Source organism: Fructobacillus sp. ESL1096 (assembly GCF_058511985.1).
Genome location: NZ_CP196400.1, coordinates 782,957 through 898,299 on the forward strand (window position 1 = coordinate 782,957; position 115,343 = coordinate 898,299).

Genomic DNA, 115,343 nt, shown 5'->3' on the forward strand with positions numbered 1-115,343 from the left:
ACAGAATAACCAAGGACAGGTGAATCATTTCAGCTGTTATATTTCGATTTAATCCAAAAGTGTTTAGATAAAAAAAGCGGATTTTACGAAAAATGGTTACTGGCAAAGGAAGGTTTTATTTATGTTATCTCGTTCTCAACGGCGGAAGACGGATGGCCGTAAGCGTCGATTTTATAAGCAATGGTGGTTTTGGTTAATTCTCGTTTTGATTGTTGGAGGGGTGGCTTTTTACATGATTGGCTCAGCCTCATCTAAGAAATCAAGCGACACACCAACACCAGATATTTCATACTCATCGTCTAAGAAGAAAACGTATGACTTTGATGATTCGTCATCATCGGATTCTGACGATACGGCAATGTCTTCAAGCTCAAGTAATAACATTGCAGCCTCGAATGCAGCCGCACAATCCGCTGCTGCTGCAGCAGCACAATCTTCTTCAACACTTCAGAAGCAAAATGACGATTCTAGTGGTTCATCATCTAATTCTAGCAATACGTCAACGCCTTCAAGTACGACGAATAATACTGCGGGATCTAATACACCTGGACAAAATTCGACATCAACCCCGAATAACCAAAATACGACACAAACAAATCAAAACACCAGTACTGACACTAACCAAAATACGACACAAACAAGTCACTAAAATTTTGAACCTGGACGTTCGCCCAGGTTTTTTAGTATAAAATTAGCTTGACTATTTTCATGGTCCTTTGTACACTTAGAAAAGCTAATGAGGAGTACACAAGCGCAGCTATGAGAGACCTAGTGGGTGGTGAAAACTGGGACTGTTAATGTGGAAGGTTGCTTTGGCCTTAAAAATGTTAATGAATGAGTGGCTATCAAATTGTGGATAGCAATTTAGGTGGTACCACGTGTAAGCGTCCTAATCGAAAGATTAGGGCGTTTTTTATTTTCGGACCACAGGCCACATGACTATTAAAGGAGATTTGCTATGCGTGAAGTTGAAATGTCAACCAAGTACGATCCAACAGCCGTTGAGGCTGGGCGTTACCAAGACTGGCTGGATAATGATTTGTTTGCACCGGAAGCAAATCAAGCCATTCAGAGCCAAGAGCCAGAACCATATTCAGTGGTGATTCCACCACCAAACGTCACTGGTAAGTTGCACCTTGGTCATGCCTGGGATACAACTTTGCAGGATATGTTAATCCGGCAAAAGCGGATGCAAGGCTTTGATACTTTGTGGCTACCAGGAATGGATCACGCTGGTATCGCTACCCAAGCTAAGGTTGAACAACGTTTGCGCGAACAAGGTGTGTCACGCTATGATTTGGGTCGGGAAAAATTTGTCGAACAAGTGTGGGACTGGAAAAATGAATATGCTTCAACCATTAAACAGCAATGGGGCAAGATGGGCTTGTCATTGGATTACAGCCGCGAACGGTTTACATTAGATGAAGGGTTAAACCAGGCGGTTAACAAGGTCTTTATCGATTTGTATAATAAGGGCCTGATTTATCGTGGCGAATACATTATTAACTGGGATCCACAGGCTCGAACGGCTTTGTCTGATATTGAAGTCATTTATCAAGATGATGAAGGGGCCTTCTACCATGTGAAGTATCCATTTACAGATGGTACGACCTTGAATGGTAAGGACTACATTGAAATTGCGACAACTCGTCCAGAAACAATGTTTGGTGATGTTGCGGTTGCGGTTCATCCTTCTGATGAACGTTATCAGGACTTGATTGGTAAGACGGTTAAGGTTCCTCTTGTCAATCGCGAAATTCCAATCATCGCCGATGAATATGTTGAAAAAGACTTTGGAACTGGAATGGTTAAGATTACGCCAGCCCATGATCCAAACGATTTTCAAGTCGGCAACCGGCATGATTTGGAACGAATCAATACCATGACAGAAGATGCCCATTTGAATGAAAATGCTGGCAAGTACGTTGGTCTTGATCGTTTCGAAGGTCGCAAGGCCATGGTTGCCGATTTGCAAGAACAAGGGTTCATGCTTGAAGTAGAACCCCTGGTTCACTCAGTTGGACATTCTGAACGGACGGGTGTTCAAATTGAATCACGACTTTCAACACAGTGGTTCGTTAAAATGGAGCCATTGGCTCAGCAAATTTTGGCCATGCAAGAAAATGCTGATGAAAAGGTGAACTTTGTTCCTGGACGCTTTGAAGACACCTTTACCCGTTGGATGGAAAATATTCGCGACTGGGTGATTTCTCGGCAACTCTGGTGGGGACACCAGATTCCGGCCTGGTACAAGAACAAAGGAACAGACCAGGAAGAAATTTACGTTGGAACAGAGGCACCTGATGATGACTGGGAGCGTGACCCAGATGTCTTGGATACTTGGTTCTCTTCAGCCCTTTGGCCATTTTCAACGATGGGCTGGCCAAACGACTTAGATGGCGATTATGCTAAGTATTACCCAACAAATACCTTGGTAACCGGTTATGATATTATCTTCTTCTGGGTTGCCCGAATGATGTTCCAAGGAAAAGAATTTACTGGAGAACGCCCATTTAAGAACGTCTTGATTCACGGCTTGATTCGTGATGGGGAAGGCCGCAAGATGTCAAAGTCATTGGGGAACGGTGTTGATCCAATGGACGTGATTGAAAAGTATGGTGCCGATGCCCTACGGTGGTTCTTGGCAACTGGTTCAACACCTGGCCAAGATGTCCGCTTTACTTATGAAAAGATGGATGCGGCTTGGAACTTCATTAACAAAATCTGGAACGTTGCCCGCTATGTCATCATGAACCTGGATGATGATACGAAGGCTGAAGTGCCAGCAAAAGATCAACAAACGTTGGCCGACCAGTGGATTTTGGATCGCTTGAACAAAACAATTAAAGAGGTTTCAGAAAACTTTGAAAAGTTTGAGTTTGGTGAAGCTGGCCGCGATTTGTACAACTTCATCTGGTCTGATTTGGCTGATTGGTACGTTGAAATGACCAAGGAATCATTGAATGGTGACGGGGATAAAACGGCCGTTCAACAAACCTTGGCTTACGTCTTGGATCAAACGTTGCGCTTGCTCCAACCAATTATGCCCTTTGTTGCTGAAGCTATTTGGCAAGAAATGCCACAGCAAAAGGGGAAGGATGAACACCTCGGTATTCAAGCCTACCCTGTTTATCAAGAATCTTTGGCAAATCCTGCAGCAGCGGCTTCTTTCAAATCCTTGCAAGATCTAATCGTGGCCGTCCGAAACATTCGTGCCGAAGCAAAGGCGCCAATGTCAAAGCCAATCACCGTGATGATCAAGGTGACCGATCCGGCATTGAAGTCAATTTTTAATGAAAATGCTGACTATATCGATCGCTTTGTGAAGCCAGAATCATTGACGATTGATACCGATGTGACCGTACCACAATTGGCAATGTCACAGGTTATCACTGGTGCAGAAGTTTATGTTCCATTGGCCGGCTTGATCGATATTGAAGCGGAAATCAGCCGCCTAAAAGGTGAAGCTGATAAGTTTCAAAAGGAAGTTACTCGAGCCAATGGTAAGCTTTCAAACGAAAAGTTTGTCAACTCGGCACCCGAAAAGGTTGTTGCGGCTGAACGTGAGAAGCTTGCTGACTGGCAAGAAAAGCTTGCTTCGACTCAAAAGCGCATTGCTGACTTACAAGCACAAGGGTAAAATAACCGAATAGTAATAAAAATCCTCACCTTTGGTGGGGTTTTTATGTTAGGTTAATATGAGCCGTGTAAATTAGTAAGACAATTTACACATTATTGACAAAGTTCTAAGATGGATTGGTTTTATTTATATAGGTAATAATATGTTTGGAAGTAAAATAATTGCCAGTGGTCACTACGTGCCAAAAGATGTTGTGACAAACGACGACTTGGCGAAAGTGATTGATACTTCGGACGAATGGATTGTCAGTCACACCGGAATACAGAAACGCCATGTCTCTTTGCAAGGTGAGAACACATCCGATTTAGCAACGCAGGCAGCTCAACGGGCCTTGGATGAGGCTGGCGTTTCAGCAGAAGAAGTTGATTTTATCATTGTGACCACTTTTACCCCGGATGGTCTGGCACCTTCAACGGCTGCTTTGGTGCAACGCAATTTAGGAGCAAAAAAAGCCTTTGGTTTTGATTTATCTACTGCTTGTGCCGGCTTTGTGTTTGGCTTGACGACGGCCGATAACTTTATGAAGGCCGGACAGTATCGATATGGCTTGGTGATTGCTGCCGAAGTTAATTCGAAGATGATGGATTTTCGTGATCGAACGAGTACTGTTTTTTTTGGTGATGGTGCTGGAGCTGTTTTGTTAGCTCCGAGCGAACAGGGTGAAGTTTTGGCCACTGATTTGCACACGATAGGGGATGCAGATGTGGTTCATTCCGGTCGGATTGAACCATTAACATCTTTGAGTGCCGATAATTATCCAAAGATTGATGCCTTTTTCCAGGAAGGACGGATGGTTTATCAAGAAGTAACGACTTTGATCCCCAACCATATTGAAAAGTTTTTAGCTAATCAAGGATTAACGATAGATGATGTTGACTACGTGATTTTGCACCAAGCCAACCTACGAATGATTGAAAAAGTGGCTGAAACTTTGGGCCAACCAATGGCAAAGTTTATTACGAACGTTCAACAGTATGGTAATTCGTCTTCGGCAGGGATTGCGATGGCCTTTGACCAATTACGAGAAAGTACGGATTTAGAAAAGAAAAAGGTTTTGCTGACTGGCTTTGGAGCAGGTTTTACCTACGGATCGTTGCTCTACCAAGGTTCTTTGTAATTTAAAAGAGTTAAATGTAATACCTGTGTAACATTATAGAAAGAGACTGGCAATAACCAGTGTCTAAAATGAATATATAGATTAAGCATAAGTTAAGCACTTACTAATCAAACATAAGCAGAAAAAAATGGAGATGTCTCTCATGAAGAATACTATTACCAAAACTATTTTAGCGACGGTGGCTGGTGCAGCTGCGTTTGCAGGTGCCGGAGCAGTTGCTTCAGCCAACGATATTACTGTTAAGGCAGGGGATACCTTGTCACAAATCGCTGCCAACAACAACACGACTGTTGATGACTTGGCTGCTAAGAACAACATTCAAAACGTTAACTTGATTTTTGTTGGTGACGTTATCAAGACTGATGGAACAGCCGCAGCCGCAGCTGACAACACAACTGCTGCTGCTACTGCTACTGCTTCTGTAGCAACTACTCAGACACAAGCTACTACAACTACAAACACTCAGGCACAAGCTGCTACCACTACTTCATCAACTGATTACAGCACTTACTCAGCTGGTGCCAATGGTTCAGTTCAGACAATCATCAACGCTATGAACGCTAAGCGTGCAGCTGCTGGTTTGGCACCTGTATCATACGATGCTTCATTGGCTGCTCGTGCACAATCACGTGCTGAAAATGCCGTTGCAAATGGTGGCTTGCCAACTGGTCACATGCAACAAGTTGCAGGACCTGAAGTTGTTGCTATCGACTGGGCTCCAAGCCAAGTTGTTGATGCATGGTACAACGAAACTGGTATGATTGCTGCACCAGCTCACCGTAACTGGTTGATGAACGCCAGCTTCACAAAGGTTGGATTTGGCATCGTTGACGGTACTATCGTTGGTATCGCTGGCTAATCTTAATCGATTAATCTTAATTTAAACTAAAACACTTACATTAGTATGTAGGTGTTTTTTTGTTTAAGAAAAAGTTAAATATGGTTAGTAAGTAGACAAATAGCTCCATATTTTATTGATTCAACTACATTTGTGGTAAGATAAGAAAACATGAGGGCGCAGTCAGGAAGCGCGCAAATACGGCGAAAAAATGGAGTGTCGAAGTTCTTATGGCAGATCAAAATAATAATGAATTTTCACGGCAAAGACGGTTTGATGAAGTCCGTCAAACAAAGAAAAAGAAGAGTCGTGTGAAACGTTGGATTTTATATATCCTGCTTGCCATTGTGGTTGGTGTAATCGGTTGGGGTGCTTACCTCTATAGCGAATATAAAGGTTCCATTGATTCAATACAAAAATCGGCTAAAATTTCAAAGACCCGCAATGTCTCAAGTTTGATTGCCCAAGGTAAGTCATTCTCAATTTTGATTTTGGGAACTGATACTGGCGAACTTGATCGTGATCGGACTGGTTTAAGTGATTCAATGATGGTTGCTACCGTTAATCCAACGCAAAATAAGGTCACAATGGTCTCGATTCCACGTGATATTATGACGGCTATTCCTGGTGATGAGGATACCTTCCCACAGAAGTTAAATGCCGCCTATAGTTTGGATGGGGTTGGTGCTTCCATGAAGGCTGTGCAAAATTACTTGAATGTGCCAATTGATACTTATGCGCTAGTTAATATGAAGGGCTTAGAAACCTTAGTTAAGAAGGTTGGCGGTGTTTCAGTTAAATCACCACTCTCCTTCCAATATAGTCAAGCAACGGCTCATGATTATGGCCCAGATTTGTATCGCTTCCACAAAGGTTCGACTTCTTATGAAAAGTCAACGGATAACGGTGTGACTTGGTCAGCAAGTAAGACAGTAATGGATGGTGATGCTGCATTGGCCTTTTCACGGATGCGCTATGATGACCCACAAGGTGATTATGGTCGTCAACAACGCCAGCGCTTGGTATTGGAAGCAATGCTTAAGAAGGCAGTTAACATTAAGACGTTGATTGATCCAAGTTTCGTCAAGGCAATTTCAAAGAATGCTCAGACGGATTTGTCCTTTAACGACATTGTTAAAATTGCCCAGAAGTATCGTGGTGCTGTCGAAAACCAAGTTTCTGATCATTTGCAAGGTCAGGGCGTGATGTACGAAGGTGTTTCTTACCAGATGGTGCCAACCTCCGAGAAACAACGGATAACAAACCTCTTAAGGTCTCAGCTTGGTTTGAAAGCTAAGGAAACTGGTTCTCAGTTTGCTAGTGATGTGCCATCTGATCAGTTGCGTTCGGCGGCCTATGCTTTAGCACAAATTAATGAGAAATTAGTTCAATAAATCTTTGAATCAAACAGTCAGCTCGTGGCGATAAAAACGCCTCGGCTGGCTTTTTTCTTGACGATTATTCGTGTTATACTGAGTAATAATCAAACGATTGGGGTCTGATATGCAAGATAGAAAAATTGCCATTATCGACTTGGGCAGTAATTCGACGCGGTTAGTGATTGAACAATTACATTCAAATGAAAGCTACACGGAGATTTTGCGCGTAAAGGAAGATACAAGACTTTCGCAAAACATGGGGCGGAATCTGATTTTGCAAGAAGAACCAATGGCTCGGACCATTAAGGTTTTGCAGAAGTATCGGCAAAAAATTGAAGATTATCAAGTTAGTGAGGTTTACGCCATCACAACGGCGGCCGTCCGTTCTGCTAAGAATCAAGCAGAATTTTTGGAGCGGGTCAGAGACGAAGCAGAAATTAGCTTCCGAGTCTTGACTGGTCAAGAAGAGGCTCACTACGATTTTCTCGGTGTTCGAGAGGCGTTGCCGGATGTGCTCAATGGTGTCATTTTAGACACTGGTGGTGCATCTGTCGAATTAATCCCCTTTAAAAATGGCCAGGCGTTAGCTGAGGTATCGGTTCCCTTTGGCGCGGTTAACCTTTCGGAGCGCTATCATTTGGCTGACAGGATTGATGAAGCTAATATTGAACAGGCGAACACGGATATTCAGGCCGCTTATCGCCAGTTGGATTTTCTCGATGATTGTCAAAACCTACCGGTTATTCTTTTAGGTGGAGCAAATCGATCCTTAGCAAAAATGGCCGAACAAAAAGAATTGGTGTATCATCCAAAGGCCCTCCACGGTTTTATGATGCCAGCCAACCAGGTTGGCAAAATTTTTCATCAGATTGCTCAGATGTCTCGAGCTGATCGGGAACATCTTGCCGGATTAGAGAAAAATCGGGCCGATATCATCATATCGGGCCTGTTGCCAGTATTGAACTTAATTAGTGTTTTAAATGCACCCCAGGTAATCTTTTCAGAATCTGGTGTTCGCGAAGGACTAATTGAAAGCCTGTTTGAGGAAAAAGAAGAAATCGATGACTAAAAAATTTTACGAATTAACGCCAGAAGAACGACTCGACTTATTGAACTTGCCAGAAGAAATGATGGCGCGGTTCGTAAAAGACCAAGAAGTTGCACACCAGGATTTAGTTGAGAATTATTTGACTGATTTTTCCTTGCCAGAGGGAATGGTCAGGCATTTAGTTTTGGATAACCAGTTTTATCAAGTACCAATGGTCACTGAAGAGCCCTCTGTCATTGCAGCGGCGAATAACGGTGCCCGCCTGTTTAAAATGGGCGGTGGCTTTAAAAGTGCTGGTACTAGCCAGGCAATCCTGGGCGGGCAAATTCTCTTTGAAAACATTGATTTTGAGCAGCTGCAGTCTTTTGTAACGGCCAACAAATACGAAATTTTTCAAGCGGCTGAAGAGGCAAAACCAAGCCTTTATCGTCGTGGTGGTGGTTTAAGGAACATTAACCTCCGTCATGTTAGTGGTCACCGGGCAAGCCTGGATATTCTAGTTGATACTAGCCAGTCAATGGGGGCAAATGCCGTTAATACCATCTTGGAGAGTATTCGGGCAATTTTTGCGCCCTTTGATGAACAAATTTTAGGAGCAATTTTGACCAATGCGGGTCACCAAAGCGTGGTCAGTGTTACTGGCCGTGTGCCAGTCACAGCCTTGGGAGGCATTGCTGCTGCCCAGCGAATTGTTGACTTAGCTGATTTTGCCAAGGTTGACCCGGACAGGGCTGTAACTGAAAATAAGGGCATTTTTAACGGTCTATCTGCCGTTGTTTTGGCATTGGGAAACGATTGGCGCGCGGTTGAAGCCGCAGGACATGCCTATGCTAGCCGGACAGGACAGTATCAGGCGCTCACTAACTGGCGAGTGAGCGCTGACCACGAATTTTTAGAGGGGGAGTTTTCTCTGCCATTGAATCTTGGTCTTGTTGGTGGCGCCATTGCCGGTCTGACCAAAGCACAGGATAATTTGGCCTTGTTGGGCAACCCAACATTAGATGAAATGAAAAAAATCGTTTTGTCTGTTGGCCTTAGCTCGAACCTGGCTGCCTTAAAGGCAATTGCAGGCGAAGGCATTCAAGCCGGGCACATGCGCATGCAAGCCCGTTTACTGGCCATTTCAGTTGGGGCAACGAAAGAAGAAATTGTGCCATTGGCTAAAAAATTAGCCAAGGCATCAGTAATTAACGAAGAAAATGCAAAAAAATTATTAGGAGAACTGCGTCACCATGAATCCGAAGTTAAATGAGCTCTTAGAGCAGGCCAATCAGATCTATCCTGGTACCGTGATGACCCGAGTTGGGCAGAAACAGGATGGGATGCTTCGTATTGACCGTGCCGAACAGTCTGCTTTGGCAGACCGCCTGTTGATTGAAGTACCCGACCAAACGGAAGCTGATTTTGTCTTAGGTAATGAACTTTTGCAGTTAGTTTTGACCTTGAATGGGATTACGCCACAAATTTATTTTGCTTTGACCTTTAACGATGAGGACCTTGACCAACAGTTAATCACGATTGCAACCCGTTTGCATCGGACTGTTCTGCATGCCATCACTTATCAAGAGTTAGCAAAGCAAGGCTTCTTGACCGCTGAGACTGTCGGCGCTTTCCTGGCCGGTGTTCAAGATGAATTGTCGGTCGAAACAGCTAAGGTCGATGGTGAGGACCTTTTCCGCTTGCTAACAGTTTTGGACGCACAAATCTTTTTGGCGGCAGCTGATAGGGTCGGCTTGTCTCCATTGGTAGCGGACGCGCTGGCGACATTAAAAGAGGACTATCCGCGGGCGACTGTACAGGCTGAAAAATTAGCTGCGCCAATTTTGGCGGCTAATTTGAAGGATGCTCGACAAATCCGTAAGCAGATGTTGCGCTTGTTTGCGGGATTAGATGAAAGCTTGACCGAATTCGAGTTGCCAACGGTTAACGCCAACCAATACGTGACTTTGACACCAGTTTTGTCGCAACGGCAGTTGGATGGACCGGTTGCCAACCTTTATGAAGTTTTCCATTCTGAAATGACTGATTTCCAAACGAAGGAAACCGCTTTTGTTGGCGTTGGTAAGCAAGACCATCAAAATACTTTTGTGGTGACACCCCCAAAGAATGAGGCTGATCGGCCGAAATTTTTTACTGAACTATACCAAACATCTGTTAAGGAGTTGTTAACAAAATTGGCCTTGCCATATATTTTGCGTCAGTAACATTGTGATTGAAAGAGGGGAAGACAATGCTTGTTAGCCCAGCAGTTCAAGAAAACTTTGATCAAGCAAAATCGATTGTTTTTATGACCGGAGCGGGGGTTTCGACTCTTTCTGGTATTCCGGATTATCGATCAAAAAATGGCGTTTATCAAGGACTTGACCTTGCGCCGGAATATCTTTTGTCCGACCAAGCTTTTGCTGAAATTCCAGAAATTCAGTACCAGTTTATGCAGGAAAATCTTTATTTTCCAGCTGCTAAGCCAAATGTCATTCATGAAAAGATGGCAGCCTTTACTCAAGCGGGCCGTGGCCGAATTATCACTCAAAATATTGATGATTTGGATGTTGCTGCCGGCGTCAAGCAAGACCGTCTGATTCGATTTCATGGCTCACTCTACAACTTGTATGTTCCCAAAGATGGCGCCAAGGTGACATTAGCCGAATATCAAAAGAGTTTGTATCGGCTATCTGATCATGCAAAAATTAGACCGGATATTACTTTTTATGGAGAGCAACCAAAGTACATTCAAGAAGCGATTTCTTGGGTACAGCAGGCTGATTTGGTTGTGGTTGTTGGGACGTCCTTTCGCGTTTATCCCTTCGCGGGGCTTTTGGCCTACGCTAAGCCAACCGCAAAATTAATGGCGGTTAATCTAACCGCCATCCCGGTACCGGGTCAAGTTGAACAAATTGCGGGGGATGCAGGTCAGTTTTTTGAGGAACTGGTCGTCAAGACCACATCCAAATGAAAGTAAATCAGTTATTTTAAACCTTTGTCTACAAGACGGAGGTTTTTTGTTTGTAATTTATATGAAAAAAGATTAATATGTTTTTCAGGAGGAAGTTTTATGACGAATGATCAAGGCGACAACCGGCAGAATGCCGCTGTTCATGCACCAAGAACACCGAGTCAACAGAAAATACAGGCACATAATCATGGGCATGCCACACCGCAACAGCTATCGCAAAAGCCTTATATTATCGGGATTACCGTTAATCTAGTTTTTGTTTTAAGTGAATTAGTCTTTGCCAAAGTTGCTCATTCAACAGCCTTGTTTGCAGACGCTTTTCATAATCTGTCTGATGTGTTGGCACTTGTCATTGCTTGGTTAGCCGTTCTCGTGTTTGCGATCAAGGCGACTAGAAAGAAGACTTATGGTTGGCATAACGTATCGATTTTAGCTTCAATTTTTAATATGATTTTGTTGCTCTTTGCGGTTGGAACGATTTTTATCGAAGGGGTTCGTGACTTAATTGCGCCAGGACAAGTTCACACAAACGGGACAATTATCACCATTGTGGCAGCAATCGGAATTGTGGTCAATCTAGCAACAGCTCTTTTGTTTAAGGTTTCGAATACACCTGATGAACATGGTCACCAGCATGGTCAGGATTTAAATGCGAAAACGGCCTATCTACACTTGCTTTCGGATGCTGGGGTTTCGCTTGGCGTCATTGTAGCAGGTTGGTTGATTGATTTGACTGGTTGGCAGATGATTGACCCAATTGTATCGCTGATGATTGGCGTGATTATCTTGGCTTCTGCTTGGCCAGTGATGCGCGAAACTGTCAATCTAGCGATTAATGCCGTACCGGAGGCGGTTGATGAGTTTGCCATCAGTCAGTATTTGGTCAGCCAAGCGGGAGTGTTGGCGATGCATGACTTGCATATCTGGCCACTTTCGACTACTGAAACGGCGTTAACAGTGCATTTATCCGTCGCTGATAATGTTTTTGATCAGGACCACGGTCAGGAATTTTTAACTCAAATTGAGGATGATTTGAAAACAGATTTTGCCATCCAACATGTCACGATTCAGTTAGAAGCAGCCGAACATCAAGAAAATTGTAATACGATTTAAAGTCTTGCCAGTAAAAATGGCCAGCAAAAGTTAATTTCAAGGTGAAATTTAATAAAAGAGATAAAGCGCTAAGATGACTGTTGTCATGGCGTTTTTCTTTTGCAGTTTTCATGACTACTGGGCATAAAAATTAGTTTGTCCTTGACCTGAGCCCTCACCAGTGTATGATGAACGAGAACTCAGGAAGACCAATCGGGTTAACTAGCTTTCATAAGACTTCAAGCTTGTACTTGGCGGACGTTATGAAAATTATTTAGCACTTGCATCCTTTTCGGCCACAAAATTGCTGGTCTTTTTTGGCATTTTTAGTGGTACTGAAAAAATGATGATTTTCAAGACAATTTAATTCGTTTGATGACTTCCTGAGGAATCTAATTTTCCAAAGGAGAATCATGATCATGATGGTACAACAAACCACTGATAATCAGCCACATGGCGCATTGCTCACGCAAGGCGGCACTCAGAATAAAAGCCTGGCACAGGTCAACGGGACAATCGTCGTCCCGAAGTCTGGTTCATTCTGGCGCCGCCTCCTTGCATTTTCAGGGCCGGGCGCATTAATCGCTGTCGGCTATATGGACCCTGGCAATTGGGTGACATCCGTTCAGGGAGGGGCATCCTACCACTATCTCTTGATGTCGGTTGTGATGCTATCGGCTGCTATTGGTATGCTGTTACAGTATTTGGCTGGTAAACTAGGGATCGTAACCCAAGAAGACTTAGCCCAGGCAACGGCTAAAAGAACGAAGAAAGCGACACGGTATTTTCTCTGGTTGATCACGGAACTGGCCTTGATTGCAACTGATATTGCCGAAGTGGTCGGTGGGGCAATCGCCCTTAACCTGCTCTTTGGCTGGCCGCTCTTGCTGACCGTTGTCATGACGGCCTTTGATGTCATCTTATTGCTAGGGCTGATGAAGTTCGGCTTTCGTAAAATTGAAGCGATTGTCATGACCCTGATTTTAACAATTTTATTTGTTTGCCTATACTTGGTTTTCTTAGCAAAACCTGATTTGGCAGGTGTATTTGGCGGATTATTACCACAAAAAGAAGTGGTTTCAACCCGGGCAATTCATGGATTATCGAGTCCGCTGTTTTTAACGGCCGGCATTATTGGTGCCACGGTCACACCGCACAACCTTTACTTGCATTCATCGATTGTTCAAACCCGCCAAGTTGATCAGGAAAAGCCTGCCGAAATTAAAGAGGCTATCAAGTGGATGGCTTGGGATTCAAACGTCCAGCTGACCATAGCCTTGATTGTCAATGCCTTACTCTTAATTGTTGGTGCGGCCCTTTTTTATGGCCACGCCAACCAATTGGCATCATTTAAAGGCATGTACTTGGCCTTAGAAAATCAGCAAATGGCTGGTGCGATTGCCTCACCAGTGCTCTCAACGTTGTTCGCAGTGGCGCTATTGGCATCCGGGCAAAACTCGACTATTACTGGGACTTTGGCCGGTGAAATTATTATGGAGGGTTTCTTACACTTTCAGATTCCGATGTGGTTGCGGCGCGTGATTACCCGTGGCGTCGCTTTAATACCAGTGATTGTCATTGCTGTTTTGTATGGCGGCAATGAACGTGATTTGGATGCTTTGATTACTGGTACGCAAGTTTTCCTTTCTGTTGTTCTACCATTTTCGATGGCACCGTTGCTTTATTTTACTTCCTCCAAGGAAATCATGGGACAGTTTGTGAACAAAAGAAGTGTGACCATCGTTGGCTGGATTTGCTTTATGGTTCTAACAGTGCTCAATATTTGGCTTGTTTTTGAACAAGTAGGTCAGTTTTTTGCTTAAGAAAAATGACAATGATTTCAATTTAATTTAGAATAATTCCTTTTTTTATTGTGAAAAACCAGGGAAAATCAGAAAAAGATTAAGTGAAATTTAAATCATTTATGATTCTTTAAGATTGGTATAGCGGTCTTTTGACTGAAAATGTTACAATTGGTTTGCAACATTACAAAAATATCACTTGACCTTAGAATTGTCAGGTGTAATACTTACTATAGACTTAGGAAGAAGTCATTGAGTTAAGTAGCTTTCATAAGCTTTCAACAACCAAGTTGAATGAAATCCTTTATGAAAATTATTTAGCACTTGAAAAAAATACATGGTGGATTGACCGGTCTGCCTAAATTTCAATGAGATCAGGGTGGAAGACTGCTTTTTTACTTTGGTCGTTTTTTCGAGTGAGAATTTAATTGCTTTGTCCCTAAGGAGAATTCCGAAGGAGAGATATTATGGATAATCCCGTAAAGAAGAGCCATTCCCTTATCGAACACACGGGCGATAAGAGTTTGCAAGAAGTAAACGGCACGATTGAAGTGCCAAAGGGCGCCCCTTTTTGGCGGCGCTTGCTGGCATTCTCAGGCCCTGGTGCCCTGGTTGCCGTGGGTTACATGGATCCAGGTAATTGGGTAACGTCAGTAGCCGGTGGTGCTTCTTACCACTACCTGTTGCTGTCAATTGTTTTGATTTCTTCACTGATTGCGATGCTTTTGCAATACATGGCTGGTAAGTTAGGTATTGTGAAACAAGAAGATTTGGCTCAGGCTACTGGTAACCGAACGAACAAGTTTGGCCGTTACTCACTTTGGGTGATGACGGAGTTAGCCTTGATTGCAACGGACATCGCCGAAGTTGTCGGTGGTGCCATTGCCTTGAACTTGCTCTTTGGCTGGCCACTTCTGATCACGGTGTTCTTGACGGCTCTTGATGTTATCTTACTGTTGTTGCTGATGAAGTTCGGTTTCCGTAAGATAGAAGCGATTGTGATGACTTTGATTATGACCATCCTGGTTGTTTTCATTTATCTGACAATCTTGTCAAAGCCTGACTGGGCATCATTGTTCTATGGCTATGTGCCACAACCAAAGGTGATTTCACCTGAATCACTGAAGGGACTGCAGAGTCCTTTGATCTTGACCGCTGGTATCATTGGTGCCACGGTCATGCCACACAACTTGTACTTGCACTCATCAATTTCACAAACTCGTAAGGTTGATCATGAAAACCCTGAAGAAGTTCATGATGCTGTCAGGTTGATGACTTGGGATTCAAACATCCAATTGACGTTAGCCTTTGTGGTGAACACTTTGCTTTTGGTTGTTGGTGCCGCCTTGTTCTTCGGACATGCTCAAGAATTGGACTCATTTAAGTCCATGTATAATGCCTTGGGTGACACAAAGATTGCCGGTGCGATTGCCTCACCAATCTTGTCAACGTTGTTTGCCCTGGCCTTGTTGGCTTCCGGACAAAACTCAACAATTACTGGTACTTTGACCGGTGAAATTATCATGGAAGGTTTCTTGCACTTACGTGTGCCAATGTGGCTCCGTCGTGTCATTACCCGTGGAATCGCCTTGGTTCCGGTTTTGGCGATTACCATTATTTACGGTGGTAACGAAGCTCAGTTGGATAACCTGATTACTGCCACACAGGTCTTCTTGTCAATTGCCTTGCCATTCTCAATGGCACCATTAATCTACTTTACTTCTTCAAAGAAGATTATGGGCGAATATGCTAACCGTAAGTGGATTACTTGGACTGGTTGGATTTGTTTTGCTGTCTTGACTGCCATTAATGTTTGGTTGGTTCTTGACCAATTCTTCCCACAATATTTCGGATAAATCAGTAAAGATACCGAAGTTGTAACGATGTTCTAACATTCACTGGAGGCAAATAATGGCTGAATTAAAATTAGATGTAGAACCAAAGCAATTTAAGACAATTCTTGTTGGTGTTGATGAATCAGAGCAAGGCTACCACGCCTTGTCAAACGCAATTCACCAAGCTCGTGAAGATAATTCGCAATTAATTATTGCGACAATTTTGGAAATGGGGGACTTGTCAACGATTTCCGCTTTACACTTAGACTTCATCAAAGAAAAGCGTCAAGAATTGGAAAACAATCTGGTTAAGTACCGTGATTATGCACTTTCACAAGGATTGAAAAACGTGAAAGTTGTCTTTGACGACGGTATCAAGGCTGGTGAAATTTTAAACGATGAAATCGCACCACAGGTTGGGGCTGATTTAATCGTTGTTGGGGCTCACTCACATGAAGGCTTCTTTGAATCAATCGGTTCACAGGCTGCTTACATCGCCCGTAACGCTAAAATTTCTGTTTTGATCGTTAAGGATTAATTTTATCCAAAAACTGGTAGCCAATGGTTATCAGTTTTTTTATGTTCTATACATGAATAAAATTTCATGTTATACTGAATGGGTTAAAAATGAAAACTTATTCATATAAAAGGAGCAGTTGATGATAGCAACGTTAATGACAGGATTTTTTTCATATTTAGGAACAACATCAGATTATTTCGTGATTTTAGTTTTACTATTTGCCACTTTTCGTCAGAAGTCGCAGGTCCGGCCAATTGTTTTGGGTGCCTATCTCGGGAACGCTCTGTTAGTGGGAGTCGCTTTGTTAATTGGTGGTGTACTCAAGCAAATACCGGCCGAATGGCTTTTAGGATTTTTAGGCCTGGTGCCGATTGCGATTGGCTTGAAAAATTATTTCTCAGATGAGGAAGAAGAGGAGGGCGAGGCTTTTGTTACTAAGGTTCAAGAAACACCGCATCAACGAATTATTTTGACAGTGGTTTGGATGACGATTGCTGGCTGTGGTGCTGATAACCTTGCGCTCTATATTCCTTATTTCTTATTAGCTAATTGGTTAGTCTTACCGATTATCTTTTTAATGTTTACAGTCATTTTGACAAGTTGCATTTTCCTGGCTTACCGATTAGCAAAGGTGCAAAAGGTTCAAAATTTCTTCGAACGTTATGGTGATTTTATGCAATTACTGGTCTATGTAGTTTTGGGGATTTACATTTTATTTGATGCTGGAACGGTGACACACTTACTTTCCTTGTTATAATAGGGATATGAAAAAAGATGTCCAACATGAATTAAGTATAATTTTCAAATTGCTGGGGTCGGAAAGGCGCTTAGCAATTCTAGCCCTATTGCGCGAGAAACCTTGTTCGGTTTCTGAAATTGTGGATCAGCTCTCGATGGAGCAGTCTGCCGTTTCCCATCAGCTACAAATGCTTCGAGAGGCACAGGTTGTCACGGTGGAAAAAGTGGGACGGTCTGTCTACTATCAGCTGAATGATTCCCATATTTTAACCTTGCTCAATAATGCCGAGCATCATGTGGACCACGTTTTGCGGGAAATGAGCCACGCTGAAGCGGTGGCTGAAGAGCAAGCCGCAGCCAAGAAAAACCACAAATAAAAATGATAAAAATATATTTTTTTGTTGACAGTTTTATCTGCCGTTGATATACTAATATAGTTGTGAAATACAGCAATGCCCTTGTGGCGGAATTGGCAGACGCGCTGGACTCAAAATCCAGTGGTGGCAACACCGTGTGGGTTCGACTCCCACCGAGGGCATTCATGAGAGCAAACAGCTAACTTTGTTAGCTGTTTTTTCTTATCTAAATTGTCAAAGAAAAAGACCGCGACCATGTCATCATGGTGAGCGGTCTTTTTGTTGTGATTCGATGATTGGTCAATTAACCTGGGCATCACCAGTTTGGTAATTAATGGTAACGCCGGGTTCGACGTTAAAAATCCAGTAGTTCAGATTTAGGGTTTGACCGTTATCTTCTACTGATTTTGCCATGTAATGGACACCCTGTGGTAGGCGGTCAGTGCCGTTATAAAGTGGTGTGACCTGGCCACGAATGCTAATATTAGGGGTTGTTTTCAGGGCATTGCGAATATCATCTTCGGGGACTAACTGTCCGGGATAGGCATTTTCTACCCGGGTTCCCGTTGTCATATTCTCGGTCACCATGGTGGCCATCCCGAAGAATTGGTAGCCAACAATATGGGACTTGTTCCAAAGAGCTTGTTTGCTGCCACCAAGGTTTACCTGTGGATTTTTATGGTAGCCGCCAACCCAGGAACTTCCGGTAAAATGATCGTTGATATACCAACCAGAAGGGCGAACACTTTCGGGAATGCGGGCGGGCCGCTTAGTGACTGCATCCATGCTGGCTTTAGTAGCCACAAAGTTTGCTTGTCCGGACCGACCGAGAGAATCAAGGGCGGATAAGGCTAAACCATTGGTTGGTCGTAATTTGTTGCCGCTTTGAGCTGGGAAAGTCTGCTGTAATTCCTGGCTGGTAAAGGTGGCTTGATTTTGGTTAATGTGGACGATGTCACCGTCGAGCGTGCCGTCCCATTTAATCTTTAAGAGGTCTTGGTCGGAATTGGTTGTGGCTGCCGGCCGCGGGGCAGTTTTTGAGCGATTGAGGCTTTGGCTCGCAGTCGTTGTGTTTGTTTTTTGGTAACCTTGGTTATGGCCGTTTTTACCTGGTAAGAACGACAAAGCCGCCACAACCAAAATTAAGGCTGTGACGGCCGAACCAAAGTGCTTGGGCCGGTTGGGCCGCTGCCTATAAGCACGTTTTTTTGTCATTAGAAAGTCATTGCTCCTAAGAATTGTTTGATCCGTGGATCGTTTGAATTGAAGAAGTCTTCAGTCTTGCCGTCATAACCAACATGACCGTTGTCGATAAAGACAATTTTGTCGGCTACTTGCTGTGCAAAAGCCATGTTGTGGGTGACGATAATCATGGAGGTTTCTTTTTGAGCCAATTTGCGTAGAACACGAAGGACTTGGGCTTCTAACTCGGGGTCCAAAGCAGAAGTGGGTTCATCTAAGAGAAGATATTGGGGTTCCATAGCTAGCGCTCTTAAAATGGCTACCCGCTGTTGTTGGCCGCCGGATAGCTGATAGGGGTAGCGATTAGCTAGCTCTTCCATATTAAACTGCTTGAGCAGGTCGTGGGCTTTTTTTAAGGCTTTTTCTTGACTGATTTTTTTAACCTTAGTGGGTCCTTCAGTTAAATTTTTGAGAACAGTTAAATGAGTAAAGAGGGCTTTTTCTTGAAAGACCATCCCGAAATGCTTTCGAACATCAAGCACCTGCACCTGAGTGAGCGTTTTGTTGAGATCTAGGTCAAGCTCATCGACAATCAACCGTCCGCTCGTTGGTCGTTCAAGCAAATTGAGCGAGTGCAAGAGAGTTGATTTTCCTGAGCCAGAAGGACCTACAATGGCGGTCGTTTCCTCAGCCGGGAAGGTAACGGAAATGTTATCCAGGGCATTTTTATCGGGGTATTTTTTGCTTAAATTTTCAACTTTAATCATTGGGCAAACCTCGATGTGTACTTTTCTAAGTAGTGTTGGCCGATCGAAAGCAGCGACGTAAAGAGGGCATAGACCATGGCTACGAGGATATACATCGAAAGGACCTTATAGTTTGTGGCGGCAATTTGTTGAGAAAGGTAAAACATCTCGACAATCGTAATGACGGAAGCCAGTGACGTGTCTTTTAACAGGGAAATTAGCGAGTTCGACAAAGGTGGAATTGAAATGCGGGCCGCTTGTGGTAGAACAACGTAGAGATAAACCTGTGTGGTTGTCATCCCAAGAGACTCTGCTGCCTGTTTTTGAACTTCTGAGACAGATGAGATGGCTGCCCGAATCGATTCGGAAGCATAGGCCCCTGTATTCAGAGAAAAGACGGTGATGGCTGAAACCCAAGCTGATTGGAACAGAGCAATGTGTGCGTTAGGCAAACCGTAGAAAACAATGAACAATTGTACCAACATTGGCGTTGACCGGAAAAACCAGACATAGGTAGCGGCAACACCCTTTAAAATTTTCAAAGCGGCATCAGCCCACTCGTTTTGCGGTGCTTTCGCAACGCGAATCAAAGCGGTGGTGATGGCAAAGATTATTCCAAAGAAGAAGGACATGGCCGTCAACGGCAGAGTGTATTGAAAAGCCGCCACTAACAGTCTTGGCAAGTATTTAATTGCCAAATCGATAAAATCTGTCATGAAAGAGTTCCTCTTTACTTTTATTAATTAGTCGTGGCTCAAGTCCATGCCAAAGTATTTCTTAGAAAGCTTTGTCAAGGTACCGTCCTTCTTTAACTCAGAAATGGCCTTGTTCATGTCTTTTTGCAAAGCGGCATTCTTCTTGTTCATCAAAACACCGGTTGGTACCGATTGAATATCCTTTGAGATATCAACTGTGGTCAAATCAGCATCTGGATTAGCTTTCTTCCAAGCGGCAAAGGCACCTTGGTCATTCAAGGAGCCATCGGCACGGTTGGTAGTAATCAAGTTCATGGCTTCAACGATACCGGCAACGGCCTTGATGTTGGCACCTTTTTGTTGGGCAACTTGACCATAGTTTGATGTCAATGACTGGGCCATCGTCTTACCCTTGATGTCAGCCAATGAGTTCAAATCAGTTTCACCAGTACGCTTGATCAAGACTGACTTTGAGTAAAGGTAAGGCTCTGACATTCGATAATTCTTTTCTCGGTCGGGACGAATGCCGATGTTGTTAATTACGGCATCATAGCGGTCTGAACCAAGACCGGCGATGAGAGAATCCCACTTTGTTTGAACAAAAGTGACCTTCATGTTTAACTTTTTACCAATGGCTTTGGCCATGTCAACTTCGTAGCCAACCAGTTTACCAGAATCATCATGGTAAGAAAATGGTGCGTAGGTTCCTTCGAGACCAACGGTTAAGGTTCCTTGTTTGATGGTCTCATCTTTTTTTGGTTGATTTAGCTGGGCAAAACCAAAGATGCCACCGATGACCACGATCAGACCGGCCAGTAAAATCAAAACTTTCTTATTCATCTTACTTCTTCTCCTCAAAATAGGTAAAACAGTGCAAAATAAAACCGCCCCTAGTGTACACCAAGGGCGGTTTTTACGTCTGTAAATCAGATAAACCCACCCTAAAAAAGCGGTAAATAACACTTTACCACAGTCATGTTTGGGTTGTTAGTTAAACTTTTAGCTAACATTAATCTTCTCCGATTTCTTTTTATCAGTGTAACGGGACAAGAAAAGTTTGTCAACAGAATTGAACCGATTTCACCAAAAAAGAAAAAATTGGTTTACTGTAAAAAAAATCGGTTAAAAGCGATTGTTCGGCTTTTATGACTGATTTTTCCAAAATGGTTTACTGGAAAAGTCTGCTCACATGCTGGTTCTTCCACCTAGTTTGGCTAGCCGGCTTTTGCTATAATGAAAGCATGGTATCGGTCATCATTTGACCAGAAAGGACTCATATGTCAGACAAGAAAACATTTTATATCACAACCCCAATTTACTATCCATCAGGAAAGTTACAACTGGGAAATACTTATACGACAGTTTTGGCGGATGCCGCTGCTCGTTACCATCGTCTTTTGGATGAAGACGTCTTCTTTTTGACTGGGACCGATGAACACGGTGAAAAGATTCAAAAGAAGGCGAACGAAGCCGGTACAAGCGAAATTGAATACTTGGACAAGATGATTAAGGATATCAAGGACCTGTGGTCATTGATGGGCATTTCATATGATAAGTTTATTCGAACGACTGATGAAGGACACGAAAAAGCAGTTCAGAAGATTTTCCAGCAATTATTGGACCAAGGTGACATCTACAAGGGGCAATATGAAGGTTGGTATTCTGTTTCCGATGAAGAGTATTTCACGGAATCACAATTGGCTGAGGTGTACCGTGACGAAAACGGTAAGATGATTGGTGGTAAGGCGCCTTCTGGTCATGAAGTTGAAAAGATCCAAGAAGAATCATACTTCTTCAAAATGTCTAAGTATGCTGACTGGTTGGTTGATTACTATCAGTCACATCCTGATTTCGTCCAACCACATGCACGAATGAATGAAATGTTGCAAAACTTCATTTTGCCGGGCTTGGAAGACTTGGCCGTGACGCGGACTTCTTCTAACTGGGGTGTGCCTGTCCCAGGCGATGAACGTCACGTCATTTATGTTTGGATTGATGCCTTAGCTAACTATATTACTGCTTTGGGTTACGATTCAGCTGATGATTCACTTTTGCAGAAGTTTTGGCCAGCTAATGTGCAATTAGTCGGAAAGGAAATTGTTCGTTTCCATATTATTTACTGGCCAATCATGTTGCATGCCCTTGGTTTGGAGTTACCAAAGGAAATCATTGGTCACGGTTGGCTCGTGATGAAGGATGGCAAGATGTCTAAGTCCAAGGGGAATGTGATTTACCCTGAAGATTTAACGGCCCGTTATGGCTTGGATGCTGTTCGTTACTATTTGTTGCGCTCAATGCCATTTGGCAATGACGGTGTCTTTTCACCGGAGGACTTTGTGTCACGCGTGAACTTTGATTTGGCCAACGATTTGGGAAATCTCTTGAATCGAACAGTCGCCATGATTAATAAGTATGAAGATGGCGTCATTCCAGCATTTACAACCGGCAAGACTGATTTTGATGAAGACTTGGATTTGGTTGTTGAAAAGCAGATTACAGAATATAACCAGCACTTGGCCTCTGTTCATACAGCGGACGCCTTAGAAGCTGTTTGGGGTGTTGTTCGTCGAGCCAACAAGTATATCGATGAAACGGAACCTTGGGTTTTGGCCAAGAAGGCTGGGGAAGATGAAGCTGCGAAAGCAACTTTGCAATCTGTTTTGGCTCACTTGGCTGGAGCACTCCGTGCTGTTGCAGTGATGCTGCAACCGGTCATGACAGATGCGCCACGACAAATGTTCGCCCAACTTGGATTAGACTACCCCGAAAAGGGCGTTTCATTAGTTGGTCTTGCAATCGATCAAGTACCTGCAGGTACGCGGGTAGTTGCCAAGGGTGAGCCAATCTTCCCTCGTTTGGATGTGGAAGAAGAGGTGGCCTACATTGCCTCATTGGTTTCAAAAGATACTAAGGGTAAAGGCCGGGCCGTCAAGGAAGCAGCTAAGCAGGGCGCAAGGGAGCAAGAAGTGAGCGAAGAAATAAAACATAAGGATTTGATTGAGTACGACGACTTTGATAAAGTCGAAATTTTAGCAGCTAAGATTACTGCTGCTGAATTTGTGGAAAAGTCAAAGAAGCTGATTAAGTTCACTTTAGATGATGGTTCTGACAAGCCTCGGCAAATCTTGTCGGGAATTCGTCAATGGTATCCGGAACCTGAAGTTTTGTTAGGCAAGACGGTAGCAATCGTGGCCAATATGGCACCACGAAAGATGGCTGGTGAACTATCAGAAGGAATGATCCTTTCTGCTGAAAAAAACGGTATTGTAACCGTTACGATTTTGCCAGAAGTCATTGAACCTGGTTCAGGCATTGAATAAAAATCAGTAAAAAAGGCGGTTGCGCGAGCAACCGCCTTTTTTCATGTGGCTGAAGAAAGACTTGTTTGGGGAAATGTTAGTGGTAATGAAATCTTAGCCACCGCGCAATCAAAACCTTACTTTAACGGCCAAGCCCAGGGGTCCTGGTGCCACTTGGCTAGGCGGGCATGGTCTTCGCCATTAATAACTTGTTGGTCGGCTAGCAATTGAATGAGACCGGTATAAGTTAAGAGTGGGGCGAAATCAAAGCCAGCCTCTTGGAAGTTCTTGTCAGCATCTGGGAAACCATATGAAAAAATTGACACGACACCGGCTACGTTGAAGCCTGCATTTTTGACGGCATTTGCAGCCCCAAGAACAGACCCACCGGTTGAAATTAGGTCATCAATCAAGACAACTTGGTCATTTGCTTGGATGACACCCTCGACCTGACGGCCAGTGCCATGGTCTTTTGGCTTGGAACGAACGTAAACCATCGGTAAATTCAACTCGGCGGCAACTAAGGCTGCTTGGGGGATGCCGGCGGTGGCAACACCAGCAATCACCGATACTTCTGGGTACTGTTCCTGAATTAATCCAGCTAATGCCCTGGTAATGGCGTGCCGTGTTTTGGGATAAGAAATTGTTTGGCGCAGGTCGGTGTAGATGGGCGACTGGATGCCAGAGGCGAAGGTAAAGGTATCGTCAACCTTTAATTGGACGATCTTGTGATCGATTAAGTCTTGGAGGATTGTTTCTGTTAAAACTGTCATGGATAAAACCTTTCATGTTACTTTTAATGTGTTTATTGGTCGAAGTCAGCCTTGCCAAGCACTCTGGTAGCGCTGCCAGGCGGCAACTGGGTCACTTGCCTTGGTAATTGGCCGACCAACAACGATTGCCTTGGCACCATCTGCAGCTGCCTGGTCGGGACTGGCGACCCGAACTTGGTCACCGGTTTGGTCTGCTTGCATGCGAATGCCAGGTACAACAAAGAGAAAATCGGGTCGTAAGTGGGCGTTTAGAGTCGTTAACTCTAAGGCGGAACAGATAACACCATCACATCCGGCCTGCTCGGCCATTTGGGCTAAGGCCAAGACCTGGTCTTGCATTGATAGAGCTGCGTGCTGTTCGTTTTTGAGAACTTCGTCGGAAATAGAAGTTAGCTCTGTTACCGCCAGGAGGGCGGGCGTGTTGACGTTAGTTTTTGCTGCCCCGATTTCCAGACCTTCCTTGGCAGCTTGCAACATTAAAGATCCGCCTAGCGAGTGGACGGTGACGTAGTCAACACCGAGACGACCGATTTGGGCCATAGCTTGGCGGACGGTATTGGGAATATCAAAAAGCTTCAAGTCTAAGAAAATTTGGCAACCGCGCTTTTTTAAATCAGTAATAATGGCAGGTCCAGCTTGGTAGAAGAGCTCCATCCCGACTTTGACGGTTAATTGGCTGGGATCCGGAAAGTGATCTAAAAAGGCTGTGACGGCGGCTAAGTCGTCAAAGTCCAAGGCAATCATTAGTGGCTTTTCCATGGTTACTCTCCTTCATGAGCAAGAAAAAAGACTATTCCCTAAAAAAGTTCAGAGAATAGTCTTATTGTGTTAAAAATTAAATGTAAGTTAATCATCTGGCTTCTCTGAACCAATTAATGACTAATGAAAGTATAAACTATCTGTTGACTTTCGACAAATTTATTTTAAAAAAAGCCCCAAGGAGTGTTTCCTTAGGACTTGAAAAGCAGTTCTAATTTAAAGGAGGTCGCCGATGGCAGAGTAACCGATGGTTGGGAAAATTGTAACCAAGCGACTCAGTTGTTCTGGCGTATAGGCAAATTCAATGGCAGGCAAGAGAGCGTTGATAATGTCTTCTGCGTGTTCTGAAATTTCGATTGCACCCACTAAGTGCTTTTCCTTGTCATAAATCAATGAAAGGTGGCCTTCCTTTTCATAGTCGACCATTCGGTACCAATCATCCATGACGTCCTTTTCAACGACATCATATTGGTCAGGGTGAGCGGCAGCTTCATCGAGTGTTACGCCAGTCTGGGCTAAACGGGGTGTTGTAAAGACCGTTGTACCAACAGCTGGATAATTAATGGCTTGGTCGTCTTGACCTAAGAGATGCTTGGCAACATATTGGGATTCAAAAGTTGCTGTTGGTGTCAACTTGGGCTGATTCTTTTTTACCACGTCACCAGTAGCGTAAATATTTGGAACGGCTGTTTGGAGGTATTCGTTGACTACAATACCGGCCTTGTCGAATTCAATTCCTAAGTCTTCCAAGCCCAGGTCAGCTGTGTTTGGAATTCGACCGGTAGCATCCATGACGTAATCGGCTTCATAGGTACCGGTTGATGTCTTGACTGCAAAGCCAGAAGTCACTTGTTCGACACTTTCGGTCTGACTATTCTTAACGAATGTAATCCCTTGTTTTTCAAGTGCTTTAACTAAAGCATCGCTATAGCGCTGGTTGAATGCTGGCAAAGCGCGGTCGGAACGCAGAATAACCGTTACATCAACACCGGCGGCATTCATCATTGCGGCTGTTTCCAGTCCAATATAACCAGCCCCAATGATGACCATCTTGTCGGGGGCTTGGTCTAATGACAAGAAGTCCTTTGAATCGTGTAGGTACTCGGCGCCAGGGATGTTCAGGCGGTTAGAGTGCATACCAGTGGCAATCACGATATTTTCGGCCGTAACGGTTTGGTCACCGACCTTGACGGTGTGAGCATCCGCTAAGTGACCGGCACCAAAGTAGAACTTGATACCAAGTCCTTCCATGCCACTTTGGATAGCGTTTGGGAAGATGGCGATAATTTCCTTTTTACGGGCCATGTTCTTGGCCCAATCAATATCACCGCTACCTGAGACAATGCCGTTTGAAGCGCGAAGTTCACGTTGTAAGGAAGCTGCATTTTCTAGGATAACCTTGGCGTTACAACCCCAGTTTGGGCAGGTGCCGCCGACCTTTTCTTTTTCGACAAAGGCGACTTTCTTACCGGCTTGGGCCAAAAGCGGTGCGCCATCAAAGGCCCCATGGCCGGCTCCAAGGTATAAAACGTCATAATCATATGCTGTCATTTTCTAGATTCCTCCTAATTTGAAAGCTTAATATGATTATCGCACAGTTTCTTTTAGAAGTGAAATTTAAACTATACCAAATTGTCATTTTATTTACATTTTTTGCTTATTATCTAAACAAATAAAAAGCCCCTGTAAAGATGATTATAAAGAAAAAGCCACAACCAACACTGGCAGATGACCCCAAAGTTTTATTATCCTAATCTTTGGCTTATGCCTATGTTGGTCAAGGCTTTTTATATTGTTACTCCGTGATTTTGGTTTAGTTAGTTTAAGGCCACCCGCTTTGACAAAGCGGGACGAACCACGAGGGCGATGACTAGACCAAAGGCACATTGAGCAATGTTACCAATAATTGAAGCAAAGCCGGTCGCCCAGCTGTGAGAAAGGAAGGCGGTGGCAAAGAAGTAGCCCACAACCATCACAAGTGAAGCCACAAGTACAGCAATTGTTTGGCTCATGACTGATTTTTTAGCGCCAATTAATCCGGCTAAGTAACCTTCCAAACCGTGAATAATCAAAGAGAAGGGGGCCCAAGCAGCATAACCGGCCAAAAGATCTAAGAGTAAACCGGATAAACCACCGACAATCATCCCAGAGCGTGCACTACCCAACAGTGCGACTAAGAAAATTCCAGCTTCTACTAAGTTGACGTAGCCACCTGGCGTTGGAATGCGGACCACGTAAGAAAGGGCGAGGTTCAAAGCAGTGATCACGGCCAAAGTCGTGATGGTCTTGGTAGTAAAGTATTTATTCATCATTATCTCTCCATATCTTCAAATAATAGGAATATTATAGCAAGGATTATAATGAATAAAATAAAAGTTTCTTTTCAGTTATCCAACAAAGTCAGAAAATGGTATGGTTAATTTTCCAAACAATTTCTAGTGAAGACTTGCACTGGTTTCTGGCCTTTGTGTTATAATGTCCTTGTTGACATAAGTCAAAAAATTAATTGGAGGTCTACACACATGACTGTGAAGATTGGTATTAATGGATTTGGTCGGATTGGTCGTTTGGCATTCCGTCGTATTTTGGAACTTGGCGACTCAGCAGCTGATGTTGAAGTTGCAGCCATCAACGATTTGACTAGCCCATCAATGTTGGCATACTTGTTGAAGTATGACTCAACTCATGGAACTTTGGATGCTGAAGTTTCTGCTGATGAAACTGGTATCGTGGTTAACGGTAAGCACTACACTGTCTACGCAGAACGCGATGCAAAGAACATTCCTTGGGTTAAGAATGATGGCGTTGAATATGTATTGGAAGCTACTGGTTTCTACACTTCAGCCGAAAAGTCACAAGCCCACTTGGATGCAGGTGCTAAGAAGGTTTTGATCTCAGCTCCAGCTGGTGACGTGCCAACTGTTGTTTATGGTGTAAACCAAGACATCTTGAAGACTGACGACAAGATTGTTTCAGCTGGTTCATGTACTACACAGTCATTGGCTCCAATGGCTCGTGTATTGCAAGACCAATTTGGTGTTGAAGTGGCAACGATGACTACTATCCACGCCTTTACTTCAACTCAAATGATTTTGGATGGTCCTAAGTCAAAGAAGTTCCGTTCAAACCGTACTGCTTCAGTAAACACAATCCCTCACTCAACTGGTGCTGCTAAGGCGATCGGCCTTGTTGTTCCTGAATTGAAGGGTAAGGTTGACGGTCACGCACAACGTGTTGCCGTTGTTGATGGTTCTGTTACTGAATTGACTTCTGTTTTGTCAAAGAAGGTTTCAGCAGACGAAATCAATGCAGCGATGAAGGCAGCTTCATCTGACTCATTTGGCTACAACGAAGATGAAATCGTTTCATCAGACATCATTGGTGACACTCATGGTGCTACTTTTGATGCTACTCAAACGCAAATCGTCGAAGCCGGTGACAAGCAATTGGTTAAGACTGTTTCATGGTACGACAACGAATATGGTTTCACTTCAAACATGATCCGTACTTTGTTGCACTTTGCAAACGTATAATCATTTATATAAAGGAAGAACGCTGCGGCGTTCTTTTTTTGTGCATATAATCCAAGTTGAATAGATACAATCGAAATAAATATGTACATAAAGAAATATATTTGATACAATGTTATCGAGTTAACAAGGAGAAATTTAAAATTGGTGATTGTTCATTAGTTGAAATGGGGGGGTTAGTTTCATGAAGGATAATAAGATGCAATTGACGAAAGTTAACGAGCGTAAAATTCTGAAAAAAGTCAAGAAGAATTGGGTAGTACTTTCACTATCTGCTTTTGCCTTTGCGGGTGGTTTTGTTTTTGCTAGTGAGGGGTTGACTACATCGGCTTTTGCTGATGAAAACGCCTCCACTCCAACTAATAATCAGCTACAAACTTTTAATTATGACGATTTAGTCAAACAAGGCATTGTGAAGACTGATAGCATTACGTGGTCATACCAAGACGGGCAACAAATTCCGACTGGAACTTTTGATTCATTGCGTGGCAACGGTAACACCTCTTCGCTGACCTTTACAATTAATGCCAATACTACCCTCAAACAGGGAGATACAATCAGTATTCCATTTTCAACTAATATTGATAATCAACCTGGTATGCAGACTTTTAATTTGTCGAATTTTAATACCCAAGTCATTGAAAGTTCAACAAATTCGGTTTTGTCAACTAGTGTTTCTTATGATGCGGTCAGTCAAACTATACAATTGCCTTTGAATGGATCTGGTTATGATTCGAGTCGGGCACACCAGATTACTTTGAATTTTAATACGGCTTCCGGACAGGTTTTCCCGAAGTCGGCTGGTAATGGAACCGATTTGTCGATTAGCGAAACAGTGGCAGATCAAACGCATACCTACTCTTGGGCTACGAAGCCAACACAACCTAATTATAAAGAGAATAATACACCACAGCAGATGAAGGACAGCGTTGCTGACGTAAATTCGAACGGTGTTTCAGCACGGACAACGATTACGAATACTGATGGTCTGGCTTTTACTGAACCGGTTATTTTAAATGACGGCAAAGATTATATTCAAACGATTGATATTAAGGCAACGGCCTCTTCCCAGGGAAAGGTGACACCGGTTTATATCGAAGATGGGAACTATTTCTGGCCTCATTTGGCAACCGCTAGTGGTTATGGACCAGCGACTGAGTCAGAAGGTTGGACTGATCAGGCCGCTAATAATAGTGGCAGTACTTCAAATGCGGTTGGTGGTGCGCAGACGCCTTGGACATCAAAGGCAGACGGTGATCAACCAGCCGCTAACCAATATGCAGTAGTTCGTGTAGCCGATAATGAATTGAAAGTAATTATTAATTATGGCCCTTCACAGTACTATAAGTTAACAAAAGAACAGTTTGAACACGTGATTAAGTCTCAGTATGCTAGTGTCTCTGACGATGTGATTGCGCAAATGGAAAGTAAGTATGGAGATGGTCAAGGGAATGTTTATTTCCCATTTACTGTTTTAAGTAATTTTAAGGTAGTTAACCCTAATAACGACAATCAACAGGTTCGCTACGATATTACTTTTTCTGATAACAAAGGCTTCTATGATAAGAAAACGCCTGTTTACACTAATGCAATTTTACACAATAGTGCAAATGGTCAGACAATGGTTACAACTCGCTACGTGGATGAAAGTGGCAATCAATTAGCGCCAAATGATGGCACCTTTGGCTTTATGGGTAAAGATAGCTTTTCGGCTGATAGCTTGCTGATTGATGGTTATACTCTAGACGAAAGCAGGCTACCTGAAGGTGCTGTCAAGAATAGTGATGGATCATATAGCGTTAACGGTTCTTATGGTCAGGACGATGTAACCTACACTTACGTTTATAAGGTCAACACGGCGAACACAAATCCCACTCCAGATCCATCAGCAAGTACCACGCCTTCGACTAATGGAGGTGGTTCAGAAAGTGCTAGCCAATCAAGCAGTGCAAGTACCTCAATCAGCACGAGCCAATCCGAATCAGCCAGTGTTGGTGTTCCAGTGCAGACGAGTGCAGTGGCACCAGTGAATAATCCGAGTGCGTTAATTCAACCAAAGCAGACAGTGACATCTTCGTTTACTTCACAAACATCCTCAGTTTTGCCACAAACCGGCAAGCATCATGAAAGTGAAAAAGACGGCCTTGCTTTAGCTGCTTTGGGATTGTCTTCAGCGGTGTACTTATTCTCACTTGGTAAGAACAAGAAGTAAGATGATAATATTAAATCAAAAAGAGCACCCATAGAGTATGGGTGCTCTTTTTGACTGATTACCACAAAATCGGTTTCTGGTAATCGAACTTGTTTGTTCTCTCGTGGTAGACTGGTTTATACGAAGAAAAAGAACACGAGGACAAAGATGCAAGTTGCTATTTCGTCAGATAATCATTTGGATTTAAATAAGGTTGAAACAGAGTGGGCGCTTGAACAGCAAACTATCTACCTTCAAAAACATCAAATTGCTGTTTATATTATTGCTGGCGACCTGTTTAATCGTTTTGATAAGACGTTAGACTTTGCCCACGACCTGCAAAAGCGGTTAGGGTCGACGACTGCGGTCCGTTTTTTGGCTGGTAATCACGAAATGGGGGCGGGGGTCAGTTACCAGGAATTAGAAAGTTCGGTGGATGACCTTTATTTCCATCATAAAACGCTGGATATTGGTTCGGCCCGCTTGATTGGCAATAATGGTTGGTATGATTATAGTTTTGATCAAAATCAGCATAGTATTGAAGAAATCACTCGTTTTAAGCGTGAATTTTGGTATGACCGGCGAATTGAACAACCAATGACCGATCCAGAACGGTTGGCCATTAACTTAACTCAGATGGACCAAGATATCAAAGACGCAAAAAAAATGGGGAAAAAGCCAATCTTAATTAATCATTTTGCTCAAGAACAAGCCTTTATTGATCAAATACCGTTTCGGATGAAACGGCTTGATGTATTGAGATCTTTTTTAGGTAGTCAGGCTGTCGGTGATTTAGCGGTGGCCAATCAAGTTCAGGTTGCCATTTCTGGTCATTTGCACCTGCATGTTCAGGCATTGCCGATTCAGCAGACTACCTTTTATAATGCCTCGGTTGGTTATCGGACTCGTCGAGTCAAGGAATGGTTTAGCCACGACTTTATGACGGAGTGGCGCAACCGCTTAGTTATTCTCGATGTTTGAACTTGTGAAAGGATTTATTTTTTCTAATTTTGTCTATATCAATCTAAGCCATTAAATAGCGCCAGGCGGAAGGTAGATTTTTAATTATTAACATAAGAAGAAAGTGTTAAAATTAGTTGAACAAATGTTAATAGTTTGACTATCGAAGTATTAACTGTTAGACTGTTTTTATTGTGAATTGAAGTTAACTAGGGCCATTCTCGGCCATTAAGAAAGGAAACCTGATGCCAGTACTGACTACGACTGAAATTATGGACCTCATTCCAAACCGTTACCCAATCATCTATATGGACTACGTTGAAGAAATGGTTCCTGATGAATCAATCGTTGCTGTGAAAAACGTGACGATTAACGAGCAATTCTTCCAAGGCCATTTTCCCGGTAACCCAGTAATGCCCGGCGTGCTAATTATTGAATCATTGGCGCAAGCAGCGTCAATTTTGATTTTGTCATCACCCCAATTTAAGGGCAAGACAGCCTATATGACGGGTATCAATGATGCCAAGTTCAAGAAGATGGTTGTTCCTGGTGATGTTTTGAAGCTACATGCTACATTTGGCAAGGTTCGAGAGAACATGGGGACCGTTACGGTCACGGCTAAGGTTAATGATAAGGTCGCAACCAGCGCGGAATTAATGTTCGTGGTGGCACCTGATGAGCAAAACTGAGCTGGCTAACCAGCAGGTCAACGTCAAGCAAATCAATCATGATTTGATGGAGATGTTTGCCAACGTTGTTTGGGTCGAAGAGTACGAACTCAAGCAAAGCCCTTTTTCGGCCTTGACGGTCAAAGAAGTGCACACGATTTATGCTATCTCCATGTATGAGGAAAAAACTGCCTCGCAGGTGGCCAAGGCTGTTCACCTTAGTCCAAGTGCGATGACTACGGCCATCGATCGTTTAGTTGATAAAGGATATGTTGAACGTCGTCGATCAAAGGAAGATAAGCGAGTGGTAAAATTAGGTTTGACCCATCAAGGGCGTATCTTATACCGGGCGCACCAAGCGTTTCATTTTAAAGTCACTAAGGCTTTGTTGGATGATATGTCTAATGAAGAGGCCCTGGCGATGGAACGCGCGGTACATAACTTACAAGCTTATTTGAAGGCCTTAATTGATAGTTAGGCGAACGGGATTGTGAAAAAATATGGAAAACATTAAGATTGTTACCACGGCGATGCAAGTGCCAGAACGAGTGGTGACAAATGATGAATTAACGGAATTGATGGATACCAGTGATGAATGGATTTACCCACGGACTGGTATTCACCAACGCCATGTTGTGACAACTGAAAATACATCAGACTTGGCAACTAGTGTTGCCAAAAAGCTATTAGAACAATCAGGCTGGGATGCTGCTGATTTGGACTTCATTATCGTGGGAACAATGTCACCCGATGCCCTTTCTCCTCATACTGCTGCGATTGTTCAAGGAAATATTGAAGCTCCAAATGCTTTTGCTTTTGATTTAAATGCGGCATGTTCAGGCTTTGTTTACGGAATGTCTGTTGCCTCTTCTTTTCTGTCTTCTGGTCGCTACCAGAAGGGGATGTTTATTGGAGCGGAAGTGCTGTCAAAGCTGGTTGACTGGAAGGACCGGACGGTTTCTGTCTTATTTGGCGATGGTGCTGGTGGCGTTTTGCTTGAGAAAACCGACGAACCTGTTGGTTTGATTGCAGAAGAATTGCAATCATTTGGTGACCGTGGCCAGGCCATCTTGACTGGTCGCTTTGCCAACAAGAATGCCTTTGCTGGTGAAATTTCACCGCTTGATCCTTACTTCCACCAGGATGGTCGAAGTGTTTATGGATTTGCCACACGGGAAGTACCCAAGGTGATGCAAAAAGCTTTGGAGAAGGCCGGAATTGAAGCCGATGATGTAGACTTTTACTTGGCCCATCAAGCAAACAAGCGGATTGTCGAATCCATGGCGAAGAATTTTGGCCAACCAATGGACAAGTTCCCAACGAACATGGAAGAATATGGCAACACATCCGCCGGTTCAACGGCTATCTTGCTCGATGAATTGCGTCGCAGTGGCCAGCTAAAGCCAGGGATGAAGGTTGCTTTTGTCGGCTTTGGCGGTGGTCTGGCGATTGGCGTCCAAATTTGGCAACTTTAATTAACAAATAAAAATCAGGGTTGCGGTGTAGTAGGCTGCACCGTAAAAATCCAACGTATTGCAATACGAACATCTATATAGGAGAGCGTGCTCATGACTAACGAAGAGATTTTTGACAAGGTTAAGGAAATTTTGATCGACCAATTCGATTTGGAAGATTCAGAAGTTTCATTGACGACTAACATGACTGATGACATCGATGCTGATTCATTGGACTTGTTCGAAGTTTTGAACCGTGTCGAAGACGACTTTGACATCAAGTTGGAAGAAACTGAAGAAGTTAAGACTGTTCAAGACTTGGTTAACAAGATCAAGGACCAACTTGACAAGAAGTAAGCATCAAGCGGTTTTTAACCGCATACATACAATAGATAAAATAAAGAGGCAGAGATTATGACATTTAAAATTGACAACCCCATTTTTGATAAATTAGGGATGAAGTACCCGATCGTTGAAGGTGGGATGACTTGGGCTGGAACAGGTGCTTTAGCTGCCGCTGTATCTGAAGCTGGTGGGCTTGGTTTCATCGGAACTGGTTACTGGCATGGTGATGAGGTTCGCCGTGAAGTTCGTCGCGCCAAGGAATTGACGGACAAGCCTTTTGGAGTCAACGTGATGTTGATGTCTCGTCACATTCGTGAGGTCTTTGATGTGATTTTGGAAGAAGGTGTTAAGGTTGTTGCAACCGGTGCCGGTGATCCATCGCCATTTTTAGAAGAACTGCATGCCGCGGGCGTAACGGTTATCCCTGTTGTACCATCCGTTTCAATGGCCAAGATGATGCAACGTAAGGGTGTTGATGCCGTGGTTGCTGAAGGAATGGAATCGGGTGGTCACATCGGCCAAATGACAACGATGGCTTTGGTGCCACAAGTTGTTGATGCTGTTGATATTCCCGTTATCGCCGCTGGTGGAATTGGTGATGGCCGCGGTGTTGCCGCTGCCTTTGCCTTGGGGGCTTCAGGCGTTCAAATGGGAACTCGTTTCTTGACAGCTACTGAATCTGAAGTTCATCCAAACTATAAGGCGAAGGTCTTGAAGGCCCGTGATATTGACACAATTATCACTGGTAACATTGTTGGTTCACGAGTCCGTGTCTTGAAGAACAAGATGGCCAAGGAATACGTGAAGCGTGAAGTGGAAGAAATTGGGAAGCCAGAACCTGATTATGAAACGGTTGAAAAGCTAGAATCAGGAACCTTGCGTGCCGCGGTTGTCGATGGTGATAAGAACGGTGGCGCCTTCATGGCCGGTCAAATTTCAGGAATGGTTAATGATGAAAAGCCTGTTGCTGAAATTTTGGCTGAAATTTGGGCACAAGCAACGGACATCATGGGCATTGAAAACAAGGCAAAATAAGCGAGGTTGCAAATGAAAGTAGGACTGCTATTCAACGGTCAGGGATCACAGCAAGCGGGCATGGGGACAGACCTCTATGAAAACTTGCCTGGTTACAAGGCTTATATCGATAAGGCTTCTGCCATCTTGGGGTATGACTTAAATGAGTTAGACCAAGATGAGGAAAAGATTCGGCAAACGCAGTACGCCCAACCAGCTATCGTTGCCATGGATGCGGCTTTAGCCGCTTCTTTAAAGGATGCCGGATTGACGGATGTAGTTGCTGGTTTGGGTCTTTCGTTAGGTGAATATCCTGCCTTGGTGGCCAATGGCATTTTGACCTTTGAGCAAGCAATTGCCCTGGTTAGAGACCGTGGTCAATACATGCAAGAGGTCGGCGACAAGAACCCTGGCAAGATGGTTGCGGTTTTGGATGATAACCAAGACATGATTGTTGCAGTTGTTGAAGGCTTGCAAAAAAAAGGCCTAAAAGTTTACCCAGCTAATTTTAATACCTTTTCACAATTGGTTATCGGCGGTGTTAAAGCCGATGTTGACCAGGCCGTTGAGGCATTGACAGAAGCCGGTGTGAAAAAGCAAGTCGAATTACCAGTTGTTGGTGCTTTCCACACGCCATTGCTGAACGAAGCTTCTGAAAAGATGGCGACGCGCTTTTCAGAAGAAAAATTTGGTGCCGGGACTTATCCTGTGTATTCCAACACGACGAAGCAAGCCTTTACGCCTGAGACAGTCAAGGATACCTTGACCAAGCAGATTATTTCACCAACCTACTTTGCACAGTGCTTGCAGGAAATGGTAGACGCTGGGGTTGATACCTTGGTTGAAATTGGTCCTGCTGCTACTCTCGTAAAATTTGCAAAGAAAATCGCGCCAAAGGACGTTACCAAATATACGGTGACGGACTTTGCTTCCTACCAAAAAGTCGTTGATGCTATTAACGCAGAGAAAGGATAAAATCCATGGACTTTACTAATCAAACCGTGTTGGTAACTGGGTCATCACGAGGAATCGGCTTAGCCGTTGCCCACGCCTTTGACAATGCGGGTGCTCGTGTTATCTTGCATGGCCGTTCTGCTATTAAAGAAGAGGTGATTAACTCTTTCAAGCAAAAACCGATGACTTTGCAATTCGACGTTGCTGATGCCAAAACAGTTGAAGAAACTTTCAAAGACTTGTACAAGCAGGAAGGTTTTGAAGGCATTGATATCTTGGTAAACAACGCCGGGATTACCAAGGATCAGTTAGTAATGGGCATGAGCCCAGCTGATTTTGCCCAAGTTGTGAATACAAACTTGAATGGAACGTTCAACGTCACGCAGCCAGTTTTCAAGAAGATGATTCGACAAAAGCATGGTGTGATTTTGAACATGGCTTCTGTTGTTGGTCAGATGGGGAATGTTGGTCAGGCCAATTATGCCGCCTCAAAGGCTGGAATTATTGGCTTGACAAAGTCTCTGGCTAAGGAAGGGGCGAAGCGCAATATCCGCGTAAACGCCATTGCCCCTGGGATGATCGTTTCAGATATGACGGATGCCTTGTCAGACAAGGCACGTGAAGCCATCTTGAATGAGATTCCTTTGTCGCGGTTTGGTTCAATTGATGATGTGGCTGATGTTGCGCTATTCTTAGCCGGCAACGACTACATGACAGGACAAACAATTACCGTTGACGGTGGCCTGTATATTTAATAATCATCGTTCATTTTAGTTACTTAGATTAGAAAGGAAGCGGCAATGACACGAGTCGTAATTACTGGAATTGGGGCCGTTACCCCATTAGGAAATGATACAAAGACCTTCTTGGATGGCCTATTTGATGAAAAATTAGGAATTAAACCAATCACGAAGTTTGATGCAACTGAAACTGGCATTTCAGTTGCTGGACAAGTTGACGGCTTTGATCCAGCTTTGCGCGTAGGAAAACGTGATGCACGTAAGTTGGATTTGTTCTCACAATATGCGATTGATGCTTCCTACCAGGCATTGGACCAAGCTGGCTTGTTACCTGATGAAGGTTCAGAAGCAAAGTCAAAGGTTGCTAATTCCGAACGTTTTGGGGTTATCTTGGGAAACGGAATTGGTGGTTTGACGACTATCCAAGAACAAGTGATTAAGATGCACGAAAAGGGACCACAACGTGTTTCACCATTGTTTGTCCCTGAATCAATTCCCAACATGGTTTCAGGAAACGTTTCATTGCGCTTTGGTGCTCGTGGTGTGAATTTCACAGTCGTAACTGCTTGTGCTTCAGCTACGAACGCGATTGGTGAAGCCTTCTGGCGCATCCAATCTGGTCGTGAAGACGTGATGTTGACTGGTGGCTCAGAAGCAACTGTTAACGAAATTGGAATTGCTGGTTTCGCTGCCTTGACTGCTTTGTCAAAGGAAGAAGATCCAACACAAGCTTCAAAGCCATTTGACAAGAACCGTCATGGTTTTGTCTTGGGTGAAGGTTCAGGAATTCTTGTAATGGAATCATTGGAACATGCTGAGGCTCGTGGGGCTAACATTTTGGCCGAAGTGGTTGGTTACGGTGCATCATCAGATGCTTATCACATGACTTCTCCTGCCCCTGATGGTGAAGGAGCCGCTCGGGCAATGAAGGCAGCCTTGAAGGACGCCGATATCAAGCCAGAAGACATCACTTATTTGAATGCCCACGGTACTGCTACCGGTGCGAACGACTCAGGTGAAGCCGAAGCTGTTGCTTCTGTCTTTGGTCCAAATTCTGTCTTGGTTTCATCAACCAAGGGAATGACCGGTCACCTTTTGGGTGCCGCTGGTGCTATTGAAGCTGTTGCCTCTGTTGGTGCCATCGACCGCGGTCAATTGCCAGTTAACGTTGGATTTGATGAGCCAGATGAGCATACAAAGTTGGTTAACTTGGTGAACGAATCGAACAAGAATACGGCTCCTGAATATGTTTTGTCTGCTAACTACGGTTTTGGTGGCCATAACGCAGCTGTTGTCTTTAAGAAGTGGTAAGAGGGAAGTTCAATAATGAATTTAAATGTCAAAGAAATTCGTGAATTGATGGCGGACTTGGAAAAGTCTACTCTGCGCGATGTTTATATCCAAGATGGTGAATTTTCATTGCACTTGTCTAAGAACGAGCAGGTTCAAGGCGGCAACGTTCCAGCTCCAGTAGCACCGAGTGCACCAGCAGCACAGTCTGATGTGAACCAGACACCAACAGCTCCAGTTACTGCACCTGAAGTAGCTGCACCCGCAGCTGCTGGAAAAGAAATCAAGGCACCAATGGTCGGAACGGTTTATCTCCAACCAAAGCCAGGTGAACCAAACTTTAAGAGTGTTGGCGACCACGTCGAAAAGGGCGAAACAGTTGCCATTATTGAAGCCATGAAGTTGATGACTGAAATCAAGTCAGATGTTTCTGGTACTATTGCTGAAGTTTTGGTTGATAACGAAGAAGTGGTTGATTTTGATAAGCCACTTTATCGTGTCACAACTGATTAAGAGATTAGACGGCAATTTCGGCCGATCGTCTTGTCCAAGCGTTGCTTGGATATACATAGACAGCTAAAAGGAGAAGAGCTATGACTCAATTGAACACAAAGGAAATTCAAGAAATTCTTCCACATCGTTACCCAATGTTGATGTTGGATACGGTTGAGGAATTAGTACCTGGTGAGCGTTGCGTGGCCATCAAGAATATTTCAATTAACGAAGAAATTTTCCAAGGACACTTCCCTGGTAACCCAACTTTCCCAGGGGCTTTGACAGTTGAAGCATTGGCCCAAGCTGGTGCTGTTGCCTTGCTTTCAATGCCTGAGTTCAAGGGTAAGACAGCTTATTTTGGTGGGATTAAGAAGGCTCGTTACCGTCAAATGGTTCGCCCTGGTGACCAATTGCGCTTAGAAGTCATTTTGGATCGTTTGCGTGGCCCGGTTGGTTCAGGAAAAGGAATTGCCTGGGTGAACGGTAAGAAGGCAACAACTGCTGAATTGACCTTTATTGTTGGAGAATAAGATGTTTAAAAAAGTATTGGTAGCCAATCGTGGCGAAATCGCCGTGCGGATTATCCGGACGTTGAAGGAAATGGGCATCCAAACGGTTGCGATTTATTCAACGGCTGATAAGGGTTCTTTGCACGTTCAAGTAGCAGACGAGGCCATCTGTGTTGGTGGCCCAAAGCCTGCTGATTCTTACCTAAACATGAAAAATGTTGTGACGGCCGCCTTGTTAACGGGTGCTGAAGCAATCCACCCAGGTTATGGGTTTTTATCAGAAAACGCCCTATTTGCCGAAATGGTCGGTGATGTCAACATTAAGTGGATTGGTCCTCGCCCTGAAACAATCGATTTGATGGGAAATAAAGAACATGCCCGCGCAGAAATGACCAAGGCAGGTGTTCCGGTAATTCCTGGATCAGATGGCTATATCCATAATGTCGATGAAGCCATTGCGGTTTCGAAAAAGACGGGATTCCCATTGTTGCTGAAGGCTGCTGCTGGTGGTGGTGGTAAAGGAATGCGCTTTGTTTACTCAGAAGGTGAACTGGCAGAAAACTTTGTTAATGCCCAAAGTGAAGCTCAGTTGTCCTATGGCGATGACCATATGTACATCGAAAAGGTGATGACGGATGTCCGCCATATCGAAATGCAAGTGATTCGCGACCAATTTGGCAACGTGATTTGCTTGCCAGAACGAAACTGTTCTTTGCAACGTCGTAACCAAAAGGTGATGGAAGAATCACCAGCCGCTTCTGTAACACCAACAATGCGTGAAGAGTTGATGGATATTGTTACAAAGGCCGTGAACGCGATTGACTATGAAAATACTGGAACGATTGAATTCTTGCAAGACCAAGAAGGTAAGTTCTACTTCATGGAAATGAATACTCGCATTCAGGTTGAGCATCCAGTAACTGAAATGGTGACGGGCTTGGATCTGGTTCGCTTGCAGGTCGAAGTTGCTGCTGGTGACGAATTGAAGTTAAAGCAAGCTGACATTCAAATTAGCGGCCATGCCGTTGAAATGCGTTTGACGGCTGAAAAGCCAGAAGCTAATTTTGCCCCTAGTGCTGGGAAGGTTGACTTTGTCTTCTTGCCAACCGGTGGACCAGGGGTTCGAATCGATTCAGCCCTTTATAATGGTGATACAATCCAGCCTTTCTATGATTCGATGATTGCAAAGCTGATTGCTCATGATGAAACTCGAGGGGAAGCATTAGCTAAATTGGAACGAATGGTTGATGAAACTTCCTTAGTGGGCGTTTCGACATCACAGTCTTTCCAAAAGGCATTGTTGTTGGATGAAAACGTTTTGACAGATAACTTTGGAACGAAGTACCTTGAAGATACATTTATGCCAAAGTGGGAAGAAAAACAGGCTGAACAGGCTGGTAAATAAAATTTCTTGATGAAAGCCGCCTTTGAGCGGCTTTCACTTGCTTAAGAAACTTTAGACCCAAACAGTGATGAGGGGAGAGGGCAGAGCCCAAAAGATTATGGATTTATTTAATTCAAAAAAACCTGAACAAAATAAGATTAAGGTGACGGATGCCATTAAGGATCGGATTCCTGATGGTCTCTTTCTGGCTTGCCCATACTGTGGCGAACAGATTTATAACAAGGAGTTGGGGCCATACCGTGTTTGTCCAAAGTGCGACTATGGCTTCCGTTTGCAGGCACACGAACGGGTCGCTTTATTGACGGAAGACTTTGTCGAAATCAACGCTGACTTGACGATTGATCATTCTGATTTTCCTGGCTATGAGGAAAAATTAGCGCGAGCTAAGAAGCAGACTGAGATGAACGAGTCTGTTTTGACTGGTACAGCCACTATTGAAGGCGAAAAGGTTGCCTTGGGTATCATGGATGCTTACTTTATGATGGCGTCACTGGGCTCAATGACTGGTGAAAAGATTACGCGCCTCTTCGAATACGCCACAGAGAATCGTTTGCCAGTTGTGATGTTTACCGCCTCTGGTGGAGCGCGAATGCAAGAAGGAATCAATTCCTTGATGCAGATGGCCAAGGTATCAGCTGCAGTTGCCGCACACCAAGAAGCGGGCTTGTTGTATTTAGTTGTGCTGACAGACCCAACAACCGGTGGGGTGACTGCTTCCTTTGCAATGCAGGGTGACGTTACGTTGGCTGAACCACACGCATTGGTTGGTTTCGCTGGCGCTCGCGTTATCGAATCAACGATTCATGAAAAGTTACCAAAGGATTTCCAGCGAGTGGAAACCCTTTTGGAGAACGGTTTTGTTGATAAGATTGTTCCTCGCCAAGAGATGGCTGACATGATTGCTAATATTGTGTCATTACACCAACAGGAGGCTGAATAATGTTCGAATTTATTAAGACATTGTTTAAAAAAGAAATCGACCCAGCTGAAGTGGTGAAAAAGTCTCGCGAGGACCGCTTTATGGCGCGCGAATTGATTAATGGTATCTTTGATGATTTCATTGAATTACATGGCGACCGTTTTTATGGCGATGACAAATCAGTTATCGGTGGTTTGGCACGATTAAACGGTCAACCTGTCACTGTGATTGCGATCGATAAGGGTACGGACATTAATGATAAGTTGTCTAAACGCAATGGATCACCACAGCCCTGGGGTTACCGAAAAGCCCAACGCTTGATGGAACAAGCAGCAAAGTTTCACCGGCCAATTGTGACCTTTGTGAATACACCTGGTGCCTTTCCCGGTAAGGATGCTGAAGCCTTGGGCCAAGGCGAAGCCATTGCTCAGTCAATTCTGAAGTCAATGAAGTTGCCAGTTCCAATCATTTCCATTATTTATGGTGAAGGTGGTTCGGGTGGTGCCTTGGCATTGGCCACAGCTGATCAGGTGTGGATGTTTGAAAATGCAACATACTCAATTTTGTCACCTGAAGGCTTTGCTTCAATTTTGTGGAAGGACGCCAAGCGAGCCAACGAAGCTGCTAACATTATGGGCTTAACTGCCGCTGATTTGCTGAAGAAAAACGTGATTGACCTTGTTATTCCCGAAGGACATAATCATAGTAAAATTTTTAATGGCATGAAGGAAAAGCTGTCGAGTGAAATTCAAGAATTACAGACACTGTCTGATGATGAGCTGATTCAACAACGACGGCAGCGTTTTCGGTCCTTTTAAAGCAAAAATAAAATGTGGATGTGGATCATGAAAAAATGATCTCGCCAAGGAAGTCGACGTCCAATTTGAGGACAGAGTCCAACGTTTTTATAATTATCAGCCTGATACTTTATAGTATTGGGCTTTTTTTATTAATGTCTGGTAGATTTGTTGATTAAAGGTGATGGCGGTCAGAAACAAAGTTCATTTTTCACTGGAAATTGAATAAAATTATTTTTATTAAAGTAATCAAAAAGAAATATAATTGAAATCAATAGATAGAAATGTTATTATTTCTTCATAGAGGAGAATGGACTATGAACAACAAACAAACATACAAATTATATAAGGCTAAAAAATTATGGGTAACAGCTTTAGCAGGTGCTAGCATGTTTGCCATCGCAGGTGTTCACCAGCAGGCCCAAGCCGATGATGTTTCTAGTTCGCAAACAGCAACGAAATCTGTCGATACAGAGAATACAAGTGACTCAACTGTTCAACAGAGTCAGACTGCCAGTTCACAGGTGGAGAGTACTGCTAGTGCAGACAGCCAAAGTGCGGTTGCTCAGGGATTGAATCCACAGAGCACAACGAGTCAAAATACTGTTTCACAAAGTGCCAGTACACAAGAAAATACAAACAATAATGACACTTCGGCAACGGTTAGTGGTCAGGGGCAGGGCACTAGTAGCGCTACTAGTGAAAGTACCACTCAGTCACAAACTCAACAGGAAGGCAGTACCGCTGCTTCAAATAGCGCTAGTCAGAGTAGCCAGGCCCAAGACCAGGAACAAACACTCGATTTGCGTACAGCGACTGATGCTGCGACGGATAATTCCGTCATGTTAAGAAGCGCCTTGTCTCAGCAGTCTACGCAACCAGTAATTGATAATAATTTATCGGTTACGGTTACTAAGGATAATTTTTTACAGTGGTTCCAACTAGGTGGAGTTGCTGTCTATGATCCTAGCACCAATACGACAACATTGACGCCAGATCAAGATTCGAAAAAGGGTAATATTACCTTGAAAACGCGAATTAATGCTAATGATGCGTTTGAATTGCATGGAACGATTAACCTCGGTAGCAAATTACAGGATGGTCAGGGAGCCGATGGTATCGGTATTGCTTTCCACCATGGAGTTGTTGGAGAAATTGGTGCGATAGCTGGTGGAATTAGCGTATTAGGTCTGCCATCGTCGTCTGGTTATGTGTTTGATACTTGGCCAATTGATACCGGTGATCACAGGGATAACAATATTGATTCTTATGTTTCTGGCTTCCATAGTGATGTGGACCAAGCGGGGCAGGATGGTAATTTCCGTTACGATGGTGGCTTTTTGGACTTAGATCCAAGCAAATATAATGTAGCCAATCAGTCGGTGCCCTTTACGGTAACCTATGATGGGAATGGCCATATGGGTTTGGAATACTTGGGTCATACCTTTTCGATTCCTGTCACTGATTTTAAAGATTCATTAGCTTTATCAATTGGGGCATCAACTGGGGCGTTTAGCAACTTGCAAACCGTTTCAGTTGATTCGTTCACTTTTGTGCCCGCCCAAAATAACACGGTTTCGCGGACCATTAACTATGTTGACCAAAATGGTAATAAGATTGCCGCGTCAACCGTTCAGTCGGCCATTTATCAGCGGCAGGGAACTTTGGTCAATAACCAACCGACTTACACTGATTGGCAGCTGGCCAGCGGATTAAATAGTAATAACTTTGCTGCAGTCACGGCGCCAACGATTGCTGGCTATACGGTTGAAAGCAATCAATCGACTTATTTTGCGCCATTAATGGCTAACAATGATTCGGGTCAGCTGGTTTACAATGTTGTTTATGATAAGAATAGTGGACAAACGACGTTGAATGTCCAAGACAGTACGATTGTTGCCGGTCCTAGCGCTCAATGGTCTCCTAGTCAAAACTTTCTAAGTGCCGTGGACCAAAATGGCTCGGGCGTTGATTTAAGTAAGGTTCAAGTCAGTGGTTCTGTGCCCACACAAACCCCGGGATCTTATCCAATTACTTATACTTATACCGATACTGCTGGCAAAACGATTACCAAGACGGTTACCGTCACTGTGGTCCCAAGTAAGAGTAGCTTGCAAGCTAAAGATAGTACGTTAGTCGTCAACTCAAAGTGGAATACGAGTGATAATGTTGTCAGTGCTACCGATGAAAATGGCAATGTTCTTGATTTAAGTCAGGTTCAGGTTTCCGGTAATGTTGATACCAGCACACCGGGAGCTTATCCAGTAACTTATAGCTATACCGATGCTAGCGGTAACCAGCATACACAGCAAGTGACGGTCACTGTCATTAATAGTCAAAGTGCTTTGACTGCAAAGGATAGCACGATTTTTGTTAATGATAGCTGGAAACCTGCGGACAATTTAACGACCGCTACGGATGAATATGGTCAGCCGGTTGATATCAGTAAAATCAACGTTTCCGGCAATGTTGATACTAGCAAAGCGGGGGTCTATCCTGTCACTTATAGTTATACGGATGGCCAAGGAAAGTCCTTCAAGGTTGTCGCGAACGTGACCGTTAAGGATAATCAAACACAGCTTCAGGGACAAAACAGTACCTTGATTGCAGGGCCAAAGACAACTTGGAAGCCAAGTGATAATTTACAAACGGCGACAGATGCTAATGGTAATCCACTAGCAATTAACCAAGTACAGGTTTCGGGCAGTGTTAATCCACAACAACCAGGTAACTACCAAGTCACCTATAGCTATGTTGACCAGCAAGGATACTATCACAGTACCCCAGCTACTGTGACTGTTGTCGCCAGTCAGGGTAGTGTTAATGCGCAGGATAGTACGATTGTTGCTGGTCCGAACGTACAATGGTCGGCAAAAGATAACTTCTTGACAGCCACGGGCGACAATGGCCAGCAGATTGATTTTTCCCAAGTTCAAACGACAGGCAATGTCGACACTCAGACGCCAGGAGTTTATCCAATCACTTATACTTACACGGATAGTCAGGGAAATTCCTATGCGAAAACAATTAATGTAACGGTTGTTTCTAGTAAAAATGGTGTAGTCGCCAAGGATAGTACTTTGGTTGCTGGACCAAATACGCAATGGCATTCCAAGGATAATTTTGTTTCAGCAACAGATGAAAGTGGTAATACCATTGATTTGAGTCAGCTAGCCGTTTCTGGCAATGTGGATACGAATCAAGCTGGCAAGTACCCAGTTACTTATACTTATACTGACCACTCAGGAAATACTGCAACTGCAACAGCAACAGTGACAGTAGTTAGCAGCAAGGCTAATGTTGTTCCAGAAAATAGCACGCTAATTGCCGGTCCAAACACACAATGGTCTTCTAAGGATAATATTGCTGATTTACATGATGAGTACGGCAATAGTATTGATACTAGCAAGGCAACGGTTTCTGGAAATGTAAATACTCAAGTGCCGGGAACATACACGGTGACCTACTCTTACACCGATGGTCAGGGAAATACTGTTTCAAAAGCAGCAACAATTACGGTGGTGGCTAGTCAAGGAAGCTTAACGACTCAAACGGTTAAGTTAGTGGCGGGTCCTCAAACCCAGTGGTACAAGCAAGAAAATTTGCAAAGCGCTACCGATGAATATGGTCATCCAATTAATATTAATCAGATAACCGTGATTGGAACGGTAAACCCTAATCAGGTGGGGACGTACCCACTGACCTACTCTTATACTGATGGTCGTGGTAATACTTATACCAAGACCACGGAGGTTGATGTTGTTCCTAGTCAAGCAACAATTGTCACCAAAGATGAAACGATTATTGCTGGGCCACAGAGCCACTGGTCAACGCAGGACAATTTGACCAAGGCGACGGATGAAAACGGCCAGCCAATCAGTGCTAGCCAGGTTTCAGTGGCTGGTCAGGTTCAACCGTCGACGGTCGGTACCTATACGATTACGTATTCCTATACGGACGGGCAAGGAAATGTTGTTACCCAACCGGCAACTGTAACAGTTGTTGCCAGCCAAGCTAAAATTCAGTCACAGGACAGCACATTGGTTGCTGGACCAAAGACCAAGTGGAGTCCGGAGGATAACTTCGTCGCTGCTCAAGATGAAAATGGACAATCGATTAGCTATGGCAACTATATCGGCGTTCATGGTGGCGTTAATACTGGAAAACCAAACACCTATTCGGTAACTTATAGTTATCAAGATTCAGCCGGTAACATTGTCTCGAGTACAGCGAACGTGACGGTCATTGCTAGCCAAGGCGAGATAACAGCCAAGAATAGTACAGTGGTTGCTGGACCAAATACCAAGTGGACGCCAGGAGATAACTTCACAGGTGCCACTGATGAAAATGGTCAACCAGTGGACTTGAGTAAGGTCACGGTTAGCGGCAATGTTGATACACAGACACCGGGATCATATCCAGTCACTTATACCTATACGGATGGCAGTGGAAATGTCTTTACCCAGACAGTCACGATTACAGTGGCTGCTAATGTTGCCCCTGCTTCAAATGCTAACCAGGATTCAAGCACTGGAATGACGACAAATAGTGCCAGTCAGTTAGTGAATCAAGATTTGAGACGAAACTTGATTGGTGGAACATTAAACCAGGGCTACGAATCTGGTAGTCAGGTAAAAGCCACATCGCAAACGACTAGCGTATTACCACAAACAGGTCGTCATCAAGCAAAGTCAACAAGCCAAAAAGCACTCGAAATCGGCTTGATTTCAGCTACCTTTGGACTGATTTTATTGATGAAGCGCAACAAGAAAAACGGAATTGACTGATACGCAATGAAGTTTTTGTTATAATGAAAGCCGAGGGATTTTCCTCGGCTTTTTGTTTTGGGCTCGTCTTGGAATTCGACAGGCTGTTACGAGCATTAGCTGCATTCCGCCATCCGGGCGTAAAGCGGGCAGACATTTAACTGCAAAAAACAATAACTCTTACGCTGTCGCTGCCTAAAAACCAGTGATTCGTAGCCAAGATTGTTAGGCTGACATGGTGGTCTTGGTTTAATAAATGGTCAGATCGGCTTAATGGTGATGCCTGCACGATTAAGTTTAAATCAATTAGGTTCCCAGTCAGAGTCAAGTTCTGGACAATGACTGCTTTGGCTGTGGTAACAACCATTGCCCTATGAATGTAGACGCTAGTGTGGCGGGCGGTTTGGACAGGGGTTCGACTCCCCTCGGGTCCATTGGTAACATCAGGAGACGTCAAGAGGCTTGACAAATTCTAGTTTTGAGCTATTTTGATTAATGATCATCACTGATAATCATTAAAAGTAGAGGATAAAAAATATTGCACCGCAGCAATGTGACGGCTTTTATAGCCGTTTTTATTTTGTCCAAAATATGCAAGAATTGGCAAAGGGTAGCGGATATTATTTGTTGTCGACTATTGGGCAACAAACAACCTTTTTGGCATGTGCGCAGATTATTAACAACCGCACTTGTAAGTTGACACGTATAACAGGCATGCTTAGAAGCAAACTCATTATGTTGGCCATTTAGTGGCATTGATTCATCTAAAGAACTCTCTTCGTACCCGCAAACTCGACGAGGAACACCGCAAGTCTTTAAGCGTGTATGACGACAACAGAGAGTAGCTCCGATTGATGAAATACAAAAGATAAATATCGAAGTAAATAGAGGTGCAAAATCAATTTAGTTCTCACAAAAGAACGAAAAGTGCAAAATTGATTATGATAATAATTTGGATGTTGAAAAAAACATAGGCAGAAAGGTTAGTCTAATCAAGAAACCTTTCTGCCTAGTAAAAACAAATATTATTAATTCTACTAACTTTTCAATAGATATTAATCAGCTGTTTTAATCATCACAGCTGTAAAGATAGTTAAGATGCCAACCATGCTTAAAATGATGAATTCATGATGATATTGTGCCATAGGGGTCTTTAAGCTAGTTGAAAGAGCGATGACCATCGATAAAATGATGGATGCTCCTAGTTGGTGAAATACATTTATAGCACTTGAAGCGGCCCCAGCAATTTCATCATCCGCATGCGCCACCCCAGCAGAGGTTAAGGGGCCAAAGGCCAGTCCTTGACCGATACCAAATATTATCATTGGCAGCGCCACTCCTAGAAGGTAACCGTGATTTAAACCAATGAATAACTGGATCGAAACACCAATAACCGTAATAGTAATTCCTGTCAAAAGAAGCGTATTATTCTTAATCTTTTCGGATAATTTAGATTGAACCAGTCCAAAAATAAATTGCGGAATTGTTTCTGGCATAAATGCTAACGCTGACATCAATGGGGTGTAGCCATAGATTTCTTGAAGTGTTTGCGGCACTAAAAAAAAGTATGATAGAACCATTCCAGCAAACAAGAATCGAGTAATATATGCAAAAACCCGTTCCTTATCTTGGAAAAGTTTAAAAGGCATTAAAGGAACAGCCTTCTGATTTTCAATTAGGACAAAGGCGATCATGATAATGATAGCAGTAATAAATGCTAGTAACTTGTACTCGGATCCATTAATACTATAAACCAGTAAAAAGAGTCCGATTACTGACAGAAATGAACCTAAGTAATCTAATTGAGCATCTGAAGAATCTGTTTTTGGAATAAAAATAACCGATAAGCAAATCAAGATAACGCCAATTGGAACGTTAATTAAAAAGCCCCAGCGCCAAGAAACGTAAGTGGTAATTACCCCACCGATAATAATTCCGATACTAGCACCAATTCCGGCAGTTACTCCATAGTATGAAATTGCCTTTTCACGAATTTTACCCTCATAGTTATCTAGTAACAGGGCTAAAGTAGTTGGTGCTAAAATAGCAGAACCTGAACCTTGGAAGGCCCGCATTACGATAATCATTGTGCTTGAAGTTGATAATCCGACGAACAAAGAACTGAGAGTAAAAATGGTAATCCCAACAATGAGAATTTTTTTGCGGCCATACAGATCACCCAATCTGCCACCTAATAACAATAAACTACCAAACATTAAGGCGTAAATGTTAGTAATCCAACTAACCCCTGCCTTCGACATATTTAAACTTTCAGCAATTTTTACAGTACTGGTAAAAACAACTGAATTATCTAATAGAATTAAAAAATAGCTGACTAAAATGATTGGTAAAATCATTCCAAAACGTTTTTTAGTTGCCACATCCTTACCTCCAACAATTTAAGTATGCTGTAAATGTTAAACTATCAAGTTCACTTTAAGGCAAGTATTAATTTAATAAAAAATTTGCATTCGAGTCGGCTTTAAAGATTAAAATAGGTATTATTAAAAAAACCGGAGTATGCCGATGAATATCAATCAAATTAGTAAAAAATACAATGTTAATAAAGCAACTATTCGCTTCTGGGAACAAGAGGGGGTGATGCCACCCGTTAACCGCGATAAAAATGGTTATCGGGATTTCTCAGAATATAATGAACAATGGATCTACTTTATTATGGCGTTGCGAAAGGCAGGCATTCCCATTGCGACGTTGAAGCAATACACCAAATTACTGATGGAGGGTGATGCTACAATCAGTGAGAGAAAAGCAATTTTGGAAGCTCAAGAACAAAAAATTAACGAGGAAATCAATACGTTAATTCAAACTCGTGACTATTTACACCGTAAAATTAATCGCTATACAAATCGATTGCTTCAGTATGAAAAGAAAAATCTTTATGAAGTGCAGAATCATCCAAATCAAAATAAAAATTAAAGTAGTTGCATTCAAGTGCACTTTAGGGTTTAGAATGGCAATAATCTTAAGGTAAAGGAGCTTCGAAATGTGTACTTTATTTATCAATGCTAGTAAAAATCGACATGGATTGACCGAAAGACTAGTCAAACAAAAATTAAAGATTAATCGTTATGACACAGTCAACCTAGTTGACTACCTGGTCTACCCATTAGGTCAGGAAGATAGACCAGATGATCAATTTGACTTAATTTGTGAAAAAGTGGCTAAGTCAAAAATTATCGTTGTGGGAACTCCAGTCTACTGGTCGTCTATGTCTGCTTACATGAAAATATTAATTGACCGAATGACTGAAGTAATGGGCATTGGCAATCCGTTTGCTAAAAAAGATTTATATTTAGTGATTGATGGGTCGGAACCATCAGATACCATCGATCATATTAAACATGTTTGGGAACACGTTGCTAGACGTTTTGATCTGAACTTAGTAAAAGTTGTTCACAATTAGCATTGATATCAAGGGAGAAAAAATCATGGATGTATCACAAACTGATTTGCAAACGGCTATGCCAAGATTAGGATTTGGTGTTTTCCAAGTTCGTGATCAAGCGGACGCAACCGAAGCTGTTATTAACGCTATTAAGGTTGGTTACCGTTTAATTGATACAGCTGCTAGTTACGGCAATGAAACGGCAGTTGGAGCAGGCATTAAATACGCGATTCAAAATGGCTTCGTTACTCGTGAAGAGCTCTTCATCACCACTAAGCTCTGGGTATCGGATGTTGCTGTTGATCGTGCTGCTACAGCGATTGACGAATCAATTAATAGGCTTAATCTCGATTACTTAGACTTGCTATTAATCCATCAACCTTATAACGATGTATTTGCTGCCTGGCGTGCAATGGAGGCGGCGCAAAAAGCTGGCAAAGTAAGGCATATTGGGGTTTCTAACTTTGACGTTGCTCAAATCACTAATTTAATTGAATTTAATGATGTTAAGCCTGCTGTCAATCAGATTGAAGTTAACCCATTTTATCAGAATAAAGAACTAGTATCCTTCTTACAAGCAGAAGGAATTCAAGTTGAGGCTTGGGCACCGTTTGCGGAAGGACGTCATCATTTATTTGAAAATGCCATTTTAAAAGGAATTGCTGATAACCACAATAAGTCGATTGGACAAGTTGTTTTAAGATGGTTAGTTCAACAGGATATTATTCCGTTAGCCAAATCGGTACGTCCAACAAGAATGGCAGAAAATTTAAATGTTCTTGACTTTGAATTAACCGCTCAAGAAATGGCAAAAATTCAAACACTTGATACAAATGTTAGTCAATTTTTTGACCATGCTGATCCAAATCAAATTAGGCGAATTGCTGCTTACCAACCTGTGAAATAAATCCTTCTTTTCTTAAAGTGATTTTTTTTCAAGAAAGCACGAGTGATATCTGCATAGTTTGCCAAGGTTTTCCCAGCTTTTTGGTAGTGGATGGTAGCTAATCCGTATTAATAACTGGAAATATCTTTTAAGAATTTTATTCAGCTAATTAATGCCGTCACGCTAGTTTGTTTTTAATCATTAGCGACGAGAGAAGATTAGTATTAATTTGACAATCATGGTGCTATTTTATCAAGTTGTGCAGAACTCGAAAAAACACTCATAAGCGTTGATATAAGGACGCTTGTGAGTTTTTTTAGTAGATTAGATTAGGTGCAATAAAAATGCAGGTATATCTTATATTAAAGGTCAACACAATGATTTTGAATAGAAATAGTATGGGCTTCAAATTCGTGTTTTAAAAACTGAATCATTTGGCGTGGCCTTTGCAATGCTCGCTTACCCCATCAAATGTTTATTTGGGTTTGCAGTAAATTGAAAGTGCATAATTTTAATTATCGTGACAGCTGGATGGATAATTGAACTCCATGTGATGAGGTTTGAGGATTGTTAACCAAGAAAAATACTCAATACTAGGTTAAGTTAAAAGAAAATTTTGGTTGATGGGAATGGTTAGTTGAAAAAAATTAATGTTGATTCCGTTAATGATTAAGCGAAATTTGTTCGAAAATAACGTTTATTTGCGTATTTTTAAAATCAAAGCGACAATATTCTGTCGGGAAATCCATTTTTTATTCATATTTATCTTAAATTGTAATCGAATAGTGAAACAAAGAAATAAAATGGATCAATTCTAATTTTTATAGAGGGTTGAATATTTGGTTAATCTACGTAATAATAGCCGTGTTGCGTGCCAGTTATTTAAATTTTTTAATTTATTTACTAAATCGTAAAAGTTAACAGGCGAAAAGGGGGACTTTTTACTCAGTTGTAGCAGAAAAACAGCATTAACTCGTTTATTTATTGTCAGCAGCACGTAGAATTGTTAGCGGAACAAATAGGAGAGAGAAATATATCATGAAAAAGATCATAACAGCCCTTGTGGTATTGTTGGTCGTTGTCGGTGGGGTCTTCGCTTTTACCTCGGGTAAGCATTCGGATTCGACAGGAAAGTCGACAAGTAGTGATTCAAAGATGTCGTTGAAGGAACTGAATGTTCAGTTCGTACCTTCAACAAATGCTGAAACAATGTTGGCCAAGGCTAAGCCATTGGAAAATCTATTAAGTAAAAAATTGGGAATTCCCGTCCACGTTTCGGTTGCCACAAGTTATAACACGGCAGTCGAGGCGATGGGGTCAAAGAAAGTTGACATGGGCTTCCTACCTCCTGATTCATATGTCACTGCTGAAAAGCAGTATGGCGTGAAGGCCATTCTTCAGTCAACTAAGTTGGCTATGAAGGATAACAACACAGGTGAAACAACTGATAAAGTCGTTAACACATACAAATCAATGATTATCGTCAAGTCTAATTCACCAATCAAGTCAATTAATGATTTGAAGGGCAAGAAGATTGCGACGCAAAGTGCTATCTCAACGTCAGGTTACCTTTTCCCAGTTGTTGAGTTGTACAAAAAGGGTATTAACGTAGTCAAGGACTCAACACTTGTTCAAGTCAAGGGCCATGACCAAGGTGTGATGTCTGTTCTGAATGGCGATACTGATGCCGCCTTTGTCTATGACGATGTTCGGACAAATGTTCAAAAGGATCAGCCGGATGTCTTTCAGGATACCCGTGTTATTTATTATTCCAATCCAATCCCAAATGATACGATTTCATTGCGTAAGGGAGTTACGTCATCAGATGCCAAGAAGATTCAAAAGGCAATGATGGAAATCGCTAAGACTGACGAGGGTAAGAAGGCTTTAGCCGATGGTTACTCATGGCAAGGCGTGACAGAGGCGAAGGAATCAAGCTTCGATAACGTTCGTCAGTACGAAGAAACGATTAAGAAGATTCAGTAAGGTTATTTTTGAGCAAGAAATCGCCACCATCAAGGATGGCGGCGGTTTTTTTGATAAAAAACTACGTTTTTCAAATCAGTTAGAAAAAGGGATTGCAGATGTCAAATCAGGGTACAATCAAGGTTACTGGCGTTTCAAAAATTTACGATAATGGCGTTGTCGGTTTAGACAACATTAATTTAGATATTGCCGCTGGCGAGTTTGTGGTAATTGTTGGTCTATCCGGAGCAGGAAAATCAACTTTGCTCCGATCATTGAATCGTTTGCACGATGTGACCGAGGGCAGCATCGAAATTGATGGTCAAGATATTACCAAGGCTTCCGGGAAGGCGTTGCGCAACATGCGCCGCAATGTGGCTATGATTTTCCAAAATTATAATTTGGTCAAGCGGGCAAGTGTTTCTCGGAATGTCCTTTCTGGTCGGGTGGGTTACTATGGCACTTTTCAGTCGGCCTTGGGTATCTTTACGAAGGGAGATCAGGAGCGGGCGGTGCAAAGTTTAACTAGAGTTAATTTGTTGGATAAATACTATACAAAAGCTCGTGATTTATCCGGTGGTCAGCAACAACGAGTCGGGATTGCCCGAGCGTTGATGCAAGAACCGGCGGTCTTCTTGGCGGACGAACCGGTTTCTGGTTTGGATCCCAAGACCACCAAGATGGTGATGGATGATTTAAAGCGCTTGAACGAGGAGGATGGCCTGACGATCATTGCCAATTTACATTCGGTTGACTTGGCCTTGGCCTATGCCACACGGATTGTGGGCTTGCGCGGAGGAAAATTAGTTTACGACCAGTCAATTGAGGCCGTGAAGGAAACAGATTTTGCAGAAATTTACCGCGAAGCGGAGGTAAGTCGATGAATGCGAGCTTGCCTAAGCGGACCTTTCACCAGGAATGGCACATCATCGGTTTTAGCATTTTCTTACTGATGGTAGTCTTGTTGATGGTTTCAGCCAATGTAACCGGTGTCGGACAAAGTTTTTCCTGGGATCAGTTCTTTGATTTGTGGATTAAGATGTCAAAGCCCGATTGGTCCTACTTACCGGCGGTGATGATGCCCTTAATCCAGACCATTCAAATGGCTCTGGTTGGAACATTCCTGGGAGGGGTAGCGGCGATTCCGGTGGCACTTCTTTCAGCTGAAAATATTGTTAAAAATAAGTTTATCCGTGGTTTGGTGCGTTTGCTGATGAACCTTATTCGTTCATTGCCAGAAATGCTTTTAGCAGCACTCTTTGTGGCCGTAGTCGGTATTGGCGCTTTTTCAGGGGTTCTTGCCTTGGCGGTCTTCTCTTTTGGGATGGTCTTTAAGTTGCTCTATGAAGCCATCGAAACCATTGATGAAGGGCCAATTGAAGCCTTGCGGGCGGCTGGCGCCAATAACATGCAAATGATTTGCTTTGCAGTTGTGCCCCAGGTGTTTAATCAGTATTTGAGTTTTTTCTTGTACACGTTAGAAATCAATGTTCGCGCCTCGACGGTTTTGGGTTATTTAGGCGCTGGGGGAATCGGTCTGTACTTGAATACAACCCTGGAGATGTTCCGCTACGACCGGACGGCAGTGGTCATCATAGCCATTTTGTTAGTGGTGGTCCTCGTCGACTTTGTTTCCAACCAACTTCGGGAGGTGCTTAAATGATGGTGCAAAAAAAGACTTTATGGCAAAAAGCAAAACCATGGTTGGTGGCTCTGGTAGTGGCCGTCATTTTTATTTGGGGCTTTACTGGTGTGCCGTTGACGGGAATTAAGTCGACGGCTGGGCAGGTTTTCGGTTCAATTATTGATGGCTTGCTGCATCCGGATTGGTCCTATCTATATAGTGGGGACGGTGAAGATTTGGTGTCCGCTCTCTTGCAAACGTTAGCTATTGCCTTTTTAGGGACCTTTATGTCGGCGGTTTTAGCAGTACCGTTTGGTTTTTGGGCGGCAAAGACGAACGGTAAGTTCTTTTCATCAAAATCGGCTTCGGGCAAGTTTTTCTTGACCGTTGTTCGCGTCTTCCCTGAACTGGTATTAGCCATTATGTTTATTAAAGCCGTTGGTCCGGGTGCTTTTGCCGGGGTCTTGGCCCTTGGTTTTCATTCGGTGGGGATGATGGGAAAGTTGTTCTCAGAAGCAGTTGAGAATATCGACCGTGGGCCAAATGAAGCCATTGCGGCGGCTGGTGGTTCGAGCCTTAATGGCCTAACCATGGCCACTTTCCCAGCGGTTTTACCGGAGTTCATGAATTATACGCTCTACCGGTTTGAAATTGCCGTTCGCTCCGCCTCGGTTTTGGGGATTGTCGGTGCTGGTGGGGTGGGGGCACCACTGATTTTTGCTCTCTCGACTAGATCCTGGCCACGGGTAGGGATGATTTTGATTGGAATTGTGGTTACGGTCACAGTCATTGATTTTCTTTCAGGGAAAATTCGAAAACGTCTTGTTTAATTTTTGAATTTGAATCAAGAGCGTTGTGTTCGGCACAACGCTTTTTTTGCATCATGTGCTTACAAGAAACGTAAAAATGATTTTATTTTCATGAATATTCGGATTTTTCAGACAATAGTTGTCTTTGTAATTAAAATAACAAGAAAAAACAAAAAATATTCTTGTTTTTTAGGTAAATTTACTTGAATATTCATTTAATCTACGTGATAATTTAAGTGTTGCGGACAAGCAGATTTGAGTTTTTGCTCAGTTACTTAATCGTCAACACACAATCAAGCAGTTGCACAGTTTATCAGCACCTATGGGAATAGAGGAGTGAGAATCGCATCATGCAGAATAGCGCTACGAAGAAGATCATTGCAGCAATTGCTGTCTTAGTGGTCGTCATTGGAGGATTCTTTGCCTTTACGGGTTCAAAGCATTCGGATTCATCGACTGACTCATCAAGCAGTAGCAAAAAGATGTCTTTGAAGGAATTAAACATTCAGTTTGTTCCTTCATCACAGGCGGATACCATTTTGGCTAAGGCTAAGCCATTGGAAACCTTGCTTAGCAAGCAGTTGGGTATTCCGGTTCACGTTTCAATCTCGACGGATTACAACACCGTGATTGAAGCAATGGGTTCAAAGAAGGTGGACATGGGCTTCTTGCCACCTGATGGTTATGTTACAGCTCACAAGCAGTATGGTGCAAAAGTTATCTTGCAATCAACACGCTTGGGCATGAAGGATGACAACACTGGTGCAACAACTGATAAGTTAGTTAATAGTTACAAGTCAATGGTTCTGGTTAAGGCAGATTCACCAATCAAGTCAATCAATGATTTGAAGGGGAAGAAGATTGCTGTCCAGGGTGCTACCTCATCAGCTGGGTACATTTACCCAACAGTTGAGCTTTATAAGAAGGGTGTTAACGTTGTCAAAGATTCAACACTTGTTCAAGTCAAGGGACATGATCAAGGTGTAATGTCTGTATTGAACGGGGACACTGACGCTGCCTTTATCTTCGATGACGCACGAAATGTGGTCAAGAAGGATCAGCCAGACGTCTTTAAGAACACACGTGTTCTTTACTACACAAAGGGTATTCCAAACGATACCATTACTTTGCGTAAGGATATTTCAAGCTCTGATTCAGACAAGATTAAGGCTGCGATTATTGCGGTTTCAAAGACGGACGAAGGAAAGAAAGTCTTTAACGATGTTTATTCATGGGCCGGTGTGACCGACTCAAAGGATTCAAACTTTGATGACATCCGCAGTTATGATCAGACGATGAACAAAATTAAGTAAAATGATTTTGTGAAGAAAGGTCGCCGCCATCTTGGATGGTGGCGACCTTTTTATATACGAATTAGAACTTGTTGCAAGACAGAAAAAGGAAGTTTACATGTCAAAAAAGGGCACGATTAAAGTAGAAGGCGTTTCCAAGGTGTACCCTAATGGAGTTGTTGGCCTAGATAATATTAATCTTGATATTGAAGCGGGCGAGTTTGTGGTCATTGTTGGTCTGTCAGGAGCCGGCAAATCAACGCTATTACGGGCGATCAATCGCTTACATGACGTGACAGATGGCCATATCTTGATTGATGGTGAAGAAATTACTAAGGCATCCGGTAAAGAATTGCGGACTCTAAGGCGCAATATTGCCATGATTTTTCAAAACTATAACTTAGTCAAGCGGTCAACGGTTGCTCGCAATGTCCTTTCTGGACGGGTTGGTTACTATCGAACTTGGCAATCGACTTTGGGGCTCTTTACTAGGGAAGACCAGGATCGAGCCGTCAAAAGTTTAAAACGAGTTAACTTGCTCGATAAGTATTATACAAAGGCACGTGACTTATCTGGTGGTCAGCAGCAGCGAGTGGGCATTGCGCGTGCTTTGATGCAGGAACCGGCTGTATTCTTAGCTGATGAACCAGTATCTGGTTTGGATCCTAAGACCACAAAAGTCGTGATGGATGACTTGAAGCGGTTAAACGAAGAGGATGGTTTGACGATTGTGGCTAACTTGCACTCGATGGAGTTAGCCATGGATTATGCCACTCGGATTGTTGGTTTAAAGGCTGGAAAATTAGTCTATGATAAGCCAATCGCCGAAGTTCAGGCTTCTGATTTTCAAAAGATTTATGCAGAAGTGGGTGACCGATGATGGAGAACTTACCAAAACGCAGTTTTGCAAAGGAATGGCACCTTGTTGGATTTAGTTTGTTCATCCTTTTTATCCTGTTGACCTTGCTATCGGGGATGATGACGGGGGCAGGACAAAATTTTTCCTGGGATCAGTTCTTTGATTTGTGGGTCAAGATGTCGAACCCGGATTGGTCTTACTTGCCGGCTATTTTATCACCGATTGCGCAAACGATTCAGATGGCGCTAGTTGGAACCTTGATTGGTGGTGTGGCTGCCATTCCAGTCTCACTATTAGCAGCAGGTAATATTGTTAAAAATCCCTATGTTCGTGGTCTGGTACGTTTTTTGATGAATCTGACCCGGTCACTGCCAGAAATGCTGTTAGCCGCCTTGTTTGTTGCGGTTGTTGGTATTGGGGCTTTTTCCGGGGTCTGTGCTTTAGCGGTCTTCTCTTTTGGAATGGTCTTTAAGCTATTATACGAAGCAATTGAAACAATCGATGAAGGACCACTGGATGCAATGAAGGCGGCCGGTGCCAATAGTGTTCAAATCATTGTCTTTGCAGTTGTTCCACAGGTCTTTAATCAGTTTTTGAGTTTCTTCCTCTATACGCTTGAAATTAATGTTCGCGCCTCAACGGTTCTGGGGTATTTGGGTGCCGGGGGAATTGGACTTTATTTGAATACTACCTTGGAGATGTTCCGTTATGATCGGACTGCTGTGGTGATTTTATCGATTTTAGTGGTGGTGGTCATTGTTGATACCATTTCAAATCAGTTGCGGGAGGCGTTGGCTTAATGATTGAAAAAAGAAGTAGCTGGCAAAAGATTCAACCGTGGGTGATTGGTGCCGTGGTAATCGCCATTTTTGCTTGGGGCTTTTCAGGTGTTCCAATTAATGGCATTAAAAGTACTGCCGGTCAGGTTTTAGGGTCAATTGTTAATGGACTCATTCACCCTGATTGGTCCTATGTTTATTCAGGCGACGGGGAGGATCTGCTGACAGCCTTACTCGAAACCTTGGCCATTGCCTTTTTGGGGACCTTTATTTCGGCTGTTTTGGCGGTTCCTCTGGCTTTTTGGGCTGCAAAAACGAAGAAAAATTTTTTCTCAGCCAAATCAGCTTCCGGAAAATTGTTGTTAACGGTGATTCGTGTTTTTCCAGAACTTGTGTTGGCAATTATGTTCACGAAGGCCGTTGGTCCTGGGGCCTATGCCGGGGTTTTGGCCCTTGGTTTCCATTCCGTTGGCATGATGGGGAAGCTATTTGCTGAAGCGATTGAAAATATCGACCGTGGCCCAAATGAGGCCATTGCAGCAGCTGGTGGATCTTCTTTAGATGGCTTGTCAATGGCCACCTTCCCAGCAGTTTTACCAGAGTTTATGAATTATACGCTCTACCGTTTTGAAATTTCTGTTCGATCGGCTTCTATTTTGGGAATTGTTGGTGCTGGTGGTGTTGGGGCACCATTGATTTTTGCCTTATCAACACGATCATGGCCACGCGTGGGTATTATTTTGATTGGCATTGTGGTCATGGTGACGGTCATTGACTTTATTTCCGGCCAGATCCGGAAGCGCTTGGTATAAAAAAATAACATTTTATAAGGGGATATGCTGGTCATATCTCCCTTTCTTTGGTCAAAAGGGGTAATAATGGTGCAGGTTAAAATTTTATCGACTTCCGATGTGCACGGGTATTTTACGGGTGACGACTTCCGTCGGCCATTGCAAAATACTGGCTTTGGCTTAGCTCGAGCAGCGACGGTTATCGAACAAGAAAAGCAAGCAGCGACCGAGGACCTGGTGATTACCATCGAAAACGGTGACTTTATCCAAGGTTCCCCGCTAACCGACTATGTTGAAAAACAGGCGAGTGCAGAGGGAAGCCTGTACCGGAATTTAGTGGCAACGGTTGGTTACGAAGTTCGCATTTTGGGTAATCATGAATTTAACTATGGTCGGACCTACTTAGAAGAAGTTTTGCATGATGATCAGACGCTCTTAAATGCGAATATCTTGGATAAAGACACGAAGAATCCTTTTATTGGGCGTCCATACCAAATCTTTGAAAAAGGTGGCTTGAAGGTGGCAGTCATCGGAGTCACCACCCAGTACATTCCCCATTGGGAAAAACCTGAAAACATCAAGGGCTTGCTTTTTCAAGATCCGGTCAAGATTGTTTCAAACCTAGTTGCTGATCTCCGCTTCCAAGTGGACAAAATCGTGGTTGCTTATCATGGCGGTTTTAATCGTGATTTAAAAACAGGGCAAGCTCTGGAACCGCTCACTCAGGAAAATCAGGGAACTGATTTATTGACGATTGAAGGGGTTGATGCACTAGTGACGGGGCACCAGCACCGCACACTAGCAGAAGTTGTTAATGGTAAGCCAATCACACAGCCTGGCTATCGTGGCGACCATGTTGGGGTAATCACCTTGTCCGATCAACAGGTTGCAGCAAAAACGATTGCAACGGCAACGGCTGGTGAAAACTTGGCGATTATGGCGCTAGCAGAGCCATTGTTGAACCGGGTCAATCAGTGGTTGGACGAACCCGTTGGCCATGTTGGGGATAACATGCGGATCACGGATCATTTTTCCGCTCGTCTCCATGGCCATCCCTTTACGGAGTTGATTAACCGGGTTCAGATGGCTGCAACTGGAGCAAAAATTTCTGCTAATGCCATTTTTAATGATGAAATGCGGGGCTTTGATAATACGGTCACGATTCGAGATGTGATGACTAATTATATCTACCCAAATACTCTGGCGGTTGTTGCGCTAACGGGAGCAGAACTTGTGTTGGCTTTGGAACAGAACGCTAATTATTTTGATTGGCAGGATGGTCAGCCAATGGTTAGCTTAGACTATCTTTATCCAAAGCCAGCTCATTTTAATGAGGATATTTGGAGTGGGGTCGCGTATACGTTGGATGTAAAAAAGCCACGTGGCCAGCGAATTAGCGCTGTGATGGTCGGCGGACAAGCCATCCAACCAGAAGCAAAATACGAGGTCGTGGTGAACAATTATCGCGCTGGTGGAGCTGGAAATAGTATTTTTAACCGTAATCAAGTTGTCCGTGAGGGGCAAACGGACGTTGCTCAGCTGATTGTTGATTATCTACGACAACATCCAAAAATCAGGATTGATCAGCCAACGAACATCCACGTTGTTAACTAAAAAAGCAGGTTTCAGATCCCAGTTTGGGTATGAAACCTGCTTTTTTATCGATGATGAAGTTTTAGTCTGTTTGACTGTTTGATTGCTTACAGGCTTGTTAGCCCTGACTCTGGCACCCTTGATTTCTTAATGCAGGCTTTTGCAGCCTTGTCGTGGTAGAGCGTTACTAATTTCATTAGTCGCTCATCAAGGACGTTCAAAAATTAAAATCAATTGGCATGAGATTCTCCAAAAAACAAAAAAGAATGCCACTAACAATGGAGTTAGCAGCATCCTTTTGAGGGGGCTATTTATTGATTAATCCCAGTCAAGGTTAACTAATCGCTTAGCGACTAATCACTTGGTGGACAACCTGGTAATCAGTTTCATAGTTTTCAGTTTCTTCTGATTGTGGCATTGGACTGACTTTTGTCAGTTTTTCTTCTGCCACCGGGTAGCCATCCTCACGCTCAATCTGGAAAAGTGGCCGGTGCTTGACCTCGGTAAAGATTTTACCAATATAGGTACCGACAACACCCAAAGCAATTAGGTTCAAACCACCGAGCAACCAGATGGAAATCATTAATGATGACCAGCCAGCCGTTGGATTGCCGACGACTTTTTCAAAAACCGTATAAGCAATTTCGATGCCAGCAATTCCGAGGACGAGAATTCCTAGGTGCAGCAGTAAGCGAATTGGTTGGATACTAAAACTTGTGATCCCATCAATGGCAAAGGAGAACATCTTTTTTAGTGGATATTTAGACTTACCGGCTTGACGCTCACCACGCTCGTAGTAGACCTTAGCAGACTGGAACCCAACCAAGGGAACCATTGCCCTGAGAAAGACGTTGCGTTCTGGCATTTTGAGGAGGGCCTTCACGGCAACTTTACTCATTAAGCGGAAATCAGCATGGTTGGGGACCATTTTGACCCCTAACCAACCAGCCAGCTTGTAGAAAGCTAGAGCTGAATTACGTTTGAACCAAGTATCAGTTTCGCGGCTGGAGCGTACAGCATAGACGACTTCATTGCCTTCTAAATACTTTTCGACCATTTGTTTAATGACGTCCGGATTGTCCTGCATGTCGGCATCAAGGGTAATCATGATATCTGCCAGCTTGCTACTTTCCGTCATACCGGCCAACAGGGCTGGTTGGTGACCAAAGTTTTTAGACAACTTGACACCGATAATATCGGAATTTTGTCGTTCTTGCTGTTGAATAATTGACCAGGTCTTATCCGCTGAACCATCATCAACAATCATAATGAAGCTATCTTCGCTGACAAGCATCTGATTAACCAAGCTTGCTTTAATCCCTTGGAGGACGTTCAACGTGGTAGGAAGAACTTCTTCTTCATTATAAGCTGGTAGGATTAACCCTAATCGTGGGATTTTTGAACGTGTCAACATAATTGGACTCCTTTCGTCTTAATAAATTGAGGACAAATCGTACAAGGTAGAGCTTGAGGAGCCACCCATTCCTGTTGGACCACCGGCTGTCATGCGGGCTGTAGGTGAACCGCCAGCAGTTGTCGTTGTTGTAGTGGTTGCTGTTGTTGCTTGGTTAGTAGTTGTCGTTTTAGACTTTGAACTTGAGTCATAGTTGACAACTGTACCCTTTGCTTTTACCCAGGCCAGAATTTTCTTAATTTGGCCATCAGAACTCTTACTACGGGAACCAAGGACGAAGTACTTCAACTTGCCGTCCTTGACAAGCTGCTTAAATTGCTTAAAGGTCATCGTTGGATCAGTACCATTGTAACCTCCAAGGGCCATGACAGCCTTCCCTGATTTGATAATGTAACCGGAAGCGGAGTTTGAATCAGTTGTGGCAAAAAGGTACTTAGCAGAACCTTGGTGCTTTTCAGTGTAGGCTAAGAGCTTTTTGTTGACAGTACCACCCATATCGGTACCGCCACGACTGAAGAGTGATGGACCAGCAGCTGGAATGGCTGCTGAAGTATGGGTGATAGTTGGTGTGGAAGCCCAGAAGGCACCCATCGCCAAGACTGAAACAGCTGTGGCAATCACTTTTGCTTTGATTGCTGTTTTTTGTGGGAAGAGCCACCAGACACCAAGGCCAATGGCCAAGACAATCAGGATTCCAGTAATCACTGGATAATAAGAAGAAACGTAATAAGCTTGTAGGAGGAGCGTGGCAATCACGGCTACACTAAGCATGATGCGAGCAACAAATGGTTGCGTCTTGTCAACGGTTTCATCTTCAGTGTTGACATTGACCTTCATCATTTTGGTAACGGCAGCGACACCGATGGCCGTTAAGGCAGCAATGGCTGGTGCCAACATGATGGTGTAGTATGGGTGGAAGAATGAAGCAACTGAGAAGAAGCCGTAAACAGGGACGAACCAGCCGGCCCACAGGAGAACTTCTTCTTGTTGACTTGTAACGTGGTACCACTTGCTGCCGCGCTTGCGGAAGCCAAGCCAACCAGCAATGAGGCCAAGGAAGGCTAATGGGAGATACCAACCAATTTGAGAACCAAGATCGGATTGGAAGAGACGGAATGGCCCGATAGAACCGATGGCGAAGGCACTTCCAGCACCGCCCATGCCGCCACGCTTGCCAGTTTTACCACCAGGTTGACCGGTCATCTTGCCCATCTTACCGGTTGGCTTTTGGCCGTTCATACCAGTAGGAGCTTGACCAGCTTGGCCTGTTGGTGCTTGACCAGTTGGTGTATTGCCATTAGTGGTCTGACCGGTTTGTGTGCCGGTCTGATTTTGACCATTGGTTCCTGTTGTAGGAGCCTGGCCCATTTGATTAACACCAGTGGTTGATTTTGAAGACTTTGAAGTCTTCTTTGTTCCCATACCAGAGAATGTCCCACCAGTACCAGTTGATTGCCCAAGTAAACGTTGTGTCCCGTTGTAGCCAAAGGCTAATTCCATCAAGGAATTAGTTTGAGAACTACCAATATAAGGACGTGAACTCTTGCTTGCTGAATCAACCGCCATTGGGTAAGCCAAGGTGAAGACGGAAAGGGAAACGACTGCAAGTCCTAACCAGCCAACCTTCTTTTTCCAAGGGACCTTGATGGCGATGATGTAGTAGACGAACATGGCTGGTAAAATCATGAAGGCTTGGAGCATCTTGATGTTAAAGGAAACACCAATCAGAGCAAAGCTCAACATGACTAACCAGACATTCTTCTTATTAACAGCTTTTTGCAAGGTGAAAACTGCTAACAGAAGGAAAAGTACTAAGATGGCATCCATGTTGTTTGTCCGACTATTGGCAACAACGGTGGGCGTCAACGTCATGAATAGCGCTGCTGTTCGTCCTGCCCAGACACCAAATTTTGGCTCTAAGAGACGGTACATTAGGTAAACAGAGGCGATTCCTGCTAAGACACTTGGGAGGACAACGGACCAGCCGTGAACACCGAAAATCTTAGCGGAGATGGCCATGAACCAAAGCGCAACAGGTGGCTTATCCACCGTAATGAAGCCGGCGGGGTCAAAAGCCCCATACCAGAAGTTTGACCATGACTTGGTCATGGAAGTGATGGCTGCAGTGTAGAAACTGTTAGCACTGCCTGCATCCCAGATACCCCAACCATATAAAATGGCGCTAAGAATCAGAATGCCGACTAGGTACCAATCAAGTTTGTGTATCCTTTTTAATCGCAAAAGCGAGGACCTCCTTCGTTCGAATAAAGTTAGTGTAGGCCTAAAGCGCTATATCAAGATTAAGTGAGTATCAAGTGAAGATTAAAATAGCCAACGAACTATAATCCGTTACTAGATAAATGAAAAAATAAAAAACCATCAAAAAAATTGACAGTCTCTAACACCGATAAAAAAGCTCACAATTGAGCCTTGATTAAGCTGCATAACAGGAAATAAGAATAGGGCAACAGCTACCATTAAAAGACTTTTTGTAGTTGAAATAGCAAAAACATGGAAAGCAGATGGCTGTTTTCCATCGGCCATCAAACGGCCACTAACAAAGGTGGTCAAGTTGGTGAAAAACCATGTTTGAGTCATTTTTACGCCTCCGGTATTCTTATAAAGAAGTATGGGCTTTCGAATAAAAATTGTCAAGATAAGCCCGTGTAGTCCAAATTTTTTTAAAATCAGTCTGAAAGAGACTGTGATGGTTGTCTTTAATAAAACATTGTTTGCTGATAAAGGTGCTATAATGTAAAAAAATATGGTGCAATAACGAATATCCGAGTGGGTATTCGAACCGAAAAGGAAAAATAACATGAAAATGCTTGTTATTCAGGGGCACCCTGATCAAGAATCATTTACCCACGCTAATGCGATGAATTTCGCAGCGGTGGCAAAAGAAAAGGGCCATGACGTTCAAGTTGTTGACCTAGCAACTGCTAATTTTGATTGTGTCCTACGCTATGGTTATCGCCAGCATATGGACGATGAAAGTTTTCCGATGCTCGTTCAAGAAAAAATTGCTTGGGCAGATCGGATTTCATTCTTCTTCCCCATTTGGTGGTCAGCAGAACCGTCTGTTTTGAAGGGGATGATTGACCGTGTCTTCACACCTGGCTTTGCTTATAACCGTCGTAACGGGAAAATCGTTAAGCACCTAACGGGCAAGAAGGCGGACGTCTTTACAAGTTCTAATTTTGGCGGCTGGTATTACAAGCTGTTTGGTAACATTGTGAGCCGTTATAAGTTAGGAATTTTTTCTTACACAGGAATTAAGCTGAACAAAGCTTATGTTTTGGGTCACATGGATTCAGGAGTGACACAAAAAGACCGGCAAGCATATATTGAAAAGTGTGCGGCGACAATTGACTAAATGAAAAGAAGGACTGGTGTTAATGAACGCCAGTCCTTTTCTGTTCCGGATTTTGCTGTTTGAAATAATGGCCTTATAGGTGAAAGAGAGGGCAACGCCACCAAAGAGTCACATGCTAGTGGACTTTTTGGTGACCAACCAGAGAGAACAGATTTGAAAATAACCCGACTAGCAAATCTCTTTTTTGGTTCTGATTAACTAGTTTTTTTCACAAAGTTTCTTCAATTATAGTTCTATCAGTTCAGTACTAGTATTCAGCTTCCAAGGTTCTTTTTTTGTGGTTTCTTGTCGATAAAAGACGTAAAAAAGAAGCCGAAACTCTTAGTAAGTTGGCCTCTATTAAAAAATATCGGTTCATTCTTTTACGGACTGTTAGTTGTCGAAAAAACTATCCGGCATCGTATTGACCAAAAAATCGGCCATTTCTTCGGGGCTTTCCTTGGCTCCATTTTGTAACCAGGCCATCATTACGTGGAAGGAAGCACCGAAAACAAAGATGTGCTGATAATTAAAACTATCCTTTTTTTCAGGGTGTTTAGCTTTGATGATTTCACCAAAGTTCACAAAAAATTCATAAATATGGCTAGAAAGGCCCCGGTCGATTAACAGCATAAAGCGCTCTTCCTGACTCTTAAAAGCCACAAAAGAATCAGTAAAGTGAATTTTCATTGTTTCCCGGCTGCGATTATGAGAGGGTGCACTTTGTTTTTCTTGCTGATGATGTTGAACAACCAAACAGGTTAAATAAAAGGTCAGAATATCTTCAATACTATCGAAGTTGCGGTAGTAGCTCACCCGTGCAACCCCAGCTGACTTAATCAACTGGGCAACACGGATTTCTGAAAGGGGTTGTTCTTTTAATTGTTCAAAAAAACCGTCAACAATTTGTTGCTTAACTCGGATATTTTCTTGTTGGCCAAATTTCATCTGGTTTCCTCCACGACAGGTGTCGTTTTGTGATTAAATTCCTTTATTTCTAAGAATATTATAGCAAATAAAAGAATTTAGTGAAACAGGTTGACTCAGTTAATTCTAGCTGTTACACTATGTTCCATGAAATAACTGGTACACATTGTACCACGAAAGGAAATAACGATGGAAGCAGTTCAAACAAACAAGCGAACTTACAATCGAACACTCGTCGTAGTAGTCATGATGATTGCCATGACAGCCGGTGCGTTGATGCAGACATCATTGGGGACGGCCATTCCTTCTCTAATGAAAGCTTTCAACATTAACTTGTCAACAGCACAACAAGCAACGACATGGTTCCTTCTCTTTAATGGGATGATGGTGCCACTGTCAGCTTACTTAGCTAACCGAATTCCGACTAAAGTTTTACACATGATTGCCTACGGATTACTCTTTATTGGGGTCCTGGTAACCATGTCGACACCAGAAAATAGTGGGTCTTGGTGGATTTTCATTATTGGTCGAATTATTTCAGCCATGGCCTTTGGAATTATGATGCCAATGATGCAAATCGTCATCTTGAACATGTATGCCCCCGAAGAGCGAGGCGCAGCCATGGGTGCGATGGGATTAGTCATCGGAATGGCTCCAGCCATTGGGCCAACCTTGTCAGGGTGGATTTTGAAGCAAGATCATACAATTTTAGGCTTCACCTTGTCTGATAGTTGGCGCTCAACTTTCTTAATTCCTTTGATTATCACTGGGATTGCGCTGATTATGACACCATTTTTGATGAAAAATGTTGTGCCAACTAAGAAGGTTAAGCTTGATTTCTTATCATTAATTCTTTCAACAATTGGTTTTGGTCTCTTCTTGTGGGGCTTCACCAATGTTGGCGCACACGGTTGGGGTAATGTGCCAAACGTCCTTGTCCCAGTTTTTGCCGGTGTTTTGCTTATCGTAATCTTTGTTTGGCGTCAGTTGAAATTGTCGAATCCATTTTTGGACGTGAAGGTTTTCTTGACTAAGGACTTCACGATTCCAACTGTTGTTGGAATTTTGGCGATGATGGCCATGTTCGGTGTTGAAATGATGTTGCCAACGTACTTGCAAAACGTGCGTGGCTTGTCAGCCTTTGACTCTGGATTAACTTTGCTTTGGGGAGCCTTGTTAATGGGGGTCTTCAGTGCCGTCTCGGGCGCCTTGTATAACAAGGTTGGTGCAAGGGTCTTGGGAATGGTCGGTTTTGCTATTCTTGGTTTGGGAACTTTCCCATTCTTGTTCTTAACTCCTGAAACACCAACGATTATTATTACTGTCTTGTATGGTGTTCGAATGGCCGGAATTGCCATGGCGATGATGCCAATGACAACCAATGCGATGGCCGCTTTGCCTGATGCAAAGGCATCTCATGGAACTGCTGCCAATAACACCTTGCGTCAGGTGGCCAACTCTGTGGTGGTTGCTTTACTGACATCAGTTGTCCAAAACGTAATCAACAACAATACACCAAGTACCCATCTGAAGGTTACAGAACCATTGCGTTACGCAAGCAAGATGTTGGATGCTTCTTTGGATGGTTTCAAGATTGCCTTTATGATTAGTCTTGGTTTCGCCGTGTTGGGCTTCATCTTGGCATTCTTTGTTAAGCAAGATAAGAAGGAGGAAGCTTAATCATGATTTTGGTAATTATTCCGCTTTTTGTTATCTTGACTGCTGCTAGCTGGTTTTTGATTCCATCAAAAGTCTTGAAGGTTATTTTGGGAACAATTTTCTCATTGGCAATGATTGCTTCAATCGGTCTGTTGGCTGCTAATATGGACGCTCATTACGGGATGAAGAAGGAAACAACAGTCGCAACAAAGGAAGTTTACTCTGCTGCACCTGCTCAAATGCCTGTTGGCATGGTTGCTGCTAAGAAGATTGGTACTGATGACTATGTCTTGGTTTATAAAGACCAAGCAGCGGACAAGGAAGCATCTGCTCACTTTGTTCCTGATACGAGTGACATTGTGAAAGCAGTTAAGCAGTCAGCTACTTATAAGAAGGCTGATATTCAAACTGCTCAAGTCAAGACAACGACGACGAAATGGGTTTACAAGAATGACACTTATAAGTGGTTGTTCAAGCAAAATAAAGAAGATAACTTGGTCAAGGAAGTACACACTTTAGAAGTGCCTACTAGCTGGCAAGTTGTTCTGAAGTAACTAACGCTTAAAGTTAACTTATGCTTAAAATACATTTCTGCTTAATTTATTCTTCTCTCCAAGCACCCGGATTCTGCTTTCCGGGTGCTTTTTCTATTTTGGTATTGATTTCTGTTATAATTGAAATAAAAGTGTAAAGAGGGTGGCTGAAATGCTGACACCATTAATTTATTTATTATTAGCGCTTATCGTCATTGCAATCGTTGCTGTTGCCATTGATAAGCGAAACTTCATTTTTGGGAGTTTATTAATTTTTTCCTTGCTGCTGACTGTCATGGCTTTGTACCTGAAACTGGCTGGCTATGTTTTAGACCAGCAGGTACCAGTGATGAACGTTCTAGTCATTTTATTACCAATTGTGGTTATTGCCTTCCTCATTTTTTGGTTGGTGCGTAATACTAATATTATTTCCCATAAGGAAGGTCAAAGCTTCACTGCTAAATTAGCGCTCTTTTTGGCTGTAACGATGGGCATTGACTTTTATTTACTTTTTGTAGTTGGAGAAGTCCATGGCCGCTTGCTTTGCTTTGCTTATGTTCTGGGATTGTTAATTTACAATACTTTCTTCCTGCTTTTTCTTAGTTATCTGGGTTATTCACTTTTATATCAAGTTTTGCCTGCCACGAAAAAGGCCGATTACATGATTGTTCTTGGCAGTTATATCCATAATGGCCGAGTAACGCCGTTGCTCCAAAGTCGGGTAGATCAAGCTTTGCACTATTATCGCCAGGCCGATGAAGGGCAGAAGCCTAAGTTTGTGGTTTCCGGCGGAAAGGGATCTGACGAAAGTACTTCTGAAGCGGATGCCATGCGCAAGTATTTACTTGAAGTTGGTGTACCGACAGAAAAGATTATCTTAGAGGATCAGTCCCGCAATACCTTTGAGAATTTTATGTTTTCTAAGGAGAAAATTTTAGCGGACTGGGAAAAATCAGGCCACACCGGTCAACCGCAGATTCTCTTTGCGACCAGTAATTACCATGTTATGCGGGCCAGCCTTTATTCCAAGCGAATTGGTTTTTCAGCCCAGGGAATCGGCGCACCAACTTCTCTGTACTTTTTGCCGACGGCCTTGATCCGAGAGTACATCGGAATTCTTTCTTATTACCGTCTGATTACCTTTTTGCTTTTGGTCGTTGAAGCCTTTCTTGCCTATTTTCTTGCCTTTTAAAAAAACGATGGTCACTGATGTTTGGTCAGTGGTCATCGTTTTTGATAGTATTACTGCTAATCGGGGCTAGTTCGAATTTGATTTTCTTGCCTGGCATTAATGAAGGGTCATCAGGTTATAAATAATAAAGGCAAGCCCGATTAGAAAAAGAAAGGCGGCAATTCCAAGCAGTGGGAGCATGCTAACGTCTCCCTTGCGGAAAAGCTTCCAGCCATGAGCAGCCGCAAATAAGATAATTAATAAAGCAAAGGCAACGACGAGTAATCCAACAATGGCCATGATTTTGGCTCCTTTCAACTCCTCAATAAGGAATATTATACCGATTAATAGTTGATTGAAAAAGAGACAATCTGGTCAACCTGTTGTTTTTGACTAGTATTAAAAGTTAGATCGGGCATTAGTAGTTAGCGAATGTGATTCTTTGACCGCGGCGATTGATGAGGGTTTGCTTTTGCTATTTAAAGACTGGTAATTCGCCCAAAAGTTGCACAATGATAATCCAGAGTGGCAAGACTATGGTGGCTGAAATTGTCGAAATCAGTGAGGTATTGGCCGCCAGTAAGCTTTGATGGTTGAAGGCCATGGCGTAGTTGACTGCCACCGTTGCAACGGGGGTCGCCATCATGATGACCATTGTTGCCATTGCCACTTGGTCAACGGGCAAAAGATGGGTGACATTTGCTAAGATGGCGATGGCCGCCATGATGATTGGGACAATGATGACTTTATTAAAGGAATAGTACCAAGCGGTGTGGTTTTTAATGGCATCTGTGAAGGACATCTGAGCCAAGTTTGCCCCAATGGCTAACCAAGCCAGTGGCGATGCTAGACCGGCTAATAGTTTCATCCAGGAAAAAAGCCAAGGGGCGGTTACATCGAGGCGGTAGAAGGCCACGTGGCTGGGATTACTTTCACTGTAGCTACTAATTTGAGGCATCCAGTTTTGACTAACCCAGAGGATTAGGCCAAGAAAAGTGGCAATGACAATTGGATTAACCAGCATTTTTTTGATGTGCTCGCCGCGTAGCTGTTCGCCAGACATTTTGATGTAGGCGTAGGAGTATAAGAAGACACGATAGCCGATATTAAAAACGGAGGCGTACATAATTCCTTTGGCACCGTAAACAGCGCCCGCGATTGGCATCCCGAAAAAGGTCGTTGATCCAAAAGCAGTTAACACACCTAAAACTTCGCGTTGGTCTTTGCCGTAGCGACCGTATAAAAAGGGCATCGTGACAATCAAGATAACATAAATAATCAAGCCCCAAATCAGAACATCGATACTTTGAACGAGGGTTTGATGGTTCAATGGCGTAAGAAAGGCTGTAAAGGCTAAGAGGGGGAGGGCAACACTCATGGTAATGCTCGTCAAGGTTTTGACGGCGTCTTGGCTAAGAGTTTGCCGGTTGCGGAGAAAAAAACCTAATAGGATAGTTCCTAGGGTTTCCACAATTGCAGCGATAATCGAATTGTTGGTAAGCGTTTTTTCAAGAGCAGAACTAATCGACATGTATACCTCCCGTTGCCAATTTTTGGCGCCTAATGGTTTATTTATTAGTCTATCATTAAAATTAAATTAGAACAATTCTCTTGTTAGAAAAATTAACTTACAAAGCTGTAACGAAATGAAATAAAAGAAATGGCTAAAAAGATTGTTCGATTATCGAAGTTCTTGTATAATAGTATTATTCTTTATGTGAGACAAAAATAGCCCCAACCAGTAATGGTTGGGGCTTTCTGCTGTCTTCTGCAAAATTAGTTACCGAAGTTAACAGTTGGATTTTCTTGGGCAGAACTGTCTGCGGTGAAGTAGTTGAACTTATGGTGATTGGTTAGAGAAGCCACCAAAGAACTTGGAAATGCTACAACTTTATTATTGTAGTCTTGAACAGCCTTGTTATAAACCTTACGTTCGTAAGTGACACGGTTGTTGACACCTTCTAGTTGGACCATCAAAGTTTGGATTTGGTCAGAGGACTTCAAATCCGGATAGTTTTCGTTAATTGTGGAAACCATCAAATTGAAAGCCTTATCTTGATTTTGCATGGCTGTTGTCTTTTGGTCTTGATCATTGGCATTTGCATAGCTTTGCTTTGCTTGATTGTATTGAGTTCTGGCATCGGCAATCTTACCGTAAATGGCAGATTCCTGTCCCTGGGCTCCCTTAACAGCATTGACCAAATTTGGAATCAAATCGGCGCGGTTTTGCAGCGCGGTTTGAATCCCACCCGTGGCAGCATCAACATCCTGTTCCTTGCGGGATAAGCCGTTGGCAGAAGAAATAAAGCCACCAATGAGAATGATGAAGACAAGGGCAATGACTGCCGTAATTTGCCAACCACGTTTCTTGTAAAAGGGTGCCTTTTCATTAATAATCGTCATGATTCGTATCCTTTATCGTTGTTTAGCGATGAGCTATTAGAAATATTGTAGCGAGGAATGGGCTTTGAAACAAGAGTGGCTAGTCTTTAAAAATCGGACCCGCCACCACCAAAGTCACCACCACCGCCGGAATCAGAGCCACCACCGAAGTCTGAACCATCGAAGTCTGAACCACCAAAGTCAGAACCATCAAAATTAGATTCGCCACCAAAGCCATCATAATGGTCATCGTAATAATGCCGCCTTGGACCCGAGAAAAGGTTTGATAGTAGCAATCCACCTAAGAACCAATCCAGACCAGAATGATGGCCGCGTTGGGGCCTATTTGAGGCCTGATTAAAGCGGTTGATATTATTACTATTATCAGTACCATAATAAGATCCTTTGCTGCCATTAAGACGCCGCATCTTGGACCAAACTAAGAAAATAATAAGGAGAAGGATGGTAATTAGACCAAGGGCAATCACTGAACTGGTTGTTGAAGCACTTTGTTTGCCACTTGTTTGGGTGGTTGGGAGTGTCTTTTCAACTTGTAAAAAGAGGTTGCGGATTCCCCGATCAATAGCGTTTGGATCTGAAGACTTTAACTCTTGTTGGTTGGCTTGCAGGAGCTGATAAATTTTGCCATCAGGTAGAACGGATTCAACACCTGTTCCGGTCACCACCCGCACGTTATTTTGACCGTTATTCTTAGCAAAGACAATAATGACACCATTGTCTTGCCCTTTTTTACCAGCGTGCCAGACTGAGCGCATAGTTAAACTGTTAGTGAAGTCGCGAATTGATTGGCCATCGGTATTGTTGATAGTTAAAACCGCTACTTGCGGCTGTTCTTTGGTTTTTTTAAAGGTTTGCTCCTGCTTTAAGATAGCCTGCTTGGTTTGGTCTGAAAGCGCATTGGCATGATCAGTCACCACAAAGTTCGAGCTGGGCTCAATTGTGTTTGGGTCTTCTGCTTGAGCCGTTTGAAAGTGGCAACTCAGGAAGAAGAGGGCGAATGCGCTAATGGTGGCTAGCCCGATTTTATTTTTTAGCAAAGCCATCATAAGACCTCCAATTAATGAAACAAAATAGTTGACAAGCGATTAGCGGCTAAAGCCGCCACTGATGTTTTTGGCGCTTTTTGGTGTTAGCTTAGACCCGTCATTTGGATTTTGTAAAACCAGTTCGCGAATCAGGTTAATGACTTCAGGGTTTTCCGGTAGCTTTGAATGGCCAGCGTTATCGCCTGAAACCGTTGTTTGAGTATACTTAGCAACCTGTTTTTGGAAAATATACTTACCAGAAAGCACCGATTGAACAGGAACTGTACCGTCGTCTGTGTAATCTTCTGAACCGGCAACCGAGTAGACGACCAAATCGCTCGGGAGGCTGCTTGCACCAGCAATCATATCTGAAAGCATGGTTGTTTGTCGTGTTGTGGATGTTTCAGAGAAGTTGAAAGGTGTTCCTAAAGTCATCAGCGTCCGAATGTGCAAGTTTGCTGCACTATAGTAATTTTCCAAGTAATCCGTCCAAATCAGCCCACCGTTGGAGTGACCAACAGCTGAAAAATTCCGGAAATGATAGCGGGATTGTAGGTCGGTCATCACCTTAGAGAGCGCCTCAGAATCAGCTTGAATGGTTGGATAATTATCCTGGTTGCGTTCGAAGCCAACAACGATAAATGGTCGACGGTTGGAACCATCAACGTGACCGGAATAAGTTAAACTACCATTATAATTGACCTGAACCTTCAAGACAGAGTGAGTTCCTTTATCACGGTCTTCTGAGTTAATGGTAGCAAAGAGATCATCGAACCGTCTGACAGTGGCACTAGATCCGGGAACAAAGATAACGGGTTCCATCCGCGATTTTTGAATTGCTCGGTCATTTTGGTGCTCAGAAAGCATCCAGACACGACCAAAGAGCGCAATGATAACGGTCAATAGGACTGTTAAGAAGAGCATGAATTTTGTACTTTTAGCCATGCTTAACCTCCTTTTTAACCATGTCCTTGACGAATGGCCAGTAAATCAAAATTGAACCAAGCAAAACAAAGATCGCTAGGACTAATGATCGCCAAGGGGTTTGGCTGGTCATAAAGCCAAGCAGTAAGTGGGGTGTCCCACTGGGAGCGCTAAAGACGGTTGGCCGAACAAAATCGAGCTTAATGGCGACACTAGCTGACAGTGACCCAAAGAGGGAACTCAAAATCATCGGTACCAATGTCAGTGGCCGCAAGAAAAGCGGAATTCCGTAAGCTAAAATGCGATTGTTGTCAAATAGAGCTGGGAGTAGTGACCAGAGGCCAAGTCGCCGGTTCTGTTTACTTTTAGCAAATATAAGAATTAGTGCTAATCCTAGGGTTGCCCCAACACCACCAATCATAGCTGAAGCGGTTAAAACAGAGTAGGGATTTTGTGGTTGTGGCAATGTGGCCATCACTGATTGGTAAACGGCGTTCAGGTTTGTGTTCACCTGGGCTAAATCTGTGGCGCCGGTGGACAGGTCTAAGGGAATGCTAATACCCAAAACGAACAAGATGGGTGCCAAAGCAGCAACCAATGCCAATGAATAATAATGGGCAAAAAAGTCAGATGAAAAGAAGGTAGTATACGTTCCTTGGGTGACAATGTTTGGTATAAATGATGTGCCCACTACGACGAGGATTGAGACAATGGCTGCCCAACTTAGATAGGTAAAGCCCATGTCCTGCAACCGGTCTTTCGTGATTTTGGTTAACCCCAAGTAAGTGAGGTTGATCAGATAGGCGATGAGTAAACACAGGCCGAGATGAATGGTTAGCTGTCCCTGGCTGAAACCAGACGAGAAAGTTTGGACTAAGACTAGGCCAAAGTTAACGGTCACCGGCAGGATGGGGTCGCGTTTTTCGGAAAGTTTTTCCGTCAAATACTTTTTTGTCCAAAGCGCAACTGTAAAGGCCACCACGAGGTAGTCCAAAACGTTACTGATTCCTTGGGAAATCAGTGGATTGTTAAAAAAGTGAATTTTATAATGGAAAATTGTGGCGAACAGGGCGCCAGGGTCTAAGAATAATCGAGTAATCAAACGCCAATAAACATCAATAATCACCAAAGGAATTACTAGTTTAAATGAAGAAAAAAGATTTTTGATAGGTGAAAGACCTACCCAAGCCCGATCCCATCTTTGAACCCTTGCTAGGATCTTTGCAAACATGTAACAGTGCCTCCAAACTAACCCCAAAATTTGGGGTGGTATTACAAGAAAAAGTATTGTGCTATAATAGTAAAAGTGTTTTACTAGGTACCACTGGTAATATGCCAATAATTATAACACTAACCGAACAATTTTGGGGGCGTCACGCGATGTTCAAGCGTTTTCTGAGCAAGCCCTGGGTGACATTTGTTGTCAAAACCCTGGCTTATTTTTTAATCATTTTAGCCTTGATTTATCTATATGGCTATTCCGGCGTTACCGGGGGCCACTTCATTTATAACGAATTCTAAAATAAAGAGGAAGCGACAAATGATTGATAACATTTACAAAAATATCGATGCCTATGCAGTGGAAAATCCTGATGCGATTGCCTACGACGGGTTGGGCCATACCTATACTTATGGCGATTTGAAGTCCTACTCTGACTCATTGGCGGCCTACTTAGATGAGCAAAACTTGCCTGAGAAGTCACCAATTATGGTTTTTGGTGGACATCAGTTCGAAATGGTAGCTGCCTTCTTAGCTGCTGTAAAATCAGGCCACGCCTATGCACCGGTTGACAAGGATTCTGCCAAGGACCGGATTGAAAATATCTTGGAAATTGGTCAACCTTCAGCAGTGATTGCTTTGGATGAATTGCCATTGCCAATCGAATCTGTCCCTGTTTTCCAGGGTGAAAAATTGCAAGCGGCTTTCACTGCTAAGAAGTCATATGAGTTAACTCACCCAGTTTTGGGCGATGATAATTACTACATTATCTTTACTTCAGGTACGACTGGTAAGCCAAAGGGTGTTCAGATTTCACATAAGAACGCCTTATCTTATTTGAACTGGCTCTTCTCTGATGAATTTGATTTACACCATGGAGACAATGTCTTGACTCAGACACCGTTCTCATTTGACGTTTCTGTTATGTCATGGGGAGGCTCACTGTTGATGGGTGGCGTTATGAAGTCATTGTCAAAGGAAATTGCCGATGACTTTAAGCAACTCTTTACTGTTTTGCCAGAAATGGACTTGGATTTGTGGGTTTCAACACCTTCATTTGCCAACGTTGCCTTGTTGAGTCCTGATTTTAAGCAAGAAAATTACCCCCGCTTGAAGAAATTCTTGTTCTGTGGTGAAGTTTTGACAGCAACAACTTCCAAGAAATTGCGCGAACGTTTCCCGGATGCCCGAATTTTTAATACTTATGGTCCAACGGAAGCAACCGTTGCCGTATCAGCAATTGAAATCACGGACGAAGTTTTGGCCAAGTATGACAAGTTGCCAATCGGGTACATGCAACCTGAAATGAAGGCAACCATCATGGATCAGGATGGAACGGTCTTGCCCGTTAATGAATCGGGTGAAATCGTTTTGTCTGGTACAGCTGTTTCAAAGGGTTACTTGAATAACCCCGAAAAGACCAAGGCCGCTTTCTTAACGGTCGACGGTCAACCGGGTTATAAGACTGGTGACTTGGGTTACATGGACAAAGACGGCCTCTTGCATTACAAGGGTCGTGTGGACTTCCAAATCAAGTTGCATGGCTTCCGAATCGAATTGGAAGAAGTTGCCCAGCACTTTTTGAAGTCTCAGTGGGTTGAACAGGCGGCTGCCGTTCCTCGCTACGACGCAGATGGTGAAGTTAAGCAGTTGTTGGCCATTGTTGTCCCAAAGAAGAACGATTTTGAAAAGCCAATGGATTTGACTAACGCTATTAAGGCAGACCTAAAGGACATCATCATGCCATACATGATGCCATCGCGGTTTATCTACCGCGATGCCATGCCTTTGACACCAAATGGTAAGGTAAACTTGAAGGGCTTGATTGCTGAGGTGAATGGCAATGCCTAATCTACAACCCTATGCCGATCCGACCTACTTCTTTTACCTCTTAGTGGCTTTGGTGCCACTGGCAATTGGACTTTACTTTGGTAAACGCATTGTCTGGTATGAGATTTTGGTCTCTTTGGCTTTTATCTTTTTAATTTTCGATACTGGTCACTATGTCAACCAGGGAATTGCGATACTGGTATATAGTATCTGGCAGTTCTGTCTTGTATCTTTTTATTCGGCTTATCGCAAGACGAAGAATGCTAACTGGGTTTTCTACCTAATGGTGGCATTGTCAATCTTGCCGATTACATTAGTGCGCTTCGGCGCCATTGGTGTTTTCAAGCCTGAATTCACTCTGCTTGGTTTCTTAGGAATTTCTTATTTGACTTTCCGCTCAACAGGGATGATTATTGAGACGCGGGATGGTGCCATTAAAGAGTTTAAGCCAATTATGTTTTTGCGTTTTATGCTCTTTATGCCAACCCTGTCATCAGGTCCAATTGATCGCTACACGCGCTTTGCCGGCGATGCTGGATCAGTACCTGAAAGAACGGACTATATTGACATGTTGGGCTATGCAGTTAAGTCTTATTTCTTAGGCTTCGTCTACAAGTTCATCTTGTCTTATTACTTTGGTCAAATTGTTTATCCATTCTTTCAAGGTTTGGCAATGGGCGATAATCATCATGGCTTTTCCTGGTGGTTAATTGGTGTGGCCTATTCTTATGGTATGTATTTGTTCTTTGACTTTGCGGGTTATTCTCGCTTTGCCATCGCTACATCATATGTCATGGGGATTAAATCACCAATAAACTTTAACCAACCTTACCGGTCTCATAACATCAAGGACTTTTGGAATCGTTGGCATATGTCGTTGTCATTTTGGTTCCGAGACTTCGTCTTCATGCGCTTCTCCTTCATGGTGATGCGTAAGAAGTGGATTAAAAACCGGACTACTGTTTCAAACGTTGGCTATTTGGTCAACATGATGGTCATGGGCCTTTGGCACGGATTGACATGGTATTATATCGTTTATGCTTTGTTGCATGGAACAGGAATGATTGTCAACGATGCCTGGTTGCGCTTTAAAAAGAAGCACCGTGATCAAATCCCACATAACAAATTCACGGAAGTGTTTGCCATCTTCTTGACCTTCAACTTCGTGATGTTAACATTCTTGGTATTCTGTGGATTCTTAGATAAGTTCTGGTTCCACCACTAATAGAGGAGAAATATAATGGACGTAAAAGCAGGCGTATTAGAAGTTTTGAACAATATCATTGGTGAAGACTTGTCTTCACAAATGGACGAAAACTTATTTGATTCAGGGTTGTTGGATTCAATGGCTACTGTTGAATTGTTGTTGGACTTGGAAAACAAGTTTGGTATTCAAGCACCTGTTTCAGAATTTAATCGCGAAGACTGGGACACAGCAAACAAGATTATTGCTAAAGTAGAATCATTGTTGGGATAAAACCTCATGACTAACAAGAAAAAATTGTGGCAGATCTTTGGCCCGGTGCTTGCAGCACTGGCACTTATCGGCCTGGTCTTTTTTCTGCCATTCCCGCTGAATCATTATAGTCAGCAGTACTTGAGGGAAGCTTCTGTGTCTTTCTCAAGCCAAATCGTTAAAGGGGAAGCGGTTAAAGACGCTGCCTTTAGTGACAAAAAAGTAAATTATATTCCTTTCTTTGGTTCATCAGAATTATCTCGCTTCGATTCTTTACATCCATCTGTTTTGGCTGAAAAGTATAACCGCTCTTACCGACCATTTATGCTTGGTAAGGCGGGATCTGAATCAATGGTTCAGTTTTTGAATATGCAAGAGATGCCAAAGGCGTTGGACCACAAGAAGGCAGTTTTTGTGATTTCGCCACAGTGGTTTACCAAGACGGGCTCAACGGATGCGTTTTCAATTTTCTATTCACCACTACAAGTGGTGGATTGGTTGCTGAACATGGATCAGCCGAGCCAAACCGACCAGTTTATGGCCCAGGCTTTGTTGAAGCAGTCTTTGGTGCGTGATAAGCCGATGTTTAATCGGATGCTGCATAACGTGGAAGATGGTCAGGGACCAAGTTCAGCCGATAAATCAGCTTTGCGCTTCCAGCACAAGATTTTGTCACGACAGGATGCCTTGTTCTCAAACTTTGAAACAAGCCGTAACTACAAGAATGAAGTGATGAAGTATGCTAAGGACTTGCCGAGCCAGTATCAAGAGCAGGCCTTGAACCAAATTGGTTTCGAACAGGGTGAAAAGAACACTGGTTCGAACCGCTTTAGGATTAAGAACTCGTTCTATCGTACTCGTGTTTGGGCTGACCAGAAGATGCTTAAGGATGCTCAGGTTCACTATGACTATCGTCAATCAGTTGAATATGCATACTTGCAAGCTGTTTTGGAAAACTTTGCCAAGAACCATACGGATGTCGAATTTGTCATTACACCAGTTAACCAACGTTGGGTTGCTTACACAGGTTTGTCTGATAAGATGTACTACCAGGCGGTTGATAAGATTAAGTATCAGTTGCAAAGCCAAGGCTTTAACAACATTGCTGATCTGTCACACCGTGGTGGGGAAGACTTCTTCATGCAGGATACGATTCACATTGGTTGGCGTGGTTGGCTGGCATTGGACCAGTACTTGAATCCATTCTTGTCTGGTAAGTACCAGGATAATGATTACAAGATCAACAACAACTTCTTGTCAAAGGAATGGCAGAACTTTAAGCCACAAGATCAAGAGCTACAAACCTTTTCATAAAAAGTTAGAGGATTGACACATTCTGTGTTGATTCTCTTTTTTTTTGATAAAATGAAGGTATGATTATCGGAATCGGAAACGACATGGAGTCCATTAGCCGAATTGAAGGCGTATTGTCTAGACGACCAAACTTCTTGTCGACAATCTTAACGCCGGCCGAACAGGAGGCAGTTCAAAAACGGACGGGCAAGCACTACTTAGAGTTTGTTGCGGGCCGCTTTTCAGCCAAGGAAGCTTATGCTAAGGCATTAGGGACTGGAATTGGTCGCGATGTGTCTTGGCAGGATATTTCAATCCTGAATGCCAAATCAGGTCGACCAGTTATGAAGGTTGTGGGACAAAAAAATCGGATTGAGGTCGCCATTACCCATAGTGGTGATTATGTCAATACGGTTGTTACGATTGAAAGAGCTAGCTGGTTACAACGCTTCGCGGCTCGTTTTATTGGTAGAAAAGAGAATTAGACATGAATGATGATCCATTTTCTAGGCGAGGAGCGGCACTCTTCGTTTCAGCAGCAGCGCTGGTTCATAATGCTAAAACAATTATGACCCATGCAAAAGCCAAGCGCTTAATTGCTGTTATTAAGGCAAATGCCTATGGCCACGGTGCCAAATGGGCAGCAACAGTTTTGGCGGGGCAAGCAGACGTTCATGACTTTGCTGTAGCAACGGTTGATGAAGGGCTAGATGTCCGCCAGGTTTTGCCGGAAAAAAGGGACCAAATTGTCCTACTTGGCGTCCAAAACGTAAATTTGGCAACGGTGATGGCTGAAAACTATCTGGCGCCAGCAGTTGGCAACCTGGATTGGTTATTAGCTGCAAGAGATCTCTTACAAGCTAGTGATAGTCCACTACCACCTTTACGAGTCCACCTGGCTATCGATACCGGTATGGGGCGAATGGGTGCTAAGACGAAGGCAGAGTTGTCATCGATGTATCAGTTTGTTATGGGGGAGGACGCCTTTGAATTGGCTGGGGTTTTCACGCACTTTGCAACGGCAGATGATCAAAATCAGGCTTACTATGACCAGCAGAAAGCTGATTTTTTAGCCCAGGTCACAGCCCTAGATATCGATCCCAAGTACTGGCACGTTGCTAACACAGGTTCAGCACTCTTCCATTTTGATGAAATTCCAACCGAAACGATTCGCGTTGGTTCGGCCCTGTATGGCTATAATCCGGCCTATCCATCCAAAAAAACCAACCTACCATTGCAACCAGTGGCGACTTTTAAAGCTAGAATTTGGGGTGTCCATCAGCTTTTGGCTGGTGAGGCGGTTTCCTATGGTGCAACCTATGTAGCACACGAGGATCAATGGGTTGGCACAGTGCCGCTTGGTTATGCCGATGGCTATCATCGAACTTTTGCGGGTATGACCGTTTTGATCAACGGCCGAAAAGAACGAGTCCTTGGCCGGGTCACGATGGATCAAATGATTGTTTCATTGAGCAAGCCTGTTCCAATTAATACGGATGTCATTTTATTTGGCCAAGATGGCCAAGAAAAAATCAGTATCGAAGAACTGGCCGAATATGGTCAAAGTATCCCACATGAAGTACTAACTGGAATTGGGTCACGAATTCCACGTATCATCGAAGATAAATAAGCGTGACCAAGCATATAGGCAGTGACAAAATAGGGCAAAGCGCCCATACATAAGAGGATAGACATGACAGCAGATTATGAAAACGTTCGCCGTGGCGATGTTTTTTATGCCGATTTAAAGCAGGGAATCGGCTCCGAACAGTCCGGCTTGCGCCCAGTTTTAGTGGTGCAAAATGATATGGGCAATATGAACGCCCCAACGACCATTGTAGTGGCGATTACTTCCAAGATAGCCAAGCCCAAGTTGCCGACACATATTTCATTGCCGGCGGCGATTAGCGGTATTAAACGGGATTCCATTATTTTGGCCGAGCAAATCAGAACCATCGATAAGCATCGTTTGCGCGACCGCATTGCACATATTGACCAGCAAGATGGTTTAATGAAGGCAGTGGCAAAGGCATTGAAAATTAGTATTGGCTTGGCCTAAAATTTAGGTTGCGGCCCTTCAGCGGGTGAGCCATTGTTAACGGTGATGATTGCTGGGCTAGATTAATTAGGGCTAGTCTGTTGATCTAGGAAACCCTCATTGCCAAGCATGGTAAGGCTTTTTTAATATGACCTTAATCTGTTGTTGTTAAAGTAACATTACTGATAAGACATTTTAACGGGCACACTGCCCCAAAGGAGAAGGACTGATGGCCAAAGCAATTAAAATCCTGTTAATTGAAGATGATAAAAATCTGGCCGATAATATTGTCGGCTTTTTGGAAGACTTTGCCGATGTCACGGCGGTGACGGATGGCCAAGATGGTGAATATGAGGGGAAAGAAGTCCCTTACGATCTGATTATATCTGATTTGATGTTACCAGGTGAAAATGGTCTGGAGATTATCAAGAATCTTCGGGATGACAAAGTGGATACGCCTGTTCTAATTTTAACGGCGAAAGCATCCCTGGACGATAAAATTGAAGGTTTCAACGTAGGTGCCGATGACTATTTGACTAAGCCCTTCCACCGCGAAGAATTATTGGTTCGAGTAAAGGCACTTCTACGCCGAACGGGTGTCTATTCCGAAGATAACATGATTACAGTCGGAGAACTAACGATTAACTTAGAAAATCGTGGCGTTCAGGTTCACGGTCAAAGTGTCAAATTAGTCGGCAAGGAATTTGATATTTTGACCTATTTGGGTCAAAACAAGAATATCATCGTGACCCGGGACCAAATTTTTGATCGCGTTTGGGGCATCGATTCTGATACCACGATTAACGTGGTCAATATTTACTTGAATAACCTGCGCCGAAAACTTGAGGCAGTTGGCCAGGGCGGACTAATTAAGACGCTCCGAAACATTGGTTTTATTCTCGAGGTGCCGGATGCCAAGACTGATTAATCGCAAACAGCAAATTGATAATTTTTCAACGTTGGCCCTGGGTCTGATGGTCATTTTTGGCTTTTTGGCCGGGGTCATTTTTTGGGTTTATACCTTCACGATTTATGATAGCTCTGACAAGGTTATTAACCAATATGTGGAGTACTATCAACGCAATAACTGGTTGGATGAAGGAGCCTCAGCGAAGCAAAAGATGCTGACAGCTGATTCTATGCGTCATATGCCAGAAGATTTTCGTGGAAACTTTCTGTACTATGATGAAAAGGGGAAGGAAATTGAAAATCAGACAAATAATAATGGTTCCAAAAATGTCTTAACAAGACGTTTTGGTCTGAAGTTTGATACTAGTGATTTAAATTTGGCCCCCAGAACAGTTCACGTTAATAAGACTTATTTGAGAATTCAGGCTGTTAAATTTAAACCGAATATGGTCTTAGTGCCAGATGGCCAGGGACTGAAATCGGCGACCTATGGCTATGTCTTTGTTGATGTCACGGATACTGTTTTGAATTTGAAAAAATTCCAGGACGTGATGGTTTGGTCATTTGTTTCGGCCTTTATCTTTGCGTTGTTCTTTGCCTTCTTTATTGCCCGGCAAAGTATGAAGCCAATCTTAAAGGCTTGGGATCAGCAACAAGACTTCGTTAATAATGCTGCCCATGAATTGCGGACACCGATGTCAGTCATTCAAGGAAAGCTAGAAACGATGCTAACCAAGCCGGATAACACGATTCGTCAGCAGTCCGAAGCCATTATTCTTTCGCTATCGGAAGTCAGGCGGTTGAATTCCTTGACCAATAACATGTTAACCTTGGCTAAAACTGGGTCAAACATGACCAAAATTGAAAAGGAAAAAACCGATGTCGGTCAGTTCTTGCAGCAAATTTTGTCGCCTTATATTGAAATGGGGGAAATCTCGGACAAAAAGGTGGTTATCCACAATGCTGTTCGTCAGGAAGTCGATATTGATCAAAAACGGATTCACCAATTATTGGTACTGCTAATGGATAACGCACTAAAGTATTCGGATGAAGGAGCAACCGTGACGGTCTCGGCTGCGATTGAGAAAAAACGTTTAACACTTTCGGTTGCCGACACTGGCCGCGGCATTTCAGCTGACGCGAAAAAGCATATCTTTGACCGTTTTTACCGTGAGGATAAAACTGGTAATCGTGAAACTGGTGGCACTGGTTTAGGCCTATCCATTGCAGAATGGATAGTCGCTGCCCATAATGGTAAGATAACTGTGAGCGACAATCAACCAAAGGGAACAATTTTTAAGGTGACTCTCTCACTTTAAGTGTGGTCTAAAGATAAGAAAATTTTGAAAGGAAAGCTGCCGGATGATTCGTAAAAGAGTACATGCTTTTACCACTATGATAGTGGCTGCCTTTGTAATCGGTGGATTGCTGGTGTTGTTTAGTTCCTCACCAGGATCTTGGTATCAAAGTCAGTTGGCACAAGCCACCCATACGAATGCCGCTGGGACGGCAACAGTGGCAAAGACTGCCTATAAGAGCAAAGATCAGGCAACTAGTGCCTACAATAAGGTTAAAGATGCCGTTGTTACGGTGCAGAATTTACAAAAATCAGCTTCGCTAGGCGATGGAGTATCAGCCTTTGATGATCAAACAAAGGATAAGCAGCAGACCGATTATGAGACGGCTGCCCAGGGATCAGGTGTTGTTGTGAAGATTGGAAAAGATACTGCCGATATCGTGACGAATAACCATGTGATTGAAGGTTCAGCGGCCATCCAGGTCGTGGATGCCAACGGTCAAAAGGCCGAAGCAACTGTTATTAAAAGAGATACGTCCAAGGATTTAGCCTTGATTCGCGTGAAATCGACCGCCTTTAAGCAAGTTGCCAAGCTAGCGGATAGCTCATCTTTGAAGTCTGGTCAACAGGTGCTGGCGCTTGGTTCGCCATTGGGAGCGGCCTATGCCTCCACGATGACCAAGGGCATTATTTCCTCACCAAACCGGACGCTAGCAATTTCACAGACTAATAATCAAAACGTTCAAGTTATCCAAACGGATGCAGCCATTAACCCTGGTAATTCAGGTGGGGCCTTGATTAATTTGGCTGGGGAGGTCGTTGGCATTAGTTCAGCTAAGATTTCGGCTGGCGCTGCTGATACCAATATTGAAGGAATGGGCTTTGCTATTCCGTCTAATACGGTGGCCGCTTTTATTAAATAAAAACTGCCTCATACAGTTTGCATGGGACAGTAGTGAAAAGTAATTAAAAAGAAAAACCAAGCCAAGCGGCTTGGTTTTTTGTTAGAATGAAGTTGACTTATTGAAGGGTTCCTTCATACCAGTCAGTTACTTGCTTTGGTGTTAGGCGTTCTCCATGACCGATTTGGTCAACTTTCTTGCCATCAATAAAGAGGACAAAAGAAGGAATGCCACGCAAACCATAACTTGTTGCTAGGTCTAAATTGTCATCGCGATCGGCGTCAATCCAACCAGCTGTTTTAGAAACTTCATCCTTAATTCCTTGAACGAAAGGTTTGATGACCTTGCAGTCCCCACACCAGTCGGCCGATAAGAACATGAGCTGCCGACCGGGTTGATCGATAAAAGTTTGAATTTCTTCGTTTGTGTGTTTTTCAGGTTGGTACATGGGATTGACCTCCGTTACTTTTTATCCATTATACCATGAAAATCAGAATTTATAAAATTGGCCTAGTTGTAATTAGGTTGTTATTTGAAAGTAGAATAAGGAAAACAAATGCAGTCCATAACTGATTTCTACCAAGACCAGCGAGAACCGGTTATTTCACAGGAATTAACCATTAAAAATGTACTGAGAAGTGCCTGCGCTCGCGATCGGGCGCAGTATTTTAGCCTAGCCAACCAAGGCCAAACAGGCCATGATTGGCAGACCCTGTTGAAGACAGCAGCGAAAATTCAACTGACAACGAAAAAACCGGTGATGGTTCATGTTCGGGCTAAAGATATTCAGCCCAGTCAAGTGGAATCAACCTTTAATCTTCTTCAAGACCGTGGGTTAAACAATTTTTTGCTGGTGACTGGGGATAAAAGGACGGATAGCAACGGATTTTCATCAGCTCAAGATTTGCTCTTGGCGGTTCATCAAAACAATTTAGCAGGGCTCAGTTTGGCGACGACCCTCGATGTCAACCAAGTCAATACCCATGGCGTTGCCTGGGTGGTTAACCAGGCCTTGACTAAGGAAAGGAATGGGGCGAAAATTTTGATTAGTCAGATTTTCTTTAACGTTGATAACTTTTTGGCAGTTCAAGAGGGCTTGAAGATGGCCGGAGCGAATTTGATTTTGGTGGCGGGTGTCCTTCATTACCCTAGTCAAAATCAGCTTGACTGGGTTCAACGGGTCTTACGTCTGACTGTCCCTAATGATTGGCGAAAAAATCCTGATTTGGCCAGTGCACGTTTAGTTGCGGATTTAACAGACGGCCAAGCAGCGGGTATCCACTATTTTGCTAACTTTTAAGGGATGACAATGGCTTTTTGGAGACGAAAAATTCGAATAGCCGAAAAAAAAGACGTTGATTGGCTATTTTTCTTCCGCATTACAAGGTACAATGGTTTGATTACAATGATTTGGAGACAACCATGTTTAGAAACGTGAAGCGGTTTGTAATTGGCAAACCGTTGAAAACATTAGAAGCGTCCGACCAGGCTTTATCAAAGTCAAAGGCCTTGGCCCTTTTATCATCTGATGCCCTTTCATCCGTTGCCTATGGGACGGAATCGATTACGGCTGTCTTACTGGCGGGTGGAGCAGTGGCTCTTTGGTTACAATTACCGATTGCACTCTTAATTTTGCTACTCTTAGCAGCCATCGTTTTGTCTTACCGACAAATTATTCATGCTTATCCAAACGGAGGTGGCGCGTATACGGTTGCCAGTAAAAATTGGGGTCCCAAGGTTGGTCTAGTGGCCGGGGGCTCATTGTTAGTTGACTATATGTTAACGGTTGCGGTATCTGCATCGGCAGCGGCTGATGCGATGACGGCTGCTATTCCAGGCCTGTTGCCCTTTGCCGTTCCACTTTCATTGGTGATTATCCTGATTTTAACGGCTTTAAACCTGCGTGGTTTGCGTGAATCGGCTAATTTTTTGCTGCTGCCGGTTTACTTCTTTATCGTGATTATGGCCGTGACAGTGGCTTATGGCCTCTTTCAGGCCGCAACCGGAGCGATTGCCTACCATGCTGCCGCCAAAATCGGTACGGATTTTTCGGCTTTATCGCTTATCTTCTTTTTGCGTGCCTTTTCATCTGGTTCCTCTTCGTTAACAGGGGTGGAAGCCATCTCGAATGCGGTGCCAAACTTTAAGGCCCCCAAGGAAAAGCATGCCGCTACCACCTTGACGATGATGGCTTTAATTTTGGCCAGTTTCTTTTTGGGTATTACTTTTTTGTCTTACTGGTATGGTATTGTGCCAAACAGTCACTCGACGGTTTTGTCGCAAATTGCTGCCATTACCTATGGGGGGCATGGTCTGGGCTTTTATTTGGTCCAATTAGCAACAACGCTGATTTTAGCGGTGGCCGCTAATACGGGCTTTTCGGCCTTTCCTGTTCTGGCCGTGAACTTGGCCAAGGATAAGTATCTCCCGCATCTCTTTATGGATCAGGGTGATCGATTGGGCTATTCCAATGGTATTTTGTCACTATCGTTTGGCGCCATGATTTTGACCGTGATTTTCCATGGATCGACGGACGCCTTGATTCCACTATATGCGGTTGGCGTTTTTGTTCCGTTTACGCTGTCTCAGTCGGGCATGATTATCCATTGGTGGCGGTTGAAACCCAAGTTCTGGTGGGGGAAGGCGGCCATTAATTTCCTTGGCGCCTTTATGTCGGCTGCCTTGGTCCTTGTCTTGTTTGCTACCCGACTAACACATGTTTGGCCGTACTTGATTATCATGCCGGCGGTCTTGACCGTGTTCTTCAAAATTAAGAAGCACTACGATGCCGTTTCAAAACAATTGCGCTTGCAATACCTGGATCAAAACGAGCAAAAGCACCCAGAATATTCCGGCTCGACAGCGATTGTCCTGGTCTCGAACTTAACCCAGGTAACGGCTGAGGCCATCGACTATGCGCAATCCATTGCGACTAAGGTGGTGGCGATGCACGTTTCCTTTGATATTAATCCGGCTAAGGAAGAAAAGATTGCCAAGCAGTTTACAGCTAATTTTCCAGATGTCCGTTACGTCGACGTGCACTCTTCTTACCGATCGATTGTTAAACCAGTGGTTGGTTTTGTGACCAAGGTTTCCCATCAATCTGAAAAGATTAACCATTCCGTAACGGTCATTATTCCCCAGTTCGTGCCGAAGAAGCCTTGGCAAAATATTTTGCATAACCAGTCCTCGTTGCGACTGCGAGCAGCCTTATCGGCAATGGATAATATCTCTATTTCGACCTATTATTACCATCTTTCGGAATAACAATCAGTCAGCCAATCATCTTTAGGATTGGTTCAAAGAAAGCCTCCAAATTGTTTTGGAGGCTTTTTTGTTACCTATTTTTAGAAAGTTTCGGCAGGAACTTGATCCAACTTGGCTTGCCAATCAACGTCTGGATATTTGCGAGATAGGGCAGTCGCCAAGACGCGTTTGGCTAAGTTACCATTGCGGGTGAAGATTGGGCCGTGGAAGTAAGAACCATAAACGTTATGATAAATCACGCCTTCGGTCTGATCCATGCCGTTATTGCCTTGGCCAGTTGTGACCGTGCCTAAGGCTTTTTCACCTTGGCCCAAGAATGTTCGACCTTGATGGTTTTCAAAGCCGTGGTATTCTTCGCCAGTTTCGTTATTTTTGATGACAATGTCACCAGTTAACCGTTTACCCTTCAGGGTTTTAACCTGGTTGTCCGTCATATTGGTAGTGTAGTGATCCATGACCCCGATACCATCAACTTTGGTGCCATCAGCCATTTCCATATAATGACCGAGGAGTTGGAAACCACCGCAGACAGCTAGAAGTGGACCATCGTTTTCGATGTATTCCTTTAGTCCGTCGGCCTTCAATTTCAAATCATTGGCTACGACAGTTTCTTCGTAGTCTTGGCCACCGCCAAAGAGGACAAAGTCGTAAGCTTTTGGATCGAAGTCATCATCGAGGGAAACCAGCTGGTCATCAACATCGACGCCAATTTGCTTAGCATAGTAACGCAGGGCAATAATGTTGCCGTAGTCACCATAAGTGTTCATTAAATCACCATAGAGGTGGGCTAGTTTGAGTGTATAGTCAGCCATTAATATTCCTCCTGAATGTAACCATGGTTTTTTAAGACGGCCCGAATTTGGAGCATGGCCGTGTAGGTCGCGGCCAAATAAACTTTTTTAGTTGGCGCTTGGTCGATTGCGGTTAGGATTTCTTCCGTCTTTTGGTAGGTGCCATCGAGGTCAAAACCGGCCATCTTCAAGCGAACCGTGACGTCTTGATAACGTTCACCGCCGGTTGATAGAGCGGCTAATTTTGAATCATGGAGACGTTCAAATTCAGCGTCCCAAATCCAAGAAGTATCGATTCCGTCAGCATAATTCGCATTGAGGAGTGTAATCAAGGTGAAAGGATCTTTTTCCGTCTCCATCATATCGATCACGGAGTTTGTACCGACGGGATTTTTGATGAGCAGAATTGTGACATCTTTGCCAGCGACATCAAGTGATTCTTGGCGGCCAAAGACCTGCTTATCTTCTTCAAAAGCTTTCTTGATATCAGTAGGACTAACATCAAAGGTTCGACCAACAGCGTAGGCAGCCAGCGCATTATAGATGTTATAGAGGCCGCCAATGGCAATTTTGTAAGGTGTGCCATCGAGGTCAAAAGCAGAAGACTTTGGCGTTAGCTCATTTAATGCTGTCACAGCATAATCGAGCTTAGGTCGCTTGAAACTGTCGGTTGTTGAAAAATAACGGCCGAGGTTTGCGTAAGTAATGAAGTTATAATGAAGAACGGAGTTGTCCGTTGGGGAGAGAATACCATCTGTGTTTGTTGGCGCCTTTAAGTCTTTAAAATCAGTTTCTTTCACATTGTCAAAGCCATAGTAAATTCGCTGATTTGAGTAAGAACCACGAGCGAAGATGGGCGAATCAGCATTGGTAATCACCGTTGCATTTGGAGCTTGGTTAATGCCGGCGATGATTTTATCGTAAGTGGAATAAATTTCACCATAGCGGTCAAGTTGGTCGCGGAAAAGATTAGTTAAAACAAAGTATTTTGGTTCAATGGCCTTTGCCAGTGACAAGACGTTGGCCTCGTCAACTTCCAAAACGGCAACAGGCTTTTTTCCATTCGGTGACGGCTTAACTTTTGTAGTTAGAAGCGTACCAACGATTCCCTGGACCATGTTGGATCCGGATGGGTTGGTCACCACTGTGTAACCGCCGGCCCGTAAAACCCGAGTAATTAAAGCGGTTGTCAATGTTTTTCCGTTTGTTCCCGTGACAATGACCAGGTCGAATTCTTTTTCAATGGTCTGTAAAACTTCTGGATCAATCTTAACGGCTAGCTTGCCGGGCAAAGAAGTGCCACCGCGCTTTAAGATGTTGCGGAGCAAAAAATGACTACTTTTGGCCGTAAATTTGGCTAACTGACTTTTTACTGACATAAAAAAGTCCCCCTTTTTCTAAATTCTTATTTTACCATGCGTCTTGCGAATTTTCCCTAAAATGGTCTAGGCAGTCGAGTTATGGTTAAAAAATTGCTATAATGGATTAATAGAATAGATAAAACGAGTGAGGCGAAAACGTGGCACAACTGTACTTTGAATATGGGGCGATGGGCTCTGGCAAATCGATTGAAATTTTGAAAGTTGCTCATAATTATGAATCGCAGGACAAAGAGGTCTTGTTGCTAACCCCCTTAGTGGATGACCGCGATGGGATTGGTGTGATTGCCTCACGAATTGGTTTGAAACGGCCAGCAACGGTTGTCGACGAGAATGAAAACCTTTATGAAATGATTCAGGACCGTCAAAACGCAAAGTTGGCAGCTGTCTTAGTTGATGAAGCTCAATTTTTAACGGCCAACCAGGTTGATCAATTAGCCTATGTGGTGGATGATTTGGGTTTGCCCGTGATGGCCTTTGGCCTGAAGCAAGATGCCTTTAACCACCTGTTTGAGGGTTCACGCCGTTTATTGGAAATTGCCGACAAGCTCGAAGAAATGAAGACAATTTGCTCGTTTTGCGGTAAAAAGGCAACGACTCAGCTACGAATTGCCAATGGCCAACCGCAGTATTCTGGTAACCAGGTGCAAATCGGGGGGGATGAATCCTACTTGCCAACCTGCCGCAAGCATTGGTACCATCCAGTTTTAGAAATGATTCCAAAGAATTAAGGAGACACCATGGATCCGATATTTTCACAATTACAAGCGGTTGTAGACCGTTACGATGAATTGAATCAAATGCTAGCCGATCCCGAAGTCATGAGCGATTCCAAGAATTACATGGCGCTTTCAAAAGAAGCGGGTGGTATTCGTGAAACGGTTGAAACCTTCAAGCGTTATCAACAGGTTGTCAACGATTTGTTAGAGGCCGAAGAGCTCTTAGGAGATGCCGAAATGGGTGAGCTGGCCAAGGAAGACCTGGCGGCACTGAAGCCTGTGAAAGCTGAATTAGAGGAAAAATTGAAGGTTTTGATGCTGCCCACTGATCCAAACGATGATAAAAACATCATTATGGAAATTCGTGGTGCTGCAGGTGGGGACGAGTCATCCTTGTTTGCGGCTGATTTGTTAGGCATGTATCGACGTTACGCCGAAAACCAGGGTTGGTCATTGCAGATTGTTGATGAAACGATGACTGAAGTTGGTGGCTATAAAGAAGTGGTTGCCATGATTGTTGGTAACAACGTTTATTCAAAATTGAAATTCGAGTCGGGTGCCCACCGGGTGCAACGAGTGCCATCAACGGAAACACAAGGCCGTATTCACACCTCAACCGCAACGGTCGGGGTAATGCCGGAGTTCGAAGAAGTCGATGAAGACGGCTTAATTGATCCAAAGGATGTTCGTGAGGATGTTTACCGGTCATCTGGTGCCGGCGGTCAGCACGTTAACAAAACGTCTTCGGCTATTCGCTTGACTCACGAGCCAACGGGGATTACGGTTGCCATGCAAGACGAACGGTCCCAGCAACAAAACCGTGCACGGGCTTGGAAGATTTTGAATGCCCGTGTTTACGACCACTTTGCCCAGGAAAACGAGGCGGAGTATGCTGAGCAGCGGAAAACCGCTGTTGGCTCAGGTGCACGATCCGAACGAATTCGAACTTATAACTACCCACAAAATCGGGTGACAGACCACCGTATCGGTTTGACTTTGAATAAGTTGGACCGGGTTATTGCCGGTGACTTAAATGAAATCATTGATGCGTTGGTCTTAGCCGAACAAACAGCCAAGCTGGCGGAGTTAAATCAGCAATAATGACACACAAAAAAACCGACTGGCAACAGTCACATCGTTCCAAACAGGCAGGTTCAGAAAAACCGGTTCCGATTTCACTGTTAGAAGCGCGCAAGTGGGCACTCAAGGAATTGACGGCTGCTGGCTTGGATGCAGACGAGGCGAGTGATAACATTGATTTTCTTTTAACGGGTGCTTTGAAAGTGAACTATGGGATGCTGCGGGCCAACCTAACTCGACAAATGCACCCTTGGCTAGCCAAACGTTGGCCAACATGGATTGCCCAGTTACTAAAGGGTGTGCCTGCCCAGTACGTTCTCGGCCAGGCACCCTTTTATGGTCGTGAGTTCGTAGTTGATGACCGGGTCTTGATTCCCCGTCCAGAAACGGAGCTACTGGTCGACTGGGTTTTGACTGATTTGAAAGCTAAGGGTGAACAAGCGCCAACAATTCTAGACGTTGGAACCGGTTCTGGTGCGATTATCTTGACTTTGGCCCAGGAATTACCCGCTGCCCGTGGCATTGGCCTGGATATTTCGTTGGATGCCTTGGCGGTGGCCAAGAAAAACCGTCATCAATTTGAATTGGCGAATCGTGTTGGCTTGATGCATTCCGACATTTTCACAGCAGTGGCCAACCAACGTTTTGACATTATCGTTTCCAACCCGCCCTATATACGGCCGGATGGACAGGAAGAGATGGATAACTCAGTGGTGACCTTTGAACCTGATTTGGCCTTGTATGCTCCAAATGGTGGTAAAGCACTCTATGAACGAATGGCTCATGGTTTGGAAAAACAGCTCACGCCAGGTGGGGTGGCCTACTTTGAAATTGGCTATGACCAGGGCAAAGCCTTAACCAAGGTTTTCCAAGACCAATTACCAACAGCAACAGTGACATTGAAACAGGATTTAGCCGGTCTTGACCGACTAATCCGGGTACAGTTAAAAAAATGAAAACGAAAGATTTACAAAATAATAGTACGGATATCGAAGAAGCAGCGGCATTGATTCAAGCTGGTGAGGTAGTTGCTTTTCCAACTGAAACGGTTTACGGTCTGGGTGCAGATGCAACCAATGACGAAGCCGTACAAGCAGTCTTTACGGCAAAGGGCCGACCTGCGGATAATCCGTTAATCATGACGGTTGGGGATGCGAGTCAGTTGTCTGCTTACGTCGAGGTCTCTCATCAAGCGCGACAGTTGATGAACACTTTTTGGCCGGGCTCATTGACCATTATTTTACCGATTAAGGAAAATGCTGTTTCCATGTTGGTGACGGGTGGTTTGCAAACGGCCGCTGTGCGCATGCCTGACAACCAAGCAACGCGCGCAATGATTCGCAAGGCTGGGACGCCAATTGTTGGGCCATCTGCTAACCTTTCGGGTAAGCCATCACCGACAACGGCTGCTCACGTTCATCATGATCTGGATGGCAAGATTGCTGCTATTTTGGATGATGGTCCAACCCAAGTTGGCTTGGAATCAACGGTCATTGATTTGACAGCGGCCGAGCCCACCATTTTACGTACTGGAGCCGTTAGTCAAAAGATGTTGACAGTGGTCTTGGGGAAAAAAGTGATTGATGGGACTAGCCAAAAGTCTTTGGCGGCCAACGAAACCCCGAAGGCTCCGGGGATGAAGTACCGGCATTATGCACCAGATAAGCCCGTGATTGTCTTTGACCCATTGGACTTCAACGACCTTAAAGAAAGCTTGGGAGATGGTGATGCCGTCATGGCTTTCGAGGGGCTGCTGGCAGAGTTGCCAAAAACCGTGCCATCATGGTCTTTAGGGGCTGATTTGGCTGGTGCTAGTGAAAATCTCTTTGCTGGGTTACGCTACTTTGATGAAAAAGACGAAGTGAACAAAATCTATGCCCAAGCAATGCCAGACATTGATTTGGGTAAGGCATATAACAATCGCTTAGGCAAAGCCAGTGGTGGTCAGCGATTTACTCTGTAATAAAAGAGATTTACCTTGCTATTTTGTAAGCGCTTTGATAAACTAAAACTGAATAAAAGACTTTTCCAAAAAGGAGAATTATTATGGCAGAGACACAAGAGTTTAACATCATTTCAGAGACAGGGATTCATGCCCGTCCAGCTACTTTATTAGTACAGGCAGCTTCAAAGTTTGTTTCAGAAGTTACCTTGTCATACCAAGGCAAGGAAGTTAATTTGAAGTCAATCATGGGTGTGATGTCACTCGGTGTTGGCCATGGTGCAGACGTGACAATCAAGGCTGATGGTGATGATGCAAAGGATGCCTTGGCAGCAGTGGCCAAGGTCATGAAGGATGAAGGTTTGGTTAAGTAACCAAGGCTGATTTTAGATTAATTTCGACGAAAGGTCGCATTTTGGCGGCTTTTTTTATTTGAATGAAGAATGATTTTTAGTAAAATGAAGAAAAGTATCGATGTTAATTGGCGTCGATGACAGGGAGGGCTTTCATGAATATTTTGGTGATTGATACAAGTAACCAACCACTGCTCGTCGGCTTAGGAAAAGACGGCCAATTACTCGACACATTTCAAACAGACAAGCCAAAAAACCATTCAATTGATCTTTTGCCAGCGATTAAGTCGCTTCTGGCCGCTCAGGAATTAACGATACAAGATATCGATCAAATTGCTGTTGCCAAGGGGCCAGGATCTTTTACGGGTTTGCGCATTGGCTTGACGGTTGGTAAGGTCTTAGCGGACACGCTGAAAAAGCCACTTCTAGCTATTTCATCTTTGCAAAGCTTGGCCAAGCAGGTCCAACTAAAGCAACAACCTGATGTACTAGCAGCCGAGAATTCCATGGTCGACAATTTTCATGCGGGGCAGATAGCCAGGGACACGGTTGTGTTGGTCCTCTTTGATGCCCGCAATCAAAATGTTTTTGCCGGTGCTTATTTGGGCGATACGGTCGTCTTGGCGGATGGCCATTATCCATTGGAGGAGGTCTTGGCCCTTGTTAGCCAGGTAGCCGAGCCGGTGGTTGTAGTTGGGGATGGGTTGCATTTCCAGGACACGATTGAAGAGGCCTTATCAAATCAGTCCCTCAAGATTTTGGATCATGACCAGTCATTACCAACGGGGACTGGCCTTTTGGCTCTTTCAGCCACAACGACACCCGTTGAAAATATTGATGACTTGACGCCATCATACTTAAGAAAAACCCAGGCGGAATTAAACTGGGAACAAAATCATCAAGATGACGGGCAGGGCAAACCCTATGTTTTTAAAGTTTAAAAGAAAACAAAAAGAGCGGCCGGTCGCTCAAACATTGGTCGACTTTCCTGGAGAGTTTTTTCAAGCTGCTGGAGAAGAGCTATTATTACGAGTAGCAACTGTTTCCGATATTCCCGGACTCGTTGCCATTCAAGAAGCGGTCTATAATGGTTACGCACCCTGGGTTTCGCGCGATTTTTACCATGAACTAACCCAAGAAAAGGATCGGCTATACTTGGTTGCCTTAAGAAAGGACCAGGTCATTGCCTTTATTGCCCTGGTCAAGCGTGATTTGGTTTCTGATTTACATATTGCCAATATTGCCGTTTTGCCGGTTTGGCAGGGACAACAGGTTGGCTCTTATCTCATTAATACGGCAAAGGCGGTTGCTCGTGAAATTGGCTTAAAAGAGCTTTCCTTGGAAGCCAGGCGGTCAAACACTGGTGCCTTGGCCCTCTATGACCACCATGGTTTTACGGTTATTGATGTTGTGGAACATTATTATATTGATAACCATGAAGATGCAATTTCAATGGTACTCGACCTTGAACATTAAAAGAGCAACAATTGAGGATAGTCCAAGAATTCACCAAATCGCTTTGGCGGCCTTTTTAAGGGACCAGGTACCAAAACGGTTAATCGATGAGCAGTTGGCAGCTGGACGGGTGACCTACTTATTAGCAGAAAGTGCAATGTCCGCTTCTGCTAAAAGAGTTTTAAATGATGGGACTGTTGAGAACAACCCAATTGTCGGCTTTTTATCTTACCGAGCCATCTTGGACGAGGTCGACCTCTCTTTTTTGGCAGTTGATCCAGCTTTCCAGGGGCTAGGAATTGCTCGTGAGTTAATGCAGGCTTTTTGTGAGCAAAGTTACGGGCAAACGGCTTACTTAGAAGTGGCTGAAAACAATCTTCCTGCCCGCCGGTTGTACGAAAAGTTTGGCTTTGAAATTTATGCCCGTCGCGATGGTTACTACCATGACGGTCAAACAGCCATCTTAATGGAGAAGAATTTATGACAACTTTAATTGCCTTTGAATCAAGTGCTGACGAGACTTCAGTCGCCATTGTCAAGGACGGTCAGACCGTCTTGAGCAATGCGGTGGCAACTCAAATTAATTCGCACCAACGTTTTGGTGGGATCGTACCTGAGGTTGCTTCCCGCCACCATCTTGAATGGATTACGAAGACTTTAGACATTGCCTTAGCGGATGCGCAGGTTGAGCCAAAAGACCTTGATGGTGTGGCCGTGACTTATGGCCCAGGTTTGGTCGGTTCTTTGCTAGTCGGTTTAATGGGGGCAAAAACCTTTGCAATGGCTCATGGCCTGCCGTTGATTCCAGTCAACCATTTGGCCGGCCACATTGCGGCTGCTAATTTTAACCGACCAATTATTTTTCCTGCTTTGGCATTGATGGTTTCTGGTGGTCATACGGAATTGGTCTTGATGAAAGAGCCCAATGATTTCCACATCTTGGGTGAAACCTTTGATGATGCCGCTGGTGAATCCTATGATAAGGTTGGTCGGTTGTTGAACTTGTCATACCCAGCCGGGAAGGCAATCGATGACCTGGCCCATCAGGGACAGGTCACCATCGACTTTCCACAAGCGATGGCCAAAGAAGCCGGTTATAACTTTTCCTTCTCTGGTTTAAAATCAGCCGTAATCAATCAGGTCCACAACGCTGAGCAGCGCGGTGAAACCATCAAGGAAGAAGACCTGGCGGCTTCTTTCCAGGCTGCAGTTATTAAGGCGCTGGTCGGTCGTACAAAACGGGCCTTGACTGACTTTCCGGTGAAGTCACTCGTGTTAGCTGGTGGAGTGGCTGCTAACAGTGGTTTGCGTGCTGCGTTAACTGATTTAATGGCTGATTTTTCAAACATTGACTTTATCCCGGTGCCCAAGCAGTATACTGGTGATAATGCAGCCATGATTGGTGCGGCTGGCTATTGGAACTATCAAGACAAGATTTTTGCTGATCTTGATTTGAACACAAATCCAGGCCTTGATTTTCCGTTGATTGACCTTGACCAGCAGGATAATGAATAAAAATATTTGTGAAAAATGAGCGAATAGATAGGAAAACCCACAATCTATGCTATAATAAATATAATTTAGTTCACAAAGTGAAATGGAGACGCCATGGACGAGCAAGCAAAGATTCCACGAGCAACCGCCAAACGGTTGCCCATCTACTACCGTTATTTAACGTTTTTAAATGATGCCGGCACTAACCGGATTTCTTCTGCTGAATTGGCTGAAGCAACCAAGTTTGATGCTGCAACGATTCGCCGTGATTTTTCATATTTTGGTGCTTTAGGCAAACGAGGCTATGGTTACGATGTTGAGGCCTTGTTAGAATTTTTTGCCAAGGTTTTGGACCAAAATTCATTGATTAATGTGGCTTTGATTGGGGTTGGCCATTTGGGCCAGGCTCTTTTGAATTTTAACTTCCACCAATCATCAAACATGCGAATTGCCGCTGCCTTTGATATTAATGAAAACCGGGGCAAGATTTTATCCGGGGTACCAATTTATGACATGAGTGAATTGGAAGAACAAATCAAAGCTCAACGGATTAACATCGCCATTTTGACGGTGCCACAAGGTGTCGCCCAGGAAATTACGGATACTTTGGTGGCAGCCGGGGTCAAAGGAATTATGAACTTTACACCGTTACGAGTTTCTGTACCAAAGGGTGTTCGGGTTCAAAACGTTGATTTAACTAACGAACTCCAAACGTTGGTTTATTTTATTCAGAACTATGCCTCAATCACGACGGGAAAGTAAGAATATGACGGTCTTAGATTTAACACAGCCAGATCAAGTCCAAAGATATCAAGACTTTGTTAAGACGGCGGCTAAGGGTCAAGTTACCCAAGACCCACTTTGGGGTGACTTGAAGGCTAATTGGGGCCACCTATACCTCTACCATGAAAATGAGAATGGCGACATTGATGCAGCGCTGGCGGTTTTAACTATCGAAGCCGTACCAGGAAAGCTATTGGCATACTGCCCAAAGGGACCTGTTGCTGACGTGACTAATGTCGCCTTGGTCAAGGAATTGGTCCAAGAAGCACTAGCTAATCTGCCAGAAAATGTCTTTTTAGTTCGAATGGATCCAGAGGTACTCTACAACCAAGATTTAGATCAGGCTTACCAAGACGCTGGTTTTTTGACCCGTAACGTTAAAGTCGAGAATATGCATGGCAACATTCAACCACGTAAAAACGTGGTTTTGTTCTATGATGGTCGCGGTGAAGGAGCACAACCAATCACTGATGAAGCCAGCTTGATGAAACACTTCAAAAGCGATTATCGTAATCAAATTCGCCGGGCCATCAAGGATGGTGTCACAGTCACCTCAGGTCGTAACAAGGAAGACATTGAGGCCTTCTTTAAGACCTATACGATGATGGCTCAGGCTCAGGGAATTACCCACCGGCCAATCGAATACTTTTATCGCATGCAAGAACTCTGGGCCGATTCTGATTTGTTCCGGGTTTTCTTGGCTCATTATGACGGTCAAGTAATTGCGGCTGGAATTGGCTTTGGATATGGGGAAAAAATTTGGTATATGTATGCTGGATCAAACCGTGAATTTGCCAAGCATTACGGTCCCTACCTCGTGCAGTGGGAAATGTTGAAGTGGGGTCTTTCCTTAGGAAAGGTTGCTTATGATTTCGGTGGTGTTGGTGAATTTGACCATACTGACGGTTTGTATAAGTTTAAGCACGGTTTCGCCTATCATGACCCACAGGTTGCCTATATTGGGGAACTTGATTGGGTTGTTGACCAGGTAGCCTATCAGAAATACTTAGAACAATTTGCCTAGCCGATAATGGTAGCCCCTAGTTGTGTGAACTAGTCGACTAGCAAACAAGACAAGAAAGGCATCCAATGAGCATTAAAATGATTGCATCCGATATGGATGGTACGTTTTTATCCGGTGAAGATAGTTATGATCAAGAGCACTTTGCTCGGGTTTTGTCACAATTAAAGGAAAAGGGTGTGCGCTTTGTCGCAGCCTCCGGTCGACAAGTGGCCAATTTAAAGGAGTTGTTTGAGCCAATGGCCGCTTACGATTTGTTGGATCAAATTGACTTTGTCGGTTCAAATGGGTCGGTAGTAACGACACCAGGACAAGAACTATATGCGGTTTATCTGACACCTGAACAAATTCGCAAGGTGATTGATTGGAACGCCTTGAACCCTCAATCAGCCGACAATGTGATTGTTTTGGCTGGGGTCAATGGCACTTATATTTCCAACCACGTCAGTCAAGAATTTAAGGAAATGCTTTCGATGTTCTATCCGAATGTCGTCCAGGTTGAAAAACTCTTGAAGATTGACGACAAGATTTTAGGTGTTTCTTTTGTTTGGCCGCATGAAGAGGTTCAGGAACACGTTCAACAATTGGAAGCCGTTTTTGGCGCAGAAGTTCACGTTACCGGTTCTGGTTTTGGCTCCGTTGATGTTTTACCCAAGGGAGTCGATAAGGCGGCGGCCTTGGAAGTTCTTCAAGATTATTACAACATCGCGGATAACGAAGTGATGGTCTTTGGTGATAATACCAATGATTTGGAAATGTTGGCGAGATATGACAACTCTTATCTCATGCCAAATGCGATGCCATTAATGCACGATGCCCATAAGCGTTTGGCCTTAAAGACAAACGTCCAGGATGGCGTGTTAGCAACCATTGAAAGCGAATTGAAGCTTGATCATCAGGTTGAAATGGATTAAAAAAAAGACTCAGCCGAGTCTTTTTTTCTTGCCTCTTAAATTGGTTTTGTGCCCTGGACCTTGGCCGAAGACGATGCTTAATTGGTTTCCTGCTCAGGGATGCCAAAATAATTAACACCAATAGCGAACAAAACACCGATAAAGGTATCGACAATTCGCAAGAAGACGTAGTCGATAGTGGCATCCATTGGTATGGTTAAAGCAATCAACAGAAGGGCAGCGAGACCACCGACGATTCCCAGACTACAGTTTAGCGCGTTCAGGATAACAATCGTGCAGATAACAAAAACTGGAATAATGACGATTGGCATCCAGCTATTGTGGTGCGTAAATTCACGAATCAAAAAGTAAAGCAATGAGAAGAAACCACCAACACTATTTGATAGTAAACGAATTTTGGCGAATTGAATGGTATTGTCCCAATCTTCTCGAAGAGCGAAGACGGCCGCTAAGGCGGGAACCGATGCTGGTCGGTCGACAAAGTGATAAACGAGTAAGACCAACATCACAACAATGGCGGTCTTCAGGGTCCGCATGCCGACGTGGATCTGTAACTTTTTCATGGAGTACTCCTATTTTATTGATAGTATTTAGCGTATCATAGATATTAAAATAAAGGTAATGATTGTTCAATCAGTGAGGTAAAACATGATTAAAAATACAATACTTGATCAACTACATGATCACCAATCAATTCGTTCCTTCTCCGATCGGCCAGTGACCGACGAGGAAGTCGAGGCGATTTTCTCTGCGGCCCTTGCCGGACCAAATATGCAAAACTTTCAACCAGTCACCTTTATTGAAATTACCGACCAAGACCTTAAGAAATCAGTCACTGAAAAGGTGAAAATGAAGTATATTGAAAATGCTACTCGGTATTTTGTTGTTACAGTCGATTGGCACAAGGTTTTGTTAAATCAGGACGCTGAAACCCGGGCGATTATGGAAGAGCGAATCCAGCACTACCAATATTTGGAGGGTGGGATTGTTTCAGCTTCGATTGCCTTGGGCCGTGCTCAGGTGGCGGCTGAATCGCTTGGAATTGGCTCTGTAACAATGGCCGGTGCAATGGGTGCTTTTGAACTATACGAAAGGGAGTTAAACTTACCAAAGTATGTCAAACCGATTATGGGCTTTTCGCTTGGCTACCCTGATCAAAAGCCAGGGATCAAGCCTAAACTACCATTGACTGGTTCGTTGATGAAGGATCATTACGATGACGAGCAAATGAAGGTCGCCATTAAGGAATATGATCAAACGATGGCGACTTACTTTAAGAGTCGCGATATTGATGCCAATTGGACGAAGCATAACGCCTCTTTGTTAACAAAGGGTGCTGCTAACACTGCTCTGTCGCAATACCCCCATGATAAGGGATTCGATTTAAAATAAAATAAAGATGGCTAAAAAGTCGTGCGACCTCTATTGTTAGGGCTCGCAACCGGCTTTTTCTTTTGAACAAAACTAATTTCACCGTGTTGACAAATAGGTCGAAGGTGCTATACTAAAGTCAGATTAGCACTCGATGTATACGAGTGCTAAAAATACAAACGGAGGTTGTGATCCATGTTAAAGCCCTTAGGAGACCGCGTGGTCGTTAGTGTTGCAGAACAAAGTGAAAAGACAGTTGGTGGCATTGTCTTAGCCGCAAATACGCAAGAAAAGCCAGTAACCGGTAAGGTGGTGGCAACGGGGAGTGGCTTGGTAGCCGATTCAGGCCAGAAGCTTGACATGACAGTCAAAGAAGGGGATCAAGTTTTGTTTGATAAGTTTGCCGGTCAGGAATTAACTTATAATGGTCAATCATACTTGGCTCTCCATGAAAAAGACATTATCGCCATCGTTAATTAAACAGCAATTAAAAAACAATTAGCACGAATAATGATGATTTCAATCAGTTTTGGTTAAAGGAGTAAAGAAATGGCAAAGGAATTGAAGTTTGCAGAAGATGCTCGATCAAAGATGAAGGTCGGAGTTGACAAGTTGGCTGACACTGTTAAAACGACTATCGGACCAAAAGGTCGTAACGTTGTTTTGGAAGAGTCTTATGGTTCACCAATTATTACCAATGATGGGGTCACAATTGCTAAGGCGATTGAATTAGAGGACCACTTTGAAAATATGGGGGCCAAGTTGGTGGCTGAAGTTGCTTCAAAAACGAATGACATTGCGGGTGATGGTACCACCACTGCCACCGTTTTGACTCAAGCGATTGTTGGTGAAGGACTCAAGAATGTGACGGCTGGTGCAAACCCAGTTGGTATTCGAACTGGTATTGAAAAGGCAACGGCAGCTGCCGTTGCTAAGTTGCATGAAATGTCTCACACGGTTTCGACTAAGGACGAGATTGCACAGATTGCTTCGATTTCAGCAGCTAACGATGAAGTTGGCTCCTTGATTGCTGAAGCAATGGAAAAGGTTGGCAATGATGGTGTGATTACTATCGAAGAATCAAAGGGGATTGAAACCACTTTGGACGTTGTCGAAGGAATGCAATTTGACCGTGGATACATGTCACAGTACATGGTCACTGACAACGAAAAGATGGAAGCTAATTTAGATAACCCTTATATCTTGATTACGGATAAGAAGATTGGAAATATTCAAGATATCTTACCTGTTTTGCAACAAGTTGTCGAACAGGGTCGGTCAATGTTGATTATCGCTGATGATATTACTGGTGAAGCTTTGCCAACTTTGGTTTTGAACAAGATGCGTGGTACCTTTAACGTTGTTGCTGTCAAGGCACCTGGTTTTGGTGACCGTCGTAAGGCCATGTTGGAAGATATTGCTATCTTAACTGGTGGTACAGTTGTCACGGATGATCTTGGTTTAAATTTGAAGGATGTGACTATCGAACAATTGGGCCAAGCAAATAAGGTCAACATCACAAAAGACAATACGACTATTGTTGAAGGTGCCGGTGACAAGGAAGCCGTGAAGGAACGGGTTGACTTGATTAAGCAACAAATTGCCGACAGCACGTCAGAATTTGACAAGGAGAAGTTGCAGGAACGTTTGGCTAAGTTGGCAGGCGGTGTGGCCGTGATTAACGTTGGGGCTGCTACTGAAACGGAATTGAAGGAACGTAAGTATCGAATTGAGGACGCTTTAAATGCTACTCGAGCTGCCGTTGAAGAAGGCTTTGTCGCTGGTGGTGGTACAGCTTTGGTCAACGCCATGGCTGCCGCTGCTGCCGTTGAAGCTACGGGTGACGTGGCCACAGGTGTTAAGACTGTTGTGGCAGCTCTTGAGGCTCCGGTTCGTCAAATTGCTGAAAACGCAGGCTTGGAAGGCTCTGTCATCGTCAACAAGTTGAAGGAACAACCAGAAGGAACTGGCTACAATGCCAAGACTGATGAATGGGTTGATATGGTCAAGGCAGGAATCGTCGACCCAACGAAGGTAACGCGTTCTGCTTTGCAAAACGCCGCCTCTGTTTCAGCCTTGTTGCTGACAACGGAAGCCGTTGTTGCCGAATTGCCAAAGGAAGACGCACCAATGCCAGCAGCTGCTCAGGGCATGCCGGGGATGATGTAAAAAGAAGGCATTTCTGCTAAAATGTTTTGAAATAAGTGCTAAAGAAAGAAGTAGTCCAATTTGGGTTACTTCTTTCTTTTTTCTAAAAAAATCAGATGGACCGACTGCTTCCTTGTGCTAGAATAAAGTAACGGAGGGAACTTATGACGTTTTATAGTGTTGATTATTTAACCAAGCAAAATAACTTAACCAATACCGTCGTCATCTTACTGGTGGCCTTGACCTTTGTCCTGTTGGCTGTTGGTTTGGTAGCAACTTTTCGTCATCGCTTTAATACGCGCTATCGTGATTTGACGATCATTGCTTTTTTATTTTTTGTTTTTTTTGCGGGTGTTCAGTTTACTGATTTGCAAAACACAAATATCAGAAATTCACAGCAAAGTCAGATGACGGCCTTTGTTAAAAACTATGTCAAAGCACAGCATGTTAAAATCGACGATGTCTATTTTAATTCGACTTCGCTCGTTGACGGCATGATTGCTAAAGAAGGCAAGAATTATTACCAAATTGGCCTTTCAAAGGATGGCCTGTCCTATACCAGGACCCAGGTTTATTTGATTAATGCGAATGTGGAGGTACAACGATGAGTTTTTACTTACCGATTATTTTAAAGTTGGGCATCGGCCTGATTGCCTTGATCGTTCAAATTAATATTTTTGGAAAGGGAAATTTGGCTCCATCAAATGCCTTAGACCAAGTTCAAAACTATGTTTTAGGTGGTATCATTGGAGGAACCATTTATACGGCAACAATTACCGTTTTTCAGTTCATCATCGTGCTTGTGATCTGGACACTTTGGGTAATGATTTTGAAGTTCTTAAAAGAACATAATCGTTTGGCAAAAAAGATTATTGATGGCACACCAAAGGTTGTGATTGATCGCGGTCAGATTGATGTTGATGCTGTCGTAATGGCCGGCCAGTCGGCTTCTGATTTGATGTTTAAGCTCCGGGAACATGAAGTTTACGATGTTTCCAAAGTGAAGCGAGCCGTGATTGAACAAAACGGTCAGCTGACTGTGATTGAATATGGCGATCAGAATCCCAAATATCCGATTATTTATGATGGCCAGGCGAACTTTGATGTCTTAGATGCCATTGATCAAGACGAAGACTGGTTGGAAAATCAGGTGATTGCCGAAGGCTATGCTGGTATTAATGATATCTTCGTTGGCGAATACATTCAGGGGAAGATTCGGTTGACCCCTTATAATCAAAGTGATCAAAAGAAGTAAACGCTTGTTGTCAAGGCGAGCGTAGAAAGGATTTTTCATTGACGCTTAAAAAAATCTATCATCGCGCTCGCACTAGTCGAGTTTGGACGATTGTGGTGCCAATGCTTGTTGGCATTGCTTATTCGTGGTGGCGTTACCAACGACTTTTGTTTTGGCCAAGCTTATTGCTGGTAGTGACGGTCGCTGTAGTCAAGCTTGCCTATGATTGGTGGTTTGACCAGTACCCGAGTCATTCAATTTGGATTTTGCGGCTGAAACGGGTCATTGACGTTATCTTGCCATACTTTTTAATTGTTTTAATGCTGCTCTTGAATACAAAATTCAAGCCAACTGCGGGACTTTTAACCGTTTGGTTCGGAATTGCGTTTCCCTCGATTGCCTTTTCGCTGTCAATTTCAATTGCCAAGGACGTTCGCAAAATTCGCGCAGAGGAAATTAGTACAAAGGAGTTCCAGCATGCTCAAAGTCGGGCCAGTTGGGTACGTCCGATTTTCTTGCTTTTACCGGTTCTGGCCTATGCAGAAATCTTTTTGCTAACGCTATCGGGTTACCTGCCACTGCTTGCTTGGGCAATGATTGTTTTGTTTCCATTAGTTTTTGCTCAGGCTTTGGCGGTTGGCTTAGAATCAGATTTGGATAAGTCAGCTGATTTACCGGCTCGTAACCTCTTTTTGACGGGGATTGCCCTTGTCTTAGTACTAATAATTGCCGGTGCTTGAATATCAAAAAAGAAAACCGATGACTGTGAGGTCTGAACCCTGAAGTTTGGATTCAGATCACGACTGTCATCGGTTTTTTAGCGCTTAAACAAATTCATTTAAGTTTTCAACGGATTGGACTTGGAACCGCTTGCGTTCAAGTTTTGTGATAATCTTACGCAGGATGGGAGAGTCTTTTGTTAGTGGCAGGGTAAAGAGGATTGATTTCGGCTCGTTTTTCTCGTTTTGAATGGAAAGAACGGACTCGATATTCGTGTAGCGGGTGATAACCCGAGTGATTTGTTGTAGATTTCCCCGTTCTTCTTGCTTGGTCTTTACAGCAAGCGAAACACCACCCTTTTGGAGGGACCATGACTGTGACAGGAGGTCCATTAAGGAGGAATGGGTAAGAACGCCAATAAAGTGGTGGGCGTCATCAACCACAGCGATGTGTGGTAGGTCACGAATAGCGAAGAAAAGTTCATAGAAATCAGCCGAAGTTGAGATAAACTTGGTTGAATTGCGCATAATCGAGGTGGCCCGCTTGCTTGTGTCACCGCCGCGAGCAATATACTCATAAACGTGTTGACGGTAAACATTACCACGGAAGAGGTGACCAGTGGTATCTAGAATTGGAATTGTGCGGATGTGATCGGCTTTTTTACTTTCAAACAGTTCGTAGACTTCTTTAATGGTGGTGTCTTCGCTGATGGTGAGTAATTGATTCTTAGGGACGATCAAAGACTTTGGAAACATAGATTTGCCTGCCTTTATAAAAGTTATTTCTTTGCTCTATCCTAACATATTTATGTGTCAAACTTGCGTGTTATAATGATAAGATTAGGATGTTAGTAGAAATGTTTGAAAGGGAACCCTGATGAAATTTATTTTTGGTCTTGGAAATATTGGTGAGAGCTATGATTTGACGAGACATAACATTGGCTTTATGGCCTTAGACCACTTTGCGGCTAGTCAGGGGGTCGAATTTGTACCAACGAAACTGTATGCATCGGCGGCCAAGGCTGTGATTGATGGGGAAGTGGTTTGGTTGGTTAAGCCAAGTACTTATATGAACGATTCCGGTCAAGCAGTTCGGGCCTTTTTGGACTTTTACGGCGGGGATGTTGATGATATTCTCGTGTTGGCCGATGATATGGATCAATCCTTTGGCAAGATTCGCTTTCGGGCAAAGGGTTCGGCTGGCGGCCATAATGGATTAAAATCAATTATGGCTCATACGAAAACGCAAGGATTCTTGCGTTTGAAGTTTGGGATTGGCCACCCAGACCATGACCATCAGTCGGTCGTTAATTACGTCTTGGGAAAATTTTCAAAAGATGATTTAGCTACCTGGGATGACACCTTTAAAAAGGTCGACCAGGCCCTAGTGGATTGGGTTCATGGGGCCAATGCAGCTGAATTGAGCAATCAATATAATGGGTAAGCATGACGTTAACAAAATATTTAGCGAACAATGAAACAATTACGAGATTAACCGAACAACAAAAGCCTGGCGAGCGCCAGCTTTTTTTGGGTGTGAATGGGGCGGCGAAAGCGGCTTCGTTAGCCGCGCTTTATGCACGACGACCACAGCCAATCCTGGTACTCACTGATACCCAGGCTCACTTGGAGGACTTGGCGAATAACTTGGCTGATTTAGTAGCTGAAGAGGACCTGTATCGTTTTTCGGCCGAGGAGGCACTGGCGACAGAACTTGCCGTCTCCTCTAATTCTTTCGTGACTGACCGAGTAGAGGCTTTACAGGGCTTGGCTACCGGACAAGTAGGGATTTACCTGACAAATTTGGCGGCCTTCGTTCGTTATGAGCCACAGGTGACTGACTTCACTAATGCGCAAATGCGTTTGAAGGTTGGTGAAAGTTATGATTTTCAGGATTTGAAAGCGCGGTTTTTGACACTGGGTTACCGTTTGGTTGTCCGGGTGGAAAATCCGGGTGAATACGCCCAACGGGGCTCTATTTTTGACGTTTTTCCACCGACAGCCGATAATCCTTACCGTCTCGATTTTTTTGATGATGAATTGGATATGATTAAGACCTTTGATCCATCTAGTCAAAAGAGTGCCAATTCGGTGACGGGGGTCACGGTCTTACCAGCAACTGATTTGGTGATTGACCAAGACCGCTATCAGGCTGGTAAGACCCGTTTGGAGGAGGCCTTTTCAGCCTATCGTAAGCGTTTGCCAGGGGTGGAGAAAAAACATGCCACTGAAGGCTTTGATAGTACACAGACGGCACTTGATGAAGGCAGGCGGGACCAATCGATTCTGCCTTACGCTCAGTATTTTTTCCAAGAGAAGACGACGCTGATTGATTATTTGGGTCAAGAGGGATTATTTGTTGTTGATGATTTTGTCCGCCTGCAGGAAAGCGCCTTGTCACAGAATAGCCTTGACCAGGAATGGCTTGACCAACAGGTCGAGACGTACCAGATTTTGCCGCCATTGGCTATTAAGGAAGACTTGGAGGCTATTTTAGGTCGAGTTTCTCAGGCCGAACTTTACTTGGCCAACTTTCAGCGGGGCTTGAATAAGTTAACATTTGCTCATCTGGAAGAAATAACATCCAGGCCGGCAAACCAATACTACGGTCAAATTCCGGCTCTGTTACCGGATTTGCAGTTTGCAAAAGACCGGGGCACGACCATGGTGCTTTTAATTAGCGACCGTGATCGAGCACAAAACTTTGTGGCCACACTGAAAGACCATGATTTAACAGTGCCAATCAACCGCGAGATTCAAGCCAATCAGGTCCAAATCATTATCGGTAACCTAGGTGCTGGTTTTGAGTGGCCTAAGACCCACTTAACGGTCTTAACTGAACGGGAGTTGTTTGATAAGGCGCGGAAGCCGGTGGCTCGTCGGTCGCGGAAGATGGCCAACGCCGAACGCTTGAAGTCTTATAATGAACTTCAGGTTGGCGACTATGTCGTGCATATTAACCATGGGATTGGTCAGTATCAGGGCTTGCAAAGTCTAGAAGCCGACGGCGGTAAACAGGACTATTTGGTAATTTTGTACCAAAAGAATGCTAAGATCTTTTTGCCGGTAACCCAGTTAAACTTGATTCAAAAGTATATTGGCGGATCAGATGCTGGTAAGAAGCCCAAGATTAACAAACTGGGCGGGACTGAATGGCAAAAGACTAAGAAGCAAGTTCAAAATAAAATTGAAGATATTGCCGACGAGCTGTTGGAACTGTACGCCGAGCGGGAGGCAAAACAGGGCTATGCCTTTCCACCCGATGATACGGCCCAATTAAAGTTTGATACGGCTTTTCCCTATCCGGAAACGCCTGATCAGGTCCGCAGTATCGAAGAGATTAAGGCCGACATGCAGCGCTTGCGGCCAATGGATCGGCTATTAGTGGGAGATGTCGGCTTCGGTAAAACCGAGGTTGCTTTGCGAGCGGTTTTCAAGGCTGCTCATGCTGGCAAGCAGGTTGCCTTTTTGGCGCCAACGACGATCCTTGTCCAACAACACTATGAGACCATGGTCGAACGCTTTGCTGATTTTCCAGAGATTCGGATTGGCCACCTGTCGCGGTTCCAAACGGCAGCAGAAAACAAGCAGACCATCCAGGCATTAAAGGATCACGAAATCGATATCGTTGTTGGCACACACCGCTTATTGAGCGCCGATGTGGCCTTTGCCGACCTAGGGTTACTAGTCATCGATGAGGAACAGCGTTTTGGTGTGAAGCACAAGGAAAAGTTAAAGCAAATCAGGACCAATGTGGATGTCTTGACGTTAACGGCGACACCAATACCACGAACGCTGAATATGGCAGTCGTTGGTGCTCGCGATTTGTCTGTGATTGAAACGCCACCATTGAACCGTTATCCAATTCAGACCTACGTGGTCGAACTCGATTGGACATTGGTGCGCGATGTGATTGGCAAGGAGTTAGCCCGCAATGGCCAGGTCTTCTATCTGCATAATCGGGTGGCTGATTTGGAGCGGATTGCGGATCAAATTCAAGACTTGGTTCCTGACGCTCGAGTCGGAGTCATTCACGGTCAAATGTCAGAAGTTCAATTGGAGGGAATTCTCTACTCCTTCTTAAATCAGGAATTCGATGTTCTGGTGACAACGACGATTATTGAGACCGGGGTGGACATTCCCAATGCGAATACGTTGATTGTTGATAATGCCGATCACATGGGATTGTCGCAGCTTTACCAGCTTCGCGGTCGCGTCGGACGATCGGCTCGGTTAGCTTATGCCTACTTTACTTATCCGTTTACTCGTACGCCAAGTGAAGAGGGACAAAAGCGGCTGGAAGCCATTCGGGACTTTACGGAGCTGGGATCTGGTTTTAAAATTGCAATGCGTGACCTATCGATTCGAGGCGCTGGCGATCTGCTTGGCAAGCAGCAACACGGCTTTATTGATTCAGTCGGGTATGATTTGTATACACAGATGCTCAAAGAGGCGGTTGCTGCAAAGCAAGGTCAACCCCAGCCGGCAGCGACACCGCAAACGGATGCCGAACTGATTTTGGGGGTATTAGCCTTCTTGCCGGATGATTATGTGGCGGATTCGGCTGAAAAGATTGATCTTTACCGTCAAATTCGTCAGGCAAAGTCAGATGAAGACTTTGAGAATGTTGAAGCGGATTTGATTGACCGCTTTGGTGACTTCCCAGATGAGGTTGGTCGCCTGTTGTTGGTTTCTCGCATCAAGAATCTGGCTGATTTGGCCGAGGTAACGCAAATAAGGCGTCAAAGGAATCAAGTCACAGTTCGCTTTGCTGAATCGATGACCAGCAAGTTAGCTGGGGAAACAATTTTCCAAGCCTTGCAGGATGTGCCTTATAAGGCGGTTGTCGATGGCAAGCAAGCTCAGTTGGCCGTCACATTAACCATTGATTTGAAAGAGGAGTCAGCGTACTGGCTCAATAACCTGCGAAACTTCCTCTTGGTTGTTTTGCAACTGACAAAAAAGGATGAAATGAATGCGAATTGATAAGTTTTTAAAGCTTTCACGGATTATTAAGCGCCGGGCCGTTGCCAAAGATTTGGCTGACCAAGGGCGGATTGAAATTAACGATAAGCGGGCTAAATCAGCTGCTAATGTTGGTACCAATGACTTGATTACGATTCATTTTGGTAATAAGACATTAGTAGTCAGGGTTTTGAAGTTGGCTGAAATCGTTAAAAAGGACGAAGCACAAGATATGTACGAAGTTGTTTCCGAGTCTTATCAGCAAGATGACAAGGAAGGTTAAATTTGTCTAAAGTCTGCTGATTCGCCTTGCAAGTCTATTGCGATTATGTCAGAATAATACTGATAAGGAGTGGGGCAATGGTAGAAACTGAGCACCGACAATCGAATATTCGACCGTTAAATGCTCGGATTGCCAAGCAGATTGCTGCCTCTGATGCCCGTCGCGAAGCCAGTCGTAGGCACTATGCCAGGGCTCACCACTTACGGGAACGGCGGATTGTCCTAGTCGGCCTTGCCGTCGCGGCGGTTTTCATGGTTCAACTTGTCATGGGGCAGGTGCGATTGCACGCTGCTAATCAAACGTTGACTAAGTCCGAATTGGCCCTTCAAGCTGTTCAAAAGCAAAATAAATCCTTGAAGAAAACGGCGAACCAATTGAATGATCCAACTTACTTGCAACAAATTTTGCGTGATAAGTACGGATACTCACGTAAGGACGAAACAATCTATAACTTACCGGACAAATCTTAATTATTTGTTTGAAAGCCACCCTGGATAAGGGTGGCTTTTTCTTTATGACAATGGGTAAAATAAAAGCGATGAAGAAAACGATTGCACAGACAATTAAAGAAACAGAATGGCCAAACAAGGTGGTGTTAGCGGTCTCTGGTGGTCTCGATTCGATGACTCTTCTTGACTCATTGCGTCGTTATCGGCCGGAGCTGGATTTGGTCGTTGCCCATGTCAATTATCAATTGCGTGGTGCTGCTTCCGATGGCGATGAGGCCTTTGTGAGAAATCAGTGTCAGGATCGCCAAATTCCCTGTTATGTTAAAAAAGTGACAGCGCCAGGAAAAAACGGCGTTGAGGCTTGGGCGCGAAAAATACGTTACGATTTTTTTGATCGAGTTGCCCAAAAAACTGGTGCCAAGGCTATTATCCTGGCCCAGCACCTGGATGACCAGGTGGAAACGCTGCTGTTACAATTAATTCGGGGTGGTTTAGCCCAACATAAGTGGGGAATGTCGGGGCAATCAAATTACTATTTGCGACCCTTTCTTGATTTTTCAAAAGAAGAGCTGAAAGCCTACGCCCAAGAGCACCAAGTCAGTTGGCGGGAAGATGCGACAAATGCAGATCCGAGTTATACCGGCCGTAACCAACTGCGCCACGAAGTTATTCCGGCCTTGATGGCTATTAACGCCAAGGCAAAAGACCATTTAGTTGATTTTGCCAAGCAGGAGGCTGCTGACCAAGTGTTGTTACGGGAGCAGGTGAAAAACTTTTTGCCGATTTTTCAGACTGATTTTCAGCGGGTGCCAAGGCCCTGGTGGGCGAAAACCGTGTTGTTGTGGTTGCAAAATCAGGGAATCTATCATGTTAAAAATGGACAGTTGGCTGCTATTTTGTCTCTATTGGCCAATGAACAAAAGCCAAATGGTCAGGTTGATTTGGGGGATGGTTGGCTGGTGGTGAAGGCTTATTCTCAGGTTCAACTGGTAAAAGAAGAAAAAACTGCAAAAAATGGCCGAAAGCCCGAAGAACTTGTGTTAAAATTAGACCAATGGCAATTTTTTGACCATGGCCAGCTTTTGTGGACACAAAAAAAACCGCAAAAAGCTGATCAAGCTCTGGTTTTACCCGAACATTTGGTAGGCGATTTAACGTTATCTTTGGCTCAAAAAGCTGATCGTGTCCCTCTGAAAATCGGCACAAAATCAGTGCGTCGTCTCTTGATTGACAAAAAAATTCCGGTCACATTACGGGAGAAGACCTGGCTATTAACAGATCAAAGTCAAACAGTTTTGGCTGTTTGGTTAGGTCAACAGGTTTGGTACCTGCCCGCCGGACGTGATCGTCCGAATGTAGCTAAGCAATGGTTAGTATGGCGAATTGAGGAAAATTAGTGAATAACGATATCGAAGAAGTATTATATGACCAAGAGCAAATCCACGAAGCAGCGGTTCGCCTTGGTCAAACCATTACCAAAGACTACGCGGGGAGAAAGCCCCTCGTTTTGTCAGTGCTCAAAGGGGCGTACCTTTGGACGGCGGATTTGGTTCGTGAAATCGACTTGTACGTTGATTTAGAATTTATTAAAATTTCCTCCTACCACGGTGGGGTAACATCGTCCAATGAAATTCAGTTGGTAACAGATGTCCAGTCTGATGTTGCTGGACGCGATGTTTTGATTTTAGAAGACATCGTTGATACAGGTCAGTCCTTGCTATTTTTGAAGGACTTACTTAAAGATCGTGGCGCTAACTCCGTGCAGGTCGCTACGTTCTTAGACAAAAAGGGTGGCCGAAAGATTGAAATCGATGCCGATTATGTTGGCTTCGACGTTCGTAACGAATTTGTTGTTGGTTATGGTTTGGACTATGCAGGCTTGTATCGTAACTTGCCTTACGTTGGTATTCTGAAAAAGGATATTTATAGTTAACATCCATTTAATCTCACACCCGTATAATTTATAGCAACTTTTATCAAGATTGAGGACTCCCGATGAAAAAAAATAACGGTGGCTTCTTTAGAAGCTCCTTTCTATATGTCATCATCTTCTTGGCGGTTATTGCCGGAATTTACTCACTAGTTGGTGGGTCAAGTGGCGGAACAAAGACGTTATCATCGTCTGATTTCGTTAAGCAATTGTCTGACAAAGAGATTGACTCTTTCACAATCCAGCCCGGTAACGACGTTTACACGGTGACTGGAACTTATAAGAACAGCCAAAAGTCATCATCGACTGGTCAAGGCTTGAATAGCCTTTTGGCAAATCAGACTTCGACAACGAAGTTTTCAACTTCTGTTTTGGAAAATGATTCATCATTGAAGCAAATTACTGATTTGGCCAAGAAGACCAACACTGATATGACGACCAAGCCAGCACCATCTTCTGGCTTCTGGTTGAACTTGATTATTTCAATTGTGCCATTGCTCTTGATTGTTGGTGTCTTCTACTTGATGATGTCCCAATCAAGCGGTAAGGGCGGTCAAGGCGGCATGATGGGGAACTTTGGTAAGTCAAAGGCCAAGCCTTCTGATCCGAAGGACAACAAGATTCGCTTTGAAAACGTCGCTGGTTCTGATGAAGAAAAGGAAGAACTGGTTGAAGTTGTTGAATTCTTGAAATCACCAAAAAAGTTCGTGGATATGGGCGCCCGGATTCCAAAGGGGGTTTTGCTTGAGGGCCCTCCCGGAACTGGTAAGACATTACTAGCAAAGGCTGTTGCCGGTGAAGCCTCCGTACCATTTTTCTCGATGTCTGGTTCAGACTTTGTTGAAATGTTTGTCGGTGTTGGAGCCTCCCGTGTCCGTGATTTGTTCGAAGAAGCAAAGAAGGCTGCCCCTGCCATTATCTTTATCGATGAAATCGATGCCGTTGGTCGTCGCCGTGGTTCCGGTGTTGGCGGTGGTAATGATGAACGTGAGCAGACGTTAAATCAAATCCTGATTGAAATGGATGGATTTGAGAACTCTGAAGGGGTAATCATTCTGGCATCAACCAACCGTTCTGATGTTTTGGATCCAGCCTTGCTTCGTTCAGGTCGTTTTGACCGCAAGATTTTGGTTGGCGCTCCTGATGTTAAGGGTCGTGAAGCGATTTTAAAGGTTCACGCTAAGAACAAGCCATTGGCACCGGCCGTCGACTTGAAGGCAATTGCCCATCAAACGCCTGGTTATGTTGGGGCTGATTTGGAAAACTTGTTGAACGAAGCGGCTTTGTTGGCTGCTCGCCGTGACAAGAAGTTAATTGACTCCGCTGACTTGGATGAAGCAGAAGATCGAATTTTCCAAGGACCTGCCAAGGCAAACCGGGCAATGTCCGAGTTGGAACGCAAGACAACTGCCTTCCACGAAGCCGGTCATGCTTTGGTTGGCTTGGTTCGGTCAAACGCTTCCGTTGTTCGGAAGGTGACAATTGTGCCGCGTGGACGCATTGGTGGTTATGCTTTGATGACGCCAAAGACGGACCGTTATAACATCCGTTATTCAGAAGCTAAGGAACAATTGGCTGGTTTGATGGGTGGCCGTGCCGCCGAATTGGCAACATTTAACGAAGCTTCATCGGGTGCTGCTAATGATTTCCAGCAGGCAACGAATTTGGCCCGTCAAATGGTGACGGCCTATGGAATGTCTGAAAAGTTGGGAATGGTCCAACTTGAAGGAAATGCTTCGGTTGGCTATAGCGAACAGGGTGGCGCCCAGTCATATTCAGACGAAACGGCTGCATTGATTGATGAAGAAGTGCGTCGTTTGACAAGGGAAGCCTTTGAAGAAGCAACCAAGATTTTGACGGAGCACAAGGACAAGTTGG

General features: G+C 43.8%; 111 protein-coding genes, 1 tRNA gene and 1 other RNA gene (1 of these 113 cut by a window edge). 89 read left to right on the plus strand and 24 right to left on the minus strand.

Annotated elements, in window-relative coordinates:
* Positions 1-121 precede the first annotated feature (121 nt).
* From ACSYSR_RS03780 to ACSYSR_RS03855, 16 genes are all read left to right on the plus strand, one after another.
* The gene (locus ACSYSR_RS03780; RefSeq protein WP_489816096.1) at positions 122-649 is read left to right on the plus strand and encodes a hypothetical protein; all 528 of its coding nucleotides are present in this window, start codon (positions 122-124) and stop codon (positions 647-649) included.
* Positions 650-958: 309 nt separating this feature from the next.
* A complete protein-coding gene (locus tag ACSYSR_RS03785) occupies positions 959-3,640 on the plus strand; it encodes a valine--tRNA ligase (RefSeq protein WP_252773412.1) in 2,682 nt (893 codons plus the stop codon).
* A gap of 142 nt (positions 3,641-3,782) precedes the next feature.
* A complete protein-coding gene (locus ACSYSR_RS03790) occupies positions 3,783-4,757 on the plus strand; it encodes a beta-ketoacyl-ACP synthase III (RefSeq protein WP_252773413.1) in 975 nt (324 codons plus the stop codon).
* Positions 4,758-4,899: 142 nt separating this feature from the next.
* A complete protein-coding gene (locus tag ACSYSR_RS03795) occupies positions 4,900-5,616 on the plus strand; it encodes a CAP domain-containing protein (protein WP_489816095.1) in 717 nt (238 codons plus the stop codon).
* A 209-nt stretch (positions 5,617-5,825) separates the two neighbouring features.
* On the plus strand, positions 5,826-6,989 hold the full coding sequence (locus ACSYSR_RS03800; protein WP_489816094.1) for an LCP family glycopolymer transferase: 1,164 nt from the start codon (positions 5,826-5,828) through the stop codon (positions 6,987-6,989).
* Between the two features lie 109 nt (positions 6,990-7,098).
* Positions 7,099-8,043: a Ppx/GppA phosphatase family protein gene (locus ACSYSR_RS03805; RefSeq protein ID WP_252773416.1), complete on the plus strand. Its 945-nt coding sequence runs from the start codon at positions 7,099-7,101 to the stop codon at positions 8,041-8,043.
* Complete coding sequence (locus tag ACSYSR_RS03810) at positions 8,036-9,274, plus strand: hydroxymethylglutaryl-CoA reductase (RefSeq protein ID WP_489816093.1); 1,239 nt, start codon at positions 8,036-8,038, stop codon at positions 9,272-9,274. The genes ACSYSR_RS03805 and ACSYSR_RS03810 overlap by 8 nt, the downstream gene beginning before the upstream one ends.
* A complete protein-coding gene (locus tag ACSYSR_RS03815) occupies positions 9,255-10,226 on the plus strand; it encodes a nitrate ABC transporter ATPase (protein WP_489816092.1) in 972 nt (323 codons plus the stop codon). The genes ACSYSR_RS03810 and ACSYSR_RS03815 overlap by 20 nt, the downstream gene beginning before the upstream one ends.
* A 26-nt stretch (positions 10,227-10,252) precedes the next feature.
* Complete coding sequence (locus tag ACSYSR_RS03820; protein WP_489816091.1) at positions 10,253-10,975, plus strand: NAD-dependent protein deacylase; 723 nt, start codon at positions 10,253-10,255, stop codon at positions 10,973-10,975.
* Positions 10,976-11,074: 99 nt separating this feature from the next.
* The gene (locus tag ACSYSR_RS03825; RefSeq protein ID WP_252773420.1) at positions 11,075-12,088 is read left to right on the plus strand and encodes a cation diffusion facilitator family transporter; all 1,014 of its coding nucleotides are present in this window, start codon (positions 11,075-11,077) and stop codon (positions 12,086-12,088) included.
* A 401-nt stretch (positions 12,089-12,489) separates the two neighbouring features.
* A complete protein-coding gene (locus ACSYSR_RS03830; RefSeq protein ID WP_420842375.1) occupies positions 12,490-13,890 on the plus strand; it encodes an Nramp family divalent metal transporter in 1,401 nt (466 codons plus the stop codon).
* 446 nt (positions 13,891-14,336) lie between these two features.
* A complete protein-coding gene (locus ACSYSR_RS03835; RefSeq protein ID WP_252773422.1) occupies positions 14,337-15,725 on the plus strand; it encodes an Nramp family divalent metal transporter in 1,389 nt (462 codons plus the stop codon).
* Positions 15,726-15,780: 55 nt separating this feature from the next.
* Positions 15,781-16,242 (plus strand): universal stress protein, encoded by a 462-nt coding sequence (locus ACSYSR_RS03840; protein WP_252773423.1) that lies wholly within the window; start codon positions 15,781-15,783, stop codon positions 16,240-16,242.
* 121 nt (positions 16,243-16,363) lie between these two features.
* Positions 16,364-16,981, plus strand: coding sequence for a cadmium resistance transporter (locus ACSYSR_RS03845; RefSeq protein WP_489816090.1), 618 nt, complete (start codon positions 16,364-16,366; stop codon positions 16,979-16,981).
* A 7-nt stretch (positions 16,982-16,988) separates the two neighbouring features.
* Positions 16,989-17,339: an ArsR/SmtB family transcription factor gene (locus ACSYSR_RS03850; RefSeq protein WP_252773425.1), complete on the plus strand. Its 351-nt coding sequence runs from the start codon at positions 16,989-16,991 to the stop codon at positions 17,337-17,339.
* A 77-nt stretch (positions 17,340-17,416) separates the two neighbouring features.
* A tRNA-Leu gene (locus ACSYSR_RS03855) sits at positions 17,417-17,500 on the plus strand.
* A gap of 118 nt (positions 17,501-17,618) precedes the next feature.
* Here ACSYSR_RS03855 and ACSYSR_RS03860 read toward each other — a convergent pair.
* From ACSYSR_RS03860 to ACSYSR_RS03875, 4 genes are read right to left on the minus strand one after another with little or no spacing between them, the layout of a single operon-like run.
* Positions 17,619-18,533, minus strand: a complete 915-nt coding sequence (locus ACSYSR_RS03860) for a DNA/RNA non-specific endonuclease (RefSeq protein ID WP_252773426.1) — start codon at positions 18,531-18,533, stop codon at positions 17,619-17,621.
* Positions 18,533-19,267, minus strand: coding sequence for an amino acid ABC transporter ATP-binding protein (locus tag ACSYSR_RS03865; RefSeq protein ID WP_252773427.1), 735 nt, complete (start codon positions 19,265-19,267; stop codon positions 18,533-18,535). Before ACSYSR_RS03865 ends, ACSYSR_RS03860 begins: the two co-directional genes overlap by 1 nt.
* Positions 19,264-19,962, minus strand: a complete 699-nt coding sequence (locus tag ACSYSR_RS03870) for an amino acid ABC transporter permease (RefSeq protein ID WP_252773428.1) — start codon at positions 19,960-19,962, stop codon at positions 19,264-19,266. Before ACSYSR_RS03870 ends, ACSYSR_RS03865 begins: the two co-directional genes overlap by 4 nt.
* A gap of 27 nt (positions 19,963-19,989) precedes the next feature.
* Positions 19,990-20,781: a transporter substrate-binding domain-containing protein gene (locus ACSYSR_RS03875; protein WP_489816089.1), complete on the minus strand. Its 792-nt coding sequence runs from the start codon at positions 20,779-20,781 to the stop codon at positions 19,990-19,992.
* A 437-nt stretch (positions 20,782-21,218) separates the two neighbouring features.
* Between ACSYSR_RS03875 and metG the strand changes: the two genes are divergently transcribed.
* Positions 21,219-23,261 carry a methionine--tRNA ligase gene (metG, locus tag ACSYSR_RS03880; RefSeq protein ID WP_489816088.1) on the plus strand — a complete coding sequence of 681 codons (2,043 nt, stop codon included), beginning with the start codon at positions 21,219-21,221 and terminating at the stop codon, positions 23,259-23,261.
* Positions 23,262-23,377: 116 nt separating this feature from the next.
* Here metG and pyrE read toward each other — a convergent pair whose 3' ends face one another.
* From pyrE to ACSYSR_RS03900, 4 genes are all read right to left on the minus strand, one after another.
* Positions 23,378-24,013, minus strand: a complete 636-nt coding sequence (gene pyrE / locus ACSYSR_RS03885; RefSeq protein ID WP_252773431.1) for an orotate phosphoribosyltransferase — start codon at positions 24,011-24,013, stop codon at positions 23,378-23,380.
* Positions 24,014-24,058: 45 nt separating this feature from the next.
* Positions 24,059-24,772 (minus strand): orotidine-5'-phosphate decarboxylase, encoded by a 714-nt coding sequence (gene pyrF, locus ACSYSR_RS03890; RefSeq protein ID WP_489816087.1) that lies wholly within the window; start codon positions 24,770-24,772, stop codon positions 24,059-24,061.
* Between the two features lie 216 nt (positions 24,773-24,988).
* Positions 24,989-26,323 carry a dihydrolipoyl dehydrogenase family protein gene (locus ACSYSR_RS03895; RefSeq protein ID WP_489816086.1) on the minus strand — a complete coding sequence of 445 codons (1,335 nt, stop codon included), beginning with the start codon at positions 26,321-26,323 and terminating at the stop codon, positions 24,989-24,991.
* Between the two features lie 266 nt (positions 26,324-26,589).
* Positions 26,590-27,081, minus strand: a complete 492-nt coding sequence (locus ACSYSR_RS03900; protein ID WP_489816530.1) for an ECF transporter S component — start codon at positions 27,079-27,081, stop codon at positions 26,590-26,592.
* A 213-nt stretch (positions 27,082-27,294) separates the two neighbouring features.
* Here ACSYSR_RS03900 and gap point away from each other — a divergent pair, with 213 nt between their 5' ends.
* The 18 genes from gap to ssrA all read left to right on the plus strand — a co-directional run bounded on the left by gap (position 27,295) and on the right by ssrA (position 47,246).
* The gene (gap, locus tag ACSYSR_RS03905) at positions 27,295-28,305 is read left to right on the plus strand and encodes a type I glyceraldehyde-3-phosphate dehydrogenase (RefSeq protein ID WP_252773434.1); all 1,011 of its coding nucleotides are present in this window, start codon (positions 27,295-27,297) and stop codon (positions 28,303-28,305) included.
* A gap of 181 nt (positions 28,306-28,486) precedes the next feature.
* Positions 28,487-30,514 (plus strand): MucBP domain-containing protein, encoded by a 2,028-nt coding sequence (locus ACSYSR_RS03910; protein WP_489816085.1) that lies wholly within the window; start codon positions 28,487-28,489, stop codon positions 30,512-30,514.
* A gap of 147 nt (positions 30,515-30,661) precedes the next feature.
* A complete protein-coding gene (locus ACSYSR_RS03915) occupies positions 30,662-31,474 on the plus strand; it encodes a metallophosphoesterase (RefSeq protein WP_489816084.1) in 813 nt (270 codons plus the stop codon).
* A 224-nt stretch (positions 31,475-31,698) separates the two neighbouring features.
* On the plus strand, positions 31,699-32,142 hold the full coding sequence (fabZ, locus tag ACSYSR_RS03920) for a 3-hydroxyacyl-ACP dehydratase FabZ (RefSeq protein ID WP_252773436.1): 444 nt from the start codon (positions 31,699-31,701) through the stop codon (positions 32,140-32,142).
* Positions 32,129-32,599, plus strand: coding sequence for a MarR family winged helix-turn-helix transcriptional regulator (locus ACSYSR_RS03925; RefSeq protein ID WP_168778818.1), 471 nt, complete (start codon positions 32,129-32,131; stop codon positions 32,597-32,599). Before fabZ (ACSYSR_RS03920) ends, ACSYSR_RS03925 begins: the two co-directional genes overlap by 14 nt.
* Before the next feature lie 22 nt (positions 32,600-32,621).
* Positions 32,622-33,596: a beta-ketoacyl-ACP synthase III gene (locus tag ACSYSR_RS03930; protein ID WP_489816083.1), complete on the plus strand. Its 975-nt coding sequence runs from the start codon at positions 32,622-32,624 to the stop codon at positions 33,594-33,596.
* 93 nt (positions 33,597-33,689) lie between these two features.
* Complete coding sequence (locus ACSYSR_RS03935; protein WP_047974605.1) at positions 33,690-33,932, plus strand: acyl carrier protein; 243 nt, start codon at positions 33,690-33,692, stop codon at positions 33,930-33,932.
* A gap of 57 nt (positions 33,933-33,989) precedes the next feature.
* Entirely contained in the window at positions 33,990-34,955 is a 966-nt protein-coding gene (locus ACSYSR_RS03940) for a DUF561 domain-containing protein (protein ID WP_168778816.1), read from the plus strand.
* 12 nt (positions 34,956-34,967) lie between these two features.
* Entirely contained in the window at positions 34,968-35,909 is a 942-nt protein-coding gene (locus ACSYSR_RS03945; protein ID WP_489816082.1) for an ACP S-malonyltransferase, read from the plus strand.
* Positions 35,910-35,914: 5 nt separating this feature from the next.
* A complete protein-coding gene (locus tag ACSYSR_RS03950) occupies positions 35,915-36,643 on the plus strand; it encodes a beta-ketoacyl-ACP reductase (RefSeq protein WP_252773440.1) in 729 nt (242 codons plus the stop codon).
* 45 nt (positions 36,644-36,688) lie between these two features.
* Positions 36,689-37,939, plus strand: a complete 1,251-nt coding sequence (fabF, locus tag ACSYSR_RS03955; protein WP_489816081.1) for a beta-ketoacyl-ACP synthase II — start codon at positions 36,689-36,691, stop codon at positions 37,937-37,939.
* 15 nt (positions 37,940-37,954) lie between these two features.
* On the plus strand, positions 37,955-38,431 hold the full coding sequence (gene accB, locus ACSYSR_RS03960) for an acetyl-CoA carboxylase biotin carboxyl carrier protein (RefSeq protein ID WP_489816080.1): 477 nt from the start codon (positions 37,955-37,957) through the stop codon (positions 38,429-38,431).
* 80 nt (positions 38,432-38,511) lie between these two features.
* Positions 38,512-38,943 (plus strand): 3-hydroxyacyl-ACP dehydratase FabZ, encoded by a 432-nt coding sequence (gene fabZ / locus ACSYSR_RS03965; RefSeq protein WP_252773443.1) that lies wholly within the window; start codon positions 38,512-38,514, stop codon positions 38,941-38,943.
* Between the two features lies 1 nt (position 38,944).
* The gene (locus ACSYSR_RS03970) at positions 38,945-40,327 is read left to right on the plus strand and encodes an acetyl-CoA carboxylase biotin carboxylase subunit (RefSeq protein ID WP_489816079.1); all 1,383 of its coding nucleotides are present in this window, start codon (positions 38,945-38,947) and stop codon (positions 40,325-40,327) included.
* A gap of 97 nt (positions 40,328-40,424) precedes the next feature.
* Positions 40,425-41,267, plus strand: a complete 843-nt coding sequence (accD, locus tag ACSYSR_RS03975) for an acetyl-CoA carboxylase, carboxyltransferase subunit beta (protein ID WP_489816078.1) — start codon at positions 40,425-40,427, stop codon at positions 41,265-41,267.
* Entirely contained in the window at positions 41,267-42,064 is a 798-nt protein-coding gene (gene accA, locus ACSYSR_RS03980) for a carboxyltransferase subunit alpha (protein WP_489816077.1), read from the plus strand. Before accD ends, accA begins: the two co-directional genes overlap by 1 nt.
* A 296-nt stretch (positions 42,065-42,360) precedes the next feature.
* Positions 42,361-46,830, plus strand: coding sequence for a bacterial Ig-like domain-containing protein (locus ACSYSR_RS03985; protein ID WP_489816076.1), 4,470 nt, complete (start codon positions 42,361-42,363; stop codon positions 46,828-46,830).
* A gap of 59 nt (positions 46,831-46,889) precedes the next feature.
* Positions 46,890-47,246, plus strand: a transfer-messenger RNA (tmRNA) gene (gene ssrA / locus ACSYSR_RS03990).
* A gap of 618 nt (positions 47,247-47,864) precedes the next feature.
* On the opposite strand, the gene ACSYSR_RS03995 is transcribed toward ssrA, so the two are convergent.
* Positions 47,865-49,190, minus strand: coding sequence for an MFS transporter (locus tag ACSYSR_RS03995; protein ID WP_489816075.1), 1,326 nt, complete (start codon positions 49,188-49,190; stop codon positions 47,865-47,867).
* Positions 49,191-49,335: 145 nt separating this feature from the next.
* On the opposite strand from ACSYSR_RS03995, the gene ACSYSR_RS04000 reads away from it, so the two are divergent.
* The 12 genes from ACSYSR_RS04000 to ACSYSR_RS04055 all read left to right on the plus strand — a co-directional run bounded on the left by ACSYSR_RS04000 (position 49,336) and on the right by ACSYSR_RS04055 (position 60,834).
* A complete protein-coding gene (locus ACSYSR_RS04000) occupies positions 49,336-49,746 on the plus strand; it encodes a MerR family transcriptional regulator (protein WP_489816074.1) in 411 nt (136 codons plus the stop codon).
* Positions 49,747-49,813: 67 nt separating this feature from the next.
* Complete coding sequence (locus ACSYSR_RS04005) at positions 49,814-50,233, plus strand: flavodoxin family protein (RefSeq protein WP_489816073.1); 420 nt, start codon at positions 49,814-49,816, stop codon at positions 50,231-50,233.
* A 25-nt stretch (positions 50,234-50,258) separates the two neighbouring features.
* On the plus strand, positions 50,259-51,122 hold the full coding sequence (locus ACSYSR_RS04010; RefSeq protein WP_489816072.1) for an aldo/keto reductase: 864 nt from the start codon (positions 50,259-50,261) through the stop codon (positions 51,120-51,122).
* Positions 51,123-52,139: 1,017 nt separating this feature from the next.
* Positions 52,140-53,087: a phosphate/phosphite/phosphonate ABC transporter substrate-binding protein gene (locus tag ACSYSR_RS04015; protein WP_489816071.1), complete on the plus strand. Its 948-nt coding sequence runs from the start codon at positions 52,140-52,142 to the stop codon at positions 53,085-53,087.
* Positions 53,088-53,185: 98 nt separating this feature from the next.
* The gene (phnC, locus tag ACSYSR_RS04020) at positions 53,186-53,950 is read left to right on the plus strand and encodes a phosphonate ABC transporter ATP-binding protein (RefSeq protein WP_489816070.1); all 765 of its coding nucleotides are present in this window, start codon (positions 53,186-53,188) and stop codon (positions 53,948-53,950) included.
* Positions 53,947-54,729 (plus strand): phosphonate ABC transporter, permease protein PhnE, encoded by a 783-nt coding sequence (phnE, locus tag ACSYSR_RS04025; RefSeq protein WP_489816069.1) that lies wholly within the window; start codon positions 53,947-53,949, stop codon positions 54,727-54,729. Before phnC (ACSYSR_RS04020) ends, phnE (ACSYSR_RS04025) begins: the two co-directional genes overlap by 4 nt.
* Positions 54,726-55,520, plus strand: a complete 795-nt coding sequence (gene phnE / locus ACSYSR_RS04030; protein WP_489816068.1) for a phosphonate ABC transporter, permease protein PhnE — start codon at positions 54,726-54,728, stop codon at positions 55,518-55,520. Before phnE (ACSYSR_RS04025) ends, phnE (ACSYSR_RS04030) begins: the two co-directional genes overlap by 4 nt.
* Positions 55,521-55,849: 329 nt before the next feature.
* The gene (locus ACSYSR_RS04035) at positions 55,850-56,812 is read left to right on the plus strand and encodes a phosphate/phosphite/phosphonate ABC transporter substrate-binding protein (protein ID WP_489816067.1); all 963 of its coding nucleotides are present in this window, start codon (positions 55,850-55,852) and stop codon (positions 56,810-56,812) included.
* 97 nt (positions 56,813-56,909) lie between these two features.
* Positions 56,910-57,671: a phosphonate ABC transporter ATP-binding protein gene (gene phnC / locus ACSYSR_RS04040; protein WP_489816066.1), complete on the plus strand. Its 762-nt coding sequence runs from the start codon at positions 56,910-56,912 to the stop codon at positions 57,669-57,671.
* The gene (gene phnE / locus ACSYSR_RS04045; RefSeq protein ID WP_252773452.1) at positions 57,668-58,450 is read left to right on the plus strand and encodes a phosphonate ABC transporter, permease protein PhnE; all 783 of its coding nucleotides are present in this window, start codon (positions 57,668-57,670) and stop codon (positions 58,448-58,450) included. Before phnC (ACSYSR_RS04040) ends, phnE (ACSYSR_RS04045) begins: the two co-directional genes overlap by 4 nt.
* Positions 58,450-59,241 (plus strand): phosphonate ABC transporter, permease protein PhnE, encoded by a 792-nt coding sequence (gene phnE / locus ACSYSR_RS04050; protein ID WP_489816065.1) that lies wholly within the window; start codon positions 58,450-58,452, stop codon positions 59,239-59,241. Before phnE (ACSYSR_RS04045) ends, phnE (ACSYSR_RS04050) begins: the two co-directional genes overlap by 1 nt.
* Before the next feature lie 66 nt (positions 59,242-59,307).
* The gene (locus tag ACSYSR_RS04055; protein ID WP_489816064.1) at positions 59,308-60,834 is read left to right on the plus strand and encodes a bifunctional metallophosphatase/5'-nucleotidase; all 1,527 of its coding nucleotides are present in this window, start codon (positions 59,308-59,310) and stop codon (positions 60,832-60,834) included.
* Between the two features lie 325 nt (positions 60,835-61,159).
* Here ACSYSR_RS04055 and ACSYSR_RS04060 read toward each other — a convergent pair whose 3' ends face one another.
* The 3 genes from ACSYSR_RS04060 to ACSYSR_RS04070 form a co-directional block, all read right to left on the minus strand.
* Positions 61,160-62,227: a glycosyltransferase family 2 protein gene (locus tag ACSYSR_RS04060; protein ID WP_489816063.1), complete on the minus strand. Its 1,068-nt coding sequence runs from the start codon at positions 62,225-62,227 to the stop codon at positions 61,160-61,162.
* Positions 62,228-62,245: 18 nt separating this feature from the next.
* The gene (locus ACSYSR_RS04065) at positions 62,246-64,468 is read right to left on the minus strand and encodes a glycosyltransferase family 39 protein (protein WP_489816062.1); all 2,223 of its coding nucleotides are present in this window, start codon (positions 64,466-64,468) and stop codon (positions 62,246-62,248) included.
* A 138-nt stretch (positions 64,469-64,606) separates the two neighbouring features.
* Positions 64,607-64,825: a hypothetical protein gene (locus ACSYSR_RS04070; protein ID WP_489816061.1), complete on the minus strand. Its 219-nt coding sequence runs from the start codon at positions 64,823-64,825 to the stop codon at positions 64,607-64,609.
* 220 nt (positions 64,826-65,045) lie between these two features.
* Between ACSYSR_RS04070 and ACSYSR_RS04075 the strand changes: the two genes are divergently transcribed.
* Complete coding sequence (locus ACSYSR_RS04075; protein ID WP_252773458.1) at positions 65,046-65,603, plus strand: NAD(P)H-dependent oxidoreductase; 558 nt, start codon at positions 65,046-65,048, stop codon at positions 65,601-65,603.
* A gap of 372 nt (positions 65,604-65,975) precedes the next feature.
* On the opposite strand, the gene ACSYSR_RS04080 is transcribed toward ACSYSR_RS04075, so the two are convergent.
* Positions 65,976-66,530: a TetR/AcrR family transcriptional regulator gene (locus ACSYSR_RS04080; RefSeq protein ID WP_489816060.1), complete on the minus strand. Its 555-nt coding sequence runs from the start codon at positions 66,528-66,530 to the stop codon at positions 65,976-65,978.
* 168 nt (positions 66,531-66,698) lie between these two features.
* On the opposite strand from ACSYSR_RS04080, the gene ACSYSR_RS04085 reads away from it, so the two are divergent.
* The 3 genes from ACSYSR_RS04085 to ACSYSR_RS04095 all read left to right on the plus strand — a co-directional run bounded on the left by ACSYSR_RS04085 (position 66,699) and on the right by ACSYSR_RS04095 (position 69,893).
* Positions 66,699-68,189, plus strand: coding sequence for an MDR family MFS transporter (locus ACSYSR_RS04085; protein WP_489816059.1), 1,491 nt, complete (start codon positions 66,699-66,701; stop codon positions 68,187-68,189).
* A 2-nt stretch (positions 68,190-68,191) separates the two neighbouring features.
* Positions 68,192-68,722 (plus strand): DUF4811 domain-containing protein, encoded by a 531-nt coding sequence (locus ACSYSR_RS04090; RefSeq protein WP_489816058.1) that lies wholly within the window; start codon positions 68,192-68,194, stop codon positions 68,720-68,722.
* 151 nt (positions 68,723-68,873) lie between these two features.
* On the plus strand, positions 68,874-69,893 hold the full coding sequence (locus tag ACSYSR_RS04095) for a YdcF family protein (protein WP_489816057.1): 1,020 nt from the start codon (positions 68,874-68,876) through the stop codon (positions 69,891-69,893).
* A gap of 96 nt (positions 69,894-69,989) precedes the next feature.
* On the opposite strand, the gene ACSYSR_RS04100 is transcribed toward ACSYSR_RS04095, so the two are convergent.
* From ACSYSR_RS04100 to ACSYSR_RS04125, 6 genes are all read right to left on the minus strand, one after another.
* Entirely contained in the window at positions 69,990-70,172 is a 183-nt protein-coding gene (locus ACSYSR_RS04100; protein ID WP_489816056.1) for a hypothetical protein, read from the minus strand.
* Between the two features lie 175 nt (positions 70,173-70,347).
* Complete coding sequence (locus ACSYSR_RS04105; RefSeq protein WP_489816055.1) at positions 70,348-71,403, minus strand: AEC family transporter; 1,056 nt, start codon at positions 71,401-71,403, stop codon at positions 70,348-70,350.
* A 245-nt stretch (positions 71,404-71,648) separates the two neighbouring features.
* Entirely contained in the window at positions 71,649-72,275 is a 627-nt protein-coding gene (locus ACSYSR_RS04110; protein WP_252773467.1) for a LemA family protein, read from the minus strand.
* Between the two features lie 86 nt (positions 72,276-72,361).
* Positions 72,362-73,321 carry a TPM domain-containing protein gene (locus ACSYSR_RS04115; RefSeq protein WP_489816054.1) on the minus strand — a complete coding sequence of 320 codons (960 nt, stop codon included), beginning with the start codon at positions 73,319-73,321 and terminating at the stop codon, positions 72,362-72,364.
* 39 nt (positions 73,322-73,360) lie between these two features.
* Complete coding sequence (locus tag ACSYSR_RS04120) at positions 73,361-74,245, minus strand: alpha/beta hydrolase (protein ID WP_252773469.1); 885 nt, start codon at positions 74,243-74,245, stop codon at positions 73,361-73,363.
* Positions 74,238-75,455: a PTS transporter subunit EIIC gene (locus ACSYSR_RS04125; RefSeq protein ID WP_489816053.1), complete on the minus strand. Its 1,218-nt coding sequence runs from the start codon at positions 75,453-75,455 to the stop codon at positions 74,238-74,240. The genes ACSYSR_RS04120 and ACSYSR_RS04125 overlap by 8 nt, the downstream gene beginning before the upstream one ends.
* A 149-nt stretch (positions 75,456-75,604) precedes the next feature.
* On the opposite strand from ACSYSR_RS04125, the gene ACSYSR_RS04130 reads away from it, so the two are divergent.
* From ACSYSR_RS04130 to ACSYSR_RS04180, 11 genes are all read left to right on the plus strand, one after another.
* On the plus strand, positions 75,605-75,745 hold the full coding sequence (locus ACSYSR_RS04130; RefSeq protein ID WP_252773471.1) for a teichoic acid D-Ala incorporation-associated protein DltX: 141 nt from the start codon (positions 75,605-75,607) through the stop codon (positions 75,743-75,745).
* A 19-nt stretch (positions 75,746-75,764) separates the two neighbouring features.
* Positions 75,765-77,294 (plus strand): D-alanine--poly(phosphoribitol) ligase subunit DltA, encoded by a 1,530-nt coding sequence (gene dltA, locus ACSYSR_RS04135; RefSeq protein ID WP_489816052.1) that lies wholly within the window; start codon positions 75,765-75,767, stop codon positions 77,292-77,294.
* Positions 77,287-78,498 carry a D-alanyl-lipoteichoic acid biosynthesis protein DltB gene (gene dltB, locus ACSYSR_RS04140; protein WP_252773473.1) on the plus strand — a complete coding sequence of 404 codons (1,212 nt, stop codon included), beginning with the start codon at positions 77,287-77,289 and terminating at the stop codon, positions 78,496-78,498. Before dltA ends, dltB begins: the two co-directional genes overlap by 8 nt.
* Before the next feature lie 15 nt (positions 78,499-78,513).
* Positions 78,514-78,750, plus strand: coding sequence for a D-alanine--poly(phosphoribitol) ligase subunit DltC (dltC, locus tag ACSYSR_RS04145; protein WP_047974650.1), 237 nt, complete (start codon positions 78,514-78,516; stop codon positions 78,748-78,750).
* A gap of 6 nt (positions 78,751-78,756) precedes the next feature.
* On the plus strand, positions 78,757-80,043 hold the full coding sequence (gene dltD, locus ACSYSR_RS04150) for a D-alanyl-lipoteichoic acid biosynthesis protein DltD (protein ID WP_489816051.1): 1,287 nt from the start codon (positions 78,757-78,759) through the stop codon (positions 80,041-80,043).
* Positions 80,044-80,102: 59 nt separating this feature from the next.
* Positions 80,103-80,507 (plus strand): holo-ACP synthase, encoded by a 405-nt coding sequence (gene acpS / locus ACSYSR_RS04155; RefSeq protein ID WP_252773475.1) that lies wholly within the window; start codon positions 80,103-80,105, stop codon positions 80,505-80,507.
* Between the two features lie 2 nt (positions 80,508-80,509).
* Positions 80,510-81,652, plus strand: a complete 1,143-nt coding sequence (gene alr, locus ACSYSR_RS04160) for an alanine racemase (protein ID WP_489816050.1) — start codon at positions 80,510-80,512, stop codon at positions 81,650-81,652.
* 63 nt (positions 81,653-81,715) lie between these two features.
* Positions 81,716-82,081, plus strand: coding sequence for a type II toxin-antitoxin system PemK/MazF family toxin (locus tag ACSYSR_RS04165; RefSeq protein WP_252773477.1), 366 nt, complete (start codon positions 81,716-81,718; stop codon positions 82,079-82,081).
* A gap of 208 nt (positions 82,082-82,289) precedes the next feature.
* On the plus strand, positions 82,290-82,988 hold the full coding sequence (locus ACSYSR_RS04170; protein WP_252773478.1) for a response regulator transcription factor: 699 nt from the start codon (positions 82,290-82,292) through the stop codon (positions 82,986-82,988).
* Complete coding sequence (locus ACSYSR_RS04175) at positions 82,972-84,288, plus strand: sensor histidine kinase (protein WP_489816049.1); 1,317 nt, start codon at positions 82,972-82,974, stop codon at positions 84,286-84,288. The genes ACSYSR_RS04170 and ACSYSR_RS04175 overlap by 17 nt, the downstream gene beginning before the upstream one ends.
* Positions 84,289-84,331: 43 nt before the next feature.
* Entirely contained in the window at positions 84,332-85,189 is an 858-nt protein-coding gene (locus tag ACSYSR_RS04180) for a S1C family serine protease (RefSeq protein ID WP_489816048.1), read from the plus strand.
* Between the two features lie 97 nt (positions 85,190-85,286).
* On the opposite strand, the gene ACSYSR_RS04185 is transcribed toward ACSYSR_RS04180, so the two are convergent.
* Positions 85,287-85,616 carry a thioredoxin family protein gene (locus ACSYSR_RS04185; protein ID WP_252773481.1) on the minus strand — a complete coding sequence of 110 codons (330 nt, stop codon included), beginning with the start codon at positions 85,614-85,616 and terminating at the stop codon, positions 85,287-85,289.
* Positions 85,617-85,724: 108 nt separating this feature from the next.
* Here ACSYSR_RS04185 and ACSYSR_RS04190 point away from each other — a divergent pair, with 108 nt between their 5' ends.
* Together ACSYSR_RS04190 and ACSYSR_RS04195 are read left to right on the plus strand one after the other, a co-directional pair.
* Positions 85,725-86,468 (plus strand): methylenetetrahydrofolate reductase, encoded by a 744-nt coding sequence (locus tag ACSYSR_RS04190; RefSeq protein ID WP_489816047.1) that lies wholly within the window; start codon positions 85,725-85,727, stop codon positions 86,466-86,468.
* 122 nt (positions 86,469-86,590) lie between these two features.
* A complete protein-coding gene (locus ACSYSR_RS04195) occupies positions 86,591-88,435 on the plus strand; it encodes an APC family permease (RefSeq protein ID WP_252773484.1) in 1,845 nt (614 codons plus the stop codon).
* A gap of 80 nt (positions 88,436-88,515) precedes the next feature.
* Here the strand turns inward: ACSYSR_RS04195 and ACSYSR_RS04200 are convergent, their stop codons facing one another.
* Positions 88,516-89,247, minus strand: a complete 732-nt coding sequence (locus tag ACSYSR_RS04200; protein ID WP_252773485.1) for a type 1 glutamine amidotransferase — start codon at positions 89,245-89,247, stop codon at positions 88,516-88,518.
* A complete protein-coding gene (locus ACSYSR_RS04205) occupies positions 89,247-90,605 on the minus strand; it encodes a MurT ligase domain-containing protein (protein ID WP_489816046.1) in 1,359 nt (452 codons plus the stop codon). Before ACSYSR_RS04205 ends, ACSYSR_RS04200 begins: the two co-directional genes overlap by 1 nt.
* A 140-nt stretch (positions 90,606-90,745) precedes the next feature.
* On the opposite strand from ACSYSR_RS04205, the gene ACSYSR_RS04210 reads away from it, so the two are divergent.
* The 12 genes from ACSYSR_RS04210 (at position 90,746) to ACSYSR_RS04265 (ending at position 100,366) form a co-directional block, all read left to right on the plus strand.
* Positions 90,746-91,336: a thymidine kinase gene (locus ACSYSR_RS04210; protein WP_252773487.1), complete on the plus strand. Its 591-nt coding sequence runs from the start codon at positions 90,746-90,748 to the stop codon at positions 91,334-91,336.
* Between the two features lie 9 nt (positions 91,337-91,345).
* On the plus strand, positions 91,346-92,425 hold the full coding sequence (gene prfA / locus ACSYSR_RS04215; RefSeq protein ID WP_489816045.1) for a peptide chain release factor 1: 1,080 nt from the start codon (positions 91,346-91,348) through the stop codon (positions 92,423-92,425).
* Positions 92,425-93,360: a peptide chain release factor N(5)-glutamine methyltransferase gene (prmC, locus tag ACSYSR_RS04220; protein ID WP_489816044.1), complete on the plus strand. Its 936-nt coding sequence runs from the start codon at positions 92,425-92,427 to the stop codon at positions 93,358-93,360. Before prfA ends, prmC begins: the two co-directional genes overlap by 1 nt.
* Positions 93,357-94,367: an L-threonylcarbamoyladenylate synthase gene (locus ACSYSR_RS04225; protein ID WP_489816043.1), complete on the plus strand. Its 1,011-nt coding sequence runs from the start codon at positions 93,357-93,359 to the stop codon at positions 94,365-94,367. The genes prmC and ACSYSR_RS04225 overlap by 4 nt, the downstream gene beginning before the upstream one ends.
* Before the next feature lie 83 nt (positions 94,368-94,450).
* Positions 94,451-94,720 (plus strand): phosphocarrier protein HPr, encoded by a 270-nt coding sequence (locus tag ACSYSR_RS04230; protein ID WP_047974667.1) that lies wholly within the window; start codon positions 94,451-94,453, stop codon positions 94,718-94,720.
* A 134-nt stretch (positions 94,721-94,854) separates the two neighbouring features.
* A complete protein-coding gene (gene tsaB / locus ACSYSR_RS04235; protein ID WP_252773491.1) occupies positions 94,855-95,640 on the plus strand; it encodes a tRNA (adenosine(37)-N6)-threonylcarbamoyltransferase complex dimerization subunit type 1 TsaB in 786 nt (261 codons plus the stop codon).
* Positions 95,624-96,175 (plus strand): ribosomal protein S18-alanine N-acetyltransferase, encoded by a 552-nt coding sequence (gene rimI / locus ACSYSR_RS04240; protein WP_252773492.1) that lies wholly within the window; start codon positions 95,624-95,626, stop codon positions 96,173-96,175. Before tsaB ends, rimI begins: the two co-directional genes overlap by 17 nt.
* A complete protein-coding gene (locus tag ACSYSR_RS04245) occupies positions 96,141-96,638 on the plus strand; it encodes a GNAT family N-acetyltransferase (protein WP_491708336.1) in 498 nt (165 codons plus the stop codon). The genes rimI and ACSYSR_RS04245 overlap by 35 nt, the downstream gene beginning before the upstream one ends.
* On the plus strand, positions 96,635-97,669 hold the full coding sequence (tsaD, locus tag ACSYSR_RS04250) for a tRNA (adenosine(37)-N6)-threonylcarbamoyltransferase complex transferase subunit TsaD (protein ID WP_252773494.1): 1,035 nt from the start codon (positions 96,635-96,637) through the stop codon (positions 97,667-97,669). The genes ACSYSR_RS04245 and tsaD overlap by 4 nt, the downstream gene beginning before the upstream one ends.
* A 93-nt stretch (positions 97,670-97,762) precedes the next feature.
* On the plus strand, positions 97,763-98,410 hold the full coding sequence (locus ACSYSR_RS04255) for a redox-sensing transcriptional repressor Rex (protein ID WP_047974671.1): 648 nt from the start codon (positions 97,763-97,765) through the stop codon (positions 98,408-98,410).
* Positions 98,411-98,414: 4 nt separating this feature from the next.
* Positions 98,415-99,455: a lipid II:glycine glycyltransferase FemX gene (locus ACSYSR_RS04260; protein ID WP_489816041.1), complete on the plus strand. Its 1,041-nt coding sequence runs from the start codon at positions 98,415-98,417 to the stop codon at positions 99,453-99,455.
* 65 nt (positions 99,456-99,520) lie between these two features.
* A complete protein-coding gene (locus ACSYSR_RS04265) occupies positions 99,521-100,366 on the plus strand; it encodes a Cof-type HAD-IIB family hydrolase (protein WP_252773496.1) in 846 nt (281 codons plus the stop codon).
* 77 nt (positions 100,367-100,443) lie between these two features.
* Here the strand turns inward: ACSYSR_RS04265 and ACSYSR_RS04270 are convergent, their stop codons facing one another.
* Entirely contained in the window at positions 100,444-100,929 is a 486-nt protein-coding gene (locus ACSYSR_RS04270) for an FUSC family protein (RefSeq protein ID WP_252773497.1), read from the minus strand.
* Positions 100,930-101,017: 88 nt separating this feature from the next.
* On the opposite strand from ACSYSR_RS04270, the gene ACSYSR_RS04275 reads away from it, so the two are divergent.
* The 6 genes from ACSYSR_RS04275 to ACSYSR_RS04300 all read left to right on the plus strand — a co-directional run bounded on the left by ACSYSR_RS04275 (position 101,018) and on the right by ACSYSR_RS04300 (position 105,859).
* Positions 101,018-101,758, plus strand: coding sequence for a nitroreductase family protein (locus tag ACSYSR_RS04275; protein WP_489816528.1), 741 nt, complete (start codon positions 101,018-101,020; stop codon positions 101,756-101,758).
* A 174-nt stretch (positions 101,759-101,932) separates the two neighbouring features.
* The gene (gene groES / locus ACSYSR_RS04280) at positions 101,933-102,217 is read left to right on the plus strand and encodes a co-chaperone GroES (protein WP_252773498.1); all 285 of its coding nucleotides are present in this window, start codon (positions 101,933-101,935) and stop codon (positions 102,215-102,217) included.
* Between the two features lie 69 nt (positions 102,218-102,286).
* Positions 102,287-103,906, plus strand: coding sequence for a chaperonin GroEL (gene groL / locus ACSYSR_RS04285; protein WP_252773499.1), 1,620 nt, complete (start codon positions 102,287-102,289; stop codon positions 103,904-103,906).
* Positions 103,907-104,049: 143 nt separating this feature from the next.
* Entirely contained in the window at positions 104,050-104,493 is a 444-nt protein-coding gene (locus ACSYSR_RS04290; protein WP_252773500.1) for a DUF3290 domain-containing protein, read from the plus strand.
* Positions 104,490-105,140: a DUF421 domain-containing protein gene (locus ACSYSR_RS04295; protein ID WP_252773501.1), complete on the plus strand. Its 651-nt coding sequence runs from the start codon at positions 104,490-104,492 to the stop codon at positions 105,138-105,140. Before ACSYSR_RS04290 ends, ACSYSR_RS04295 begins: the two co-directional genes overlap by 4 nt.
* Before the next feature lie 38 nt (positions 105,141-105,178).
* Positions 105,179-105,859 carry a hypothetical protein gene (locus ACSYSR_RS04300; protein WP_252773502.1) on the plus strand — a complete coding sequence of 227 codons (681 nt, stop codon included), beginning with the start codon at positions 105,179-105,181 and terminating at the stop codon, positions 105,857-105,859.
* A gap of 84 nt (positions 105,860-105,943) precedes the next feature.
* Here the strand turns inward: ACSYSR_RS04300 and cbpA are convergent, their stop codons facing one another.
* Positions 105,944-106,594, minus strand: coding sequence for a cyclic di-AMP binding protein CbpA (gene cbpA, locus ACSYSR_RS04305; protein WP_252773503.1), 651 nt, complete (start codon positions 106,592-106,594; stop codon positions 105,944-105,946).
* A gap of 121 nt (positions 106,595-106,715) precedes the next feature.
* Between cbpA and pth the strand changes: the two genes are divergently transcribed.
* From pth to ftsH, 7 genes are all read left to right on the plus strand, one after another.
* Positions 106,716-107,282 carry an aminoacyl-tRNA hydrolase gene (gene pth / locus ACSYSR_RS04310; protein WP_252773504.1) on the plus strand — a complete coding sequence of 189 codons (567 nt, stop codon included), beginning with the start codon at positions 106,716-106,718 and terminating at the stop codon, positions 107,280-107,282.
* A 2-nt stretch (positions 107,283-107,284) separates the two neighbouring features.
* The gene (mfd, locus tag ACSYSR_RS04315) at positions 107,285-110,824 is read left to right on the plus strand and encodes a transcription-repair coupling factor (protein ID WP_489816040.1); all 3,540 of its coding nucleotides are present in this window, start codon (positions 107,285-107,287) and stop codon (positions 110,822-110,824) included.
* Entirely contained in the window at positions 110,814-111,086 is a 273-nt protein-coding gene (locus ACSYSR_RS04320; protein ID WP_252773506.1) for an RNA-binding S4 domain-containing protein, read from the plus strand. Before mfd ends, ACSYSR_RS04320 begins: the two co-directional genes overlap by 11 nt.
* A gap of 77 nt (positions 111,087-111,163) precedes the next feature.
* A complete protein-coding gene (locus ACSYSR_RS04325) occupies positions 111,164-111,556 on the plus strand; it encodes an FtsB family cell division protein (RefSeq protein WP_252773507.1) in 393 nt (130 codons plus the stop codon).
* A 44-nt stretch (positions 111,557-111,600) separates the two neighbouring features.
* On the plus strand, positions 111,601-112,932 hold the full coding sequence (gene tilS, locus ACSYSR_RS04330; protein ID WP_489816039.1) for a tRNA lysidine(34) synthetase TilS: 1,332 nt from the start codon (positions 111,601-111,603) through the stop codon (positions 112,930-112,932).
* Positions 112,932-113,468, plus strand: coding sequence for a hypoxanthine phosphoribosyltransferase (hpt, locus tag ACSYSR_RS04335; RefSeq protein ID WP_252773509.1), 537 nt, complete (start codon positions 112,932-112,934; stop codon positions 113,466-113,468). Before tilS ends, hpt begins: the two co-directional genes overlap by 1 nt.
* A gap of 62 nt (positions 113,469-113,530) precedes the next feature.
* Positions 113,531-115,343: the 5' portion of an ATP-dependent zinc metalloprotease FtsH gene (gene ftsH, locus ACSYSR_RS04340; protein ID WP_252773510.1), read on the plus strand. The gene runs 266 nt beyond the window's last position; 1,813 of the gene's 2,079 nt are visible here — the first part of the coding sequence; the start codon lies at positions 113,531-113,533; its stop codon lies off the right edge, out of view.

What these genes read in the sequence shown, in the direction of transcription:
- gap (WP_252773434.1), top strand. Translation starts at nt 27,295, where the DNA reads ATGACTGTGAAGATTGGTATTAATGGATTTGGTCGGATTGGTCGTTTG.
- ACSYSR_RS03940 (WP_168778816.1), top strand. Translation starts at nt 33,990, where the DNA reads ATGACATTTAAAATTGACAACCCCATTTTTGATAAATTAGGGATGAAG.
- ACSYSR_RS04090 (WP_489816058.1), top strand. Translation starts at nt 68,192, where the DNA reads ATGATTTTGGTAATTATTCCGCTTTTTGTTATCTTGACTGCTGCTAGC.
- tsaB (WP_252773491.1), top strand. Translation starts at nt 94,855, where the DNA reads ATGAATATTTTGGTGATTGATACAAGTAACCAACCACTGCTCGTCGGC.
- ACSYSR_RS03780 (WP_489816096.1), top strand. Translation starts at nt 122, where the DNA reads ATGTTATCTCGTTCTCAACGGCGGAAGACGGATGGCCGTAAGCGTCGA.
- metG (WP_489816088.1), top strand. Translation starts at nt 21,219, where the DNA reads ATGTCAGACAAGAAAACATTTTATATCACAACCCCAATTTACTATCCA.
- ACSYSR_RS03840 (WP_252773423.1), top strand. Translation starts at nt 15,781, where the DNA reads ATGGCTGAATTAAAATTAGATGTAGAACCAAAGCAATTTAAGACAATT.
- ACSYSR_RS04005 (WP_489816073.1), top strand. Translation starts at nt 49,814, where the DNA reads ATGTGTACTTTATTTATCAATGCTAGTAAAAATCGACATGGATTGACC.
- ACSYSR_RS04190 (WP_489816047.1), top strand. Translation starts at nt 85,725, where the DNA reads ATGCAGTCCATAACTGATTTCTACCAAGACCAGCGAGAACCGGTTATT.
- ACSYSR_RS04205 (WP_489816046.1), bottom strand. Translation starts at nt 90,605, where the DNA reads ATGTCAGTAAAAAGTCAGTTAGCCAAATTTACGGCCAAAAGTAGTCAT.
- cbpA (WP_252773503.1), bottom strand. Translation starts at nt 106,594, where the DNA reads ATGTTTCCAAAGTCTTTGATCGTCCCTAAGAATCAATTACTCACCATC.
- fabZ (WP_252773443.1), top strand. Translation starts at nt 38,512, where the DNA reads ATGACTCAATTGAACACAAAGGAAATTCAAGAAATTCTTCCACATCGT.
- ACSYSR_RS03925 (WP_168778818.1), top strand. Translation starts at nt 32,129, where the DNA reads ATGAGCAAAACTGAGCTGGCTAACCAGCAGGTCAACGTCAAGCAAATC.
- tsaD (WP_252773494.1), top strand. Translation starts at nt 96,635, where the DNA reads ATGACAACTTTAATTGCCTTTGAATCAAGTGCTGACGAGACTTCAGTC.
- fabZ (WP_252773436.1), top strand. Translation starts at nt 31,699, where the DNA reads ATGCCAGTACTGACTACGACTGAAATTATGGACCTCATTCCAAACCGT.
- groES (WP_252773498.1), top strand. Translation starts at nt 101,933, where the DNA reads ATGTTAAAGCCCTTAGGAGACCGCGTGGTCGTTAGTGTTGCAGAACAA.
- ACSYSR_RS03850 (WP_252773425.1), top strand. Translation starts at nt 16,989, where the DNA reads ATGAAAAAAGATGTCCAACATGAATTAAGTATAATTTTCAAATTGCTG.
- ACSYSR_RS04015 (WP_489816071.1), top strand. Translation starts at nt 52,140, where the DNA reads ATGAAAAAGATCATAACAGCCCTTGTGGTATTGTTGGTCGTTGTCGGT.
- ACSYSR_RS04110 (WP_252773467.1), bottom strand. Translation starts at nt 72,275, where the DNA reads ATGACGATTATTAATGAAAAGGCACCCTTTTACAAGAAACGTGGTTGG.
- dltC (WP_047974650.1), top strand. Translation starts at nt 78,514, where the DNA reads ATGGACGTAAAAGCAGGCGTATTAGAAGTTTTGAACAATATCATTGGT.
- ACSYSR_RS03895 (WP_489816086.1), bottom strand. Translation starts at nt 26,323, where the DNA reads ATGACAGCATATGATTATGACGTTTTATACCTTGGAGCCGGCCATGGG.
- ACSYSR_RS03935 (WP_047974605.1), top strand. Translation starts at nt 33,690, where the DNA reads ATGACTAACGAAGAGATTTTTGACAAGGTTAAGGAAATTTTGATCGAC.
- ACSYSR_RS04120 (WP_252773469.1), bottom strand. Translation starts at nt 74,245, where the DNA reads ATGGCTAAAAGTACAAAATTCATGCTCTTCTTAACAGTCCTATTGACC.
- ACSYSR_RS03825 (WP_252773420.1), top strand. Translation starts at nt 11,075, where the DNA reads ATGACGAATGATCAAGGCGACAACCGGCAGAATGCCGCTGTTCATGCA.
- ACSYSR_RS04170 (WP_252773478.1), top strand. Translation starts at nt 82,290, where the DNA reads ATGGCCAAAGCAATTAAAATCCTGTTAATTGAAGATGATAAAAATCTG.
- ACSYSR_RS04255 (WP_047974671.1), top strand. Translation starts at nt 97,763, where the DNA reads ATGGACGAGCAAGCAAAGATTCCACGAGCAACCGCCAAACGGTTGCCC.
- phnC (WP_489816066.1), top strand. Translation starts at nt 56,910, where the DNA reads ATGTCAAAAAAGGGCACGATTAAAGTAGAAGGCGTTTCCAAGGTGTAC.
- ACSYSR_RS04095 (WP_489816057.1), top strand. Translation starts at nt 68,874, where the DNA reads ATGCTGACACCATTAATTTATTTATTATTAGCGCTTATCGTCATTGCA.
- rimI (WP_252773492.1), top strand. Translation starts at nt 95,624, where the DNA reads ATGTTTTTAAAGTTTAAAAGAAAACAAAAAGAGCGGCCGGTCGCTCAA.
- ACSYSR_RS03795 (WP_489816095.1), top strand. Translation starts at nt 4,900, where the DNA reads ATGAAGAATACTATTACCAAAACTATTTTAGCGACGGTGGCTGGTGCA.
- ACSYSR_RS03785 (WP_252773412.1), top strand. Translation starts at nt 959, where the DNA reads ATGCGTGAAGTTGAAATGTCAACCAAGTACGATCCAACAGCCGTTGAG.
- ACSYSR_RS04265 (WP_252773496.1), top strand. Translation starts at nt 99,521, where the DNA reads ATGAGCATTAAAATGATTGCATCCGATATGGATGGTACGTTTTTATCC.
- phnC (WP_489816070.1), top strand. Translation starts at nt 53,186, where the DNA reads ATGTCAAATCAGGGTACAATCAAGGTTACTGGCGTTTCAAAAATTTAC.
- accB (WP_489816080.1), top strand. Translation starts at nt 37,955, where the DNA reads ATGAATTTAAATGTCAAAGAAATTCGTGAATTGATGGCGGACTTGGAA.
- ACSYSR_RS04010 (WP_489816072.1), top strand. Translation starts at nt 50,259, where the DNA reads ATGGATGTATCACAAACTGATTTGCAAACGGCTATGCCAAGATTAGGA.
- ACSYSR_RS04295 (WP_252773501.1), top strand. Translation starts at nt 104,490, where the DNA reads ATGAGTTTTTACTTACCGATTATTTTAAAGTTGGGCATCGGCCTGATT.
- ACSYSR_RS04175 (WP_489816049.1), top strand. Translation starts at nt 82,972, where the DNA reads ATGCCAAGACTGATTAATCGCAAACAGCAAATTGATAATTTTTCAACG.
- dltB (WP_252773473.1), top strand. Translation starts at nt 77,287, where the DNA reads ATGCCTAATCTACAACCCTATGCCGATCCGACCTACTTCTTTTACCTC.
- dltD (WP_489816051.1), top strand. Translation starts at nt 78,757, where the DNA reads ATGACTAACAAGAAAAAATTGTGGCAGATCTTTGGCCCGGTGCTTGCA.
- ACSYSR_RS03970 (WP_489816079.1), top strand. Translation starts at nt 38,945, where the DNA reads ATGTTTAAAAAAGTATTGGTAGCCAATCGTGGCGAAATCGCCGTGCGG.
- pyrF (WP_489816087.1), bottom strand. Translation starts at nt 24,772, where the DNA reads ATGGAAAAGCCACTAATGATTGCCTTGGACTTTGACGACTTAGCCGCC.
- ACSYSR_RS04000 (WP_489816074.1), top strand. Translation starts at nt 49,336, where the DNA reads ATGAATATCAATCAAATTAGTAAAAAATACAATGTTAATAAAGCAACT.
- ACSYSR_RS03865 (WP_252773427.1), bottom strand. Translation starts at nt 19,267, where the DNA reads ATGATTAAAGTTGAAAATTTAAGCAAAAAATACCCCGATAAAAATGCC.
- accA (WP_489816077.1), top strand. Translation starts at nt 41,267, where the DNA reads ATGTTCGAATTTATTAAGACATTGTTTAAAAAAGAAATCGACCCAGCT.
- ACSYSR_RS03915 (WP_489816084.1), top strand. Translation starts at nt 30,662, where the DNA reads ATGCAAGTTGCTATTTCGTCAGATAATCATTTGGATTTAAATAAGGTT.
- ACSYSR_RS03815 (WP_489816092.1), top strand. Translation starts at nt 9,255, where the DNA reads ATGAATCCGAAGTTAAATGAGCTCTTAGAGCAGGCCAATCAGATCTAT.
- pth (WP_252773504.1), top strand. Translation starts at nt 106,716, where the DNA reads ATGAAATTTATTTTTGGTCTTGGAAATATTGGTGAGAGCTATGATTTG.
- ACSYSR_RS03845 (WP_489816090.1), top strand. Translation starts at nt 16,364, where the DNA reads ATGATAGCAACGTTAATGACAGGATTTTTTTCATATTTAGGAACAACA.
- ACSYSR_RS04125 (WP_489816053.1), bottom strand. Translation starts at nt 75,455, where the DNA reads ATGTTTGCAAAGATCCTAGCAAGGGTTCAAAGATGGGATCGGGCTTGG.
- ACSYSR_RS04200 (WP_252773485.1), bottom strand. Translation starts at nt 89,247, where the DNA reads ATGGCTGACTATACACTCAAACTAGCCCACCTCTATGGTGATTTAATG.
- ACSYSR_RS04060 (WP_489816063.1), bottom strand. Translation starts at nt 62,227, where the DNA reads ATGTTGACACGTTCAAAAATCCCACGATTAGGGTTAATCCTACCAGCT.
- ACSYSR_RS03810 (WP_489816093.1), top strand. Translation starts at nt 8,036, where the DNA reads ATGACTAAAAAATTTTACGAATTAACGCCAGAAGAACGACTCGACTTA.
- ACSYSR_RS03910 (WP_489816085.1), top strand. Translation starts at nt 28,487, where the DNA reads ATGAAGGATAATAAGATGCAATTGACGAAAGTTAACGAGCGTAAAATT.
- ACSYSR_RS03860 (WP_252773426.1), bottom strand. Translation starts at nt 18,533, where the DNA reads ATGACAAAAAAACGTGCTTATAGGCAGCGGCCCAACCGGCCCAAGCAC.
- ACSYSR_RS03930 (WP_489816083.1), top strand. Translation starts at nt 32,622, where the DNA reads ATGGAAAACATTAAGATTGTTACCACGGCGATGCAAGTGCCAGAACGA.
- phnE (WP_489816069.1), top strand. Translation starts at nt 53,947, where the DNA reads ATGAATGCGAGCTTGCCTAAGCGGACCTTTCACCAGGAATGGCACATC.
- groL (WP_252773499.1), top strand. Translation starts at nt 102,287, where the DNA reads ATGGCAAAGGAATTGAAGTTTGCAGAAGATGCTCGATCAAAGATGAAG.
- phnE (WP_489816065.1), top strand. Translation starts at nt 58,450, where the DNA reads ATGATTGAAAAAAGAAGTAGCTGGCAAAAGATTCAACCGTGGGTGATT.
- mfd (WP_489816040.1), top strand. Translation starts at nt 107,285, where the DNA reads ATGACGTTAACAAAATATTTAGCGAACAATGAAACAATTACGAGATTA.
- ACSYSR_RS04130 (WP_252773471.1), top strand. Translation starts at nt 75,605, where the DNA reads ATGTTCAAGCGTTTTCTGAGCAAGCCCTGGGTGACATTTGTTGTCAAA.
- ACSYSR_RS04230 (WP_047974667.1), top strand. Translation starts at nt 94,451, where the DNA reads ATGGCAGAGACACAAGAGTTTAACATCATTTCAGAGACAGGGATTCAT.
- ACSYSR_RS03945 (WP_489816082.1), top strand. Translation starts at nt 34,968, where the DNA reads ATGAAAGTAGGACTGCTATTCAACGGTCAGGGATCACAGCAAGCGGGC.
- ACSYSR_RS04070 (WP_489816061.1), bottom strand. Translation starts at nt 64,825, where the DNA reads ATGACTCAAACATGGTTTTTCACCAACTTGACCACCTTTGTTAGTGGC.
- ACSYSR_RS04225 (WP_489816043.1), top strand. Translation starts at nt 93,357, where the DNA reads ATGAAAACGAAAGATTTACAAAATAATAGTACGGATATCGAAGAAGCA.
- phnE (WP_252773452.1), top strand. Translation starts at nt 57,668, where the DNA reads ATGATGGAGAACTTACCAAAACGCAGTTTTGCAAAGGAATGGCACCTT.
- ACSYSR_RS03820 (WP_489816091.1), top strand. Translation starts at nt 10,253, where the DNA reads ATGCTTGTTAGCCCAGCAGTTCAAGAAAACTTTGATCAAGCAAAATCG.
- ACSYSR_RS04085 (WP_489816059.1), top strand. Translation starts at nt 66,699, where the DNA reads ATGGAAGCAGTTCAAACAAACAAGCGAACTTACAATCGAACACTCGTC.
- dltA (WP_489816052.1), top strand. Translation starts at nt 75,765, where the DNA reads ATGATTGATAACATTTACAAAAATATCGATGCCTATGCAGTGGAAAAT.
- phnE (WP_489816068.1), top strand. Translation starts at nt 54,726, where the DNA reads ATGATGGTGCAAAAAAAGACTTTATGGCAAAAAGCAAAACCATGGTTG.
- ACSYSR_RS04165 (WP_252773477.1), top strand. Translation starts at nt 81,716, where the DNA reads ATGACAGCAGATTATGAAAACGTTCGCCGTGGCGATGTTTTTTATGCC.
- ACSYSR_RS04195 (WP_252773484.1), top strand. Translation starts at nt 86,591, where the DNA reads ATGTTTAGAAACGTGAAGCGGTTTGTAATTGGCAAACCGTTGAAAACA.
- ACSYSR_RS04320 (WP_252773506.1), top strand. Translation starts at nt 110,814, where the DNA reads ATGCGAATTGATAAGTTTTTAAAGCTTTCACGGATTATTAAGCGCCGG.
- ACSYSR_RS04245 (WP_491708336.1), top strand. Translation starts at nt 96,141, where the DNA reads ATGCAATTTCAATGGTACTCGACCTTGAACATTAAAAGAGCAACAATT.
- ACSYSR_RS04105 (WP_489816055.1), bottom strand. Translation starts at nt 71,403, where the DNA reads ATGTCGATTAGTTCTGCTCTTGAAAAAACGCTTACCAACAATTCGATT.
- alr (WP_489816050.1), top strand. Translation starts at nt 80,510, where the DNA reads ATGAATGATGATCCATTTTCTAGGCGAGGAGCGGCACTCTTCGTTTCA.
- ACSYSR_RS03830 (WP_420842375.1), top strand. Translation starts at nt 12,490, where the DNA reads ATGGTACAACAAACCACTGATAATCAGCCACATGGCGCATTGCTCACG.
- ACSYSR_RS04290 (WP_252773500.1), top strand. Translation starts at nt 104,050, where the DNA reads ATGACGTTTTATAGTGTTGATTATTTAACCAAGCAAAATAACTTAACC.
- ACSYSR_RS04100 (WP_489816056.1), bottom strand. Translation starts at nt 70,172, where the DNA reads ATGGCCATTGTTGGATTACTCGTCGTTGCCTTTGCTTTATTAATTATC.
- pyrE (WP_252773431.1), bottom strand. Translation starts at nt 24,013, where the DNA reads ATGACAGTTTTAACAGAAACAATCCTCCAAGACTTAATCGATCACAAG.
- ACSYSR_RS04035 (WP_489816067.1), top strand. Translation starts at nt 55,850, where the DNA reads ATGCAGAATAGCGCTACGAAGAAGATCATTGCAGCAATTGCTGTCTTA.
- prfA (WP_489816045.1), top strand. Translation starts at nt 91,346, where the DNA reads ATGGATCCGATATTTTCACAATTACAAGCGGTTGTAGACCGTTACGAT.
- ACSYSR_RS03800 (WP_489816094.1), top strand. Translation starts at nt 5,826, where the DNA reads ATGGCAGATCAAAATAATAATGAATTTTCACGGCAAAGACGGTTTGAT.
- acpS (WP_252773475.1), top strand. Translation starts at nt 80,103, where the DNA reads ATGATTATCGGAATCGGAAACGACATGGAGTCCATTAGCCGAATTGAA.
- ACSYSR_RS03900 (WP_489816530.1), bottom strand. Translation starts at nt 27,081, where the DNA reads ATGAATAAATACTTTACTACCAAGACCATCACGACTTTGGCCGTGATC.
- ACSYSR_RS04325 (WP_252773507.1), top strand. Translation starts at nt 111,164, where the DNA reads ATGGTAGAAACTGAGCACCGACAATCGAATATTCGACCGTTAAATGCT.
- ACSYSR_RS03805 (WP_252773416.1), top strand. Translation starts at nt 7,099, where the DNA reads ATGCAAGATAGAAAAATTGCCATTATCGACTTGGGCAGTAATTCGACG.
- fabF (WP_489816081.1), top strand. Translation starts at nt 36,689, where the DNA reads ATGACACGAGTCGTAATTACTGGAATTGGGGCCGTTACCCCATTAGGA.
- accD (WP_489816078.1), top strand. Translation starts at nt 40,425, where the DNA reads ATGGATTTATTTAATTCAAAAAAACCTGAACAAAATAAGATTAAGGTG.
- tilS (WP_489816039.1), top strand. Translation starts at nt 111,601, where the DNA reads ATGACAATGGGTAAAATAAAAGCGATGAAGAAAACGATTGCACAGACA.
- ACSYSR_RS04180 (WP_489816048.1), top strand. Translation starts at nt 84,332, where the DNA reads ATGATTCGTAAAAGAGTACATGCTTTTACCACTATGATAGTGGCTGCC.
- ACSYSR_RS03790 (WP_252773413.1), top strand. Translation starts at nt 3,783, where the DNA reads ATGTTTGGAAGTAAAATAATTGCCAGTGGTCACTACGTGCCAAAAGAT.
- ACSYSR_RS04075 (WP_252773458.1), top strand. Translation starts at nt 65,046, where the DNA reads ATGAAAATGCTTGTTATTCAGGGGCACCCTGATCAAGAATCATTTACC.
- ACSYSR_RS04270 (WP_252773497.1), bottom strand. Translation starts at nt 100,929, where the DNA reads ATGAAAAAGTTACAGATCCACGTCGGCATGCGGACCCTGAAGACCGCC.
- ACSYSR_RS04080 (WP_489816060.1), bottom strand. Translation starts at nt 66,530, where the DNA reads ATGAAATTTGGCCAACAAGAAAATATCCGAGTTAAGCAACAAATTGTT.
- ACSYSR_RS03870 (WP_252773428.1), bottom strand. Translation starts at nt 19,962, where the DNA reads ATGACAGATTTTATCGATTTGGCAATTAAATACTTGCCAAGACTGTTA.
- ACSYSR_RS03950 (WP_252773440.1), top strand. Translation starts at nt 35,915, where the DNA reads ATGGACTTTACTAATCAAACCGTGTTGGTAACTGGGTCATCACGAGGA.
- ACSYSR_RS04055 (WP_489816064.1), top strand. Translation starts at nt 59,308, where the DNA reads ATGGTGCAGGTTAAAATTTTATCGACTTCCGATGTGCACGGGTATTTT.
- ACSYSR_RS03835 (WP_252773422.1), top strand. Translation starts at nt 14,337, where the DNA reads ATGGATAATCCCGTAAAGAAGAGCCATTCCCTTATCGAACACACGGGC.
- ACSYSR_RS04185 (WP_252773481.1), bottom strand. Translation starts at nt 85,616, where the DNA reads ATGTACCAACCTGAAAAACACACAAACGAAGAAATTCAAACTTTTATC.
- prmC (WP_489816044.1), top strand. Translation starts at nt 92,425, where the DNA reads ATGACACACAAAAAAACCGACTGGCAACAGTCACATCGTTCCAAACAG.
- ACSYSR_RS03875 (WP_489816089.1), bottom strand. Translation starts at nt 20,781, where the DNA reads ATGAATAAGAAAGTTTTGATTTTACTGGCCGGTCTGATCGTGGTCATC.
- ACSYSR_RS04260 (WP_489816041.1), top strand. Translation starts at nt 98,415, where the DNA reads ATGACGGTCTTAGATTTAACACAGCCAGATCAAGTCCAAAGATATCAA.
- ACSYSR_RS04115 (WP_489816054.1), bottom strand. Translation starts at nt 73,321, where the DNA reads ATGATGGCTTTGCTAAAAAATAAAATCGGGCTAGCCACCATTAGCGCA.
- ACSYSR_RS03985 (WP_489816076.1), top strand. Translation starts at nt 42,361, where the DNA reads ATGAACAACAAACAAACATACAAATTATATAAGGCTAAAAAATTATGG.